A 115,343-nucleotide genomic window follows, 5' to 3' on the forward strand; every position below is an offset into this window, starting at 1 on the left:
AATTTTACCTGCTGCCCCCGTAATATCAGGTTTGGAGGCAGAATATGCCGTTGTGGAAGGCGATAAACTGCCCCTGATGCCTACGATAGACAATAAGGAAGGCGTTTCCTATCGTTGGATGCTGGACGGCAAAGAAGTATCAACCGCATCCGGTTACACATTTTTAGCATCGGTAACGGGCGACTACACCATAATGTTTACGGCTACCAACAAAGGTGGTTCAGATCAGAAAAGAATAACCATAAAAGTGTTGAAAAAAGATGAACCTCCTTTCATCACCGGTTTAAAAGAAGAGTATGCCGTAACGGTTGAAACCGATTTGTTGTTAAAGCCCGAAATAACGGGAAGTGGCAATATAGCCATTGATTGGTTGTTGGATGGGAAAAGCGTTGCAAGTAAATCAGAATACACATTTAATGCAGAAAAAACAGGCAGTTATAAGCTCGTGCTGAAAGCAACCAACAAAGGTGGCACTACTCAAAAAGAAATATTAATTACAGTAATAGAGAAAGGGCTTGCACCGGCTATCTCGAATATTAATGAGAAATATGAAATTGCTCCCGGAATTGGTTTGGTGCTACGTCCATCTGTTGCAAGCGATACGCAAGTAGCTTATTCGTGGACACTAAACGGAAAAGAAGTGGCGGATACTCCTGAATACACTTTCAAAGCCGCCCAACCAGGCAATTATATTCTTACCCTGAAAGTTACAAATGAAAATGGTTCGTTTGAAAAGCAAATATCTATTGCAGTGGAGATTAAAACTCAAGATATAAAAACAACAGCTTACAATGTATTGCTTTTTGATTTTACATCATTTGAGTCCATTCCCCAAGACCTGAAATTGTCAATAATAAAGGCCCCGTCAGAACTGTATCGGATTTCACTTACTAATGAGAAAAAGCCGATGTTTGTTGCAGCAGAGCCCGGATCCTACACATTAGAGGTATCCAGTGATAACGTAATCTCGGAAATCGTCCAAATAGAAGTAGTCAATCTTCCTAAGAGTCCGTCACCATACATCGCACGCGTGTTTGATTACCGTCCTGCACCCGGACAGTTTGTGAATAAGCTTCCTGAATATGCCAGAGGCGACACATACGAAGATATGGTGCGGAAAGCCGGAGAGTGGATCGTGGGAGAAGACGCCTTTATGATAACCCTTGGTGGATGGGGAGGCTATGTAACTTTTGGATTTGACCATACGATTATAAATGTAGAAGGCAAGCGAGACTTTAGAATAAACGGAAATGCTTTTGGTGCTAACGATAACAAACGTCCCGGTGCACCGTTTGGCGGCAGCTGCGAGCCGGGCATCATTATGGTGGCTTACGATAAAAACAAAAATGGCAAACCTGATGAAGACGAGTGGTGCGAAATAAAGGGAAGTGGAAATTTTTCGGCGAGAAATGAACCGTGGTACACCATTGCAAAAGATAACGGAAACGATGTGAATGTATATCGGGATTATGAGATGACCTACTACCGTCCGGCCAAAGAAGAACCCGAAATATATGCAGAACCCGATAATCCATTAGCATTTACGATTATAAAAGACTATATCCGCTGGAAAGATAATAAAAATCATAGTGGCTATAAGATAAAAAACGTGTATCATAAGCAAAGCTATTATCCGGGATGGATAAAAGAAGACAAAATGACTTTTAAAGGAATACGTCTCGCCGAAAATGCCGTGGATGAAGGCAAATTTAATCCCGGCATAAATTCTGGCGGAGTTTATTTTGTTCTCTACGGCTACAGATACGGGTATGTGGACAACCAACCGAATCAGGGAGACGGTTCGGCCATTGACATTGATTGGGCTATTGACAAAGACGGCAACCCTGCTAACCTGCCCGGTATTGATTTTGTGAAAGTATATAACGGTGTAAACCAAGAAAACGGATGGTTGGGGGAAACTTCTACTGAGGTACAACGGGGGGAAGATCTGCATATGCTTGGAGTAAATATTGACACAATAAAAGACTGATTATAAATCAAATCACTAATTATTTAAATATTGTCACAATGAAAAAAATATTCTCATTTTTGACATTGACAGCACTGATCGTATTTGCATCGTGCTCAAAAGAAAACATCGTTTCTACGGATAATGATGTTGTTGCTCCGGGATCCGAACAGATACTTACAGTACAGGGACATCCTTATGAGGTGTCAAAATCGCAAGTAAAGAATATCAAGAAGTCTTCCCGCTCAGTGATGATTTCTTTAAATGGGGGCGATCCGGGTTTCTCAATGGACGACATCCAATTTTGGGCAGGCACAGGAACCAACAAAGCTGCAATGGTTATTGAATGGCACGATGGGAAAACGAGCGATGCTTTGGTATGGGGCTATAAATGGAATGGCACTGCTTATGGATTTGATATGATACGTGAAATTGTAAAAGCAGATCCTCGCCTGATATTTCTTACTCATATGACCGGACCGATGGGCAATACTATTGCCGGATTAGGATACAATATTAACCAAACGGGGGCACATTATTTAATTTACGATGAAGATAGTACAAATCCACATTATCCGATAGATGGAATCGTTGTTACAAATGCCTATAACTATGACAATTGGAGATATTCAGACCCGGCAGACCATTGGCGGTCGGGTTGGTACCAAGGCTATTGGAGTTATTGGGTAAAAGATTCGAAAGAAGAAGAATGGCAATACTCTAATTGGGGAGCTTCGAGCCGCGAACTTGTAAACGGCAGTTGGGACGGATGGTCATACCTCGATGATATGAGTATATGGACAGGGCGTCCGCTCGGAAATAAATTTACTCCCGCAGCATTGAATTAATACAAAACATATAGTCAAACAATTAAAAATTACTCGTAATGAAAAAACTAACAAACTTCTTAGTTATTTTGCTCAGCAGTGTCGTATTGTTTAGCTGCTCGTATGACGATTCTTTTTTGAAAGAGGAAATCGAAAAAATGAAAACCGATATAAAATCGTTGAAAGAACAAACGACATCGCTGAAAACCGTTGTCGATGCGTTGAATGCCGGCAAGGTAATAACCAATGTCAAAAAACTTGCCGATGACAAAGGATATAAAATCACATTTAACGATGGTGCCGCTATTGAAGTGCTCAATGGTGAAAAAGCACCTGTCATCGGAATTCAAGAATCGGAAAACGTGTATTACTGGACAATTACCACCAACGGCAAAACCGAATTTTTACTCGATAAGAACAATCATAAACTGCCCGTATCGGGAAAAGAGGGAAAGCCGGGCAATACTCCCGAGTTGGGAATTGATGCCGAAGGCTATTGGACGGTGAACAACATCCGCATAAAAGACGGGAACGGAAAAGATATAAAAGCAGAGGGAGATTCTTTTTTCAAAGAAGTGAAAGAGAATGAAAGTGAAGTAACCTTTGTTTTGGCAGATGGAAAAACAATCGTAATTCCCAAAGTTGGCGATACGTTTTTATATTTTGAGTTGCCCGAAAACGTACAAATGTTTGTAGGAAAACCCGGAGAGAATTTGCGATTGAGAATAAAATTCGCCAATATAGACGCAATGGAAATTACCACTAAGCCGAATCAATGGCGGGTAAACCTCCACCGTCCTGATAAATATGTAAATGTTTCCATTCCGAAAGACGCAAAATTTGGTGTATACGAAGTCGTTTTGCGCGGGTTAGACAAAAAAGGGTTGGTGTTTATGGCTGTTGCCAAAATAAGTATTGCTGCGGCACAAGGATTTACCGACCCAATGGGTGCCTTTATTCTCAACGAAGGCAATATGACCACCGAAAACGGCTCACTCATCTTTATTTCTTCAAGCGGACACGTTTTTGATAAAGCATACGCCAATATAAACGGACAAGAACTGGGCAACGTAACACAAGACCTTTTCATTAAAGATAAGAAAATATGGATTATCTCGCAAAACGGAACGGTAGCTGCAACCGGAACCGTATTTAAGAACGAAGGAATGCTTGTGGTAGCAAATGCTGAGACAATGAAGCGAGTGGCGGTGTACGATGAGGTGCTTAAAGAAAATGGTAAATACAAATTGAGTTGGCCGACGCACCTTGCCGTATTAAATGACGAAAATGTTTTTATCAGGGACAACCAAGGAGTAAGTTTATTCAACAGTAAAACCGAAGAATTAACCCTTATACCAAATACAAGGGGAGCCGCTAAAAACCGTATGGCTGTGGCAAACAATAAAGTATTCGTGATTAAATCGAGACAACTCATCGTGTTTGAAGCCGATAAAAAAGAAATCGTACATACCATTGATATGGGGGCTGCCATTAGTGGGGTAATAACGTCAAAAGACGGTAATCTATGGGTATCCACAACCGGAAACCCCAATAAAATTTCTAAAGTAGATAGCAAAACTTTCACAATCCTCAAAGAAAATGCAATTACTGAAGGACGTGTGAGCAATGGTTTTTGGTCTACGCCCGGTATAACTGCAAAAGGAGACACATTATATTATTCCGGAGGAAGCCCTGTGATTTATCGTCATATCTTTAGTACAGGAGAATCAAAGAAAATGATAGATACTAAAACATTGGTTTCTAATGCAAATATGGTTTATAATGGACCGGGCGTTCATCCCATCACCGGTGATGTATACATAAATACGATTAAAGGATTCGGTTGGGATTTTACGATAAACAATATCAGTGTTTTCAATTTCGATGAAAAATTACCCTCTCCCCTTAAGGCTAATTACGAAGACTATACGCGTTTCCCGGCAGGAATATTCTTTAGTGCCAATTTTAAATAGGCAGTGAATCAAGAGTATACTGGTGATATGAACCCCGTAAGTTGGGCAGTAAATTATTAAACAGTCTTTAAACTATCTTGAAAGAGTCCGGTATGGCACCGGGCTCTTTCCTTTTAGCCGTGATTGGAGCCTTTTGTTTGAACATCTATCTTCTGCAGAAACGGCAAAACCATATGTGATATACAAAAAACGATTTGTTTGTTTTTAAAGTATTGCTGTCGTCCGGTGAACCTCAGAATAAGACAAAGCCAAGTATGTGTGTAAATTTGCACGCATCTTATAATGATCCGTCCTACTAAATAACTACCTTTGCGCCGATTATCTGCGATGATAACATGAGTATGAATATAAAAACAACGATACAGGACTTTATGAAACAATTTGCCAAGGTATATTATTGTGCGGTCTTATTCCTCATTTCGCTCTACCAACTTCTGTTGACCGGTTGTGAGCATGATGAATATTTCGGGGAAAAACAACCTGAAGTTGAAATCGGACAAGAAAAACCCGAAGAGAACAAGACAGACAATTCCGCCTCTATGGAGCATCATGTTTTTGCTAAAGGAGTGACGGTGGAGCATGGTTGGCACGATGTAGATAAACTGAAAAGGCCGCAGGACGTTATGGCCTGCTGGCTTATTACAGCCTCCAATATGCTTCAGTGGTGGCAAGACAGATATATCGAAGAGGGCTGTAAACTACCCGAAGGTACTCCCAACGGAAAAGGTATAGGCCCATACAGATCGGCTATATTTGATGACGCCATCACCAAATTTGTAAACCTGAATAATGGGGGAAACATTACTAACGGTCTGCTCTGGTACGTAGAAGGGAAAAATGCCGACATTACCGGTCATGCTTATCCTGTGCCCAATACAGGCGGCTATCTTAAGAAAATCCAAGGAAGACAGTTGGAATACGGCGAGAGGTTCTTTCTCTCTTATGATGATTGGGGAAAGATGACTACGGAGAAAGAAGCTTTGCGCGTCTTCTCCGAAAGTCTGATCAAACGGCTTAAAACAGGGGCAGCCATCGGTGTCGACATCAAAACGCATGTAGGTGTTGGCGGGATGTTGCATGCAATCACTCTTTGGGGAGCGGAAGTAAATAACGAGAATGAGGTGACGAGCGTATATATCACAGATTCGGATGATTATGAGCATCAGCTTGTTCGTTGCCCCATAGAGGCCTGCAATAATGAAATTTATAACTCCAAAGAGATTGCCATGAAAATACCTGCCGGAAAGGCTTACGACAAAGGGGCTACTTGGGCAATAATGCGTCTGTTCTATCTGTCACCGCCAAAGTTGACTCATTCTTAATGCTTTAAGCCGAAATGAGGATTTGAGCAGATTTTGCCTCTTCATGACTTTTATGCTTCTCTAAGGCAATTCTGAAAGAACAGAGCTTCTCAAAAAAAGGCGGCGGCGTCTGAAAAAAAACACGGGCGGCCTCTGAAAAAAAGGCGGCGGGCTTTGGAAAAAACACGGCGGGCTTTGAAAAAAAGGCGGCGGGCTTTGAATTGAAACATAATGGTGTTTGAGCAAACACATGACATCGGCGGCCATCGCCGAAGAGTTTTGAATTGAAACATACCGGTGTTTGAACGTGTTTGCCGGCGAACAGGCATACGTTGTCCTGGGCCTTCTAATTGAAACACTACCGGTGTTTGAGCTCGTATGCAGATTTTTACGATGCGGTAGCGGAGAGTTGCCGAAAAAGGCGGGGAAGTTTGAACACATCTATTGAAATGACTCTCGACTATGGGTTATCTTGTCTTTGAATCACCTTCGGTTCTGCGGGCACTCTCCGAAGTAATGCTTGCCCCTATCAATGCTTTGAAACTTCCGCCCCTTCTTTCCCGAGAATCTCTTTAAAGTATTCTTATTCTGCACACACGTATACTTTCTCCGAAAAAGTATAGGACATTTGTTCCGGCCGGAAGAGCCGATTCTCTTACAGTTTGAATTCTGCCCATAAAGGATAATGGTCGGATAATAAATAGGATAGGCTGCGCTTGGATAAGTTTCTGTTCTGAAGAGCCTTTCCTATAAAGTCATAATTTCCGCCATTGATGAATTCCATGGATAGTTTGGGCTGTTTGCCTTCGCCGTTGAACCATGCAATCTGGTCGTAATATTTGCTTTCGTTGAAGATGGAACGAGTGACCTGCTTGTTCTGCAATTCCGGCGGAACGTACAATCCTTCCGAAAGGAACGTCTGGTCAAGAAGATCGCCGCGTTCTTCTATATTGAAATCGCCCAACACTATTAAATTCTGGTGATAAGCATTTATGTCTGTTGCCCATGCCGAAAGCCATTGAGCAATGCCTTTCAATTCTTTGATCCGGTCGGATGATTTTTTACCATAAAGGATGTGCAGGGTGACTAAGATAAATGTTTGCTGGTTAGATTTAAAACTTACTGCATAAGGTGTACGTACAAATTGCTCGTCGAGCGCTTTGTCCGAAACAACTTTGGTCCATTCGTTCGGAACAACCAGCTCGCCCGCCAGTCCGGATAATTTTACTCTTCTCGTATCGAACAGATAAGCCATCCGCTCGCCGTTTCCGGAGTCTCCTTTGTTTACATCGGTCAGAATCAAAGACCAGTGTTCACCCAACAACTTGAGTGTGTCTCTCAAGGCGCGGATGTTGGCTTTCACTTCTTGAACAGCTATCACGTCGAAGCGTCGGATGATCTCCGCAATGCAGCACACCGAGTGCAAATCTCTTTTGGGATTATCGTTTTCTTCACTTGCCCATTTTCGTGTCAAATCACCGAATGCCCGGATGTTCCAACTGGCTATGAGCAAATTGCGGTCCAGCTTCTTTTCCGGAATTTTCAGATCCAGATCTTGGCGTAAGAGTTCTAAATTCTCGGAAACTTCTTTGGGTGGGATGTCGAGTATTGCATACATAATGAAATGTTTTTGTTTCAATTCTGTTTGGCGGTTTTGTATTACAACATTTAAACTTCGCCTTTTGTTTTTCATGATATTTATTATTGTTTTCCGGGCCGTTTTTGTGTCGCCGCCGGCTTTGTTTTTATTTGTTCTTTTCCTATTTGTGATGTGATTGTTTCTTCATCCTCTTTCTGACAGAAGGATTGACCGGTGGAAGGGTATTGGGTTTTACTTTTCCACTTGTTTGTAATATATCGAGTTATAGTTTTCTTTTGAAGAAAAACGGACAGCAAATCGTTTTTTGTGAAATTTAAAAGTTAAAAGATCTTATTATTCTTGTTTCTTCGATCTAATTCTATGTCCGCGATTGTTTAATAAAAAAAAGTTCTACAAAATAATTGCTTATTTTGAAAAAAAATGAGACATTTGTAAGAAGTAGATAATCTTGGTAGACGAACGGAAAACAATAATTAAGTGAACAAACCCTAACAGTTAATTCAATGGATGATTTAGAAAACAAAAAAAAGGAAGGAATTCCTAAAAAACGCCCTTATAATCTGAGGGATAAAAAGGAAAAAAAAGCGGCGTACAGATCTTTGATCAGACCTGAGTTGGCAGATGAGTTGTATGATAAAATTCTGAATATTGTTGTTGTTCAGAAGAAGTATAAGGACCCTGATTTTTCGGCCAAAGATTTAGCCAAAGAACTTAAAACGAATACCCGTTATCTTTCTGCTGTCGTAAACTCTCGGTTTGGAATGAATTATTCTTGTTTGTTAAATGAATACAGGGTGAAAGACGCCTTGCATTTATTGACGGACAAACGTTATGCCGACAAGAATGTGGAAGAGATCAGTGCGATGGTGGGCTTTGCCAACCGTCAATCTTTTTATGCAGCATTTTATAAGAATGTAGGTGATACTCCTAACGGATATCGCAAAAAACATGCTGAAAAGAAGAAGTAGTTGCATTGCCTGTAACAAAATAGAAGGAATTGCCTCTGATGATAAACGGAGATAATTCCTTTTTCATTTTATTTTAATCTTAAAACTGATTTGTTATGAAAAAATACATGATAGAGATGATGGCCTCCGCTATGTTGTTTGCCTCTTGCGGAGGCATCAAAAAAGAAACATCCGAAAACGGAAAAAACGAATATATAGTGGAACAATTTGCAGATTTACAAATATTAAGGTATAAAGTTCCCGGTTTTGAGGAGCTGACGTTGAAGCAAAAGGAATTGGTGTATTATTTAACGCAGGCAGCACTTGAGGGGAGGGATATTCTGTTCGACCAGAACGGAAAATACAACCTGAGGATACGGCGGATGCTTGAAGCTGTATACACGAACTATCAGGGCAATAAAACAAACTCTGATTTCAAGAATATGGAAGTTTACCTGAAAAGAGTCTGGTTTTCAAATGGTATTCATCATCATTACGGTTCAGAGAAATTTGTGCCGCACTTTTCGCAGGAATTCTTGCGAGAAGCTGTGTTGAATGTTGATTCGAAAGAGCTTCCACTGGCCGATGGGCAAACAGCTTCGCAATTATGCGATGAGCTTTTCCCCGTGATTTTCGATGCTTCTGTCATGCCCAAGCGGGTGAATCAGACTGATGGAGAAGACTTGTTGCTCACATCAGCTTGCAATTACTACGATGGAGTAACCCAGCAAGAAGCGGAAAAGTTTTATAATTCGATGAAAGATCCTAAAGATGAGACTCCCGTTTCTTACGGACTGAACAGCCGCCTGGTGAAAGAAGAAGGCAAGATAAAAGAGAAAACATGGAAAGTGGGCGGACTATATACAGAGGCCATTGAAAAGATCGTTCATTGGCTGAAAAAGGCGGAAAACGTGGCGGAGAATGATGCGCAGAAAGCTGTAATCGGGAAGCTGGTTCGTTTTTATGAAACCGGCAGCTTGAAAGATTTCGACGAGTACTCCATTCTTTGGGTCAAGGATTTGGATTCCCGCATTGATTTTGTGAACGGCTTCACTGAAACCTATGGCGATCCGCTGGGAATGAAAGCCAGTTGGGAGGCTTTGGTGAACTTTAAAGATCTCGAAGCTACTCGCCGGACAGAAATTATCAGCAGTAACGCGCAATGGTTCGAAAGAAATTCTCCGGTAGACGACTCCTTCAAGAGAGAGGAGGTGAAGGGCGTTTCGGCTAAAGTAATTACCGCAGCTATCCTTGCCGGCGATTTGTATCCTGCCACGGCCATCGGTATAAATCTTCCCAATGCCAACTGGATTCGGGCGCATCACGGGTCGAAATCGGTTACGATAGGAAATATTACGGATGCTTACAACAAAGCTGCTCATGGCAACGGGTTTAACGAAGAGTTCGTGTATAGCGATGAAGAGAAACAGCTGATTGATAAATACGGAGATTTGACCGGAGAACTTCATACCGATTTGCATGAATGCTTGGGGCATGGCTCCGGAAAATTGCTCCCCGGAGTCGATCCGGATGCGCTGAAGGCTTATGGCTCTACTATCGAAGAGGCGCGTGCCGACTTGTTCGGACTATATTACGTCGCCGATCCGAAGTTGGTGGAACTGAAGCTTGTTCCTGATGCGGATGCCTATAAAGCCGAATACTATACATTTCTTATGAACGGTTTGATGACTCAGCTGGTACGTATCCTGCCGGGGAATGAGATCGAAGAGGCTCACATGCGTAACCGGCAATTGATTGCCCGTTGGGTGTTTGAAAAGGCTTCGACGGATAAAGCTGTGGAAATGATCGAAAAGAACGGGAAAACATACGTGGTGGTAAACGATTATCAGAAAGTCCGTACTTTGTTCGGTGAACTTCTGGCGGAAATCCAGCGAATCAAGTCGACGGGTGATTTTAATGCGGCACGCTCGTTGGTGGAGAAGTATGCGGTGAAAGTAGACCCCGTATTGCATGCCGAGGTGTTGGAGCGTTACAAACGATTAAATCTGGCTCCTTACAAAGGATTTGTAAATCCTAAATATGAATTGGCCACAGACAAGAATGGAAACGTTACGGATGTGACCGTTTCTTACGACGAGGGATATGCCGAACAAATGTTGCGTTATAGCCGCGACTATTCTCCGCTGCCCTCTGTAAACTAATGCTTATATTTAAATATGGATATAAAAGAACAACTAAAAGAAATCAAGACACAGCTCCGTTTATCTATGAACGGAGCTGTGTCCCAAAGCATGCGAGAGAAAGGATTGACGTATAAACTGAATTTTGGAGTGGAACTTCCGCGTATAAAAGCTATCGCCGCCGGATACGAGAAAAGTCATGATTTGGCGCAAGCCTTATGGAAAGAAGATATACGCGAATGCAAAATTCTGGCGGGAATGTTGCAACCCATTGATACTTTTTATCCGGAGATTGCCGATATTTGGGTGGAATCTATCCGGAATACAGAAATTGCGGAACTGACCTGTATGAATCTTTTCCAGCATTTGCCTTACGCTCCGGCCAAATCTTTTCATTGGATAGCCGATGAGAGGGAGTATGTGCAGGTTTGCGGTTTTTTGACTATTGCCCGGCTTCTGGTGAAAAAAGGAGATATGACCGAAAGAGCTTCCGGTGAACTCCTCGATCAAGCCATCTGTGCAATACATTCGGAAAGTCATACCGTACGAAACGCAGCCATGCTGGCCATCAGGAAGTATATGCAACACAGCGAAGAACATGCTTTCAGGGTATGTCGTCTGGTGGAAAAAATGTCCGATTCTTGCACGGAAGCCGAACAGATGCTGTATAATATGGTGCGTCAGGAGGTAGACAGGTGATACATGGCCGATATACTTGTCACAGAATGTGGAGATATATCGGCTTTCCATTTTGATAAATATTCAAAAACCTTTTGCTTTCCGCAAAAAACGCTTAACTTTGTTGGCGCTAATTTTGTGCTGCTGATGGAAACTCGAAATGTGAAAGATACGGTCAGGCAGATATTCACTGAATATCTTACAGCGAACGGGCATCGCAAGACCCCCGAACGATATGCTATACTTGATACTATTTATTCCATCGACGGACATTTTGATATTGATATGCTCTATCTCAGAATGATGGAGCAAGAAAACTTCCGGGTAAGCCGCGCAACGCTTTACAATACCATTATTCTGCTTATCAATGCCCGTCTGGTCATCAAACACCAGTTCGGAACTTCCTCCCAATACGAGAAATCATACAATCGCGAAACGCACCATCATCAGATATGTACTCAGTGTGGCAAGGTTACCGAATTTCAGGATACCGAGTTGAAACGCGCCATTGAGAATACGAAGCTAAACCGCTTCCAGCTTTCGCATTATACATTGTATGTGTACGGGTTGTGCAGCAAATGCGACAAGGCGAATAAAAGAAAGAGAGTAAATAACAACAATAAGAAAAAAAAATGAAATTAGATGTTCTATTAGGATTACAATGGGGTGATGAAGGTAAAGGAAAAGTAGTCGATGTTTTAACACCCGGATACGATGTAATCGCTCGCTTTCAAGGCGGACCGAATGCCGGTCACACACTTGAGTTCGAAGGGCAGAAATATGTGCTTCGCTCCATTCCTTCTGGAATTTTTCAGGGGGATAAACTAAATATTATTGGGAACGGTGTGGTGCTTGATCCGGCATTGTTCAAAGCTGAGGCCGAAGCGCTCGAAGCGTCAGGACATCTTTTGAAAGAGCGTTTGCACATTTCGAAAAAAGCGCATCTCATTCTTCCTACACACCGTTTGTTAGATGTTGCTTATGAGGCTGTCAAAGGAGACGCTAAAGTAGGTACTACCGGAAAGGGAATCGGTCCTACTTATACCGATAAGGTCAGTCGAAACGGTATCCGTGTAGGAGATATACTGCATGGGTTCGAACGGAAATACGCAGTTGCGAAAGCGCGTCACGAGCAAATTCTGAAAAGCCTGAACTATGAATACGACCTTACCGAGCAGGAAAAGGCCTGGATGGAAGGTGTAGAATATTTGAAACAATTCTTTTTGGTGGACAGTGAGCATGAAATCAACAATTTCCTGAGGGAAGGAAAGAGCGTACTTTGCGAGGGTGCCCAAGGGACAATGCTTGATATCGATTTCGGTTCTTACCCGTTTGTGACCTCTTCCAATACAGTCTGTGCCGGTGCATGCACGGGGCTTGGAGTGGCTCCGAACCGTATCGGTGAAGTTTACGGTATTTTCAAAGCGTATTGTACGCGTGTGGGAGCTGGACCGTTCCCGACGGAGCTGTTTGACGAAACCGGCGACAAGATGTGTACGCTCGGACATGAGTTCGGTTCGGTGACAGGACGTAAGCGCCGTTGCGGATGGATCGATTTGGTTGCCTTGAAGTATTCCGTAATGGTTAACGGTGTGACCAAACTCATTATGATGAAGAGTGATGTGCTCGATACTTTCCAGACGATCAAGGCTTGTGTAGCTTACCGATTGAATGGTGAGGAGATCGATTATTTCCCTTATGATATCGAAGAAAATTTGGAGCCTGTATATGCCGAACTTCCCGGATGGATGACGGATATGACTAAAATGAAGAGCGAAGATGAGTTCCCCGAAGAATTCAATGCGTACCTGACATTCCTGGAAGAACAGCTCGGCGTAGAAATCAAGATTGTGTCTGTAGGGCCGGACAGAGAGCAGACTATTGAGCGTTATACGGAATAATTGTTATTTAAAATACTAAAATCTAAAAACAGACCTCATTTCGCTTTCCTTTTATAAAAGAGCAGGTGAGGTCTTCTTTTCTACTATCATGAAACACGTTATTACTTTGCTTTTGTTATTCGGAATGAGCTTGAGTACTTCGGCTCAGAATTCTTATCGCCCTTCTGCGGAAAATATCAAAGCCCGTGAAGAGTTTCAGGATAATAAGTTCGGCATTTTTCTTCATTGGGGGCTGTATGCCATGCTCGCCACGGGTGAGTGGACAATGACAAACAAAGACTTGAATTATCAGGAATATGCCAAACTGGCAGGCGGCTTTTATCCTTCTAAGTTTAATGCGGAGCAATGGGTAGAAGCTATTAAGGCTTCCGGAGCAAAGTATATCTGCTTTACTACACGTCATCACGAAGGATTTTCTATGTTCGATACCCGCTATTCGGACTACAATGTAGTGAAAGCTACTCCTTTCAAACGGGATATTGTGAAAGAACTGGCGGATGCTTGCGCCAAACACGGTATCAAACTCCATCTCTATTACTCTCATCTCGACTGGGCACGAGAAGATTATCCGTGGGGGCGTACCGGACGTGGTACGGGACGCTCGAATCCGAAAGGAGACTGGCCGACTTATTATCAGTTCATGAATAATCAGCTGACGGAACTGCTGACCAACTACGGACCCATAGGCGCCGTTTGGTTCGACGGATGGTGGGATCAGGATCAGAATCCCGGATTTGATTGGGAGCTTCCCCGACAGTATGAATTGATTCATAGGCTTCAACCGGCTTGTTTGATAGGGAACAACCATCATCAGACACCTTTCGACGGAGAGGACATTCAGATATTCGAGCGCGACCTGCCCGGTGAAAACAAAGCGGGCCTTTCGGGACAGAGCATCAGTCGGCTGCCGTTGGAAACTTGCGAAACCATGAACGGGATGTGGGGATATAAGATGACCGACCAGAATTATAAATCCGCCAAGACACTGATTCATTACTTGGTGAAGGCTGCCGGAAAGAACGCCAATCTGCTGATGAATATCGGTCCCCAACCCGATGGCGAACTGCCTGCCGTAGCGGTGCAGCGATTGAAAGAAGTAGGAGAGTGGATGAAGCAATACGGTGAGACGATTTACGGAACGAGAGGCGGTATGGTGGATCCGCACGATTGGGGAGTGACAACGCAAAAGGGCAATAAACTTTACGTGCATATTCTTTCTCTGCAAGATAAAGCGTTGTTTTTGCCTTTGACAGAGCGAAAGGTGAAAAAGGCGATTTTATTTAAAGACGGTTCGCCCGTCCGCTTCTCAAAGAGCAGGAACGGAGTTTTGCTTGAATTTTCAGAAGTACCTCAAGACATCGACTGTGTGGTTGAGTTGGTAATAGAATGATTTTTTAGCTAATTCTTCCTAAAATGCCGGGGAGACTTTTCGGCATTCGTTCTTTCCTCTTATTTTTGGCAAGCGATTTGTGTATTAACGGTAAAGTGTAGAATATAATAAATTAATAAATAGAAATTATGGGAAATGGAGTTATAGGAATCCAATGGATTATATTTATCGGTGTGGCTTTAGTGAGTTGGCTGGTTCAGATGAATCTCCAACGTAAATTCAAGAAATATTCGAAGATAGCTACGGGCAATGGGATGACCGGACGAGATGTGGCTTTGAAAATGCTTCACGATAATGGTATATACGATGTGCAGGTGACGCATGTACGCGGTCAGTTGACCGACCATTACAATCCGGTGAACAAAACCGTGAATTTGAGTGAGGGGGTGTACGAGAGCAACAGCATCATGGCTGCCGCTGTGGCAGCTCATGAGTGCGGACACGCCGTTCAGCATGCACGTATGTATGCACCGTTGAAAATGCGCAGCGCTTTGGTGCCGGTGGTGAACTTTGCTTCTTCCATTATGACTTGGGTATTGTTGGCAGGAATAATGCTGGTGAATACATTTCCGCAACTGCTATTGGCAGGTATCGTTTTGTTTGCAACCACCACGTTGTTCAGTTTCATTACACTGCCGGTAGAAATAAATGCAAGTAAGCGTGCGTTGGTGTGGCTTAACTCTTCCGGCATTACCAATTCGTTCAATCATTCACAGGCTGAAGATGCGCTCCGCTCCGCCGCTTATACGTATGTGGTTGCCGCTTTGGGATCGTTGGCTACCTTGGTTTACTATATTTTAATTTTCATGGGGAGAAGAGACTGAGAAATATGTAAGACTCAGTTTAGGCATATTCGATAATTTGCCGTAACTTTGCGCATTAAAATGCGATTTAATAAAAAAGATATGGCAGCAAAACCAAGTATTCCAAAGGGTACGCGTGATTTCTCGCCGGTAGAAATGGCGAAGCGTAATTATATATTCGATACGATTCGTGATGTATATCATCTGTATGGTTTTCAGCAGATAGAAACTCCGTCGATGGAGATGCTTTCTACCCTGATGGGAAAATACGGAGATGAAGGCGATAAGCTTCTTTTTAAGATTCAGAATTCCGGAGATTATTTTTCGGGGATTACCGATGAAGAGCTTTTGAGCCGCAATGCCGCTAAGCTGGCAAGCAAATTTTGCGAAAAAGGTTTGCGTTATGACTTGACCGTTCCCTTTGCCCGCTATGTGGTGATGCATAGGGAAGATATCGCGTTTCCTTTCAAACGCTATCAGATTCAGCCTGTTTGGCGTGCCGATCGTCCGCAAAAGGGACGTTACCGGGAGTTTTATCAGTGCGATGCCGATGTGGTGGGCAGCGATTCGTTGGTGAACGAGGTGGAATTGATGCAGATCATCGATACTGTGTTCAGTCGTTTTGGCATCCGTGTGTGCATTGAGATCAACAACCGGAAAATTTTGTCGGGAATCGCCGAAATTATCGGTGAAGCCGATAAGATAGTCGATATTACGGTAGCCATCGACAAGCTCGATAAAATCGGTCTCGACAATGTGAACGCCGAATTGAAGGAAAAAGGTATCGGCGGAGAAGCGATAGCCAAGCTGCAACCGATTATTTTGCTGAGCGGCACGAATGCGGAGAAATTGGCTACTTTGAAAGAAGTTTTGTCCGCCAGCGAAATTGGTCTGAAAGGCGTGGAGGAGAGTGAGTTTATTCTTCGTACGCTCCAAGCCATGAACTTGAAGAATGAGATAGAGTTGGACCTGACGTTGGCGCGTGGACTGAATTATTATACGGGCGCCATCTTTGAAGTGAAAGCGTTGGACGTACAGATAGGCAGCATTACCGGCGGCGGGCGTTACGACAACCTGACCGGAGTGTTCGGCATGGCAGGCGTGTCCGGAGTAGGCATTTCTTTTGGTGCCGACCGTATCTTCGACGTGTTGAATCAACTCGACCTTTATCCGAAAGAAGCGGTGAACGGCACGGAAATCATGTTTGTCAACTTCGGTGAAAAAGAGGCGGCCTTTTCTATGAATATGCTTGCTAAAGTACGTGCCGCAGGCATTCGTGCGGAAATATTCCCCGACAGCGCCAAAATGAAAAAGCAAATGGGTTATGCCAACGCAAAACAGATTCCTTTTGTGGCTATAGTCGGAGAAAATGAAATGAACGAAGGAAAGGCGATGCTTAAGAATATGGAGTCCGGAGAGCAACAGCTTGTTTCGGTGGAAGAACTGATTGCAAAGCTTCAGGAAAATTGATACCGTTTGCTGAACACCTTGTCAGCTGTAAACCGCACATGTTGACATCGACACTGAATAATAGAAAAACTGCTGCAAGGAATTTCATTGGTTATTGATACCAAGCAAAATCTTTTGTGTTCAAAAGGTTAGTCTGAAAAGTTGATTCTTCCAATGGTGGCTTTTGGCTGAATATACGACTTTGCTTGTTCTCCAATCCGCTCTTTATTTTTATTTCGGTTTCTTTATTCCGGTGTTTAAAGAGGTTTCGGGAATGCTTTTGTCTTTGATGTATATCGTTCGAATGGCTTCCGGAAAGGTTCATGGATTCTTCAGTATTCTATCCGGTCGAGGATTCCGCTGAGAAGTGCGATGGCTACTCCGTAATTCGTCATCGGCACCTTTTGTTCTTTGGCACGGTCGATTCGGCTCATTAGGTATTTCCGGTTGAACATGCAGGCGCCACAGTGAATGATCAGGTCGTAAGAAGAGAGATCTTGAGGGAAGTCTCTACCCGAAACGATGTCGATGGCGAGTTTTTCACCGACTTTTTTTCGCAGCATGCGCGGAAGTTTTACTCTTCCTATGTCTTCGGTTGCGGGCGCATGCGTGCAAGCCTCGGCTATGAGCACGTGCGACGATTCGGTCAGAGAATCGATTGCTGCCGCACTCTCTACGAAGTATTCGATGTCTCCTTTATAGCTCGCGAAAAGTACGGAAAAAGAAGTGAGCCGGCTGGCGGCGGGTTTCTGCTCATAGACTGTTTTGAAAACCTGTGAATCTGTGATAATCAGTTTGGGAGGAGAGGAAAGAACTGATAATGTCTCCGACAATTTGTCCGTAGTACAGCTCATCACGATACATTTCCTGTCCAGAAGTTCGCGTATAGTCTGTACTTGCGGTAAAATCAGCCGCCCTTTCGGCGCTTGTATATCCTGAGGTATCACCAGCAGCACCAAGTCCCCATCGCCGACCAATCGTCCGGTAATGCTTTCCTGCTCGAAGTCTTCGGGCAGCTTTTCGAGTATGCTCTGACGAATGCCCTCGATTCCTGTTCTTTCTTTGGCGCTGACTAAAATGGGAGAGCTGCTGCACAAGGCTTCTATACGGTCGGCAAGATTTTTTGTTCCTTTGCGTATATCCGTTTTGTTGATCAAAAGAATGGTGGGGATATTCCTGCTTTTCAATTCCCGAAACCAAAGGAGCTCTTCGTTGAGATCAGGGTTTGCATTCGAAGCGTCTCCACCGCAAAGAAGCAACGCTATATCGGTCTTCTCTACAGCCTGCCGTGTCCGTTCGATGCGCAGGTCGCCCAATTCGCCTTTATCGTCAAATCCCGGAGTGTCGATGAATAGGCAAGGCCCTATTCCCGGCACTTCCATTGCTTTGCTCACCGGGTCTGTGGTAGTGCCTGGCATGTCCGAAACAAGGGCAGTTTCCTGTCCGGTCAGCGCATTGATAAGAGATGACTTTCCGCTGTTTCTTTTGCCGAACAGCGTGATATGTAGCCGGTTGGCATGGGGAGTATGGGTTAAGCTCATGAGTTATTCTTCCTGATTGAGTCATATGAATTAGAACCTGAAATCTCTCTTACCTGCGGCTATCTCTTTCAGGTTCCGGATAGCTATCTCTCTGATTTTGGGGTTCGGAATCTGGTCTGTTTCTTTGCGAATCAGTGCCAGACCTTTCTTGCGCGTGTCTTCCGAAGCGTAATCTTCCAGATATTCTTTCAGCGTCATCAGCGCGTTCGGTCCGCAGCAGTTGGCTATCTGCCCCGATTTGACCAGCGACATGAAGCGGTCGCCCGTTCGTCCTTCCCGGTAGCATGCCGTGCAAAAGCTGGGGATATACCCCAAGTCGAGCAGCCAGCTTACTATTTCATCAAGCGTTCGGGTATCGCTTACATCGAATTGTGCAGAGTTTTCTTGCGGAAGTTCTTTTTCGGCATATCCGCCGACACTTGTACGCGAACCTCCGCTAATTTGCGAGACGCCTAACTCCAGTACTCTGGCACGCGACGCTTGCGATTCTCTGGTAGAGATAATCATTCCTGTATAAGGAACCGATATACGAATCACAGCCACAATTTTACTGAAAGTGTCATCGGAAACAGCGTTGGGAAAATCTCCGGCATCGATGTCGTCTGCCGAACAGATACGGGGCACGCTGATGGTATGAGGCCCGACGCCGAATCTTGCTTCCAAATGTTCTGCGTGCATGAGCAATCCGATAAAGTCGTACCGATATGTGTTCAGCCCGAACAATACTCCGATTCCCACGTCGTCGATTCCGGCCTCCATTGCCCGGTCCATCGCTTCGGTGTGGTATGCGTAATTGCTTTTAGGTCCTGTAGGATGCAAAGCCTCGTAATTCTGCTTGTGGTAAGTCTCCTGGAATAAGATATAAGTGCCGATGCCTGCCTCTTTGAGCTTTCGGTAGTTCTCTACCGTAGTGGCGGCAATATTCACGTTCACCCGCCGGATGGTCCCGTTTTTATGTCTGATGCTGTATATCGTACGGATAGCTTCGAGTATATATTCGATGGGACTTTGAAGCGGATGTTCACCGGCTTCGAGCGCCAGACGCTTGTGTCCCATGTCTTGTAGCGCGATGACTTCGCGGCGTATTTCTTCCTGTGTCAGCTTCTTGCGGGCAATTGTTTTGTTTTTGGCATGATAAGGACAATACACGCAACCGTTTACACAATAGTTCGATAGATAAAGCGGTGCGAACATGACAATTCGGTTGCCATAGAACTTCTGTTTGATTTTCTTGGCAAGATGGAAGATACGCTCTGTTAAGTCCGTCTGCTCGCATTCCAATAATACTGCCGCTTCCCTGTGTGAAAGTCCTTTGCAGAGGGCAGCCTTTTCGATGAGCTCCTCTATCAGCGCACGATTGTTCTTGTTTCCTTCCGCATATCTCAATGTATTCAGAATTTCTTCGTGCTTTATGAATTCTTCGGCTTTTGATGAATCTGCTTGGTAAGCCATATTGTTATCGGTTCAATAGTTAGTGTTAAGTGTTTAGTAATCTGCGGCAACAAAATCTCCTCTTTCGGTAGAAACTTCGTAACCTATGGCACGTAACTGCTTTTGCAGAATTCTCAATCCTTCGGCCGATTCCGCCCCCACTGAAGCTTTGTCATTGTAGAGTGCGTATTTTCTTCGTTCTTCCGGCGGAGAAAGATTGGGCATCACCACATTGGCTCCTGCCAATATTCCATGTTCCCTTCCGTCGGCCGCCAGCGTAGCGAGCGCTGTGGTAGAAGGGATTAAAGCCGACGGATGCATTAAGCGGAAAATCGATAACAAAAGTAAAGTCTGTTCCAGTGTTCCGTTGGCACATTCGGCAAAGGGGGTGTCATGATGCGAAAGGAAAGGACCTATTCCGATCATTTCCGGACGTAGTTTTTCGATGAAGCGTATATCTTGCATCAGATGATCTGTGGTTTGTCCGGGACTACCCACCATGATACCCGTTCCCGTTTGAAATCCTATTTCTTTCAAATCGTGCAGACATCTCAGTCGCCGGGCAAGCGACATCTCTGCCGGATGCAGTTGACCGTAGTGCATTTCATCGGAGGTTTCGTGCCTAAGCAGGTAACGATTCGCTCCTGCCAGAAAGAAGCGTTCGTAGGCTTCACGCGACCTTTCACCTAATGACAGTGCAATGGCGCAATCGGGATAGCTTTTCCGTATGGCGGCAACCGTTTTCTCTATCCGCTCGTCCGTCAGGGCGGGGTCTTCTCCTCCTTGCAACACAAAGGTGCGGAGTCCTGTCGCATATCCTTTCCGGCAGCAATCCAGAATTTGTCGGGTACTCAACCGATAACGCTCCACTTTCGGATTGCCTTTTCGAATGCCGCAATAGTAACAATTGTTCCGGCAGCAATTGCTTATTTCGATCAGCCCGCGGACATAAATCTTATTTCCAAATTGCCGTAAACTTACTTCTCGTGCTTGCCCGTTGATATAGCACAGAGTTTCAGTGTCGCAGTGAGTCAACAGTTGCCGGAGCTCTTCCTGATTGAGTGTTCTTTCTTTTCTTAATTTATCTACCCATTGTTTCATACGTATCTTTTCGCTTCGCAAGATCTTGCAGCAACTGACGGCGGCCCGAAACAATATCGTTGTGGGTACAGGGTCCCGTTATACAACCGCCTTCGCAAGCCATGACCTCTATAAATTGTGCGGAAGCTTTTCCCGCTTTACCGGCTGCGCGTAATAACGCAATATTTTTCTTGCTCATATCCGATACTTGTATTGCGTTGATTTTATCGGCTTTGTCTTTTAAGTACGCCTTGACTGCTCCCATCACTCCTCCGGCTTGTGCGAAGCCGTGCGCTTCCCGTACGGAAGTATGCAGGACGGAGAAAGGTTGAGCTTCTTTAAGTTCGATACCCAATCCGTCGAATATAGAACCTATTTCTTCAAAAGTAAGAATGAAGTCGACTGCTCCGTCACGACGAACCTCTTTGCGTTTGGCTACGCAGGGACCTGCGAATACGATTTTTGCATCGGGATGTTTTTCTTTGGCGATGCGTGCAGCGTAATACATCGGCGATCCGGTAGAAGAAACATAGGGACTAATGTCCGGAACATGCTTCTCTACCAATTCGATGTAAGAGGGACAACAAGAGGTTGTCATGAAGGCTTGTCCTTCCTCCAACTTTTCTATCAGTTCGTGTGCTTCGTTGCTGATGGTCATCATCGCTCCTTCGGCAACTTCTATTACTTCGGCAAACCCTATTTGTTTGAATGCGCCGTACACTTGTTCGATGGATGTGTTGAATTGCCCAAGGATGGAAGGTGCGATGATCGCTACCATTTTTTCTCCTTTGCGAATGCCTTGAAGCACGTCAAAGGTCTGCGAGATCTCGAAGATTGCTCCGAACGGACAAGCATTGATGCACTTCCCGCAATAGATACATTTACTTTCGTCAATATGTTCGATGCCGTCTTCATCTTTGTTGATAGCTTTCACCGGACAGGCTTCCTCGCAAGGAACGGGGATGTATACGATGGCATGGTAAGGACAGCTTTTGTGACAGATACCGCAACTGATGCATGTATCGTGGTCAATGGCTGCCTGACCGTTCTTTTTGAATTGGACGGCCCCTTTCGGACAATTCATATAGCAGCTGCGGGCTACGCATCCACGGCAGAGGTTGGTTATTTCATAATTAATCTGTATGCAAGAAGAGCATGCCTCATCGATCACGCATAGAATATTTTGTTTGGTGATTTCTTTCCTGTTCAAAGCTTGACGGGCATATTCGGATAGAGGAGTGAGTTCGTCGTGTTCGTCGTCCATGTCGAACCCCATCAACGGAAACGACTTATATTTCCATACGGCGCGTTCTTTGTGTACGCAGCAACGCCCCATGTGCTTAGACTTTTTTGGGGTCAGCTCCAATGGCAGACGGTCGATTTTCTCTACCAGTTGCTCGTCTTTCCAGAGTCTGACAAGGTCGGCCAGCAGCTTATGCCGGACAATCATAATATTATTCGTAAATGCCATATTCTAATTATGAATTTTTTCCGGTACAAAGATACTAACTAGTTTGCGTATAAACGAATAATCATTAGAAATGATTATAATATCCAGATTTTATAAAAGTTTTTTTCGCTTAAATACCCATATCTGATTATTGTCAAATTCACGGCTCATACTTATATTTGCAGTTTTGTTTTTTAGAAATAAGGAAACCACATATTTAATAAATCGAAGATTGTAATTAAAAAGAAGATTGTAATTAAAAAGAAGATTGTATGAATAAAACTTTTCGTAAAATCTGTGCGAAACTGCATCTGTATTTGGGACTGTTGTCGGGACTTGTTGTGTTTATCGTATGTATCACAGGTTGCCTGTATGTTTTTAAAAACGAAATAAACGAGGCTACACAACCTTGGCGTTTTGTTGTGCCTGAACAAACGGAAGCTCTGCCGCCCTCCGTCATTTTATCCCTTGCCGATTCTGTCATGAAAGAGGGAATATCTGCTACCGCCATCACATACGGTGAAAAAACAGATGCGGTATTTGTGGATTATCATCGGAGAGGTGAAGGGCAAAAAACTGTTTTTCTTAATCCGTACAATGGGAAGATACAGAAAACCATTATGAGATCGGCAGACGATTTTGATTTCTTCCGTTTTGTCATACGAGGGCATCGCTCTTTATGGCTCCCGAAACAAACAGGCAGCGTTATCGTGGGATACAGCGTGCTTGCTTTTTTTATCGCACTCATTGCCGGACTGATATTGTGGTGGCCGCCGCAATGGACCCGGAGAGCGCTTATGCAACGCTTGACGATGAAGCGTCCTTTTACTTTCCCCCGTTTGAATTTCGATTTGCATCGCATTTTAGGCTTTTATGCTTTTCTGCCTTTATTTGTAATTTGTTTCACCGGATTGATTTTTAGTCTGGGATGGTTTAACAAATCCTTTTATGCAATAGTCTCCGGTGGCGAAGGCTTGCAGCCGAATATGATTCCTGTTTCGGATACCTTACAAACTTCTTCGCGGGTAGTAGAACCTTTAGACAGTCTTTTCTACCGGTTGAAAGCGGAATCGCCCGAAGCTAAAAAGCTTTCCTTTTCGCTGCCCTCGAAGAAAGACGGCGTGTTCAGGGTAAGTGTGGGGCATCGGCGCGGTTCCCGCTCCAGGACAGATTATTTGTTTTTCGACCGTCATACGTTGAAGCCGTTGCAAGGCTCCGGTCCTTTTACCGGCAAGTATGAAGACGCCTCTGTCGTTCATAAACTCAGGAGGATGAATCTCGAACTGCACGACGGAAGCATATTGGGGCTGTTCGGTAAATCAATCATGTTTCTTGCCAGCCTGATAGGGGCCTCTCTGCCAATAACGGGCTTTGTCATCTGGCACAGGAAAAACCGGAGAAAAATGCGATAGACAGTCTGTCTTAGCATATGATCGGGGACTTGTTTCAATCCTTAAAAAGCCGGAAGCGGATATTATAACGGCAAGATTCTATTGCTGTGGATGGGGTTATTGATTCCGTGTCAGCAATCCTGTCTGCTGCAACCCCTTCAGGATACTGCTTTGTGCCATATAATCCTGATTGTTGGCATAGATGAACATGACGCTTCCTCCTTTGATCGTATTGATGATGGGCTTTGTGATGGCTTGCGGCAGGGCAGGACATCCGAAGCTTCTTCCCAATCGTCCTGTAGAAGCCGCCACAGAAGGGTTGGCATAAGCTGCTCCATGTACCACGATTGCCCTCTCACGGGCTTTGTCGTTGATGCCCTTCTCCAGTCCGTTCAATATCAACGAATAACCGTTTTTCCCCTGATACGTATGTCCGGTGAGATAGAATCCGAGTGAACTTTTGTATGAACCGTATTTATTGGAAAAAGAAGTAGCGTAGTTCTCTCCGCTGTTTCTGCCATGGGCCACAACAGAACTGAATACTAACTTTTTCTTTTCCATGTCGAAAACGAAAAGACGTTTCTCGGTAGAGGCTTTGGTGAAATCGATAAGCGTCAGGACCGGTTTGCTTTTTTCTTTGATTCGCAAATATCCCGCCACTGCTTGGCGGAAAGCCACGAAATTTACCACGCCTCCCAATTGCATCTCCTCGAAAAGTTGTTCGCCCGCCGCCAGTTCGGAACCTGCGCCGGACAATACCGGAGCGGGTCTCATCGCACGGGTGGAAATGTTTCCTGATGGAATGAGAAGAAATATCAACAATATGAGAGAAACTTTTCGCATGAATTCTTTTTCTGAAAAATAATGCGGCAAAGATAACGCTTTTTATTCCAAAACAAAAATAATCGTCTCATTTACAGGCGCCCACTCGAAAATAAATTTAGCGTGTGAAGTGGCGTTCCGCACGCACATGTGCGAACGGGGAGTGGTTCCCAACGAATGGCTATACTCTATTTCCGCTGTTCGGGGAAGCTGAACGGGTACGCCGTGAATGTATGCTCCGTCCGTGAATCGGCTGGCATAAGGAGCATATCCCGCAACTTCCGGAGAGCCGTCTTTTAAATATATCATTTTTCTCTTTTTCTCTTGTAAGACGAACATGCCTATCGGTGTCTTTTGTGCATACGGCGGGCGGTATCGTCCCGTAGTAGAAGGATTCATACTCCGTATCGTCCACTGTGCACGGCCTATGCGTTCCAGCGTAGCGATGTTCTGGTTGTGGCGGTCGACGAAAATGGCTCGGTCAAAAACGATGGAGTCGCCGATAAGCTTGACATATTTTTGTGGAACCATCCAGACGTCTCCGGTGTGTATGGGTTCCATTTTCATGAAACTTCCTTCGCTTGCGAGAAAGCGGGTCAGCTCTCCGTCCTGCGCGTAGCGTTCGGGCGTCAGCGTATCCGTGAGTTCGTATAGCGGGACGGACTGATACCTTTCGGTGCCGAACGAATCCGCTATCCGTTTGTACGAATTTCTATGAAACTTTTTCACCAGTGGCGCCTCTCCGTTGCGGTTCTTGTAGTTTTGAAGTATCGCCCATTGCCGGGGTTCCGACTGTATGTTTTCCAATAACGCGAGTTTTTCTTTTATTTTCTCCCACTGAAAGCGGCGGGTCGTGTCTTTGTACGGATAAATGCTGTCTAATGTATATTGGTCGTATAGCAACTCTTTGCCGATTTTTATTTCGCCGGCTTCTACTTCCTTTATTCGGGCGGCTTCGGTTGCGGCAAGTGTATCTTGCCGGGAAAGCGGTTCTTTCTCCTGTTTTTCGGAGCCGTTTTGCCTGTCAGGCAGTAAAGAGCAGGAACTGTAAAAGTAAGCGCACAGTAATATTCCGGCAAATGTCAGTTTGTTCATAAGGAGACAATTTGTTTGTTTTTAGGTGCGAATATACAGTATTAAAAGGAAATAACAGTATATATCGGTTTAAAAAAGAGATGTTTTTGAGGAGTAACTAAAGTTGTTTTCATTTACTGAAAGAGTAGTGCGCTTGTTATTAAGTTTTGGTTTATCGATCCAAACAGTACAGAGCGTCGGTATAGGCAGACAAAACCGAGATTAAGTTCGTGTGCCCTTTCGACAAGGCACAGCACATTGCGTTGAAACACAACGGATTTGTTTGCCGAAGAAAAACACGGCGGACTCTGCAAAAAAAGCCCGCGGGCTTTGAAAAAAACACGGCGGGCTTTGAAATCAAACACGGCGGGCTTTGAAAAAAAGGCGGCGGGCTTTGAAAACAAACATGACGGGCTTTGAAAACAGACTTCCAACCGCCCTTGTCTACGGGCCTTTGTGTTTCGAATCCGGTGCGGATGTCTCTGAGATGAGGTGCGGAAATCTTTGTAATGGGAGTTTGCCGGCTTTGCATGAAACACGACGCTTGCATGCTTGGTTGTCTGCTTTGCGTCATTTTGTCAGTCCGCTCCTGACAAATTCCGGCTTTATCGTTTTGGCACGCTTTTCGCAATCTCTTCTGCGTCCTGCCCGATTGATAAAGGCAGTTTGTTATTATCATATATGTATAACTTTAAAATATAACAAAAGCATTATGAACATTAAACCATTGGCAGACAGAGTGCTTATTCTCCCTGCACCTGCGGAAGAAAAAACGGTTGGCGGTATCATCATACCCGATACGGCAAAAGAGAAACCTTTGAAAGGCGAAGTTGTGGCGGTAGGTCACGGTACGAAAGACGAAGAGATGGTATTGAAAGTGGGCGATACGGTTTTGTATGGCAAATATGCCGGAACGGAACTCGAAGTGGAAGGCTCGAAATACCTCATCATGCGTCAGAGCGACGTACTGGCAGTCTTGGGTTAATAATCAAATCAATCATAAATAATAAAAATCGTACATAAGTATCATGGCAAAAGAAATATTATTCAATATCGACGCCCGCGACCAGTTGAAAAAAGGTGTCGACGCATTGGCAAATGCAGTTAAAATAACACTCGGCCCGAAAGGACGTAACGTGATTATCGAAAAGAAATTCGGCGCTCCGCACATCACAAAAGACGGTGTGACCGTGGCTAAAGAAATAGATTTGGCCGACGCATACCAAAACACAGGCGCTCAGCTGGTGAAAGAGGTGGCCTCCAAGACAGGAGACGATGCCGGCGACGGTACTACCACAGCTACCGTTCTGGCTCAGGCTATCGTATCCGAAGGCTTGAAGAACGTTACTGCCGGAGCCAGCCCGATGGATATCAAACGCGGTATCGACAAGGCTGTTGCCAAAGTGGTGGAATCTATCAAGGCGCAATCTGAAAAAGTGGGCGACAACTACGACAAGATTGAACAAGTGGCTACCGTGTCTGCCAACAATGACCCGGTGATCGGCAAACTGATTGCGGACGCAATGCGTAAGGTTTCCAAAGATGGTGTAATTACCATTGAAGAAGCGAAAGGAACGGATACTACCATCGGTGTGGTAGAAGGCATGCAGTTCGACCGCGGTTATCTGTCGGCTTATTTTGTGACCAATACCGAGAAGATGGAATGTGAGATGGAAAAACCTTACATCCTCATCTACGATAAGAAGATCTCGAACCTGAAAGATTTTCTGCCTATCCTTGAGCCTGCCGTTCAGTCGGGTCGTCCTCTGTTGGTGATTGCGGAAGATGTAGACAGCGAAGCGTTGACAACTTTGGTTGTAAACCGTCTGCGCTCTCAGTTGAAGATCTGTGCAGTGAAAGCTCCGGGCTTCGGCGACCGTCGTAAAGAAATGCTGGAAGACATCGCTGTCTTGACCGGCGGTGTGGTAATCAGCGAAGAAAAAGGTCTGACACTGGAACAGGCTACACTCGAAATGTTGGGTACAGCCGACAAGGTGACGGTATCGAAAGACAATACGACAATTGTGAACGGTGCCGGTGAGAAACAGAACATCAAAGAACGTTGCGAGCAGATCAAGACTCAGATCGGCGCAACCAAATCCGACTACGACCGTGAAAAACTGCAAGAGCGTTTGGCCAAACTGTCGGGTGGCGTAGCGGTTCTTTACGTGGGTGCCGCTTCCGAAGTGGAAATGAAAGAAAAGAAAGACCGTGTGGACGATGCGTTGCGTGCGACTCGCGCGGCTATCGAAGAAGGTACTGTGCCGGGTGGCGGTGTGACTTACATCCGCGCTATCGATGTTATCGACGGAATGAAGGGTGAGAATGCCGATGAAACGACCGGTATCGAAATCATCAAACGCGCCATTGAAGAGCCTCTCCGCCAGATTGTGGCCAATGCAGGCAAAGAAGGCGCCGTAGTGGTGCAGAAAGTTCGTGAAGGAAAAGGCGACTTCGGATACAATGCACGTACCGACGTTTATGAAAACCTTCATGCGGCGGGAGTGGTAGACCCTGCCAAAGTGGCTCGCGTGGCTTTGGAAAACGCAGCTTCTATCGCAGGAATGTTCCTGACTACGGAATGCGTCATCGTAGAGAAGAAAGAAGATAAACCCGAAATGCCGATGGGCGCTCCCGGAATGGGAGGCATGGGCGGAATGATGTAATATCGCCCCTGCGGTTTAATTAAACAAAGAAACAGGCTGCCTCATCGTGTACTTTGAGGCAGCCTTATTTTTAATTTGCCGGTTTCAACCATGATAGTTCCCTTGCTTTAGTTTGCCTGCAAACGCGCAACGTTTTTTTCAGCCTGCTTATCCTCCTGTCTTGTCTCAGTAAATAAAAGGTCAAAATAGCTTAGAGAGCAAGATAATCAAACTTTTATTTCATTACTTTTTTATTTTCCGGATAAATCTTTTTTATCTATTCAAATTGACGCTCTTTTCCGGACTTTGTTTGTTATTTGTCTCTTTGTCTTACCGTATTTCCTTTTTAAATATGTTAAAAGGCCTTTTTTGAGAACTTTTCAGTGTAATTGAACAAACTAATAATGATGCTGATTTGTTCTTTTTTTATAGAGTATTCTATAATTATTTTTCTTAACCTTTTAATTTTTCTGACTATGAATAAAAGTGAAATAGGCTTTAATGCAGGAAAAGTTTGGCAATTATTGTGTAATAATCAAAGGTGGACTTATGCTGCCCTGAAGAAGGCATCCGGCTTGGATGATTTAGCATTAGGGGCTGCCATAGGCTGGTTGGCTCGCGAAGATAAAATAGAGATTTATCAGAATGATGACGATCTTTACCTTTACCTGTATGTAAATATCTATATCGGCTGATGCTGCGCTTGGTTGAATCTGAAAAGTTAAAAAAGGGGAAAGGAGATGCTAAAATATCCGTAATATGATTGTGATAGGAAGTTTCAAACTAACTTTGTATGCTTAAAGTGGTCTTCTTATTTCTTGATATGGGTATTAGATTAAACAAACAAATACTTTCTGTATTACTTATTTGGGGGCAAGCGGCTATACATGCGTCAGCTAATTCTGTTCCGTCCGAGTATCCGTTGTGCGTTGACGGGAAAAGCATATCGGACACGGTTATGACAAAATATGGCCCCTTACGAAGACTGTTCGACTATTTTGAGGAAGCTAATAAGGAGAAAAAAGATAAAGCGTTCGATTTTAGCGTGATAGCGGGTCCTCATTATTCCGGTGACACGAAATTTGGGATTGGCATGGTAGCAGCCGGCTTGTACCATACCGACCGCAACGATACGATTCTTCCCCCTTCCAATATTTCATTCTATGGCGATGTCTCCACAATAGGCTATTATCTTTTGGGAGTGAGAGGCAATCATTTGTTTCCGCACGATAACTACCGCCTGAATTATAATCTTTATTTCTATTCTTTTCCCGGACTTTATTGGGGAAGGGGCTACGAACACGGAGCGAACCCGGAGAATGAAAGCGAATACAAACGCTTGCAGGCTCAGGTGAGGGCAGACTTTATGTTTCGGATATCGAAAAAGCTGTATCTGGGACCGATGATTGTATTCGACCATGTCGCCGGACGGGATTTTGAGAAGGAAGAACTGCTGGAAGGAATGGATCCGCGTACCACCAACGTCGGTTTCGGACTCTCCGTTCTTTATGACTCCCGCGATTTTCTGACCAATGCTTACAAGGGATATTATCTGCGCATTGACCAACGGATCAGTCCGTCGTTTCTAAGCAGTAAATACGCTTTCGGAAGTACCGAGTTCACAGCTTGTTCTTATCATACTGTATGGAAAGGAGGAGTGGTGGCGGGGCAATTCCACACCCAATTGAATTATGGAGAGGTTCCGTGGGGACTGATGGCAACGCTGGGTGGCGCCTATTCCATGCGCGGATACTACGAAGGTCGCTATCGGGATAAATGCGCGATGGACGCACAAATCGAGCTTCGCCAGCATGTATGGAAACGGAATGGAGTAGCGGTGTGGATGGGTGCGGGGACCGTTTTTCCCGCATTTTCCGGTTTGCTTGCCAGGCACGTGCTGCCTAATTACGGCATAGGCTACCGGTGGGAATTTAAGAAAAGAGTGAATGTACGTTTGGATTTAGGGTTTGGCAAGCATCAAACCGGATTTATATTTAATGTCAATGAAGCTTTTTAAGAAGATAAAAAAACGGTTCGAAAGTCAGGAGCATTTGTTTTATCTGTTTCTGATCGTTTTGATTACGCCCAACATCGCGCTTTGCTTTACAGAACCGTTGCCTTTGATGGCGAAGTTGTGCAACGTATTGCTTCCGTTTGCGTGTTACTATTTGGTGATGACTTTGTCGCGCAATTGCGGCAGAACGTTTTGGTTGCTGTTCCCGTTTGTTTTTCTAGGAGCTTTCCAGCTTGTGTTGCTCTACCTGTTCGGGCAGTCGATTATCGCCGTGGATATGTTCCTGAATCTGATGACTACCAATCCGACGGAGGCGATGGAGCTTCTGAACAATCTTCTGCCTGCCATTGTGATGGTGGTGATACTCTATGTGCCCGCTTTGGTATTGGGAACTGTTTCTATGGTCCGTAAACGCCGGCTGCCGGCTGCGTTCATAAGCCGCGGGCGGAGACGGGCCTTGCTGCTTCTTTGCGTTTCGCTCTTGACACTCGGCGGAGCCTATCTTCAGGATGAGAGGTATGAACCGCAGTCGGACTTGTATCCCGTGAACGTATGCTATAATATCGGGCTTGCTTTTCAGCGGAATGTCCGGACGAAGAACTATCACCGGACGTCGGAGTCGTTCACTTTCCATGCCCGATCGACACACCCTGAAGATGAAAATGAGGTGTATGTGATGGTGGTGGGCGAAACTGCGCGCGCCTTGAACTGGCAATTGTACGGATACGAACGTGAGACGAATCCGCTGCTTTCCCGCCGCGAAGGCTTGGCGGCATTCCCTAAAGCACTGTCGGAATCGAACACCACGCACAAGAGCGTACCCATGTTGCTTTCGTCCGTCACGGCACACAGCTATGATTCGATCTACCGGCAGAAAAGCATTGTCACCGCTTTCAAAGAGGCGAGATACCGCACGGCATTTTTCTCCAATCAGCGTTACAACCATTCGTTCATCGACTTCTTCGGCATGGAAGCCGACACTTCCGTCTTTGTGAAAGAGAAGGCGAATGCCGGTATTGCATACAATCCTTCGGATGACGTGCTTCTGGAAATGGTGAAGCGTGAGCTGGACAAAGGCGCAAAGAAGCAGTTTATTTTGCTTCATACGTACGGTTCGCATTTCAATTACCGCGAGCGTTATGCTGCCGATGAGGCTTTCTTTACCCCCGATCATCCTGTGGATGCCGAAGTGAAATACCGTTCGAACCTCATCAACGCCTATGATAATACCATCCGGTATACCGACAGGTTCTTATCCCGCCTGATCGGGTTGTTGGAGCATCGGCGTGTCGACGCGGCATTGCTTTATACTTCCGACCACGGCGAGGATGTTTTCGATGATTCTCGCCGGCTGTTCCTGCATGCCTCTCCCGTTCCTTCTTACTATCAGCTGCATGTACCTTTCCTTGTCTGGATGTCGGAAAGCTACCGCACGGCCTATCCCGCCAAGTGGACTGCTTTGGCGGAGAACCGCCTGAAAGACGTTTCTTCAAGCAGTTCGTTCTTTCCCACCATGCTCCACATTGCCGGGATAGAGACTCCTTACCGGAGCGATTCGTTTTCTGTGGCGAGTACTGCCTATACGATGAAGCCGAGGGTGTATCTGAACGATCATAACGAACCTCGTTCGCTGCAACATCTGGGAATGCGAAAGGAAGATTTCCGGATGCTGCAACAGAAAGGAATCCGTTATTGATCCGCCTGCCGGCCAACCTTCCGTTTTGTTGTCGCGAAGCCCTGCCTCATGCTAATGTTGCTGGAGGAGGAGTCCGGCCAACCTTTCGTTTTGTTGTCGCGAAGCCTTGCCTCATGCGAATGTTGCTGGAGGAGGAGTCCGGCCAACCTTCCGTTTTGTTGTCGCGAAGCCTTGCCTCATGCGAATGTTGCTGGAGAAATAAGTCTGGCAACCCTGCCGCTTTTTTATCACAAAGCCGTACTTCATGCTGATTTTTGTGGGAAAGAAGAGCAGCCGCGCCTCTCTTCTTGCTGTCATAAAAGTCGTCTGATAAGGATGTGCCGGATGGCGGAATAGCATTAAATAGTGCTAAAAGCCGCATCTAAACTGCTGATTGGCTTGTTATTTGCATATATCGCGTGAACGATTAAATAACATTAGATATGGCTTATATAGATTATTATCAAATTCTTGGGGTGGAGAAAACCGCTTCGCAAGGTGATATAAAGAAGGCTTTCCGTAAGTTGGCCCGCAAATATCATCCCGATTTGAATCCCAACGACCCAAGCGCAAAGGATAAGTTCCAGCAGATCAATGAGGCCAACGAGGTTTTGAGCGATCCCGAAAAACGCAAGAAATACGATGAATACGGCGAGCATTGGAAGCATGCCGATGAGTTTGAGGCGCAGAAGAAAGCCCGGCAAGAGGCCGGCGGCTTCGGCAGTGCCCGGGATTTCGGCGGTTTCGGCAGCGGGGCGCGAGGGTTTACGGACGGAAAGGGAACTTACTGGTATTCGTCCGGAGGCGAAGGATTCGAGGGAAACAATGCCGGGGGATTTTCCGATTTCTTCGAATCCATGTTCGGAAGCCGTGGTAAGAGAGACGGAAGCGCCGCAGGATTTCGCGGGCAAGATTATACTGCCGAGCTTCATCTCTCGCTTCGCGACGCTGCACGCACGCATAAACAAATACTGACTGTCAACGGCAAGCAGGTGCGTATCACCATTCCCGCCGGGGTAGCCGACGGTCAGGTCATCAAATTGAAAGGCTACGGAGCCGAAGGAATAAACGGAGGTCCTGCGGGCGACTTGTACATCACGTTCGTCATTGCTGCTGATCCGGTGTTCAAACGACTGGGCGACGACTTGTACGTAGATGTCGAAATCGACCTCTATACGGCTGTGTTGGGCGGCGATACGGTAATCGACACGCTCGACGGAAAAGTGAAACTGAAGGTAAAACCGGAGACTCAGAGCGGAACGAAGGTTCGCCTGAAGGGCAAAGGTTTTCCGGTTTATAAGAAAGAAGGGCAAACGGGCGATTTGATCGTGACTTACTCTGTCGGGATTCCTACCAACCTGACCGAGAAACAGAAAGAATTATTCCGCCAGTTGCAGGCTATGAACTAAAAAAGAATGAACGCTATGCAGACCGAATTGATCATTGTTAGTGAATATTGTCAGAAGTGCCACATCGAGCCTTCGTTTATTGATATGCTGAAGGAAGGCGGGTTGATTGAGACACGCACCGAAGGCGGCGAGCATTATTTGCTTTTGTCCCAGCTTCCGGAAGTGGAACGTTACAGCCGGATGTATTACGACCTTTCCATTAACATGGAAGGTATCGACGCTATCCACCATTTGCTTCTCAGGATAGAGGAGATGCAACGTGAAATAGACTCGCTTCGAAAGCAGCTCATGCTTTACAGGAGCAGGGAAAGGGAAGAAGCAGACCGGTAGCGGACGAAGATTGCCTTCCTTCTTGCCAAGAATCTGTTCTGCGTTGCCGGCAGATGGGAACGGTGAAAAACAGAGGCTCTATCCGGCGCGGATAGAGCCTCTGTTTGCAGTAAACGCAGGCTTTGTTTCAATCATACAGAGCCTGCGTTTTTTTAGTTCCGCGCTTCATTGCGTTGCGGAAACCGAAGTTTTTCGGTCGGGCCCGGCTTGCATTCACTTGAAGTCCGCGCTTCATTTCGCTAAGGGAATCCAAGTTTTGTGCTAAGCCCGGCTTGCGATTTCTTAAACCTTGCGCTTTATTGCACTACGAAAACCGAAGTTTTTCCGTCAAGCTCGGTTTGCGATAGCTCAAACTCCCGGCTATCGTTTGTAGAATGCAAGGTCTTCCTTGTCGAGCCCTTTGATAAATCCGGCATGCTTTTCCACCTCCGCCTCCGCGTAGTTCAGATACACGTGCGCCGATTTGGCAAACAGTTCGGGGGCTTTGCTTGCGTCCTGAATAAGCAGGTGAGCCATGATACAGTCGGCAGCCATCTCCATCAAACGACGGGCGGTGAAGTCGAGTATTTCCTGATCCTGAGTCTCTTTCACGGCGTTCGTGCTTTCCTCAAACTTATCCGCCATCTTCTTCAGGCGTGAAAGCAGCGGCTCCATCTCCGGAGAACACGGAACGGCCTCGTAATCGCGAATCGTGGCGATGTAAGAGCCGTTGGTCACATAGCGTATGGCGGCTACCGTCTGCAACTGCGTGGTACCTTCGTAGATGCTGGTGATGCGTGCGTCGCGGTAGATACGCTGGCAGGCATAATCCATCATGAAACCCGAACCTCCGTGTATCTGGATGCAGTCGTAAGCGTTCTGGTTGGCGTATTCCGAATTCATTCCCTTTGCCAGCGGAGTAAAGCTGTCCGCCAATTTGGCATATTTCTTTTGCTCCTGACGCTCTTCGGGAGTGAGCTTGCGCTCGCGGGCAATATCGTCCAACGCTTTGTAGATGTCTACGTAGCGGGCTGTCTGATACAGCAACGCGCGTCCGGCGTCCAACTTGGCTTTCATGATAGAGAGCATGTCGTAAACGGCAGGGAACTCGATGATGGCTTTGCCGAACTGCTTGCGGTCTTTGGCATAAGCCAACCCTTCGTTGTAGGCAGCCTGACTTAGTCCTACCGACTGTGCGGCAATACCCAAGCGGGCGCCGTTCATCAATGCCATGACGTATTTAATCAAACCGAGTTTCCGTTCGCCGCAAAGTTCGGCGCGGGCGTTCTTGTAGACCAGCTCGCACGTGGGAGAGCCGTGAATGCCCAGCTTATTTTCGATGCGGCGCACATTCACACCCCCTTGGCGCTTGTCGTAGATAAACATCGACAATCCGCGTCCGTCTCTGGTTCCTTCTTCCGAACGGGCCAGAACGAGATGGATGTCGGCGTCGCCGTTGGTGATGAAACGCTTTACGCCGTTGAGCAACCAGCAGCCTTCCTTCTCGCTATACGTCGCTTTCAGCATCACCGATTGCAGATCGGAACCGGCGTCGGGCTCCGTCAAGTCCATCGACATGGTTTCTCCTTGGCATACACGCGGAATGAAACGGTTGTGCTGGTCGGTATTCCCGAATTCATACAATGTCTCGATGCAGTCTTGCAGCGACCATATATTGCCGAAACCGGCATCGGCGGCAGCCACTATTTCCGCGCACATCGTGTACGGAGTAATGGGGAAGTTGAGTCCGCCGTATTTGCGCGGCATCGTCATTCCGTTCAGCCCGGCTTTCACCATCGCGTCGAGGTTTTCTTTGGTTCCCGACGCATATTCCACTCTTCCGTTGGCATGGTGCGGCCCTTCGACGTCTACGCCTTCGGCATTGGCAGCAATAATCTCCCCGGTAATCTCTCCGGTGATTTCCAATACCTTATCGTACGAGTCTACTGCATCCTCGTAGTCCAGCGGCGCGTAATCAAATACGTCCTTGTCTCTGTAATTGCGCTCTTTCAGATCGCATATCCGTTTCATCATCGGATTGTTCAAGTGAAACTTGAGTTCCGGTATATCGGTATAAAAATTTGCCATAATCCGTTACTTGCTATTCTGTTTATAATACTTGATCATCTTCGGCACCACCTCTTCGATCGTTCCGTTTATCACATAATCGGCAATCGTGTTGATGGGGGCTTCGGGATCGTTGTTGATGGAAATGATGATTCCGCTTTCCTGCATCCCGGCAATGTGTTGAATCTGTCCGGAGATGCCGCAGGCTATGTAAAGTTTCGGACGCACGGTGACTCCCGTCTGTCCGATTTGGCGGTCGTGTTCCACAAATCCTGCGTCGACGGCCGCACGGCTGGCGCCCACCTCGGCGTTCAGCACTTTCGCCAGTTCGAACAGTAAGTCGAAGTTTTCTTTCGAGCCTACGCCGTATCCGCCCGAAATGATGATGGGAGAGCCCTTCAGGTTGTTCTTCGCTTTCTCCACATGGCGCTCGATGACTTTCACCACATAGTCCGTATCGGCAACAAACTTCTTTACATCGTGGCGGATCACCTCGCCTTTGTAGTCGGCGGCCAGGATTTGCTTCTTCATTACTCCTTCGCGGACGGTCGCCATCTGCGGCCGGTGTTCGGGATTGACGATCGTGGCTACGATGTTCCCGCCGAATGCCGGACGGATTTGATACAGCAGGTTCTTATACACCTTTCCTTCTTTCTTGTCTTCATGGTCGCCGATTTCGAGCGAAGTACAGTCGGCCGTCAGCCCGCTGGTCAAGGCGGAAGACACGCGCGGACCGAGGTCGCGTCCGATTACCGTGGCGCCCATGAGGCAGATCTGCGGCTTTTCTTCTTTAAACAGGTTTACAAGAATGGAAGTGTGCGGAAGGGAAGTGTAAGGGTAAAGCCCTTCGCCGTCGAACACATGGAGTCTGTCCACTCCATAGGGAAGAATTTGCTTTTCGATATCTTTCAGGTCTTTCCCGACAGCCACCGCTTCGAGTTGGCATTTCAGCTGATTGGCCAGTGAGCGGCCCTTTGTCAGGAGTTCGAGGCTGACGTCTGCAACGATGCCTTCCTCTATTTCGCAATATACAAATAAGTTATTCATGTTTTCTTTTTTAAATTGACCGGTTGATTTTAGTTGATGAATCGATTTGCCTGCCGGCAGCTGTCAACCGATGGTATGGTTGGCCAGCAATTCGACAATCAATTCCTCCACGTCACGGTCGCTGCCGCTGATGGTTTTACTCTCTTTCGCTTGGAATACGATGTTTTGAATGCTCTTCACTTTGGTGGGCGAACCGGACAAACCGCATTGGGCGAGGTCGCCGTTCACATCGGCTACGCTCCATTCCACCAGATTCAGATAATCGCGCTTGTCGTACAGATCAGTGTAGTCCAGATTGCCTTGCTGCTTTTCGGTCACCGTTTTGGCATGTTTGTACTTCTGCACCAGTTTGGCGTTTCGCGGGCGGCAGGGAGCTGCCGAACCGTTCACTGTAATCACGATGGGCAACGGGCCTTCTACGGTTTCTACTCCGCCGTCGATATGACGTTTTACGGTGATGCGGTCTTTGGTTACCTTTAATATCTCTTCCGCATAGGTAATTTGTGTCAGTCCCAGCTTCTCGGCTACTTGCGGCCCCACCTGAGCCGTGTCTCCGTCGATGGCCTGACGTCCGCCTATGATAATATCGCAATTGCCTATCTTGCGGATGGCAGTTGCCAAAGCGTAAGAAGTAGCCAGTGTGTCGGCGCCGGCAAAAGCGCGGTCGGTCAGTAAGTACCCGTTATCCGCGCCGCGGAAGAGTCCTTCGCGAATGATGTCGGCGGCACGTCCCGGCCCCATCGTTAAAACAGTTACGGTAGACCCCCGGTGAGCGTCCTTCAGTCGAAGCGCTTGTTCCAATGCGTTCAAGTCTTCGGGGTTGAAGATAGCGGGCAGCGCCGCGCGGTTTACAGTTCCGTCGGCTTTCATGGCATCCTTCCCAACGTTTCGTGTGTCGGGAACTTGTTTTGCCAATACAACAATTTTCAAACTCATGTTATTAATTTTAGTATTAGTATTTCTACGAGTTAGCAGCCAGTAGCGTAGTAGTAATTTGTCTTGCTATCTAAACTATCCGGTTAACTATGAGTGTGCAAATTTAGTCAAACACTTGGTTCTGACAAGGAAACCGCCTAAAAAATGCACAAGATTAAGATTTTTGAGCAAAAAGCCTTTCCTTTTTATCTTCCCGCAATCCGTTTCCTTTTCATCGATAAATGCGTTTCAGGCCTTTTCGGAGCTTGCCTTCGGTCTGTCTTTATGAAATAAATATTGGGCGGAAAGTTGCGGAGCAGGCACATGGCTCCAAAGAAATAGAGGGGATGTCGAAGCCCAAGCACAGCGAAGATGAGCTTCTAATCTGAAATTCGGACTATCTTCAGTTGGCATAAAAATAGCCCTATCATTACCTCAACATGAAGTTTGATAGGGCTATTTATAAAGTTTGATAGGGCTATTTATATTTGCCTTTTACAACCCGCAAGTTTTCCGGGTGCTCAGTTTAGTTTTGGCGCATCCTCAATTCTTATGTCTCAATCGTTTTGATTCCCTTTTGCGGAGTACTCTCTTATAGTCTTATAGAAAGAGGGGATAGAAATGCGGAGCGGTTTATCTGATTCCCAACTTTTTGGCTATCTCTTTGGGAAGCGCATCCTTGTGCACGAGGATATTCATCGTCTTGTAAGCCACAAATGCTTTCGAAGCATACCAGATACCTTTGTATTTGTTGTTTGTTCCCCAAGAGTTCTTTACCATGAAATACTCTTTACCGTTTTGGTCTTTGGCGATACCGTAGATCTGCATTCCGTGGTCATCGGTCGTTTCCCAGTTGTCGTAGGCTTCCTGACGCATTTCTTGTGTGATTGCCATTTCCTGAAGCGGCTTCGAGGTAAGTTCTTTGCGTTTGTCCGTAGCGGTCAGTCCGGTCCATCTGGCCATATCCGATCCGGTAAGTTCCGCCCCTTTGTTCGCGTCGGGCATTACAGCGATACCGTCGCGTGTAAATCCTTTTTCGCTGACATCGCTTCCCCATGCGAATGTATAGCCTTTTCTGACAGCGTTGTCCATTACAGCCATCAATTCGTCTATCGGCAAGTTGTACGATAAACCGTTACGCCAGTTATCCTGAATTTCGAGGGCGAACTGTGTGTAAAAAGGATGATGGGTATACGAAGTCAACGAAACGTAGTCTTCCGCTTTCAGCCCCAATGATTCGGCGAATGTCATCGGCGTGTATTCTTTCCCTTTGTATGTGAATTTCTCGGGGCATTCTCCCAAATAAGTATCGTAAATGGCACTTAGTCCTTTTTTCCATACGGGCGATAGCTTGGTAAGTTTGCTTTGGGCGATGGCTTTTACGTATCCTTCGGCCACTGCGTCGACTTCATTGTGCACGTGCATCGAATCGCCGTACATGATTCCCGGCATTACCTCCTGCGGAACCAGTCCGTAGTGCTTCATGCAGAACACTACATCGTAAAAGCTTCCGCCCGGAGAGAAGGAGTTATCTCCGTGGTAGCGTACATAGTTCACGCCACGATCTTGCATGGTTTTGTGCACAACGAACATTTCGGATAAATCGTATTCGCCTTTTCCTGTACGCAGCAATTCGGATTCGAGAAATCCCAACCCCGAAAAGCTCCAGCAAGTGCTCGAACGGTTTTGATTTTTGATGGATGTAATGGGGTTTTCTTTCACCGTTGTGAATACAAAACCCTCTTTTTCTTTTGTGTCTTGTGCCATTGCGCTCAAGCCGAGTAAGCCTAAAGTGGCAATAAGAATCGTTTTTTTCATTCTTTTTATGAGTTTAATGATTAAGTTTGTTTTGCATGCAAAGATAAAAATCCTATCTTGAAATTCATTGTTTTACGTATACATTTGCATGAAAAAAGAATGAATATTGTTTTTTGCGCAGACAATGGCTTACCTTTCCTTGTCTTGAACGCTGTAGAGCAGACCGGAGAGATGATAAACTTTCAACAGAGTATCACTATTCTTCTGTTTGGGTGGTAATGACGTAATCTTCTTTGATAAATTCATCATATACCTTTCTGGGATGATCGAATGAAGCCGTACCGTTTCTTTCTTCGTTGAAATTTGCGCGGCGGAATTGCTTCAGTTTGAGGTTGTCTTCGGCATATTCTCTCAGCTTCTTGTGTTCGCGTCCGTATAGCGAGCTTTCTATCACTTCAGAGTCGAGGAGATTCTCCTTAGGCGTAATGGTAGGCAGAAGCACTTGTTCCAACAATCCCCGATAAGCGCCGTTATATTCGCACCACACCACGTTATTGACCATGTATATCCGATAGACATACTTAGACCATGCTGTTCTGATTTCAATTTCCTTTTCGTAGATTTCGATAACAGCTTCCGAACCGTAGGCTTCATCACGAATGGCTACGGTGGTGCGTCCCTGAAGTTTTTCCCTGATGGTGGTAGTCCATTTCGGCGAGTTCATGATTTCCTCGATAATCTCGGGCAGTTTTTCTTTGATTTCAAATACGATTCTCATGGCATTTGCCTGCAAGCAGGACTTGTTTTACGATTTATCTCTTAACTTTCTGACTTCTTTAAAGTTATGTAAAATGTTGCGGAAAAACAAAGGTTCGTTTGATTATTTTCTATATTTTACCAAAAATACCTACTTTTTTATCTATTTATCTATAAATGTACGATAAAATGGAAAATGTTTAATGTTTTATCTCGTGTATGGAAACAGCTTAATTATTTATTCCGTTTTTCCTGTATCATTGTTCGCGTCCTACGGGCTATGGATATACCGTGCCGAGTATATATATGCCTACCGTGGTGACCATATATGCCTACCGTGGTGGCCATATATGCTTACCGTGGTGGCCATATATATACACCATGTGGGTTATATATCTGCCTTTTTCTTACTGATAAAGTTGCTTTTTCGTTTCGAAAATCGGGCGCGTGTGTGTTATGCTTTCTTTTCCGGTTTTTGCGAACGGCTCATTGTTTGCTTCTAATGTTCCTGCCACCTTGCGTTCGGACTGCATCGTGTTCGTCCTGAACCTTGCAGGAGTCCCGACAACGTTTTCTTGCGCTTGTGTTTGAGCTACATGGTGTTTGCTTAAAAAGCGACGTTGCAGACAGAACCACTTTCTTGCGCTTGTGTTTGAGCTACATGGTGTTTGCTTAAAAAGCGACATTGCAGCACAGAACCACTTTCTTGCGCTTGTGTTTGAACGACGTGGTGTTTGCTTAAAAACCCCGCCGTGTTTGATTTCAAAGCCCGCCGTGTTTTTTTTGAAAGTTCGCCGTGTTTGAAAAGAAGTGTCCCGATAGTTCTGATAGTCGTTTGGATTTGTCGGAACCGAAAGTGCGCGAGGTTCGTCCCCTGCGCTTTAAACCCGGGAAACGGACGATTCGAGCGGCAGGCAAACCGGCCGGTGAAATTTGATCAAGCCTTCCATCGGGCTTTGAAGCACTTGCCCCATTTGCATTCCCATAGCCTGTACGGCTTCTTCCAGCACGCCCTTGTAGTAAAAAGCGACGGAACCGGTGAAGTGAACCGGCAAGTTCCGACGGTTGTATTGCATCACGTTTCTTTTCAGGAAGTCTTTAAAGCTGTTCAAAACAAGCTGATGCACTTCGGGAACCGCGATGCGGCGGGCAAGGAAAGGAGAGAGGCTTGCCAGAAAACGATTGGGGAAAGGGCGCCGGTAGACGCGGTCGATAATCTCAGCCGGAGTAAGATTGAATTCGTTCAGGAACTCCTCTTTCATCCCCGCAGGCATCCGATTCTTCAGCAGATTGCCTACCAGTAGTTTTCCCAGCACCGCAGCGCTGCCTTCATCGCCCAATATGAATCCTAACGGAGATACGTTCTGCACAATCTCCGTGCCGTCGTAATAGCAGGAGTTCGAACCTGTGCCCATGATGCAGGCTATGCCCGCCCGATGTCCGCACAGACTACGTGCGGCGGCAAGCATGTCGCTGCTCACTTCTATCGAACCCTCTACGTGTAGATGAGCATTGAGCGCCCGCTTCACAACGTCGATTTTATCGGGGAAAGCGCATCCCGCTCCATAGAAGTGTATATGCCCGAGCCGGCGCTCCGGCAAGTGGGGCAATAAATTCTGTCGTATCTCTTCGCAAATCTCCTCTTCCGACTGGAAAAACGGATTCGTTCCCTGAGTTCTTATCCGTTTTACGATGCCTTCATGGTCTACCGCGCACCAGTCGGTTTTGGTAGATCCGCTATCCGCTATTAGAATCATCTCCTTTATGTTATACGTCCTTTTATTTTAAAATCGTGCAAAGATAATACAAAAAAATCTTTGCGTATGATTTTATATTGTACTTTTGTGAAAACTAACACTCGTATACGCATGAAAACCGTGAAACTGATCACCTGTAACGATGCCATGCAGGCGCATATCCTTCAGGGAGCGCTAAGGAATGAGGGGATTGAATCGCTGCTGCACAACGAAAATTTCTCTACGTTGATGAAAAGTTACATAAGCAATGTGTCCGGAGTAGATATTTTCGTGCTCGAAGAAGATTACGACAAAGCCGTGCAGGTGTTGAAAGACAACCAAAGCTGGGAGGAAGAGCCGGCTTTATGCCCTTATTGCGGTTCGTTGCATATCCGCTTTGTGTTGAAGAAAGGAAAGAAGATACGCGCGTTTGCGACAGCCGCGCTCTCTCTATTGTCGCAGACGCCTCCGGGAAGCAATCATTGGGAGTATGTATGCAATGAGTGCTTCCGGAGGTTCGAGAAACCCGTGTCCCGGTTCGAGCCTTCCGATAAAACACAGGAATAATAAAATCAGATGGCGACATGCTGAATTGAGTAAAGTGTGGCGGGGCAATGATGTGAGAAATTAGAAATCCATTTAATATACTTATTTATGATGAAAATAGACAAAAGAATAATAACAATGTTGTTATTATTCTGCACCATCGGCTTTGTAAACTGTAATAATGAGGAAGAAAACGTGATAAACTACGAAAACAGTATTGAGGGGTTGACTGCTGATAATTTTCCCGTAATGGACAGCTCCACTTCGACACACCCGCTGCTGAAATTATTGGGATATAAGTTGATGGGCATTCGTTATAAATGGGAAGTCAGCTTTATGAGCGGGATAGAGAAGTACATAACCTGTGATTCCGAATACTATTATGGGACGAACAGTACGGCTACGAATGCAGCAAGGCAAAGGCTGGAGCAGATAGAGGCTAAGATGAAGAAGTCCACAACGCACGGTTCTTTTGTCAATCTGATAGATGACAAAGTAGAACTGATCATAGCGTCGAGGGCTATTTCACGGGATGAGAAACAATATGCCAAAGAGAAAGGAACGGGCATTATAGAAAAACCGGTCGGGATAGACGGTTTTGTTTTCATCAAGAATAAAGAGAACCCCGTCAAATCCTTAACGTGCGAACAAATCAGAAGCATATATTCGGGTAAAATCACTAATTGGAAAGAAGTGGGAGGAAATGATGTGGCGATTACTCCCTATATGCGTAATCGAAACTCCGGTAGTCAGGAAAAAATGGAGACACTCGTTATGAAAGGAGAACCGATGATGGATGCACCCGAGTTGGTTGGGGGTGGGATGACTTCGCCATTCTACTCTCTGTGGGAAAATGTAAACGGGATGGCTTATACGCCATATTATTATTGTACGGCGATGATAGACGACCCACGTATAAAAATGTTCGATGTAGAAGGCGTGCAGCCTGATAAAACTACAATCGCATCCCGTCAATACCCTTATGTATCGGAAATCTATGCAGCCGTACGTGCCGATGTGGATAAATCTTCTATGAGCTGGAAAATATTTGAATTCCTTACATCAGGAGCTGCAAATGCAATTATTGAAGAAAGTGGTTATGTGAAATATTATTAGGCTTTATAAAAAATCATGGTATGAATAAGAAAAAACTCTTGTTGTCCGTTGCTTTTTTGCTTTCGTTGCCCGTCTCTTTCGCGGCAAGAGTAGACACGTTATGGATAAGAAGCGCGTCGATGCAGCGGGATGTTCAGGTAGTGGCGGTCATTCCCGACGTGTCCGGCGGAAAGAAAGCGGTGGCTTGTCCGGTTGTTTACCTGCTTCACGGATACAGCGGGAATGCAAAGAGCTGGATCGCGATTAAGCCCGACTTGCCGAAGATTGCCGATGAAAAAGGAATCATTTTCGTTTGTCCCGACGGAAAGAACAGTTGGTACTGGGACAGTCCGAAGAATCCGTCGTACCGTTACGAAACCTTTGTTTCGTCGGAACTGGTGGAGTATATCGACACCCATTATGCGACGATACCCCACCGGAAAGCCCGTGCCATCACCGGCTTGAGCATGGGCGGACACGGCGCATTGTGGATTTCCTTCCGGCATAAAGATACCTTCGGTGCAGGCGGAAGCACCAGCGGCGGGGTAGACATACGTCCGTTTCCGAGAAATTGGGAAATCTCCAAGCTGTTGGGAGAGTTTGCCGCCAATAAAAAGACGTGGGACGAGCATAGCGTAGTGAATCAAACAGACAGAATAGAAAATGGCGACTTGGCGATAATAATTGATTGCGGCGAGGGAGACTTTTTCTTGAACGTAAATAAAGAGTTGCACGAACGACTGCTGAGACGCAAAATCGACCATGACTTTATCGTGCGTCCGGGAGCACACAACGCCGATTATTGGAGAAACTCCATCGACTATCATATCCTGTTTTTCGACAAGTTCTTCAGGAAATAAACTGCCGGAGATCGGTTTTTAGAAGTTCCCTGCCGCAAATACCGCCTTGCTCTTTTTTCTTTTATCGTGCAACAGATGCAGGATGATATGCGCGCCTTTTCCGGTTTGTGTTTTTGCAAAAGAGTTTTCGTGCGGCGCGAACGGCGGGAAAAGGGTCGTTGAATGGCGAGGCCGGGCGCAAGCGTTTCTTTTTCAAGATGCAAGCGTCCAAGCAAATGGGATATACGCCGGGACATTTCAGTGCAAGTGTTTCTTTTTCAAGATGCAAGTGTTTCTTTTTTTAAGGGGCGGGAGAATCGGTGGGCATCGAGTTGTAGCGAAGCTATCGGTGCGAGGCTCTGTTTTTGAAGGGCTTCGCCTGCGGAAATGCTTTTCGAGTGAAAATGAATCTTTGTTTTTTCGAGCAGAATCGAATGCTTTTTCAAAAGGCAGCAGAGGCTCTGCCATTTATGAACAAAAGCTTTGTTACGGGTAAACACAGCCTCTGCCTGCTGTAAACAGAGCTTCTATTGCATGCAAACGCAGCTAAAAAGAAAGAAGGCGGAGGAGTTTATCGCTGTAAACAGAGCTTCTATTGCACGCAAACGCAGCCTCTTCCTGCTGCAAACAGAGCCTCTGTTGCATGAAAGCTAACTTGATGAAAATGGGAATGGACTGCCGGATAGCTGTGGACAAGGCTTTTGTTGCATGCAAACACAGCCTCTGCCTGCGGCAAACAGAGCTTCTATTGCACGCAAACGCAGCACGGCATGGAGGGAGTCCTGCCAATTGATGCTGTAAACAGAGCTTCTGTTACATGCAAACGCAGCCTCTGCCTGCTGTAAACGCAGCCTCTTCTTGTTGCAAACAGAGCCTTTGTTGGATGAAAGCTAACTTGATGAAAATGGGAGTGGACTGCCGGATAGCTGTGGACAAGGCCTTTGCTACATGCCAACACAGCCTCTGCCTGCGGCAAACAGAGCCTATGTGATGAGGAAATGAACCCTTTGTCATGTGACAAGTTCCATTCTCGTTGTGCACGGATGAGGCGTTCGTTCCGCCACCGGACACATACGTCTTGTTCCGCTCTCCGGCTTTATTTTTCTTCCTTGGGGGGCGGATAGTTGCCCGCCAGCGTTTCGAGGGCTATGTTCAACAACCGCTCTTCGGGATTGCCGAAAGGCAGATAGCGGCTGTAGTCCGTCTTTCCGTCTATCGAGGTTTCGCTTATGACGAAGTCGCTTGCGGGAGAGATGGGACCGTATGTCGTCTTTTTATCGGGACGGTATATGGCACACACCACCGGGTTGACAGCCCACCTGAGCTCTTCGTTGGCGAATGATTCGGTAGCCATGTTTTGCCCTTTCGTCGCGCTCCCTATGGTGATGATGGCAGGGACTTCGTTTTCCCGGTAAAGACCGCTGATCAACATTTCCGCCATTCCGGCCGTCTCTCCGCTTGTAATGACGAACAACAACTGTTGGTTGAGGTTGACGCCGCCCTTCAGCACTTCACGGTCGAGGGTGATTTCGCGGTTCTTCTCCGACTGCTTGTCGTTGTATTCCAGATAAGCCATCGACGTTCCCAAGCGTGATTCGGGAGCCAGAATCGTTCCCAGCAACTGTACGCAATCTGGGGTTCCACCCGTGTTGTGGCGGAGGTCGAGGATGGTTGCCTTTACTTCCGCTTCCCGGAATTCGCGCGAGATCTTCCGCAACAGATCGTTATACTTTTGCGGTTCGGCTTTTGTTCCGGCGGTAAAACTGTTGTACATCAGGTAGCCTATCTTGCCTACCGACGCCACCGTGAGTATTTTGTACGTATGCACGGGGTTGTCTTCCGTCGTTTCGGCAGCCCCCAGCCTGACTGTTTTTCCGCTCGGCGCAACCTTCCATACCTTTACAGGCTCCGTTCCTTCTTCCGCTTCCGGCGTTACCTCTTGCCACGATCCCATCGTCAGGTCCATCGCACGGGTGCCCTGCAGCAACTCCTCTTCCTCTTTCTTGGTGATGTGCCGCCCGTCTGCCTGCATGATCCAGTTGCCTCGTTGCAGTCCGGCGCGTTCGGCGAGAGAGCCCGGAATCACGTAAGTCACCAATGCGTTGTAGTTCGTTTCCGAATCGGCGTCTTTTACGAGCGAATATTTGAACCCATAAGTGGGAGCCGGTGTATCCCGTAGCTCATTCACGAATGAATACTTATCTTTCTTCGATTTGATTTTGGTCAGAAATGTAGCCGGGTCGAGAAACGGGTTTACCTCCTTGTAAGAAGGCAGCTCTTGATACCACAAATAGTGCTCTTGCATGATGCGGTGCATCCATGTGTCTACCGCAGTTTCCTCCTCGTACTCCTTCCAACGGTCTTCTCCGCAGGAAGAGAAAATGCCGGCGCACACCGCCGCCAGAGCGGGTAAAAGAAATATCTTTCTAATAATTGTCGTCATAAAAACAGCTTTTTACTTCGCAAATGTAGGAAATACTTTCCTCATCTACCATATTTATGGTATAAAATTGGCCCGATTGTGCCATTGCGTGCACGAAGCTTTTGCTCTATCTTTGCATCCGCTTATAAGGTCGCGGATGCGAACCGGATGCTTATTGAGCGGATAATATAATAATTAGTTTTGTGAATATTGCAGCATTATTGTCCGGAGGTGTCGACAGTTCGGTTGTCGTACACCTCCTTTGCGAGCACGGGTATAAGCCGGCTCTTTTCTATATAAAAATCGGGATGGACGGCGCGGCGCATATGGACTGCCCCGCCGAAGAAGACATCGAGCTTGCCACAGCCACCGCCCGCAAGTACGGGCTGCCGCTCGAAATCGTGGATCTGCACCGCGAGTATTGGGACAATGTGGCGGCTTATGCCATCGACAAGATACGCAAGGGGCTGACACCCAACCCCGATGTGATGTGCAACAAGCTCATCAAGTTCGGGTGTTTCGAGCAGCGCGTGGGCAGGCATTTCGATTTCACCGCCACGGGACATTACGCTTCCACCGTCGAACTGGAGGGGAAAACTTGGCTGGCTACCGCCAAAGATGCGTTGAAAGACCAGACCGACTTCCTGACGCAGATCGATTATCTGCAAGTCTCCAAGCTGATGTTTCCCCTCGGCGGACTGATGAAGCGGGAGGTGAGGGAGATTGCGTCGAAAGCCGGACTGCCCGCCGCCAAAAGGAAAGACAGTCAGGGGATTTGCTTCTTGGGAAAGGTGAATTACAATGATTTCGTCCGCCGTTTCCTTGGCGAAAAGCAGGGAGCGATCGTGGAATATGAGTCGGGTAAGCGGATCGGAACCCATCTGGGCTACTGGTTTCACACCATCGGACAGCGGAAAGGGCTCGGATTGAGCGGCGGCCCGTGGTTTGTGGTGAAGAAAGATATCGAAGAAAACGTGGTGTACGTATCGCGAGGCTATGGAGTGGAGACGCAATACGGCAATGAATTCGTCATGAACGGCTTCCATTTCATTACGGACAATCCTTGGGGCGCGGCGGAGAATGGGGCGGAAGTCACCTTTAAGATACGCCATACACCTGAGTTTACGTGTGGAAAGCTTTTTCGCGAAGGCGAAAACCGCTTCCGCATCCTGTCGTCCGAAAAGTTGCAAGGTATCGCTCCGGGGCAGTTCGGGGTGGTTTACGACCGTGAATCGAAGATTTGTATAGGAAGCGGAGAGATCTGCCGCAATGCCTGATGTTGCGGCAGACCGCCTCCGTCCGTCACCATACCCTTTTTAGTCTTTTTACCCAGATGGCGTATCCTTCCTCGTTCAGATGCAGGCCGTCGTTGGTCAGCTCCTTCCGCAGTATGTTCGTTCCCTTTTCGATGAAACGCGGGAAAAGGTCGACGTACGTAATCTTCTTTTCTTTTGCCAACGCACGCAGCTTGGCATTGATGGCGGGAATCGTGTCCGTCTTTCCCGTCATCCGTTTGTAGCGTCCGAAACTTTCGTTTATGGGCAGAAGGCTTTGCAGGTAGAGTTTTGTGCCGGGCGACTCCCTGCGGATGCGCTCTACCGTCATGCGAATCATGTCGGCAATGCTGTCGGCGGTCAGATCGTGCGATACATCGTTTACACCGATGAGCAGAAAAAGCCGGGCAGGCTCTCCGGGCAATATCTGATGCAGGCGGTCGTACACTCCCATCACCTCGTCTCCGATGATTCCGCGGTTTATCACATGCTTTCTGCCGAGTCTCGCCGACCAGTCTCCGCCGTTTTCCGTCAGGCTGTTGCCCAGCATCACGATGTTTTTCGACGTTACGGGAGGCTCGTCCGCAAACTGGCGGTACCGCGCGTAATAGTGATCGGTGTACTTACCGGCAACTTGTCCGCTGTCGGCGCCGCATTTCGCTTGCTCGTGCGATGCTTTCCCCGAAGACTGCGCGACGGCTGTCTGTAAGCTTATCGAGAGCAGAAAAACAGATAGAATCGTTTTCATTTTCCGTGAGTTTATAGAGGTATTCCGGCTGATGAATGAGCGGAAAGCCGGATGCCTGTCATCGCCTTCCTTCGTTGTAAGCATCTGTCGCCTTTTTTACCGAACCGTGCATCAGCAGCAATGCTTTGGCTTTGCCGTAGTCCAGTCCGAGTTCTTCCACCAGCATGCGCGTGCCCCGGTCTACGAGTTTCTTATTGCTTAGTTGCATGTTCACCATCTTGTTGCCTTTCACACGCCCCAACCGGATCATTACCGAAGTGGTGATCATGTTCAGAATCATCTTCTGTCCCGTGCCCGACTTCATGCGCGAACTCCCCGTCACATACTCCGGACCTACGATCATTTCAATCGGTATGTCCGCCTCGGCGGCCATCGGCGAATCGGGATTGCTGGTGATGCAGGCGGTCAGAATACCGTGTTCGCGGGCCTCGTGCAATGCGCCGATGACGTAGGGCGTTGTGCCCGAAGCGGCGATTCCGATGACCGTATCTTTGTCGGTGACATTGTTTTCGATCAGTTCCTCCCATCCGCGGTGAATATCATCTTCCGCGTTTTCCACCGGATTGCGGAGGGCCGTGTCTCCGCCCGCGATGAGTCCGATCACCAGCGTAGGAGGCATGCCGAAGGTAGGCGGAATCTCCGACGCGTCGAGCACGCCGAGCCTTCCGCTCGTTCCTGCGCCCATGTAAAAGATACGCCCGCCTTGTTTCATGCGCGGCACAATCCGGTTCACCAGTTTCTCTATTTGCGGAATCACCTTCTCAACAGCCAACGCCACCTTACGGTCTTCTGCGTTGATGTCTTCCAGTATCTCCCGGACAGACTTCTTGTCTAAGTCGTTGTAGAGCGAAGGTTGCTCTGAAATCTTTATAAAAGCCATAATTCTTGTTGTTGCCAGTTATGATTTATGATACCGTATAAGTCCTTCCATAGGACTTTGGATGATTGTTCCTATGCAGATTCCCTTCTCTTCGGCGGCCTTTTCCAGCACCTCTTTGTAGTGATAGGCTACCGACCCTACGAAATGTATCTTATGCTTTTGATATTCGTATTGCATCACATTCCGCTCCAGAAAATCCTTGAAGCTCTCCAGCACAAGCCTGTGGATGGCCGGTTCCCGGATGTTTTGCGCCAGAAAGGGGGATAAGCTTGCCAGGAAACGGTTGGGAAAAGGCTTGCGGTATACATTGTCGATAATAGTCGCCGGGGTCAGGTCGAATTGTTTGAGGAATTTATCTTTCAGTTCCCGGCTTATCTGATTCTTCAGGATATCGCCTACAAGCCGTTTTCCCAGATAAGCTCCGCTGCCCTCGTCGCCCAGTATGAATCCCAAAGGAGAAACGTTGTTCGCGATTTTCCTGCCGTCGTAGTAGCAGGAATTCGAACCGGTTCCCATGATACATGCGATTCCTGCTTCGTGTCCGCAAAGGGCGCGCGCGGCGGCGAGCATATCGGTGCATACTTCTATATCCCGCTTCACCCGAAGGTGGCGGCCGACGGCCCGGCGCACCATCTCGATTTTGTCGGGAAACGCACAACCTGCGCCATAGAAATAAACGGCGTCCAATTCATTGGTTTGCAACTGAGGAAGAAGAGCGGTCGCAATTTCATCGCCGATTTCTTCTTCCGTCTGAAAGAACGGATTGGTGCCTTTCGTGCAAATCCGTTGCAGGGCTTTTCCATGCTCTGCGACGCACCAATCTGTTTTGGTAGATCCGCTGTCTGCTATTAATATCATGTAATTGTTTTATATTAAAGTTCGGGCTTCTGTATGAAAGCCGTTTGGTTTATATTTTGATGTAAATTTTTCTTTTATAAAGTTGGTAGCCGATGCACCAGTTGAAGACTATGAATATCACCGCAAAAGCGAATGATCCTCCGGTTTCTCCGAATACCGGCATGAGCATTTCCTGATACATAAACCGGCGTATACTCATCATTTCGCCCGCATACGGAATCCGGATGCTTCCGGTGAGGATGCTTAACACGCCGCCCAACACGTACATAAATAGCGGGTTGACGCCGAATGCTTCGAAAAAGAGGCTCCACTTCTTATGTCCTTTCACGTCGATGATCCAAGTGAGTAGCGCCAGCAGGCTGGAGGCGAGACCGCATGTGGTGAGGACGAATGTAGGCGACCATATCTTTTTGTTGACGGGGCAGCCATAGCTTAGCAAAAGCCCTGAGAAAGTAAGAATGGTACCTACAATGAACAGGGTATTGATTATATCTTTATGCTCTTTGTGGGTCTCTTTGTTGAAAATGATACGTCCTACGCAAAATCCCAGCAGTACGTGCGCGATGGAGGGGATGGTGCTTAGAATGCCTTCAGGGTCTATCCCGTTGTCGTTGTACATGTGCGCCGGCGTAAGAACGGAACGGTCGACGACAGAAAGTATGTTCGTCTCATCATACGCGAACCCGTTTCCCGCCATCAGCAACAGGAAATATCCGGTTAGTAAAGCGGCAATCAAATACGGTATATAACGGTGCTTCACGGTTAGCGCGACGATTGAAGCGGCTCCGTAGCAAACCGCCAGACGTTGCATGACACCGGATATGCGTATGCGGTCGAAAGTCCATACCGCGTTCCAAAGCTTTTCGCCGAAGCTGAGCCCGTCCGGCGCCGACGGCCAATAGTAGCAGAATTTAGAGAACCATCCGATGGCGATGCCTATTAAAAAGATTACCAAAGTTCGCCTGAGTATTTTCATTCCGGCAGCGCGGCTGAATTGAAAATCGTACTTCTTCAGTGAGATATAGGTCGATATCCCCATGATGAACATGAAGAACGGAAAGACCAGATCGGTGGGAGTGAGCCCGTTCCATTCGGCATGCCGCAAAGGAGCATAGATGTGAGACCATGTTCCGGGATTGTTTACCATGATCATTCCTGCGATTGTAATGCCTCGCAGGATGTCGAGCGAAAGAATCCGTTGGCTTGTATGGGAAGTTTTCATGAGTCTTGTTTCATTTTACGCATCCGGAATCATCCGGTCGCTTACGGTTTATTTATACAAATAATACTTCTTGGATAATTTGCGGAAATCCTCCACATCCTTGTACCAGTAATCGCGGATATCTTCCCAACGGTTGCGCTTCGAGAAGCGTTCGCGTATCTGTTTCGACCCGCTGACAAGGTCGAACATGCGGAACCGCCCTTTATCGGCATGGTCGAATATGGCACGGTCGGGGTAAAGAGCCGCCGCTTCCTGCATGACGAGGAACTGTATCTCGCTTAGCGGAGCTTTTTTGAAGTCCGTGATATGCACTTGTACACCTTGTAAATGTTCACCCTTGCCTATGGAATAGAACGGTTTGATGTGTATGGGGCGGAACACAACGCCGGGAACGTTGAGGCCGTTCAGCCTCTTTGCCAGTTTCTCCGCCTCTATCCATGCAGCCGCGAACATCTGGAAAGGAATGGTATAGCCTACGCCGATCGACATGTATTGCAGTTCTCCCAGAATGCCGCTCACGGGATAGAAGAATGCGGAGTGAGGGTGGGGGATATGCGGTGAAGAAGGTACCCATTGCAATCCCGTCTGCCTGTAATCCATTTTGCGTTTCCACCCTTTCATCTTAACCACATGCAGTTTACATTGCTTCTTGTCTTTCAGCATCCGTTCGCCGTTCAGCATCAGAGCCAGCTCGCCGGCTGTCAGACCGTAGAGATAAGGTATCTTGAACTGGCTGACAAAGGAGACGCAGTCGTCTTCCGTGAGGTTGCCTTCTATTTTTATTCCGCCCAACGGATTGGGGCGGTCCAGTACCACAAATTCTTTTCCGTTTTCCGCAGCGGCTTCCATAGCCAGTCCCATCGTACTGATATAAGTAAAGGAGCGGCAGCCTATATCCTGAATGTCATATACCAGCACATCGATGTCTTTCAGCATCTCGGGAGCGGGCTTGCGGGTTTTTCCATAGAGAGAATACACCGGAAGCCCTGTGGCGGCGTCCTTCATATCCTCTACTTTATCTCCGGCATGCACGTCTCCCCGCACACCGTGTTCGGGCCCGTACAAGGCGACGAGGTCAACATTGGGAGCTTGATGAAGAATGTCGATGGTCGATTTCATCCGGTTGTCGACTCCTGTAGGATTGGTGATCAATCCTACCCGTTTGCCTTCCAAACATTTGAACTGTTCTCTCTTCAAGACCTCTATTCCGGTTTTTACCGTTATTTTCTGTGCCTGAATATTGCCGTATAAGGTAAGCGACAAACAGATAAGAAGTACTTTTTTCATCATGACTTTATTCTTTATAATTGGTTGTAAACACACAGAAACACATGTTCTTTTATTGCTCTTTTTTCTTTCCGAAGTTCGGATCGATGCGTATGAACGCGCATACTGCAATGGTGGCTATGCAGCATATCATCGTCCACACAAAGAAATGGCGGTATCCGATTGTTTCCTGAAGCCAGCCCGCAGCCATGCCCGGAAGCATCATTCCCAGCGCCATAAAGCCGGTACAGATGGCGTAATGGGCCGTTTTGTGCTCTCCTTCGGAGAAATAAATCAGGTATAGCATATACGCGGTGAAACCGAAACCGTAACCGAACTGCTCGATGAACACGCAGATGTTGATTGTCAGCAATGAATGGTCTTGGACGTAGCTTAAATAAACAAATGTCAGACAGGTGAGCGACATGCTCCACGCCATCGGCCATAACCATTTCTTAAGCCCTCCTTTGGCTGCGACGATTCCTCCGATGATTCCTCCCAGCGTCAGTCCGATGATGCCGATCGTTCCATAGACAAAGCCGACCTGCCCGGTAGTCAATCCCAGTCCTCCTTTATCTACCGGGTCGAGAAGGAAAGGATTGATCAGCTTCACCAATTGCGCTTCGGGCAGGCGGTACAACAGCATGAAAAGAATGGCTGTAAACGCTTGCTTCTTGGTAAAGAAAGTTTTGAAGGTTTCGAAAAACTCTTTCATGATGTTTCGCGCGCTGATATCCGCCGCCGCATGGTCGGATGCCGGTTTGGGCAAAACCCAGTTGTGGTAAACACTGACCAGGAAGAAGAAGACCGACAAGGAGATGAATACCATGAGCCAGGCAAACGGTATATTCCCTGAGGCGCCTTCGAATGTAGCGCTTGTGGCCGACTGTATTTTATGATCGATATGGAAAAGCAGATAAGCCGGCTTGTTCCAATTGGCTTCGGTGAATTCAAAGCGGGTGGCAAGCTTGTTCTGTTCCAACCTGATGCTTTGGTCTCCTTCTTTAAAGGTAACGTTCAGCACCTTCGTCTCATCGGCTGCCGGTTTTTTGTTCAGGCGTACGCCTACAACCACCACATTGTTGATCTGTTCTTTGGCGGTTTCCCGTTTTTCTCCGAACACATCCCGCACCCATGCCGTGAATCCGCTCTCTTGGGGAGCGTCTGTTCCTTTTACTTTTTTAGCGCCCGATGTCCGTTCTTTCTCGGCGGGCACAAATTTATTGGCGATGTTCCACTCTCTGACTTGCTTCTCCAGTTCCGCTATTTGCGTTTTTATTGCTGTCGGGTCATCGCTTTCGGGCATTACTCCTGCTTTTACGATGGGAGAAGTATAGACGAACCGCATTTCATCGCCGGCATTTGTCTCTGTTTCCTCAAATGTCGGCAAAGTGAGGGTATGCGTATAAGCAGGAGAGGCTTCTATCTGTAGCATGGCGGGCGATAAGCCGGTTCCGGTTTCGATGAGTCCTGCTATGATAACCAGCAATCCTTGTCCCGCCACAGTGGCGATGCGGTAGAACGTGCTTCGGATTCCCACATACAACGACTGTTCGTGTTCGGTCAGTGCGTGCATATAAAAACCGTCGGCGGCGATGTCATGCGTGGCGGAAGTAAAACCTACAATCCAGAATACCGCCAATGTCAACTGGAAAAAGAAAGAAGTCGGTATGCAGAAAGCTATTCCCGCAAGTGCGAAAGCCAATATCCATTGCATGGTAAGCGTCCACCAGCGTTTGGTTTTAATGAGGTCGACAAACGGACTCCAAAAAGGTTTGATAACCCATGGCAGATAAAGCCATCCGGTGTATAGCGCAATGTCGGTATTGGATATGCCTAAGCGTTTATACATGATTACGGAGATTGTCATCACGGCGACGTAAGGCAGTCCCTGAGCAAAGTATAACGTCGGTATCCATGCCCACGGACTGGTTTTCTTTTCTTGTTTGTTCACGATATTCATGATTTTGTTCATTGTCTGATTACAGGATATTCTTTATTTGTATCTTCGGTCTATTTGGGCACCTATATAATAATGGAGCAGGATGGCGTCGTACCCGTACCCTTTTTCTCCCATAACGGCGGCTCCTATCTGGCATAAGCCGACTCCGTGCCCCCATCCTGCGCCCGTGAGAGTGAAGCGGGCGGGTATGCCTTCTGCCGACACATTCTCTTTGTCGACCACAAAAGCAGAACTGTAAAGATGCGAAGGAGAGAGCGTGCGTCTTATCTCCAGTTCTTTGCCGATAGTCAATGTCTTTTTAGTTCCTGCAATTTTCAGCTTCCAGAGCCGTCCGCTTGTGCCTCGCGCCACGGGAACAAGATCGATGATTTGTCCGTAGTCGATGCCCGAACGCTCTTTGATTAGTGCCGATAACTCTTCTTGTGTGTAGGAAACCTGCCATCGGTAGAAGTCGGTGGTCTCCTGATCGTAGTTGTTGAGTACCTGCGACAATATTTTTTTGTCTGTGGTATGGCAGAAAGCCTGAGGAGAAGTACGAATCCAGCGGTCGGCTTCTTCCTCGATCCTCAAATCGGGGAGCGGTTGGTTCACCGCCGGCGTGCTGTCCGTTGCCCAGTCTCTCTGTTTTGCCAGATAGGGATGTTCCGCGTCTTCCCAGCAATAACGAAACTCTTCAAACGCGCCTCCGCAGCATTTGGAGAATCGGGCGTCGCATATCTTGTGGTTGTAGGTCAGCACTTCCCCGCGGGTTGCCGCAATGGCTTGCCTGACCTTCTCCGTAGAAGCGCGCGTAATTCCCTGATATCGCTGGCAATGATCGTCGGCGCATACATCGAACAATGTATGGTCTTTATGGTCGTACCATCGGATGTATTCTTCGTCGGTTTGCACGAACTCCGAATGATTGCTTCCCGCCGCCTTATGATCGGCCTTGCTTCTTTCTATTTGGGCCAACAGCCAGCTGCGCGAGATTACCGCGTGTGCTTTGAGCAGTTCGAGCGATGCTGTCGCGCTCATTTCGCTGGAGATTACGCTCGTCAGATAATCCTCTACCTTAACGATGTTGACGGCTGTCAGATGTTCTCCCTCCGTTATCAGTTTCAACGCTCCTGAGAAACGTTGGTTCTCCTTACGTTCCCAGTGAAAATTGATGCCGATTGTCACATCCAGCAGTTCGAACGAATCTTTCTCCGGGTTTTGCGGCTCAAACCGTAGTTCGTCGAAGTATTGTCCGTTCCACAAAACTTTCCCTTCGTCATAGACAGCCGTTTGTCTCCCTTCTGCAAAAGATATGTTTTGACGGTGTTCCGATCCTTCCCGTCCCTTCATTGCGAAGTTGCCGGAAAGAACAAACTCAATCTTCGGATTGAACAAAACACCCACCTCTACTTTCGGTTCTTCCATAATATAATGATGTCTTTAAGATTTCGTTTTTCTCTTTTTGTTTAATGCGATCCGGGCTTGAAGCTCCCAAGTGCGGATGCGGTCTTTATATAAATTATGACTGTTCTGTTTCACGATGTCCAGCGAAGCGTCGGAGTTGTCTTCCCAGCGGCGGCATAGATAAACGACGTCATACACACGGCCTATCTGATAGTGGCGCGAGAAGTTGAGCCCTAACGCATAATCTTCGCCGTAACTTGTATTGGGTACTTTTATTTTTCTCAGAATCGGAGTATAGAACGCGCGGGGAGCACCCAGCCCATTGATACGCAGAGCATTGTTGCGTCCGTTTTCAGGAGTCCACTCTTTGTGGTCGATTATTCCCGGGGCAATCATGTTCATGTCAAAGTCTGTCATCATGTAGGTTCCTACCACCATCGCGCAGTTCTGCCGGTAGAATGCGTCGACCATGGTTGCCAGCGTGTTCTTGTCTTTGTAAACGTCGTCGCTGTCGAGCTGAACCGCAAACTTCCCGCATTTCTCATGATGCACGCCCAAATTCCAGCATCCGCCGATTCCCAGATCCTTGCGTTCGGGAATAAGATGGATAAGACGTTTGTCGTCCTTGAATTCGTCGATCGCTTCGGTGGTTCCGTCCGTCGAATGGTTGTCGATGACAATGAGATTGAATTTGAACCCGGCCTCCTGACTCAGTACGGAACGGATCGCATCACGGATAGTACGTATCCGGTTGCGCACAGGGATAATGACAGACGCCTCATACTCTGAATGATCCTCGCTGAATTCTATTTTTTCAAATTCCGGTTCCAGATATCCGCCTATTTCCTTCAAATGTTCCGTACAAGCTTGTTCCATCTCGATCTGGCGATTGCGGTTTTTGGGATCGACATAATCAAACAGTTTCTCTCCGCTTTTCCTTACGTCTTTCTCTATTTCGCTGTAAAGATACTCGTTTATATGTACCAGATCTGCCTTTTGGCTTATTTTTAGCCGTAAATCGTAAAGACCGGCAAAGTCGTAATCCGATTTCATGCGGGAGGCTGCATCCTTCAACGCCTGTGTGTCGAACAGCATCACGGAACCGAAATCGAAATCATCTCTTAAAGAGCCTTGCTGATAATCGATGACGGGAGCGGCCATTTGCTTTCCTTCTTTCATTTGATAGCGGTCGGCATACACCATGCCCGCCGTGCTGTCGGAAGCGATTTGTATCATTCGTTCCAGAGCGAACATTCCCAATTCCAATCCGGTCTCCTTTGTATAAAGAAGCGTATATTCCGCATCTGCGCTTTCGGCGATGGCCTTCATGGTGCGGCTGCTATGAAACTTGTCTATATTCAATAGTTTGCAACCGGGTAATGCTTCCGGCTGATTGTCGGTCGTCATCAGATATATATTCTTGATGACTCCGGTGCTTTGCAATCCTTTTACGGTTTCTTCCACTTGCTCTTTCCCTGTATAGGGGAGGTAACAGCTGATTTTGTTCATATCTTTTTGTTTTTATGGTTTCAGTCTACTTTTAAAACTCCCGCTTCACCGCTCGTTGCGGTGAATACCACTTTCTTCCCGTTTACGGGAATCACTGTGTTTATCAAAGAGTTTCCTATCTTGTGCTTCCACAATATGCGTCCGTCCTTCCCGTTTAATGCAAAGATAAGTCCCTCTTTGGTGCTCCCGAACACGACTCCGTCTTTTTCCATCTGCATGGATGGGGCATGCTCGTAGCCGAACCCTACGTTTGCAGCCCATATTTGATGCGGTTTGTCGCCTCTTGCCGCATAACATACGATACTGTCGTTCATCGTTTTGCTGAAGATACGTTCACCGTCCTCACTCAATCCGATTGTTTCCCTTACTTTTGATTGGAAGGTACGCCACACTGTTTTTCCGGTATTCAGGTCGATGGCTGTCATCGCGCGTTGCGGATCTGTGATGAATACTTTGCCATGCGAAGAAACCGGCCATACGGCAGCAGGGGAAAAGTGCATGCGTGTCAGTCCGCCGGTCCATTTCCAAACTTCTTTGCCATTTGTCTTATGCAGTGCATAAAGCGTGTTGTCCCATGCGCCGAATACAACTTTATCATCTGTGACCAAAGGTTTTGTTTCTATATACCCTTTTACTTTATCATATTCCCATTTCAGTTTTCCGGTTCTGATATCGATGGCGCGAAATATATGATCGCTGGCTCCGACATAAGCAATTCCGTTCTCTATCGTTACAGCCCCTAACACAGAGTCTTTGGCTTTAATCTTCCATAGCAGTCTTCCGTTCTTGGCATTCAGGCCATAAATGTGACGGTCGGCCGAACCGAATACGACAATATTGTCGCTGAAAGCCGGAGTTCCTATAATTCGTTTTTCCGCATTGAAGCTCCAGAGCTTTTTGCCGTTCTTTAGTTTATAGGCAGTGAGGCGTCCCATATCGTCGCCCACAAAAATCTTATTTCCGGACACGGCGGGCGAACAGTAGATACCTGCACCTGTCTGTATCATCCATTGTTCCCTTACGTTCGGATACTCTTCGTTGACTGTGAAATCGGGATATTTTTCGGCTTTGCCCGCAGGGTCGTAATAAGACGATGTCAGAGAGAAACCGGTCTCTCTTTTCGGAGCCTCGTCGATGCGCTGCGTATACACCTGTATGGAGTCCGAAGTCACTTCGTATATCCCATAGCCCGACTTGTTGTCTTTATCGCGTAAATTGCTTCGCATTAGTATTCCCGGAATTCCATCGTAACGCAAGTTGCGGAAACGGTGGTAATGGCCGCCGATGAACATGCGGATATTGTATCGGCGTACCGCATCCGTTACTTCATACCAGTTGTCCACATCTCCGTCCGATAACGGATAATGCGTGACTAATACCACAGGCTGTCCTTGGGGAGCTTTATCCATTCTTTCCTGCATCCAAGCGATATCCTGAGGAACGACATGCCCGTATGCCATTCGCATCAGCGGTCCGGAATTGAACCCCATAAAAAGAATGCCTTTGTGCGTAAATTCGAATCGTTCGCTGCCGAAAACATCGGCAAAGGCAGTGCATCCCGATTCGCTCCACTTCGTTTCGTGGTTGCCCGGAACGACGTAATATTTCACTTTCAGCAAGTCGAGACACGATTTTACCTTTTCTATTGTACTTCGGTCTCCTTCTTCCGTCAGGTCGCCTGTCACCAGCACAAAGTCGATGCTGTCCGTAGCGTTGATTTGCCGTATGCTGCGAAGCAAATCTTCGGTAGGGGCGGCATTGTTCGGACTGAGATGAGTATCCGTCAGTTGAATAAAACGAAACGGAGTGACTTGCGCCCCGGTTGGAAAAGCCAGCGAGTGTATGAACAGGATGGCTGCCAGTATCCTTTTTCTTATGGTTGAAAGTCGGTTCATGCAGTTATTCTTTTGTGTATTCGTCGAAGAAAGTTAAAATAGCGCTCATTAAACTGTTTCGTTCATCCTCCGTACGCAGCGTTTCGAAGGGAAATCCCAGTATGTATGTCTTGTAATTGCCACAGTAGGCGACTCCTGCGCTTAAATTGTTCTCGGAATATCGCATCACCGTATGAGTCGCTTTGTCTGCCGGCTCTATTGCGTCGGGCGATTCTGCTATGTAGCATTGGTCGTTCAGCTCTTGGTTGAATGAATAGTGAGCGGCGGGAAAACGGAACGGTGAAGCGACGCCTTTCGCCTTTCCCGTTCTTGCGGCTTGTCCTGCACGCCATTTGTATTTCAGCACCTGCGAAGCGAATTGCTTGTCGCATTCTTTGCCGGGGGCGAGAGGGTTGTCCCATAAGTCGGTGCCTACGTATGCCCCGGAGATAAAGATGTTGCCTCCTTGCCGGCAATAAGCCTCGATGGCTTTTTGCATGGGTTGGGTGAAAGTCTTGAATTGCAAAGGCTTTATACCGCCTCTTCCCATTTTGGTCTGACGTTCTTTCCCTAAAATAAGGTCTACATGCTTATAATCGTTCAGATCGACTATGCTGTCTTCTACCGCCTCGTCGCTGCACGATACGAAAGAATATCCGGCATTCAGGATTGCGGCGCCGTGCACACTCGGATAATCGAACGTGTTTCCGCAGATGACTTGGGTTTCATAATCGGCATAGCTGTCGCCGAAGCCCGAGGCGTCATCGTCCATCCACGGAATTTGTCGGCGGTATTCTTTCATTCGCCCGATGTAACTGATGTCTTTCAGATAGGGTACTCCATGATCGAGCATGTCGAGGAAGCCTGCAAGCATTTTGTCGCCGGGAGCGGGCGCTACGAAGTCGGCGGGCGCACTGATCCGATCGAACGCATTGACGACGAGTACCGGTGGTTTCGCACGTCCTTCCGATAAGGTGGAAGATGCCACGCCGGCAGATAAAATTTCGGAGGGAAAGCTTTTTCCGCCTTTGTTGACGGCTGCTACTTTATAGCTGCAAACCACACCGGAGGGTAGCGTAGTCCGGTAACGATTCGTGTCCACCAATACTCCGCGGTCGAAGTCTCCGTCCCCGACACGGGTGTAAACGATATATTGTTCGGCTTTCGCGGTCGGTTCCAACGGGTCGTCCACCGGCTGCCAGCTCAATTCTATTTCGTTCGTTCCCGTCATCCGCAACGCCAGATGGTCTACCGGTAAAGGTTGAACCACATACGGCATCTGATATTGCGAGCAAATGAACTTCAGCATGCCTTTGTAGATTGCCCGGCTTACGGTGAAACGGAAGCGAGGATCCAGTCCGTATCTCATATCTGCGAAGTTTTGGTGAGAAAGCAGCTCGAGCAACATGGCGGGAACGCGGGGGACGCGTGCCTCGAAATACGCTCGGTCCCACATTCCCCGGCGTGTCCATTGCGGCTCGTAAAGCGCGCGGATGTCGTTCACGATATCCGACTGAATGATATCCGTGAGGTCGTACGCCAGAGTGCGCGAAGCTCCGTTGGCATACATCCCGTCGTAGGAGGAAGAATGGTATATGCCCAGAGTTCCGATGATGGAATCGTTTAAAGTAGTGCCGGCATCGGAATGGAAAGCGAAAGCCAGATCGATGGGAATGTTTAGTCCTTTTTCAGAGGGGTTGACAACAGAACCGCCCGACAGATAGTTTACCCACATGCCCCTGCATTTGTAGTCGTCGGTATAGTCGTTTTTCCCTCGGCTCTCCGAATAAATGCTGTCGGGTACGCCCGCCCATTGCATCCAATAACGGGCAGCTTCGCAGAAACGAGGATATCCCGATGTCTGATAGTCTCTTTTCCCAACAGGAAGGTAGTTGCTGTTGCCGGTTTCTTTTGCTTCATTTCCCGTATCGGAGCTTTTCACATTCTCCGTCGTGCCCTCCGCCGAGACAGCCCGGGCGATGTTTCCCATTCCGCCGCCGAATTTCACCGCATCGGCTGTCACCGTTTTTCCTGCCTTTCCGGAGATGTTGCTTAATACAACTTTTCCTTTGTCGCTTTTGCCGGCATCGAAAACAAATGTTCCCAAGTAGATCCAAGTGCCTCCGCCCATCTTCTGGTTTACTTTGAATTGCGTCGTGCCTCCGTTGTGATGAATGGTGTAGAGCGCGTCTTCCGTGCTGTTGGGCAAAGTCTTGTACGAAACATACACGGCATACTCTCCTTTTACCGGAATGTCCGGTATCCATTCTGCGGTACTTTCCCTTTTCCCTTTCCTTACGCTTTCGATGCGGCGGTACGTGCCTTCGTTGAATGGATTTTCGAATTCGATGTATTGCGCACGGAGGTGGGCGAATCCTTTACCTTCTCCTTGCTTCCAGCTTTTTTGAGCCGGCTTTTCTATATAAGCCGATTGTGTGTCGCGGCTTCCGTCGTTGTCTACGATGATTTCTTCTCTTCGGCAATCCCGTTCGCGGGGGAGGAGCACATTGGCTCCCGCATTCTCCAGCATCGGTACCAGATAGGGAAGCACATAGCTTTGTGTGTATAAATCTTCCACTGTCTGGAAGATGCGCGCTCGTTGCCATTCCCAACGGTCGAGTTTGGCTTCGTAGTAGAAACCATGGCTTTGCCACATCGCTATGTGGCGGTTGTACAATCCGTTCGTCGGCGTGTATATGGCATCCGCTTCCCGCTTCAAAGGAGTCTTGCCTGCCGGATGAAACCTTTTTGCCTTTTTGTCCGCTTTGCTTCGGAAGGCCTGCGGAATCCATTCTTCGATTTTACGTCCGTGAGTGAAGACTTCCACTTTGAATCTGCTGAAGCTTCCCGGCAACAGCCGTCTGACGGTTTGATAAAGATCCGCTACGTTCTTTTCACGAAAAGGAATGTACGCGCAATTCATATTGGCAAAGAGCTGCAACGTTTTGTTTTTGCTGTTTATCGCCACCGAGTCTATTCTGACGCGTCCTATCGAAACCTCTTTGCGGGCAGCCTCATTCAGGCGGCTTTCGATGGTGTCGAGTACATTTTTCGGCAACTTTTGCGCGTTTGCCGGCGGGGGGAGAAGAAACGCCGTACATAGGGCGGTGAAAACAAGCAATTTCGAGGCGGTATTTCTGTGTGTCAAGTTATTCTCTTCTGTCTTTGGCAAGAATCTGCTTCTTGGGTTTGAAAAAGCCCGGAATATGAATATTCCAAAGGATGTGATTATTGTGGTTATTAGAAATGAAGGAATCATATACAAACGTTTTTAAACGGTTAAACAGGTTTGTTGCAAAATGAGTTTTCAGCTTTCGGTGATCATTGACAGTCGTTTCCCATAGCAGTATCCGTCAAGCTTTATTTCCGGAACAAAGATAACTCTTCTTTTGATATCGGAAACATTTGTTTGGTATTTTTTGCTATTGCAAAGTTTAATTTGCATTTCATTTCCGGATTCACGATAGGTTTCGGCCTAAAAATCGTTCTCTTCGTTTCGGACCATCTATGGTGTGCGTTGTTTCCCACATGGGCAACAAAAGTTTCCCCGGTGGGCAACAAAAGTTTCCACAGCGGGAAAATAAAGTTTCCCCAGTGGGAAACTTTTGTTTCTGTGCTTCTTATCCGTATTTGCGGGCGTGATATAGGTTTGTCGAACGCATCACAAAGCTGTATGCCTAAAAAAAATCGCCCCTGTTGCAATCATCAGCGACAGGGGCGAATTCCGTTTTTAGGAATTTGTCAGACAACTTCCGGCATTGCAATACTTCGTATGTGCAACTTCCGGCATGTCCGGCCGGTTATTTTTCCCATCCTTTGTTTTGTTTCAGGTTTTTGTTCAGGGTCAATTGTCCCGACGGAATAGGGTACAGATATTGGCGCGCCTCGAAAATACGTGTTTTATCCGCCGAAGCGTCTATATAAGTGCCGTCGACCAAAGATATGTCGATTCTCTTGTCGGTATCCGACGGATGGGCATTGGCATACTCGATGGCGGCTTTGATATTCGCCCCCTTCAGGATATTGGGATACTTCTTTGAGTCGAGCTTATCGAGCTGATGCCAGCGGATAAGGTCCCAATAACGCACCCAGTTGTCGATCATTAATTCGCACCGACGACACCGGCGGATTTCCCACAATAGGTTGCTCACTCCCATGTTGTTGGCAGGATCGGCTTCGGGCGTCAGGCTCATGGGAGGAAGCCCTGCGCGTGCTTGGAGTTTGTTCACCGTTTTGTCCAGATCGTTCTGGTCGATAGTGCCCAGCTCGGCTTTCGCTTCCGCGTAATTCAGATAGACTACGGACAGCCAGAATAGGGGAGCGTCGGTGTAATTACGCCCTACATTCTGCCGATCGTTGATCGACATGGTAAGATTGTCGAATTTTCCGATTCCATAGCCGGTGGAAGAGGTCATTGTCGCCCCGCCTTTGCCGCGCTGCCAACCCCAGTTTTTGAAGTAAACGATGGAATCGAGCAAAGCTCCCAAGCGGGCATCGCGTACGTCCAACAGTTTCCGGATATTGATGTAACGCGCGGTCAGGGGCTTGCCTTGAGCGTCTACGCCGGCATTCACCGTCATCAGTTCGCCCGCGTCGTTTTTGTTTTCAGAGGTTGTGGCAAGCGGTTTCCCGTCTTTAAACAAGAATGCTTCGAAAGCATCTTTGGTGATGCCGCTTTGATTGGACGATGAACTTGTATAGTCGATGGTGGAATGCATGAAAACCTCCAATGCGTAGGCCTTGATGAAGATCATTTCGGGGTTTTCTTTCAGGCTGATGGAATTATATATCTCCTTGTAAGTTTTACTCAGCGAATAGTTCATCTTCATAATCTCCTCGCAGGCTTTCACACACTCCTGCAGATATTTCTGAGTACGTGCGTTATCGGGAGCTTTCCCGTTTTCGGTCAGTGTACGATACTTGCAGAATGTTCCTTCGAACAACGTGATATCTGCTTTCATGGCATAGGCCAGTCCTTTGTTCCAGAATGCTTTATTCGTTCCCGTGATGTTTTCGCAGGCGAAATTCAGATCTTCGAGCACCTTATCCATCACGATGTCGCGGTCGAGCCGTTCACCATACAGTTCTTCTTCTTTCGTCGGGTCTATCACTTCGTCGATCCACTGAACATCTCCGTACATGCGCACCAGCTGGTAGTATTGCCAGGCCCTGTTCAAGCGGGCCACTCCTTCATAGTACTTTTTGGTCGCTTCGTCGAGGCTCGATATTCTTAAGCCACGTAGTATGTAACCGATTCGGCGAATCTCTGTAAAGGGCAATTTCCAGTTTTCTGACGCGGCAGGCACGTTGACGTTCGCCCAGTCCGTAAATGTACCCGATGCCTGGTCGTCGCTGAGTGATTTGAAATAATACCAGCCTCCACCGCCGCGGTTTCCATAGCCTGAGTAGTTCTGATATAGTTTATTGCATTGGTTTTCCACATTGTCGCGATTACTCCAATATGCCGGACTGTCCGTAAAGCGGTCCAATGGCTCTTTATCGAGGAAGTCGTTGCAGCTCATAAGCGAGACCGACACGACGGCGATACCATATATATATTTCTTTTTCATAATTTTTTCCTGTGTTTTAAGGTTGTTAGAATGTTACTTGCAGGCCGAACGAGAATGTACGGGTAATGGGTTCCGTACGTCCCCAGGTTCCGTATGAGAGCTTTCCGTATCCTTCGTCGACTTCCGGATCGACGGGTAAGTTACTGCCTTTGTGCAGCAGGAACAGGTTGCTGCCGCTGAAGTATACGCGTGCCTTTTCGATATAAGCCTTGCGGGTCAGGTGTTGGGGAATTGTGTATCCCAAAGTAACGTTCTTCAAACGAAGGTACGACATGTCGACCAGATATTTGTCCTGCGGGTAGTAGTTGTGGCAACCGCCTTCGATTCCTGATACGGTTCCTTTGCCTTCATTGCCCGGATATAAACGCGGGAAGTCGTTTCCTTGATTGATGTTCCACTGCCCTGTCGCATAATCGTAGCTGTTATAGCTCGTTTGGTTGCCATAGATTGAAATATCCGCTGCGCGCATCATCGGGAATGCGAATGCCGATTGTGTCCAGTTCTCGCGTTTGCCTACGCCTTGGAAGAATAAGTCGAGGTCAAATCCTTTCCACGCTCCGCCGATATGGAAGCTGTATTCATAGCGAGGCATGCTGTTTCCGATAACTTTGAGGTCGCCGTGGTCGTCGGCGGTACCTTTCCCGCCGTCTATCTTGCCGTCGCCGTTCAGGTCTTTGAACTTTATATCGCCCGGTCCGTATACGAAGTTGTCGGTTTGAAGTCCCCTCTGGTCTGCCACCCCTTTTTTATATGAACCGTCCGCGTTGAAATCTTCCGGCGTAAAGTAGCGTTCCGTCTCGAACCCCCAAATATCTCCATATACTTTGCCTGAGTATTCGGTGTTAAGCAGTTTGGCTTCATTGTTCCATTGGGTGATGGTCGTTTTCGAATCTCCGATATTGAAGTTTGCGTAAACTTCCACGTCATTGAAACGATGATTCCAGTTTAACGACAGTTCCCAACCGCGCGAACGGAGCGTGCCCGCATTCTCGTAAGGAGCGGAAGTTCCCAGAGTCTCCGGAAAAGTTCTTGCCGGTGCAAGCATATCCCGGTTCTCACGTTGGAACCAGTCGAACCCGACGGTTAGTTCGTTATTCAGGAATCCGAGGTCGATTCCGACATCGATCGTGCGTATGCGTTCCCACGTCAATGCGCTGGAAACCAGTTTAGGCATGTTGGCCTGGGTGATTAAACCGTTTCCTGTGCTGTTGAGCCAATACGTATATCCGGTGTCTTCGTTTTGCGAAACGGTTGTGATGACCGGAATAAACATGTAATCGCCTACGGCTTCGTTGCCTATTTCCCCGTAGGAGGCGCGCAATTTGGCATTATTGATGATGTGGCGTAGATTATCGAAGTAGGCTTCCTGCGAGAAGCGGTATCCTACGGATGCCGAGGGGAAGAACGCCCAGTGGTCGTTGCGCGGGAAACGTGAAGAACCGTCGTAACGTCCGTTCAGTTCCAGCAGGTAAATGCCTTTGTAATCGTAGTTTATACGTCCGAAATATCCGGCCGACGTACGGTGAGTGGCATTGCCTTTCACTTCTTTCTTGTCGCCTGTGGTCAGATCGATTTGAGGAAGATTTGTGTCCAGCAGGCCGTTGCGATAGGCATAGAAATAATCGTAACGTGTAGATTCCGCGTTTCCTCCCAGCATGACCGTCAGGTTGTGGCCTTGGGCGAATGTTTTGTTATAAGAAGCATATATGTTGGTAGTCCAAGTGTTTGTTTTGGAATTGTCTCTCCATGCATTCGTGCTTCCTTTGTTTACGATGTAGCTGGGCTCTTTTATGGATGACCAATTGTTCATTCCGAATACCGGAAAGTCGGACGATCCGCTGTTCATGTTCTGGATTTCGTAGGTAAAATCCGCATTCAACGTCAACCCCTTGATGATGTCCGCTTTCAGGAATGTGTTCATACGGGTGATATCCGTTGTCTTGGTTTTTGTAGCCGCTTGCTTTTGCATGGAGATTACACGGAAGTCGTGTCCGTTGATGGTTCCGTAAGGACCGAAGAACGACCCCCATCGCCATAAGTACTGGTATGTATAGTTCCATGTATCCGGCTTTGTGTATTCTTTGCGGATGTAGTTGATTCGTGCGCCTACTTCCAGCCAGTCTTTCAGTTGGGTGGTAATGTTTACCGAAGCGTTGTATTTCTTCAGCTTGTCGGGGTTGAAGTTCATGATACCCTGCTGGGAATTATAGCCGAACGAAAGGTAGTAGTTGGTTTTTCCGCTTGTGCCCTGAACATTTATATTATGGTTCTGCGAAGGAGTTGCGTCATTATAGAAAATCTTCTTGACATCCCAATCGGCGTAGTACAACGCTCTGCCGGTAGTGGGATCCATGTAGTAATCGCCTACCTTGTCCATGCTCTCGAACGGAACCATTTCCCGGTAGCCTGCTTTACCTTTGTGTTGGGCTTTCCATGCTTCGGCATAAGGAAGCATTTGGTCGAAATACATGCCGAAAAGTTCTACCGCGTCGCTTCCGGCACGTTTCTTGGCATCAATGGCTGCGCGGAGCTGCGTCGGGACGTCCGGATAATCGGGCAGGAACGTGGCTTGATCCCATGCGAAGTTATTGCTGTAGGTTACCGATACGCGCTCAACGGATTTGGCGCTTTTGGTCTTGACCAGAATCACTCCGAAAGCTGCCCGTGTGCCGTAAATGGAAGAAGAAGCCGCGTCTTTCAGCACGGAGATGGATTCGATATCCTGCGCATTGAGGAAAGAAATGTCGTCCATCGGCACGCCGTCCACTACGATGAGCGGGGTGCTCTTTTTGTCGTTGCTCAAAGTTCCCAGACCGCGAATCCGGATAGTCGGGTTGTTGTTGATGTTGCCGCTCGACGAAACGATGGATAATCCCGGGACGACTCCTTGAAGAGCTTTCGCTACGTCTTGTTGCGGACGTCCTTCCAGAGTCTTTGAAACATCTACCGTGGTGACGGCTCCCGTTAAGTTCTCTTTTTTCTGTGTTCCGTAGCCTACCACCACAACTTCCGACAGGAGTTCGGTGTCTTCTCTTAAAACGATTTTCATCGTTTTTTCGGCTTTAACTTCCTGATTCCGGTAGCCGACATAAGAGATTTGCAGTATGGCTCCGGGTTTGACGTTCAATATGAAATTGCCGTTTATATCGGTAACTCCTCCGTTTGTCGTACCTTTTTCAAGCACGCTTGCACCGATAACAGGTTGTCCTTGTACATCAACGACAACTCCCTTTACGTTGATTGTCTGCATTTGTTCCGTAACTTCCGGAATACTGCCTTCGGCAGTCGGAGCGGCCATTATGTCGCCGCTGTTGAGGAACAGTGTGCTGACAGCTATTGCTGCGAGGAACCTGCTGTTTGTCAATCCTCTTTTTGTGCCTTTCCCATTCATAAGTGACTGATGATTTTTGTTAATAAAAAAAGGTTATTCTTTCAGATTTCTTGAAATCGATGAGTAATTAGTGAATTTATAGTACGTCTATAACATGAAGTTTGTTGTTATAGGAGGATACTATTTCGAATAGACGATTCTGTGTTTCATAGGCATGGCCCTTTCATTAGGTTAATAAAGATTAGGGAACGAATTCTATTCGTTCCAACTATTAGCAAAGATATGAATTTATTTTAAATCAAGAACAGATTTTTACATTTATTCTATCTTATAATCTGTTTTTATACTTGATATGACCATGTGTCTTTATTTTATTTATCAGTGCTGTTTATCGTTATCTTATATTTTATGGCTCTTCTATGTTCATCGAATGATATTCAATCAGTCCGTTCATCAGTGTTTCTTCTATGACATCGAGGCTCATTCCGTACTCTTTTACTATTTCTTTCAGCAGAGGAGCGTATGTATATGCCAGCGAACCCACAAAACGGATGGGGTAGTTTTGATAATCGTACTGGCAAACGTTGCGGATAAAGAAGTTGCGTAGACTGCCCGTTATGAGGTTAAGGGCGTAATCATTGTCTGTATGGTCGGCCAGGAAATATGCAATGGTAGCAAGGAAGCGGTTAGGGAAAGGCCGATTGTAGACTGACTCCATAACTTCATTGGCAGTGATGCGAAATTTATCGTAGAAATTGTTTGCCAAATCTTTGGGAGCTAGCCCCTTGAGCAGATCGGATAAAAACATCTTGCCCATGGCTGCTCCACTTCCTTCGTCGCCCAGAATGTATCCTCCGGGCTTTACATTCTTCACAATAATTCTTCCGTCGTAGAAACAGGAGTTCGATCCTGTTCCCAGGATACAAGCGATGCCGGGTTCGCTTTTGAATAGACTGCGGGCTGCGCCGAGCAAGTCGCTTTCCACTTGAATCGGAGTCTTAAACTGGGCTACTAACGAAGCGCCGAGTATGTTTTTCTTTTCGTTCGAACTGCATCCCGCTCCGTAATAATATACCTGTTCCAGCTTTTTCCGGAAGAATATGTCAGGTAACCCTAAACGGACGCTACGGCTTATTTCGCGCCGAGTCTGAAAATACGGGTTTATTCCCTCTGTGAAAGCGCGTTGTATTACATGATCGTTTTCTACTATGGCCCATTCCGTTCTGGTCGACCCACTTTCTGCAATCAGTTTCATCGGTTGTATTCTTTAGAGTTGGATACAAATATATGATTTTTTTAAAGAGTCGAAAAGGAAAACGGAAAGTATTTTCGTTTTACTCTTTTTTTGTCAAAATATCATGTATGAAAAAACGTCTGCCTGAAAAGATTTTCGCGTTTGCCTTCAAAAAAAACGTGCTTACCTCCTCCAAAGAGCGCGCTTGCCTAAACGTGAAAAATTATTTAGGCAGGAACGTTTTTTTCTTCCTTATAACAACAACTGTACAAAAGTTTCGGCAAACCCCAAAAAATACTTTTCAGATGCCTAATCTTTTTTGAAAAGCGGCAATGCGATTTTATGCCTCGGCAGATTAGATAAGGCGAAAGTTGTTGATTTTTGATATATTATTTGGAGTACGGGAAACGGAAAACCGTCGCCATGTTTTTGAGGAAACAAGGTATGCTTAAATATAATATTCGGCAAGGTCTACAATGCCCGCCCGCATGGCATATTTGGTGGCCTCGTGCGCATTGTTGACCCCCAGCTTGCGGAAAATATTCTTCCGGTGGCTATTGATGGTATGAAAGCTGAGGTTTTTCTCCGCTGCTATCTCTTTGGTCGTTTTACCCAAAGCGATTTCTTTCAGGATGTTTTGTTCCGTTACGGTAAGCAGGCTGCTTTTTGCAGAAGAAGTATGGGAGGGAGAGCCTGAACCCGAAAGCAGCAGGTTGCTGACGTGGTTGCAGATGTACCGCTGCCTGCGTGTGGCGCACTGAAGGGCAGAGGTGATTTCTTCCTTGCTGTTGTCTTTCATAATTACGCTGAAAGCGGTGCTGCCCAGCAACATTTGTCGGAGAAAGCTAACGCTCAGTTCGTCGGAAAATAAAATCCAGTCCGCCTCCTTGAAACGCTCTTGCAGAATGAGCAGCTCGTCCGCTCCGGCAAAGTCGAACAGCGTATAATCCAATATCACGATCGCCTGCGGGTGCAGTCGCAGTTGTTGAATCAGCTCGGACTTATTGTCGGCTTCCCAAAGAGCGGATACATCTTTTTGCTGATTCAACAGGAACATCATTCCTGCCTTGCTGATGTCTTGATTGTCTGCAATGATATACTCTCTCATCTGAATCGCCTGTTTAAAATCCTGCTGCAAAGGTACGCTTTTTGATTAACGTTTCAGCCACCAATAACGCAGAAATAATATGCCCGTGAGAATTAAAGCTACGGACAGCCCCGTGTAGAAGACGGAAATGAAGGTATCGGGCAGCAGTTGAAAACGGCGGATGGATACTCCGAGAGCAATCATGAATGTCATAATGGCCCATCCTTTCGCATCGAAAAAGGAGAAGGGGCAGTTTTTCTCTTTCTTTTTCTGTTCGATGCGCCGGGTGTGCTTGTAGTAGAGCTTTCGGAATACAAGGACGAAGAAGAGCAGGAAGACGATGATTGCTTCGCCTGTTTTGAACATCCAGTCTTTGTCATTGTTCATCCAAGTGACAACACCTATTCGCAATACGTTGGCGCCGGCTACAATCCATACAAGTCCGGCCGTGATAAGCAGAACGTTTCTGTTTACTCCGTATTTCATACTCTTTTTCTTTTCTCCTTTTCTTAGCGGGTTAATCGGATAATTATTCGGCCGGTGAGGTAAATGTCATTCATCCGGTGCTTATTTCTTGAATACAACGATTAGTACATCGGTTTTGTTGTTTTATTCGATAAAAAACCGAGTCGGGAGGAAACGCTTTATTCTTTTTATTTTGTAGTTGAAGTCAGTTGTTTATTCTATTAAAAAGCTGGTCGAAACACTGTTGCCTTCGTTGTCGACTACGGTCAGGGAATGTTTGCCCGCCGAAGGCTTCAACGATATTTTATGAAAATCCTCCGTCTGTGTTTCGTACGATCCGTCCAAATGCCAGAAGACAGTTGCTTGGGGGTTGCTGTGCGCCAGTTCCACGGTTATGAATCCGCCGCTTCCGTCCATCTGTCTGGTGAGCTTGATGCGGGCATTGGGCGAAGGGTATATAAACTGCATCGGTTGCAAGAAGTCTTCTCCGCAGCCGGGTTTGAACGGAGGCAAGGGTTTGTACTCGGGATGGTATTGCTTGTAGTACCATTCCCATACAGGCGGGAGAGTGAACCATGACTTCCGGATGGTAGGTTCGGTATCGGCACAGGTTTCGTATATGCGATGTTTCTCGTCTGACGTGAGAGTGACGGGATGATGATACGGGCAAGCTTCCGTTCGCGCCCCTGCCGGAAGAATAAGTACCGTATCCGTTTCTTCACAGAACCGCCCTTTCAGGTGTCCGGAGCGTCGGCATATTTCCGCTTCGACGAAAATACCTGTGGGACGTTCGAACCATTTTGATGCAGGAAGCAGGTTGAATATGTCGAACAATACGGGACCTGCCGTTTGAGCACCGACCAATCCCGGTTTTCCTTCACCGGTTGCATTGCCCACCCACACGCCGACGGTATAACGCGGAGTAACTCCTACTGCCCACGCGTCGCGGAATCCGTAGCTTGTCCCTGTCTTCCAGGCAACTGTTTGTATAGACGGAATCGATTTCCAGTCTATCTCTTCGGGACGGTTTACCTCTTTCAGTGCATCGAAAGTTTGCCACACAGCATCCGGCATGAAAAATTCCGTATCCTCATCGGCTTCCGTTTCGGAAGACAGCAGTTTGCAACGGTTCTGCGGCAATCGGAGCAGACTGCGTCCCATACGTGCGTATGCGTTCGTTATGTCCCATAAGGTGGCTTCCGCACCTCCCAAAATAAGTGACAGGCCATAATGGGAGGGAATACGGTTGATTGTTGTAAAACCCGCCTGTTGCAACATGCGGTGGAACTTCGGTACTCCGTATCTTTGCAGCATGGTTACGGCAGGAATGTTCAGCGAACGGGCAAGAGCTTCCGAGGCCGGCACCGCTCCTTCGAATTGCATGTTAAAGTTTTGCGGAGTGAAGCCGTTGATATTGATGGGAATGTCCGGAACCAACATGTCGGGCAATAAGGTTCCTTCTTGTAACATCGCATTATACAGGAACGGTTTCAAAATACTGCCTGTACTCCTCGGGGCCTGTATCACGTCTACTTGATTGCCTTGCTGCTTCTTATGATAATGTACATTGCCGCAGTATGCCGCCACTTCGTTGGTTCTCATGTCGATTACCAGAATAGCCAGATTCCGGATATCGCTTCGGCTGAATTCACGGCTCCATCGTTCCGCCAGCTCCTCGATCTGCATTTGGAGGCCACGGTCGATGGTGGACTGGCTGTACATTCCGTTCCGCTCTTTGTAGAAACGGCTCACCAGATAAGGGGCTGTTTGCGGGAGAGGATGAGGCGCATTGGGCAAGGGTTCACTGACTGCCAGCTCGTAGGTAGAACGGTCGAAGTTTTTCTGTTCGAACAATCGTTTGAGCAACCGGTTTCTTTTGCTTAACAATTCTTTACGACCTTTAGACAGATGAATCATTGCGGGAGCGTTGGGCAATACAGCCAGTGTAGCTGCTTCCGCCCACGACAAATCTTCTGCGGAATGTCCGAAATACCTCCAGGCAGCAGCATCCAAGCCGACTACATTTCCTCCGAACGGTGCATGGGAAATATACATCGACAGGATTTTTTCTTTCGAAGCGCGAAACTCCAACCGGGTAGCCCAAATCATTTCAATCAGTTTTTCTCCGATGGTGCGCGGGTTGTTCCGGGCAAGCCGTATGGTTTGCATGGTGATTGTGCTCCCGCCGCTTACGACACGCCTGTTTTTTATATTCTGATAAACGGCTCTTCCGATGGAAAACGGGTTAACGCCCCAATGGCTGTAGAAATGTTTGTCTTCGAAAGCGACAAGACACCGTCTCATTTTTTCGGGAGTCGTTTCGCGCGGAGGGAAACGCCATTGCCCGTCGGAGGCGATGCGTGCGCCCAGCAGTTCGTCGTTCCGGTCGGTTACAACTGTGGAGTAGGGGACTTTGAACAACTCCTGAGGAAGACAAAATACATATCCTGCCATCAGAAAAGCAATAATGCCGATGCTTGCTTTCCGGGCGGCGGATAAATCTTTGAAGAATTTTAGCAAATTATTCTTCATCTGTATCTTTACTGCCTACCTGCTGACGACAGTTCTTCCGGCTTTACTCCGTGCCAGCACCGAAGTGTCGTACATGGCTTCGCACTGAACGGCCGGTAGTATAAAGTTGCCTGCATAGGTCGCTTGCAATTTGATGGTGAACGTTTTCGATTCGTTTCGTCGCAAATCGAAATAAGTCAGTACACGGTCGTCACGAATATCCTGATAAGTATACAATTTGCCCGTCGAGCTTCCGGCTGCCGTTCCCTCTTCGGGATTCGTTATCATTCGTTCGTTGTATACTTCCCATCCCGATGGAAGAATATGTGTCAGTGCCAAATTACTATAATCCGATGTTCCACTGACATTACTTATGGTAACGACAGCCAGCAGGTCGCTTCCTTGTCGGATATTCTCTATCGAGACAGGAGAGCCGTTGACATCTGTGTATTTCACTGCCATTTGCAGGTTGTCGGCAATGGCGGGTAGCGTGTCGTTCAACAGTTGCATGCGTGTGATCAGGTCTACGCTCAACACTCCTTTCCCCCGGTTCTTTACTATTATTCTGCCCGATCTCGGAGAAGTGGAAATCGATTTTTCAAAAACAGCTTTTGCCGTTTTTACGTCTGGTTGTTGTTTGCCGTTCCACGTCCAGTTAAAGTCCATGTTGCCCGACAGCTTTTCGGCCAACCGCCCCATAGCCATCAGTGAGAATGCCGTAGACTGCGTACTGAACCAGTTTTCCCGTGAGAGGTTTTTCGATACTTTTCTGGCCTGCTTCAATGCTTCTCCATCTCTCTTCATCAGGATGAGTGTTTCCAGAATCATAGCTTCGTCCCGATCGGACGATCCGTAGATGAAATTCATCGAAGAATAGGGAGTAATCTTCGTTTCGGCCTTATATATCAATTCGCCGGCGGGTTTTTGTTTGCCGGTCAGCGCATAGGCTGCGGCCAGTCTCCACCTGGCTTGGAGTGAAAGTTGTTTTTGCTCTTTCATGCGATTCATAGCTCCGTGTTCCGGTGTTCCTGCCAATGCCAGCGTATACAATCGGAAACTTTGTTGATATTCTGCCTGCCACAATTGCCATTCGTCGGCACCTTGCGGCATACGCCAATTTTGTGCCGCGGCACGTTGGAATCGTTTCCATTTTTTCAGTACGGCGGGCTGAACGGCATATCCTTTTTCTTGTGCTATCGTCAGGAACATGCCTGTGTATGAACTGATCCATTCGTCGGCAACTGCATTCCCGGGCCAGTAAATAAATCCTCCGTTCGGCAGCTGGCGGGCATACAGCTGTCGGATGGCTTCCTGTATATTGGCCTTTATCTTTTCGGCTTCCTGTTTGTCTGTCTCTTTGAAACAATCGACGAACAAGAGTGGAAAGGCTTTGGAAGTGATTTGCTCGGTACATTGATGTTGATAGCTGTACAGGAAATCTAACCTGCGCTTGATGTCTACCGACGGTATGCGCGATACTTCCAAAGCAATGTGGTTGTCGGTGGAAGTCCCCTCCAGCTGATAAGCAATCTCGCTTTCTTGTCCTTCCTCGATCCGGCGGCTTTCTCGTGTCGTTACTACAGGGTTAGGGTTGCGTATGTCTATTTCTATTGTTTCTTGCGTCCGTTGTCCACCGTCGTCGGCAGCAATGCGAATGGTAGCTTTTCCCGTTTGCTGTCCCGTCTTCAATGTAAAGAATGCGAGTTGGTCTCCGGGTTGTCCGAATGTAAGCGACTGTTGGCGGGTTCCTGCTATCTGTACTCCTGCGCCGGAAGCTTGTATGGAAACGGTCACGTTCTTTACCTGTTTTTCCATGGCGAAGATATTTACCGGAACCAGTATTTCTTCCTGAGTGCTAAGCACGCGAGGCAAAGTAGACAACAGCATCAAAGGTGTGCGTACAAAGGCGTTTTTTTCCGCACTTCCGTATGCTCCGTCTTGTCCGGCTACCACCATCGCGCGAACCGAACCGATATACATCGGAAGCTTCAGCGTATGTGTTTGTTGCTTTCCTTTTTTCAGAGAGAACGGTCCTATAAATTTCACTACGGGTTTGAAACGGTTTGCTTTGGCATCGGCGGGTTTCAGGGTAGCATCTCCTCCGGTGCTGAACAACGCCGTGTAGCGTCCGGCAAAAGCTCCCAATACATCATCATACATATCCCAAGTGCGAATGCCCAGCGCTTCGCGCGAATAAAATTCGTTCCAGGGATCGGGAGTTTTGAAATTCGTCAAATCGAGCAAACCGTCGTCGACAATTGCCAGCGTATACGTCATGGGTTTGCCGCTTCTTTCGCTGACAGTTATGCTGAAGTCGGTTTCCGGACGGAGAACTTCGGGCATTTTGATTTGCGGTTGCAGAATGGTTTGCGGATTGGTGACAAATACGAGAGCGACTCCGTACATGCGGATAGGCAGATCGTTCACCGTTTGCGCATGAGGTTGCAGCAGGCTGATATGCAGATATACGTTCGGAGCCATTTCTTCCGTTATCTTAAATGTATACTTTGTGTCGTTCTGAGGGGATACTTCGAGCCATTCCTGTTTCAATATCTTCGATCCGTTTTCGATGGAAATCAAAGCTCTTCCGCCAGCCGATCCGGGAATAATGGCTGTGGCTGTCTCACCAAGCTTATACGAATCTTTATCCAATGAGAAAGCAAGCATTTTGATGCCGCTGGGATCGGTTTTGTCCGATCGCCCTCTCCATGCAGGCCAATCTACATAGACAGTTCCTCCGGTAGCATGTCCGCTTTCTTTGTCTTTTACATAGATCAGGTAGCGTCCCCAGTCCGGATAGTTCACACGAAAGCCAAAAGAAGCTTTTCCACCGTTGGTTTGCAAATTTCCGCTTACTACAGGAGTGATAGAACTGCTGTTGACATATGTTTCGAACGACTCGCTGTTTGCTTCCCACCACCAACTCCAACTGATTCGGTATATTTTATATTCCAGATTGGAACGGTTGGTCAGTTCTCCCCGGGCATTAACGGTTACGATGTCGAATATGTGGTTTTGATCGGTTTCGATGTGTTTATCTTTCGGCTGGTTAAGATTGATACCCACATACGAGGTGAAGGGCGAGAATGGAATGCTTTGAATATAGATGCTGGCATCTCCTCCCGGTTCGAACACGCGGGTGGTGAGTGTAGCGTTCAGCATTCCCGGAGCGTGGACGGCGTGAGGGAGTTTCCACAAGAAAGATGTATTTCCTTCTGCATCAAGGGTACCGCTGAATACTTCTTCTTTGACGGAAGTAAAGTCGGTCGCAGGATTATTAAAGATGTATTTGCCGTATTTTTCGAATTGTGTGTTTACCTTCGACAAAGACATTTCTACTTTTGTTTTTAATCGGGAAGCGGTGGCGCCGGTCAGCCAGGCAGAAGAAATGCTTATCGGAACTTCTTTTCCGGAAGCTTCGACTACTTTGCCGGGTAATTTGAGATTTATTTTCAGTCGGTTGGGTTTGACTGTTTCAATACGCAGGCTTTTGTGGAAGCTGCTTCCACCCACTTTAACATAAGCGTTCCAGAAGCCTGTCGGTGCGTCGGCGTTTGTCGGCAGATGAAATGTGTAGAAACCGTTCATTCCCTGCGTTGAAATCTGCTTTGCATAAAACTGGCCTTGCGGATTGTAAATTTCCAATGAAACGGGATGATTTTCGGGAATTCTTTTTTCCCGGTCTTCCAGAATGAATGAAAGATGCAGGGTGTCACCCGGGCGCCATACCCCTCTTTCACCATAGATGAATCCTTTTAAGCCTTTCTGAACATCTTTTCCTCCTACATCGAACCGACTCACGGACTGCTCTTCGCCGTCGACTGTACGAACATAGGCTTTTTGCTTATCCGCTTCGGCTACCACGATGAAAGGTATTCCTTGCGGAGTGATTTCCACAAACCCTTCTCCATTTGTCTCTCCTTTGCCTATGCGTTGCAGTTGGAAGTTGTATATACTTACCGACGCTTTCGACACCGGCTTCGTATCCAATATATTGTTTACGGTAACCCATATTTTGTTTTGGGAGTTCCTTTTTACAATCATTCCCAGATTAGACGCAAACACGTTGCATGCTGCGCTACGGTCGGAGCTCATATAATATGACGGATGACAGGGATTATCCCGCTCGTCCCATTTGTACAAACTCCAGTCTATACCTTCTGTTCCATTATAGTAAAAATAAGCCTCCGGGGTGTCCCATGCGTCTTTTTCTTTATCCGACAAAGTCTCTTCACTGATTCTTGTCAATCCGTTATTTGTGTTATTATCGGCTGATTGCACGTTTTGGGTGTCTCCCCCGCAGGAATAAGCGGAGTATTCCTGACGGAAAGAAAGAACGATTCGATAGATTGCTCCCGGCTCCTGACGGATCACTCCTGCAAGATCGATCGAATAGTCTTCCCAGCGGCGAACATCCTTGGAAGGGTCCTTGCTTAACCAAAGGGTCTTTTTATATACCAATCGTCCCGAACGCCTCAGCTCATTGGCAGACGAGAGGGAGTTGGTCTGCATAAATGTCAGTACATTATTCTCGAAAATACGTATGACACTTAAATCAACAGCATGAAGATTGACAGCCCGGAAAGGAATAATCAGGTTCTTTGAATCGGGCAAGATAGCTGCGGATGCCGACAGTTTTACCTGAGGTCTCAGATTCAGTTGGCCGAATGATACGGAATGTGATGATCCTAACGCACGGTTGTCGAAATTTCTCAGTCCTTCGTCAATCTTCAGACTCAGTTTATCCCGATGATTGGCTTCGAAGAATAGAATAATTTTATTGTTTTCAACTTGTAGAATACTTGAAGAGATTTCGGGGATTTCTACTAATCCTTTCAAATCTTGTGTGGATGAAATAGGGTCGGAGAAGATAATTTCAATACCATTCTCCGGTTCTTCGATACGGTGTGCGGATAAAAAACGGAAGCTTCCTTTGGCCGGAATCAAAACTTCTTTTTCTTGCGTGTGTTTTATCCCGACAGGTTTTCCGTTTGCCATTATCTTTAGCCGGTAATCTGTGTTGCCTCTCGCCAGTTTTTCTATACTGAATCGGTAGCGTGCAGGATTGTCAGTGGATAATATATGTACCCGATACACTTTCCCGTCAGGGCAGGAAGCGCTTATCATTGATTCTGCTACTTCTTTTTTCACTACATCGCTAAAACATATCTCACCTTGTACTGTCACTTCATCCGGTTGTGAGAATGTGACTGAGATGGGAGAAGTATGCAGAGTAAAATTTCTTTCTTGTACCCTGAAAGAGAAATAAAACTTTTCCAGATCCTTTTTTACTTCTACGAATTTGTCTAACTGAAAACTTCCTTCATAAAGCTCTCCGGGCTTCAGCGAACCCTCTTCGGGAATAAATTCGATGGTGTTATTGCTGACCCAATAGGCTTTTCCTTTTAATGAAGGTGAGAAGCTAAACGGATTCTCTTTCAATTCATTGTTAAGATCGACAACCGGTTGGTCTTGCGTCAGCTCTATGCGTATGGTGGAAGCTTGTGAAATAACCCCGCCCGTATAAGCGTTTATGTACGGCGCATATTCTACAGAAGGAAGAATTTCTTTTCGGGTTCTTGTGCATGAGGAAACGATCACGGCTGTCATTGTGATGAGAAGCAACGACAGAATCTTACTGCTGCTGTTTTTGATTTGTTTCATAGTGAAATGTTTGATATGAATCTGTCATACAAAGAAACTAATTTTATTGTGCATTTCAAATATTTTATATAGATTTTACCATTTGTCCGGAGCGATAAAAACAAAAATCCCCATAACTTTCAGTTACAGGGATTTATTATGTCGATTAAACTATCAGCTTACTTACTCAAAGCTTGGGCAACATCGACCGCACAAGCTACGGTGCAGCCTACCATCGGGTTGTTTCCGATACCCAGGAATCCCATCATTTCTACGTGAGCAGGAACTGATGAAGAACCGGCGAACTGAGCGTCTGAGTGCATACGCCCCATTGTATCCGTCATTCCATAAGATGCCGGACCGGCAGCCATGTTATCCGGATGAAGTGTACGACCGGTACCACCGCCTGAAGCTACTGAGAAATAGGGTTTGCCTGCGAGAACGCGTTCTTTCTTGTAAGTGCCGGCAACTGGATGTTGGAAACGGGTCGGATTGGTAGAATTACCTGTAATAGATACGTCTACGCCTTCTTTCCACATGATAGCCACACCTTCGCGAACATCATCGGCACCGTAGCATTTAACTTTGGCACGTGGCCCGTCGGAGTAGGCAACTTCGCGAACTACTTTCAATTCGCCGCTATAATAATCGAATTGAGTTTGAACATAGGTAAATCCGTTGATACGTGAAATGATCTGTGCGGCATCTTTGCCCAAACCGTTCAGGATGCAACGCAAGGGTTCTTTGCGTACTTTATCTGCTTTCGCAGCGATTTTGATAGCACCTTCGGCCGCAGCGAACGATTCGTGTCCCGCAAGGAAAGCGAAGCATTTGGTTTCTTCACGCAGCAACATGGCTGCCAGATTTCCATGTCCGATACCTACTTTGCGGTCATCGGCAACAGAGCCCGGGATACAGAATGCTTGCAGACCGATACCGATAGCTTCGGCCGCTTCGGCTGCATTTTTACAACCTTTTTTCAATGCGATAGCTGCGCCTACTACGTATGCCCATTTGGCATTTTCGAAACATATCGGCTGGGTTTCTTCACAAGTTTTATATGGATCGAGGCCGTGCGATTCGCAGATCGCGTTAGCCTCTTCAATATCTTTGATTCCGTTTTCGTTCAATGCAGCTAAAATCTGTTTGATACGACGGTCCTGGCTTTCAAATTTTACTTCTCTAATCATTGTTTCTTCCTCCATCTATTATTCGTGACGCGGGTCGATATGTTTAACCGCACCCTGTTCAGCAGTGAAACGTCCGTACGTACCAGTGACTTTCTTCAGAGCTTCATTGGCATCTGTACCTTTCTTAATCTCATCCATGAATTTGCCAAGGTGAACGAATTCGTATCCGCAAATTTCATCATTCTTATCCAATGCGACAGATTTGATGTATCCTTCGGCCATTTCGAGGTAACGAGGACCTTTGGCCAAAGTTCCGTACAATGTACCTACCTGGCTGCGCAATCCTTTGCCTAAATCTTCCAATCCGGCGCCGATCATCAGGCCCCCTTCTGAAAAAGCCGACTGTGTACGTCCGTAAACGATTTGCAGGAAAAGTTCGCGCATGGCGGTGTTAATGGCATCGCAAACGAGGTCGGTGTTCAGCGCTTCGAGAATTGTTTTTCCCGGAAGAATTTCGGAGGCCATTGCTGCCGAATGGGTCATGCCGGAACATCCGATGGTTTCGATCAGGGCTTCCTGAATGACGCCTTCTTTAACATTGAGTGTCAGTTTGCAAGCGCCTTGTTGAGGAGCACACCAGCCGACACCATGTGTTAAGCCTGAAATATCGACGATTTCTTTTGATTTTACCCATTTGCCTTCTTCGGGTATGGGAGCCGGTCCGTGGTTAGGCCCTTTCTTTACAACACACATGTGTTCCACTTCGTGTGAATAAGTCATAATTAGCTCTATTTAAGTAATATAATAAAAAAATACGTAGTTGCTTTTCTCAGAATCGTCCACAAAGTTAGTCGTTTTATTTGTTTTTGTCAACGGCCTTTTGTGACTTTTTTAAGAAAACCGGCAATTTGACGTGTGTTTGTTTAAAGATTGTAAAGTCCATATTGCAGAAACAAGATTTTTCATTTTATTGGAATACTTTTAACCTCAAAATGTCATTAAAGGATTTGGTTCGTGGTACTACTCGTAACATCTTGCATAATAGATGTTTGCAAAATCATTTTTAATGGCTGCTGATTGGATTTTCATGAAAAAGGAGCATTTATGCCCTAATGACATTTTGGGGATTAATGGCTTCTACCAGTTATATGCCCTCTTCCCTCGTGCGTAAAGACAAATATCGGAATTTTCTCTTTTTTCATGTTTCTTACTCTGAATTCACGTATAAAATGAAATATATTTTGTAGTTTTGTTCGCTGTCTACATTGCATAAATTTATGATTGAAATAACAGAACAGGCCTTGGAAAAGGCGGCAGGCGAAGGAATGGATGAATTTATCCGGGTTTTTACCGATAAATACAAAGAGTTACTATCTGGAAGTTTGACTGCCGACAGAATGCCTTTGCTGACAGGAGAGCAACACACCCTTCTGGCTTATCGGATCTTCCGTGATGAGGTATTGGAAGGCGGATTTTGCCAATTGATTCAGAACGGCTATGGTCCATATATCTTTGATAATCCTTTTGCAAAAGCCATGCGTTTGTGGGGAGCAGAAGATTTTTCGAAACTGATTTATGGCGCAAAGAAAATATACGATGCTCATAGAGAGGACTTGGAAAGGGAACGGACCGATGAAGAGTTTATGGCGATGTATGAGCAATATGAAGCTTTTGACGATTTGGAAGAAGAGTTTCTGGATATGGAAGAACGGATTACAGCAACAGTTGCAAGCTATGTGGACGATCATCTGGCGCTTTTTGCGAAAATAACAATGAAATAGATGCAGTATATTTTTTATTGTGGCATTTATAGTTATGAATTAGAATTTTTATATTTGCAAATCTAAAATACTATACTTATGAGAAAAATGAAGCTTTACCTAATGTGCTTAACAACTGTATTGATCAGTCTTTCTGTGTGCTCTTGCCTGAGCGATGGCGACAACGATAAAGTGCAAGTACAGACTTTTGTGCAAGTCAATGCACATGATTTGCCTGTTTCTTTCACCAACTCTATCGGAGTAAAACTAATACCGAATCAAGCAATAACAGTACCTGAGAGCAAAGAAATGGCATTGATTAATTATCAATATGATAAAACCACTGTGTCGGCAAATGCGACTTCGATAAATATCACGTTGCTGGATAATCCTTACTATTTCACTAAATCTCCGATTTCTTTGGATGGAGAACCGGGAAATGCGCCATTTGTTACTTTAGAGCCACATGGCTTTAGAGGAGGATTCTTTAACAAAGAGATACTGATTCTGCCAATATCCTTCAAGTACAAACGGTATTCTGAAGAAAAGGAGTTGAAAGAGGAAATCAAACGGCATACCTTTGCCATGATGTATGATAATGAAAAGGGATTTAAAGACGGAATACTGACTTTACATCTGCATCATACTATAACCTCTCATTTGGATGAACAAAGAATAACAGACGGTTTTGATTACAAAGCTTATGATTTGTCATCGGTTTTATCTGTTGTTGGTTCCGATAAGGTTACTAAAGTAGAGGTCGTAATTAAGGAAAATCAATACAATAATAAATATTCCGAAGCCCAGGAAAAGACATATTCTTATGAATATCCTTTTAATAAAAAGTAGTAAACTTTGAATTATAAAGAATTATTTAACATAGCAATGAAACTGATTTCCTCTCCGGCCAAAGCCTGGGAGGAAATTTGTATGGAGGAGGATAGGCGTAAAGTCTTTATGGCTTTTGTCTATCCTATGATCGGTTTATGTGCTTTATCTGTTTTCATTGGCTCTTTATTGACATACGGTTGGGGAGGCCCGGAAAGCTTTCAGATAGCGATGACCAACTGTTGCGCTGTGGCAGTGGCTCTTTTTGGAGGCTATTTTCTGGCTGCTTATGCCATCAATGAGGCTGGAATAAAGATGTTCGGCATGCCTTCTCAGGTTTTGTTGACACAACAATTTGCGGGCTATTCTTTGGTTGTGTTGTTTCTGCTTCAGATAATAACGGGACTTTTACCCTCTTTCAGGATTATAGCCTGGTTGTTGCAGTTTTATATTGTTTATGTGGTATGGGAGGGAGCTCCCATTGTGATGAAAGTGAAAGAAAATGATCGGTTGAAATATACACTTTTATCGTCTGCTTTGCTCATATTATGTCCGGCAGCGATTGAATTTGTGTTTAATAAACTGACGACTCTATTAAATTAACGTGTGAAAATGAAACAAACTCCTGTGAATATAAAAAACAAACGCGCCACTTTCGATTATGAGTTGGTGGATACTTATACTGCGGGTATCGTTCTTACCGGTACGGAAATAAAATCCATTCGTTTGGGCAAGGCGAGCTTGGTAGATACGTTTTGTTATTTTGTAAAAGGCGAATTGTGGGTGAAGAACATGCATATCGCCGAATATTTTTACGGTTCGTACAATAATCACACGGCACGTAGAGACAGAAAGCTGTTGCTTGGAAAAAAAGAATTGGAGAAACTTCAGCGGGAAATGAAAACTCCCGGCTTTACCATTGTTCCCATACGTTTGTTTATCAATGAAAAAGGGTTGGCAAAACTGGTGATAGCCTTGGCCAAGGGCAAGAAACAGTTCGATAAAAGGGAGGCTTTGAAAGAAAAAGACGATCGCCGTGATATGGCGAGAATGTTTAAAAGGTAGTTTTTATAAGGTAAAAAGAGATGAAAAAAACTATTACCCAGCTCGTACCTGAACGTATTTTGATTCTGGATGGTGCGATGGGCACTATGATTCAGCAATATAAGCTTGAAGAAAAAGATTTTCGCGGAGAACGTTTCGCCCATATTCCCGGTCAGCTGAAAGGAAATAATGATTTATTGTGCCTTACCCGCCCCGATGTGATTGAGGATATTCACAGGAAATATCTCGAAGCGGGCGCGGATATTATCGAGACAAATACGTTTAATTCGACGGCCGTCTCTATGGCAGACTATCATGTGGAAGGGTATGTCAGAGAGATAAACCTTGCGGCGGCACGGTTGGCCCGCGACCTGGCTGATGAATATACTTTGGCAAATCCGGACAAACCCCGTTTTGTGGCAGGTTCGATAGGTCCTACGAACAAAACCTGTTCGATGAGTCCGGATGTCAATAATCCTGCTTTTCGTGCTCTGACCTACGATGAATTGTCTACCGCCTATTGCGAACAGATGGAAGCATTGGTCGAAGGAGGAATCGATGCCATCCTGATTGAAACGATTTTCGACACGTTGAATGCCAAAGCTGCAATTTTTGCTGCTGTCCGCACGATGGAGAAAATGAATATCCGGTTACCTCTCATGTTGTCTGTTACTGTATCGGATGTCGGAGGGCGTACTTTGTCGGGGCAAACGCTTGACGCCTTTCTGGCTTCGGTACAACATGCGCCAATCTTTTCGATAGGCTTGAATTGTTCGTTCGGCGCGAAGCAACTGAAACCGTTTCTGGAACAATTGGCCGCACGCGCTCCTTATTATATCAGCGCTTATCCGAATGCGGGACTTCCCAACAGTTTAGGTATGTATGATCAGACTCCCGAGGATATGGCCCACGAAGTGAAAGAGTACATACACGAGGGATTGGTTAATATCATAGGCGGCTGTTGTGGGACGACCGATGCTTATATCGCCCAATATCCGGCATTGGTGGAAGGAGCCAAACCGCATCTTCCTGCTTCTCCACCGGATTGTCTTTGGTTGTCGGGGCTCGAATTGTTGCAAGTAAAGCCTGATATGAATTTTGTGAATATCGGTGAGCGTTGTAACGTGGCAGGTTCGCGTAAATTTCTCCGTTTGATTAACGAAAAGAAATACGAAGAGGCGCTTTCTATTGCCCGCCGTCAAGTAGAAGACGGTGCGTTAGTCATCGACGTGAACATGGACGACGGCTTGCTGGATGCGAAAAAAGAGATGGTTACGTTCTTGAATCTTATCATGTCGGAGCCGGAGATTTCCCGGGTACCTGTCATGATCGATTCTTCGAAATGGGAAGTGATTGAAGCCGGGTTGAAATGCCTGCAAGGTAAATCGATTGTAAACTCCATTTCTCTGAAGGAAGGAGAAGAAAACTTCTTGGAACATGCCCGTCTTATTCGACAATATGGAGCAGCGGTGGTAGTGATGGCTTTCGATGAGAAGGGTCAGGCCGATACCGCAGCCCGTAAGATAGAAGTGTGCGAACGTGCTTATCGTTTGTTGGTCGATAAAGCGGGCTTTGATCCGCATGACATTATTTTCGACCCCAATGTGCTTGCCATAGCTACGGGCATCGAAGAGCATAACAATTATGCCGTGGATTTTATCGAAGCCACCGGCTGGATAAAGAAGAACCTTCCCGGGGTTCATGTGAGTGGTGGAGTAAGTAATCTTTCTTTTTCATTTCGTGGAAATAATTACATCCGTGAAGCCATACATGCCGTTTTCCTTTACCACGCTATCAGGCATGGAATGGATATGGGTATTGTAAATCCGGGAACGTCGGTTTTGTATACCGATCTTCCGGACGACGTGCTCGAGAAAATAGAAGATGTAGTGCTGAATCGCCGTCCCGATGCTTCAGAACATCTGATCGAGCTGGCGGAAAAACTGAAAGAAAGAGACCGGAAATCGACCGAAAGAAAGGACGGTTCTCTGAATTCGGAGTTTCCGGAATGGCGTGACAAACCTGTGCAAGAACGTTTGCAGTATGCTTTAATGAAAGGAGTAGGAGATTATCTGGAGCAGGACTTGACGGAAGCTCTGTCGATTTACAATAAGGCGGTAGATATCATAGAAGGTCCGTTGATGGATGGAATGAACCATGTGGGGGAGCTTTTTGGAGCAGGTAAGATGTTTCTTCCTCAAGTAGTAAAAACAGCCCGTACTATGAAAAAGGCGGTAGCCATCTTGCAGCCGGTGATTGAATCGGAGAAACAGGAGGGAGCGACCTCGGTGGGTAAAGTTTTACTGGCTACGGTGAAAGGCGATGTGCATGATATCGGTAAGAATATCGTTTCGGTGGTGATGGCTTGCAATGGGTACGAGATTGTAGATTTAGGAGTAATGGTACCGGCTGAAACGATTGTCAAATGTGCTATAGAACAAAAGGTCGATATAATAGGACTTAGCGGACTGATCACTCCTTCTTTGGAGGAAATGGCACATGTTGCTGTTGAACTTGAGAAAGCGGGACTGGATATTCCTCTGCTTATCGGTGGCGCCACAACTTCCAAGATGCATACTGCTCTGAAGATTGCCCCTGTTTACAGTGCTCCGGTAGTGCATTTGAAAGATGCTTCGCAGAATGTAGGTATTGCCTCCCGTTTATTGAATCCTCAGACAAAAAAAGAATTGGTAAACGAATTGGAAATGGAGTATCAGGTAATGCGCAAAAAAAATGAAAGTTTGCGTAGGGAAACTGTGCCATTGGAAGAAGCGCGCCGGAATAGATTGAACTTGTTTTAGAGATATCCCTTTTTGCTTTCCATTTTAAAAGCCGGAATGATTTCCCACTATTGCTGTCGTTTTCCGGCAGATGTGAGTTGCAGCACCATTGGCACATCTACATGACACCACCAAAATGACTATCTTTGCCCATGGTTATTCTTTTAGTTATGCTAAATCAAAGATAATCAAAAGAGCTGATGCCTCGTGGGAAGTGTCAGCCCATTTTTTATGAACTCAAAGGTTTTACCGGATGGCAATAAAGCTAATCGTTGGTAATCACCACTTACTTCCCAATACAAAAATTCTTAAATATATTCCGAAGCACCATGTCGTTTGTCACTTCGCCGGCTATATCGGAGATGTAGAAGATGCACTCGCGGATGTCTTGCGAGAGGAAGTCGCCTGAGATTTGCGAGGCGAGACCGTCTTGTACGCGGCGGATGGCGTCCAACGCTTTGGTGAGAGCTTCGTAGTGGCGGACGTTGGTCACGATGATGTCGTTTTGCGTCACAGAGGGCAGGCGAGCGGCATCCACCAACATTTGTTGGAGCTTGTCGGTATTCATGTGACGGCGTGCCGACAGGAAGATGTGCACGGTGCTCTCTTCGGGGAAGTCCTTCAGCAGGCTGGAGAGCGATGTCTGCTCTTCCGTGTTTATCAGGTCGCATTTGTTGAATACGACGATAAGACGTTTGCCTGCGCAGCGCGGAAGGATGCGGGGCGAGAGTTGGGCGATTTGCGAGGAGGCGCGTGAGGAATCGACCATCCAAAGCACGATTTCCGCTTGATCGAGCTTCCGGAACGTACGTTCGATGCCCAGACTCTCGATCGTGTCTTTGGTGTCGCGGATGCCTGCCGTGTCGATGAAACGGAAGGTGACGCCTCCGATGTTCACCGTGTCTTCTATCACGTCGCGCGTAGTGCCGTGGATGTCGCTCACAATTGCTTTCTCCTCGTTCAGCAGCACGTTGAGCAGAGTCGACTTGCCGGCATTGGTCTCACCGATGATGGCTACGGGAACGCCGTTCTTGATGGCGTTGCCCACGCTGAACGAATGCGCCAGCCGGGTGATCACACACTCTATCTCTCCGGCAAGGGCTTTCAGGGCGCTCCGGTCGGCAAACTCCACATCCTCTTCGCTGAAGTCGAGTTCGAGTTCGATCATCGAGGTGAAGTGTAGGAGCTTGTCCCGAAGTCCGGCGAGCTCCTTGCTGAAGCCGCCTCTCATCTGGTTCATCGCCAGCCGGTGAGTGGCTGCCGAGGTGGAGGCGATCAGATCGGCCACCGCTTCCGCCTGACTTAGATCCATCTTGCCGTTCATAAACGCGCGCCGGGTATATTCCCCGGGCTCTGCCATGCGGCATCCTTTGCCGATGAGCAACTGCAACACTTGCTGCAAGATGTAGGGCGAACCGTGGCAGGCTATCTCCGTGCAGTCTTCGCCGGTGTAGGAGTGAGGGGCGCGAAACAGGCTGACCAGTACTTCGTCTACCACTTCGTCGCCGTCATATATGCGCCCGAAAGTGATTTTGTAAGCATCCTGCTTATCAAGAGGGCGGGAGCCTGCCGCTTTGAAGATGCTTCCGGTTATGGAAACGGCCTCCGGTCCGGAGACGCGGATGATGCCGATGGCTCCTCCCTGTGCGGTAGCGATGGCGCAAATCGTATCGGTTGAAATCATTCTTTGTCGGTTATTATATATTTCGGGGTGCTCAATTCAGTTTGGGCACCCCCTCTTTCTTTTCTATTCGGCAGGAAAACGTCAGATTCTGTCGAGCACTGTCGAAATCAGCGTGTCGATGGTATTCTTATATCCCGTGTTCGCCTCTTTGATCAGCCTGTTGGCAATCACCATGCACACGGTCATCGCTTTGTGCCCCATCAGGCGGCTGAGTCCGGCAAGGGCGGAGCTTTCCATCTCGAAGTTGGTGATTTTGAATCCCTTGTATTCGAACGATTCGATCTTTTCGTTCTGCTTCGGATCAGCCAGCGGGATGCGGAGTTCCCTGCCCTGCGGACCGAAGAATCCTCCGGCGGCGATGGTCACCCCCCGTACCATGTCTTCGCGGGCAATCCGGTCTATCAGCTCCTTGTCGGCGTCGATCACGTAAGGAGCGGGAGCGCACATGTTGCCCGACCATCCCATGTGGTTGAGGAACGCGCGTTCGAAAGGAAGGTCGCACACGGCGTTGCGTCCGGCGTAGAAATTCAGCAGGCCGTCGAATCCCATCGACTTCTGCGAGCACACGAAAGTCCCTACCGGAGTGTTGGGTTGCAGTCCTCCGCACGTGCCGATGCGCACCAATTCCAGTTGGCGGAAGTTCTCTTTTTCTTCCCGCGTGCCGAAGTCGATATTGGCAAGCGCATCCAGTTCGTTCACCACGATGTCGACATTGTCGCACCCGATGCCTGTGGAAACCACCGTAATCCGTTTGCCTTTGTACGTTCCCGTGATGGTCTTAAACTCGCGGCTTTCCACTTCGCATTCCTTGTTTTCGAAGTGCGACGCCACCAGCGCCACCCGTCCCGGATCGCCCACGAGGATTACTTTGTCCGCCAGCATTTCCGGTTTCAGGTGAAGGTGGAATACACTCCCGTCTTCATTGATGATGAGTTCCGATGAAGGAAAATATTTTTTCATTGCTATATAATTTTGGGGCATTCCCGTGTTTCCGATTCACGGGAGTTGCCGTGTTAATAACTCAAGTTGATAACATTCGCCGTTTGCTTTGGAGCTTTTGGGGTACAGGCCTTTCCTTTCAGGACTTTCACCGGCTTATTTGTCCCCATTTGTCCGGCGACTGATGGGATGTACAAGTACTCCCTTTCAGGGCTTTCATCGGCTTGTTTATTCCCATTTGCCCGGCGAATCATGGGATGTACAAGTACTCCCTTTCAGGGCTTTCACCGATTTGTTTGTCCCCATTTGCTCGGCGAAACTTTATTGAATTTCAAGCGTTTGCCCCTTGCTACTTGCTCAGCGGCTGGTTCGTCACGCTGCCCGACGACGGCTTGGCGATGTTTTCACGCATCGAAGTGTCCGCCTCTATGTTCTTCATCCGGTAGTAGTCCATGATGCCCAGATTCCCGTTGCGGAACGCTTCCGCCATGGCTTTCGGCACTTCGGCTTCGGCCTCTATCACCTTGGCGCGCGCTTCCTGTGCTTTGGCCTTCATCTCCTGTTCCGAAGCCACCGCCATTGCCCGGCGTTCCTCCGCTTTTGCCTGCGCGATGTTCTTGTCGGCGTTCGCCTGATCTATCTGCAGGGCGGCCCCGATGTTCTTACCTATGTCGATATCGGCGATGTCGATGGACAAGATTTCGAAAGCAGTTCCCGCATCCAGTCCCTTGCGCAATACCAGTTTGGAGATAGAGTCGGGGTTTTCCAGCACCGACTTATGGTTCTCCGACGAACCGATGGACGAAACGATACCCTCGCCCACACGCGCCAGAATCGTGTCTTCGCCTGCGCCGCCCACCAGTTGGCGGATGTTGGCGCGCACCGTCACCCGTGCTTTGGCGATCAGCTGGATGCCGTCTTTGGCAACGGCAGTCACCGGCGGAGTGTCGATAACCTTCGGGTTGACAGACATTTGAACGGCTTCGAACACGTCGCGTCCCGCGAGGTCGATGGCAGTAGCCATCTGAAACGGCAGTTCGATGTTGGCTTTCGAAGCCGATACAAGCGCGTGCACCACCTTCTCCACGTGTCCGCCTGCCAGATAATGTGCCTCCAGTTCGTCGCGCGTGATATCTTTCAGTCCCGCCTTATGCGCTTCTATCATGCCCGGCACGATGATATACGGCGGCACGTTCCTGATGCGCATCAGGAAGAGCTGCACCAGCGAGATGTTCACTCCGGACACTTTGGCCGAAAGCCACAGGAAAAACGGTACATAATGAAAGAAGATGATCAGGAAGATGATACCTCCCGCAATCAGGATGATGGGTAAATAAACGGATGTTTCCATTGATAGATTATTTAATTGATTATGTTTATTTTATTTATGATTTCGTGCATTATACTTCAGGTTGTCTTAGGGTCTGCCTTATCGCTTCACTTTGCGGCTTGGCTTATCGCTTTGCCCTATTGTTTTACTGTATATATTTACACCATACTATATATACGTATCATAATATTTAGCCTGCAAGCGTTAATTTTATATGAATAAACATTAATTCGTTTGCCGCTCCACCAGAATCGTTCCGTCGGTGATGCGCCGCACCACGATGAGCGTCTTTTCGTCGAGGAAGCCGTCAACTGACCTCACCTCCACGATCTTTCCGTTGATTTCGGCGTACCCGATCTGTGCGAGCCGGGTGGTGCTGATGCCCGTGTCGCCTACCTTCACGCTCTTTTCCGCGCTGCGGTCTACCTTAGAGTCGATGTCTTTCTTCAACGCCAGCTTGTCGAGCGTTTTCGAACGCATGAACCAGATGAGCGATCCGATGCAGGTGACTGCCGATATGCCCAGCGTGATGAAACCGCCCGCCATACCCAAATGGGTGAAGGCGTGGTAATTGGCATAGAGAATGCAGATTACTGCCGAGATACCCGCCAAGCTGATGCCCGGAATGACAAACAGCTCGACCAGAAAAAGAATGATTGCCGCGACAATAAGAACGGTAATAATTAGTATATCCATAGCTTCGTTTATTTAGCTTTGTTTATTAGCTTTGTTTATTAGCTTCGTTTGTTAGTTTCGTTTGTTAGCTTTGTTTATTAGCTTCGTTTGTTAGCTTTGTTTATTAGCTTTGTTTATTAGCTTTGTTTGTTAACTTTGTTTGTTAGCTTTATTTGTTTAGCTTCATTTATTTAATGAGTGTTCTACGTTTCATTTATTTGTTTTCTTTCCTCTGCTCTCTGCTTCTTGTTTTGCTTGGTGGCTTTATTCACCCTTGTTTTTAGGCTTTGCTTCATCATTTTCCTTGTTATGAACTTCGTTTATTTGGCACTGTTTATTTCCGCGTTTCGTATGCCCATGCCCAGACTGTCCATTTCCAGAGCCATTTGCAGCACCCTTTCCTCAAGGTCGCGAATGGCGGGAGCCATCACTGCCCGCTCGCTCTCGCCGGCTTGGGCGTACTCCTCGCGTTGGGCGTCCAGCTTTTCCCGTTGCAGTCGGTAGTCCTTTTCCAACAGTTGGTACTGCCGGAACATCTCCCTCGCCTCTTCCGACCGGAAGTCGCTCAGCAGATAGTACGTCCTGCGGTCGTCTATCACAAACTCGAAATCCATCGCCCGCTGTTGCTTCGGTCGGTAGTTCAGGGCAGCCTCGAGCCGTTTCTTCGCCGCTGCCACCGCCTCCTCGTCTTCCCATGTCTCTTTCAGCGAATGCAGCTTTGCCAGCCGCACGATCTGCCCCGGCTCCGCCGATTCGTAGTCGTACGTCTGCTTCGAGGTGTTGGGGATGAATACATACACGCACACCTTCCCTTCGGGCTGGAAGCGGTCGGAGGCGAACCATCCCAAGTTGTTGTACTCGTCGATTACGTACATATAGTCGTTGTAGGGCGAGTTGAACGGCATCCTCACGTTTTCGGGGGTGAGGTAAGTGTCGGTATTCGTGTTGTACCGCGTCACGTAGATGTCGTATCCCCCCAGACCTTCGCCGTCGGTGGCGTAGTAGACCGTCGCCCCGTCGGTCATCACGAACGGATAGCCGGTGTTTCCCCTGCCGTTGATGTTTTCGGGCAACGGGCGCGCCGCTCCCCATTCGTTGCCGAGCCTGCTTCGCGAGAATACGCTCAGCGTTCCCTGTCCGCCGTCGTCGCCGTAGTATATCCTGTTTCCTATCTCCGTCTCGTACACCGTGCCCGGATGCTTCCCTTCGGTGCCGAAGAAAGCGTTGTACGTGTGCAGCTTGCCTGACTCCCCGCTTATCTTGTAAGCCTCGAGAAACCGCTCTTTATCCACCGTGAAGCTGTCTATCACGCACACCTTTTCCACACCTTTCAGCATCCGCAGGCGGGCCTTGCTCCGTTCCAGCAGCCGTTCTCCTTCTTCCACCGGACGTTTCAGGCGTTTCAGGTCGGCCACGTACTTTTCGAAACAGGCCACCGCGTCTTCATACCGGTACGTGGCGTCGTACGCCTGCCCCAGATGCAGTTGCCCCCCTGTCACCCGCTTTTTCACGGCAGTCTCCAGATGCGGCACCGCCTCTTCCGGCTGTCCCGTTTTCAGGCAGCATACGCCGTACCAGTAGTTGTAATTGCCGTTTCCCGGCTGCGCTTTCAGCTGTATTCTGAATACCGGCTTCGCCTTTTCGTATTCCCCCTTGGCGAAAAGCTCGCGCGCCTCTTCGAGAGTCTGTGCCGAAAGGCCGGCGAGGAGGAAGCTGCAAAGGATGGTTAGTATCTGTTTTTTCTTCATGTTTTCTTCACATTTGCTTGGGTTAGCTTGTCCAAAAATACAAATTTATCGGCAATAAACCCTTTTTGCCCCATTCTATTTTGTTAATTCTTCTTTAAATGATTCTTTTCGTTTATTTTTGCATCCGTTTATAGCATGGTATGACGAAATTTACGGAAGAAGAAAAGACGCTGCGCCGCATCGAGAGGCGTTTTGCCAAGGGCGTGGTGCAATACGGCCTCATTGAAGAGGGCGACAGGATACTCATCGGACTTTCGGGCGGGAAAGACTCGCTCGCGCTGGTCGAACTGCTGGGGCGAAGGGCGCGCATCCACAAGCCCCGTTTCTCGGTGGCGGCTCTCCACGTGGTGATGAGCAACATCGCCTACCGTAGCGATGCCGCCTACCTGCGGACGCATTGCGAGGCGCACGGGGTGGAGTTCGTGCTGCGCGAGACTTCGTTCGACGCTTCTACCGACACGCGGAAATCGCCCTGTTTCCTCTGCTCGTGGAACCGCCGCAAGGCGCTTTTCACCGTTGCCAAGGAGATGGGGTGCAACAAGATTGCTTTGGGGCATCACATGGACGATATTCTGGAGACGCTACTGATGAACATCACCTATCAGGGGGCGTTCGGCACCATGCCGCCGCGGCTGGTGATGAAGAAGTTCGACATGACCATCATCCGCCCGATGTGCCTCGTGCACGAGTCGGACTTGACGGAACTGGCGGCGTTGCGCGGTTACCTCCCTCAGGTGAAAAACTGCCCCTACGAGTCGGACTCCAGCCGCAGCGAGATGAAAGAGGTGCTCCGCCGTTTGGAGGCGATGAACCCCGAAGCCCGTTACAGTCTGTGGGCAAGCATGACGAACGTGCAGGAGGAGCTTTTGCCCGTGCGGCGGGAATGAGATAGGCTGAGCTTGCACAGTCGGCAACGGAGCATGGGGAAGTCTTTTGACGGTTTGCCGGGAATGAAAAAGGCTGAGCTTGTGTAGCCGGCAACGGAGCATGGGGAAGTCTTTTGACGATTCGCCGGGAATGAAAAAGCTGCATCGTTACTCAAAACCGAGTTCGACGCAGCTCTTTCCATTGCTGATTTCAAACGGTCCCTATTTCGCCCTTCGTTCCGGCTTGCTTGCCGCCCGATGGGGTGGGGAGCCTTACCTCTCTGCTTTTCGCTTCGCCCTTCGTTTCGGCTTGGTTGCCGCCCGATGGGATAGAAGCCTTACCTCTCGGCTTTTTCGCCTCACCCTTCGTTCCGGTTTGTTTTCCGCCCGATGGGGTAGGAGCCTCACCTCTCGTTCCAGCGCGTGGCGGCGTCGAAGCAGGGACAGGCCTTGATCCACTCTTCCGGCTCTATCTCCCCGTTGCTGTCGAGGTCGGGACTGAGGTCGCGGTGTCCGCATACGCGGCAGCCCGGGAAGTCTTTCAGCAGGGTGAGTATGAGCACCCGCATCGAGTGCTTCTGCCACGGCGTGCGCGTGTCTTTGGGGCGTCCGTGGCAGTCGAGCCCGCCTTCGTAGCAGATGCCTATGCTTTCGCCGTTGAACCCCTTGGCGTGCGCGCCTACCCGTTCGATGGGGCGGGTGGACTTGATGTCGCCGTTCTTGCGGATGTAGAAGTGGTATCCCGGTCCGTCGAATCCCCGCCTGCGGTGGCAGGTGTCGAGGTCGTACTCCGTGAAGTCCCTGTCCTCGCGCGTGGCGGAACAGTGGACTACAATCAAGTTGACGCTTCTCATAGGCGTTGTTTGCACTCCCTTTTGCGGCACTCCAGTACGGCTGCCTGTGTGAGTTGTTCGCGGAGCGAGAAGATCTCGGCGTGCATTTCCTTCACTTTCGCGCTGAGGTCGAAATAGTCCTTCAGCACCTTTTCGAGTTGGTCCATCAGAAAGCCGTACTGGTCTTTCACCAGTTCGCTGAATTCTTTCACTTCGCGCGCCATCTCTTCGCGCTTTTTGCGGTTGCCCAGAAAGGGGAGCACCGCCATGAGCAGGTCGATGATTTTGTTGAACATGGTTCATGCGTTTTTCAGGTTACGATTACGGTTGGTTACAATGCCGGGTCGGGAGCTTCGGAACCGCCCGGTTTCGGGCCTTCCTGCCCGCTGCCTCCGCCTCCGGGCTTCGTGCCTCCTCCGGAGGTCGACGGCTTGCCCCCTTCGTCTTCTTTCCCCGCGAGGAGGAAGTCTACGTTGTTTCCGCTGCGGGTGGTCACCAGCCCCGAGTTCACCAGATGCAGCGCCTTGTCGGCGATGAAGCGCACGTTCACCCGGCGGATGTTGCGCACGGTGCACTCTTTTTCCGTCTTCGCGCCGGTGCTGCTCAGGGTGATGTGAAACGTGCCCAGTCCGGCGATTTTCACCTTGTCGCCCTGAGTGAGCGAGAGGCGCAGTTGCTGCACGAATGCCTCGATGGCGTGCTTCACGTCGCCCGCCGTGAGGGAGGTTCCGGCTTCGATGGCTTCGGCGATTTTGTGGATGTTCATCACCCGTACCGTACCCGTTTTCTGACGGATGTAATACAACACCGGAGAGTCCGGCTTGTGCATGTGTTGCTTGCGTTGGTAGCGTTCTACTAATACGTTCATAATGGTAAAAAGTTAAGGTTTAAGTAAAAAAATATTTGTTTGTCTCTTACATTGCAAATATACAAAATATAAATCCGAAAGTCAAGTAATTTTGAATTTATTTTGTCTGTAAATCGGATTATTTTCTACTTTTTTTCTGTTTTGTTTTTTCAGGACTTTCGCAGGCTTTTGCGGAGGTTCTGCCGTCTTGCCTGTTCTGCCGGCATGGGATTGGTTCGGGAGGATCCGGGTTGCTTGCCGGTTGTTCCGTCTTGCTTTTGTCGCGGCTTCCACAGACTTTTACGGAGGTTCTGCTGGCTTGCCTGTTCTGTCGGTATGGGGGTGTTTCGGGAGCCTCCGGCCAGACTGCCTACTGTGCTGCCCCGCTTTTGTCGCGGCTTCCACAGACTTTTACGGAGGTTCTGCTGGCTTGCCTGTTCTGTCGGCATGGGATTGGTTCGGGAGGATCCGGGCTGCTTGCCGGTTGTTCCGTCTTGCTTTTGTCGCGGCTTCCACAGACTTTTACGGAGGTTCTGCCGTCTTGCCTGTTCTGTCGGCATGGGGGTGTTTCGGGAGGCTCCGGCCAGACTGCCTACTGTGCTGCCCCGCTTTTGTCGCGGCTTTCGCAGGCTTTTCCGGAGGTTCTGCTGTCTTGCCCGTCCTGCCGTCATGGGACTGCTTCCGGAGCCTCCGCCGAACCTCTTCACTTCCGTTTTGCGGTGTTTTTCAGCAGGTACTCCATCGGCGGCACATAGTCGGCTATGCGCGTCATCGAGGGGTTGTGGCCGAAGTAGACGTTGCCCGTCTCGCCGTTTCGCTGCTTGGCTACGATCACCACGCCCAGTCCCTCGGCGGGGTAACCGCTCTCGCGGTCGGCGGCGAGGCGCGCCAGTGCGGGACGGTAGAGCAGTGTCACGATATCGGCGTCTTGCTCTATGGCCCCGCTCTCGCGCAGGTGGGCGAGTTCGGGACGTCCTCCGGGTCGGTTTTCCGACTCCCTGTTCAACTGGCTGAGCAGGATCACCGGCACGTTCAGCTCCTTCGCCAGCAGCTTCGCCTTGCGGGTGGCCTGCGCCACTTCCTGCTCGCGGTTGCGGTTGTTCTGCCCCGTGCTCATGTCGCAGAGCTGGAGGTAGTCGATGATGATGAGGTCGCACGCCTTGCGGCTTTGCAGCAGTCGTGCGCTTGCCCGCACGCGGTCGATGCTCATCGAGCTGCTGTCGTCCACGTGTATGGGCAGTCGTGCCAGCGAGGCGGCTGCCGCGCGCGCTTCCGCCATCTCGTGCGGGGCGGCTATTCCCGTGCGCCAGCGGTAGGGGTTGATGTCGCCCGCGCTCAGCAGCCAGCGGTCGCCCAGCCTTTCGCCCTGCATTTCGAGGCTGTACACCGCCACGGCATGCCCTGCCTCCGCTGCGCTGCGGGCGAGGTGAAGGGCGAAGGCGGTTTTCCCCACCGACGGGCGTGCGGCGATTACGATGAGTTCGCCGTTCTGCCAGCCCGACGTCATCCGGTCGAGATCCTTCAGCCCCGTGGGGATGCCCGTCACCCCGTTGGCGCTCTTCGCCGCGCGTCCTTCGGCTTCCGCCATGGTGTCCTCCATCAGGCGTTGCATGTCGCGCATGCGGTCGGCGGTGCGCGCTTCGCCTTCGAGCCGGTCGAGCAGTCCGCGCGCGTCGGTCAGCACGTCGTCGATGTCCATCGTTTCGTCCATGGCGCAGGCGAGCAGCTTGTTGAGCCCTGTCACCGTCTCGCGCCTGATGAACTTCTGGTGCAGGATGCGGGCGTGGAATTCGAGGTGCGCCGAGCTGGCCACTTTGCTGCTCAGCTGCACGATGCCGTAGGGTCCGCCCGCTTCGTCGAGCTTTCCGCGTCGGGCCAGTTCCTCCTTCACGGTGAGTATGTCGATTTGGATTCCCGCGTGGTGCATGGCCAGCAGTGTGGAGTAGATGATGCTGTGGCGGGGGATGTAAAACATTTCAGGTCGCAGCCTGTCGGCTACCATCGGCATGGCGGTGCGCTCGATGAGGCACGCGCCTATGACGGCTTCTTCAATTTCGGTTTCGTGATACATGTTTGTTTGTTTTAGTTGGTTGATTTAAGATATAAATTTGTCGTATTCGTTCAGATAGGCTTTGTTCGACAGGTAGTTGCACGCCCTGAGGGTGAATTGCGTGTCGGTGAGGTGGTAGTAATACTCCTCGATGCGTTCGATGGCGAGTTTCTGCTCCTTTGCGGGCAGTTTTTTCCATTCGCGCTGTGCTTTTCCGATGTTCTCTTTCGGCAGCAGGGTGATGCGGTGGTATTCGTCCCAGAATATCCGGAAGCGTTCGTCGGTGGCGCTCCTGTGCTCTTTGTATGCGGCGGTGTTGCCCGTCCAGCGGTCGTACTCGTTGATGCGGATGTGCAGGATGTTGCGGTTTTCGCGGTGGTCGATCAGCTCGATAATTCCGCTTCTGCTGAGCTTGCTGATGAAGCGGAACGTTCGCGACACCGCCCACCCGAACACCTTGCTCCAGTCGCGGTAGCTGTACAGGCTTTCGCCGCGCCGGCACACGATGTCCTTGTTTGTCCCCGTGTCTGTTTTGATGTCGGTGTAGTTCACCTTCATCAGCATTTTCAGGAAAGCCTCGAAGTCCCCGTCCTGACGGGCGGATTTGTCGTTGAATTTTTGCAGCATGAGTTTCGGAATGATGAGATAGCCGTGTTTCAGCATTTCCGGATTGATGTTTTCCATAAGTGTTTTTAAAGTATTGATTTCGGTATGCCGCAAAGATATATCATCGGAAATCTTTTGTCAATACCCTCCAGACGCGTTTGGACTCGTTCGGACTCAGATGGACTTAAATAATCCGACATGGGTGTGGTCGCATACCGAAGTTTTCGGCGATAAGGAAGAGTTGTTGCTTCGCTCCGAAGCGGGGAGCGGGAACTTTTGCCCGGAGCGGGGAGGGAGCTTTCATTTGGGAGGGGGAACTTTTGCCCGGAGCGGGGAGGGAGCTTTCATTTGGGAGAGGGAACTTTTGCCCGGAGCGGGGAGGGAGCTTTCATTTGGGAGGGGGAACTTTTGCCCGGAGCGGGGAGGAAACTTTCATTTGAGAGGGGAAAATTTTCGCCCCGAAGCGGAGGAGGGTGAGAGTCTCTTTCGGGAGCAAACAAAGTCTCCGTAAAGCAAAAACAGGACTTCTGTAAGGCGAAAACAGAGCTTTTGCCGGACATGAAAAAGGGTGGGTAATAAGCGAAACGACTGTTCGGGTTGATAGCGCATCTTCTTCTTTTCGGCATGAAAAAGGGCGGGCAATAAGCGAAACGACTGTTCGGGTTGGTAGCGCATTTTCTCCTTTTCGGGGTGAAAAAACGCCTGCGAAAAGTGGAACGCCAAGTGGAACGCTTTTTTGAGCTCGTAACGATCTGTTTGATTGTTGATTACGAGGGTTTCGTAGTTTGGGGTGGAACGCTTTGCGGAACACTTAATAATATAAAGAAATAATAATATATTTTTAAAAAAATATATTCTGAACGATTTTCGCATTTTCGGTCGTTTTTCGCTCCGGCCTTTCCTGCTTTTTTGCCGCTCTCCCGCGGCACGTTTTCCCGCTTCGCGTCACACGGCGCTTCGCTCCGGCAAGCACAACATCCCATTCCGGCAAGCACAACATTCCACTCCGGCAAGCACAGCATTCCATTCCGGCAAGCACAACATCTCACTCCGGCAAGCACAACATCCCATTCCCGCAATCGAAACCCTGTTTCCGTAAAGGGACAGCTCCCGCGATGCTGCAAGAGCGGCATCGCGGGAGCTGCCTCCCCTGCCTCTTCCTTGCGGGGCTCCCTCCGCCAACGGCATTGCCGCACGTCCCCGCCTCTCGAGGCAGGGCACAACCGTCTGCGGCGCAGCCGCCCTTGCTTGAGGGCGGGACGCTTTACGTCAGAGTGAGCCGCATCTTCGGCATCCCCCAGTGCTTGTAGATGATGCGTTGCATCTCCGGACTCAGCATGGTGGTTTGCATCGTGTAGTGCGCCGCCTCCAGTTCCGCTCTCAACACTGCATTCTTCTGAATGTCTTTGCGCATTCTCTTTGCTGAGGCGCTGGTGGTCGCATAGTTCGGAAAGTACTCTTTGGCCAATTCCGAAAATGGCTTGAAGCCATTGATCTCATAAGTTGTTAATGTTTTCATATTGTTTTTACTTAATATATTAAAAATATATATATAAAGAATTTGTATATTTTCATTACTTTATTGATAATACTTGGCAAAAATATAATAAAAAACGATAATTTGATGTTTTAATCGTATTATTTTTTTTTACTATATTTTCTTTGTTTATATTTCAGAATTATTACTTTTTGTTATACAGTGTTTTCATTGGATAAATGTATTTTATTTTTATCTTACGAAACCCTTACTTTTCTTCAACGCTTAACGATAAACGCTGAAAAATGTACCGGATTGTTGCACAATTGTTTTTTTTATTGATTGTTCTAAACAAAAGAGTTTCTTTATTTGTTCTTTCTCTGCGACGCGTTACTTCTATGATACGCCGTGCCGGAATCGAAGATAACGGCACGGGTCGCCAAACACGCCAAAACACCCCTATTGAAATTATTGAGCTATTTTTTGCAATTTTTTATATTATAGAGATAAATAAAATGCTTATTGCTAAACTTAACTGATTAATTTTTTTAAAATGAGAAGTAAACAAACGTTTTTTCTATCAATAATCGGGGGATTGTTGATAGGGTTAGTGGCATCCTGCACGGATGTAGACATTATGATGCCGAAAGGGCCGAAAGGGGACGCGGGACTTTCAGCATACGACATCTGGAAGCAGAAAGTGGCCGACGGAACCATCGACTGGCCGAAGAACGAAGTGGAAGTGACCGACTTCTTCAAGTACCTCAAGGGTAAAGACGGCGTAGACGGCATAGACGGCAAGAGTGCCTACGAAGTGTGGAAAGAGCAGATAGCCAAGGGCGACGTGGACGATCCGCACAATCCCGGCAAGAAATGGGATCCGAAGAAGAACAGCGTAGCTGACTTCTGGAAATTCCTGACCGGAGCCTCCGGCGAGAACGGGCAGACCCCGCGCATCGGCGACAACGGCAACTGGTGGATAGGCGACGTGGATACCAAGATTCCCGCACGCGGCCCTGAGGGCAAACCGGGAGAGCCCGGCAAGGATGCGGAACCTCCTGTGGTGACCATCGGCGACAACGGCAACTGGTTCATCAACGGCAAAGACACCGGCAAACCTTCGAAGGGTGCTGACGGCAAGATGCCTACCGTGACCATCGGCGACAACGGCAACTGGTTCGTCAACGGCAAAGACACCGGAAAGAAAGCGGTGGGTGAAGACGGCAAAGCTCCCGAAGTAGTCATCGGCGACAACGGCAACTGGTTCATCAACGGCAAAGACACCGGCAAACCGGCTTACGGAAAAGAAGGCAAACCGGGTGCTGACGGCAAGAACGGCAAGAGCGCATACGAACTCTGGAAAGAGGAAATAGCCAAAGGAAAAACACCCGATCCGCACAACCCCGGAGCGATGTGGGATCCTAAGAAAGATACTGTGGCCGACTTCTGGCAATTCCTACGCGGTGCCGACGGCAAAGACGGTAAGGACGCATACGAAGTATGGAAGGAAAAAGTACTCGACGGCACGATCGACTGGCCGAAAGATAAAGTGGAAGTGACCGACTTCTTCAAGTACCTCAAGGGTAAAGACGGCGTAGACGGCATAGACGGAAAGAGTGCCTACGAAGTGTGGAAAGAGCAGATAGCCAAGGGCGACGTGGACGATCCGCACAATCCCGGCAAGAAATGGGATCCGAAGAAGAATACGGTATCCGACTTCTGGAAATTCCTGACCGGAGCCTCCGGCGAGAACGGGCAGACCCCGCGCATCGGAGACAACGGCAACTGGTGGATAGGCGACGTGGATACCAAGATTCCCGCACGCGGGCCTGAGGGCAAACCCGGCAAGGATGCGGAACCTCCTGTGGTGACCATCGGCGACAACGGCAACTGGTTCATCAACGGCAAAGACACCGGCAAACCTTCGAAGGGTGCTGACGGCAAGATGCCTACCGTGACCATCGGCGACAATGGCAACTGGTTCGTCAACGGCAAAGACACCGGAAAGAAAGCGGTGGGTGAAGACGGCAAAGCTCCCGAAGTAGTCATCGGCGACAACGGCAACTGGTTCATCAACGGCAAAGACACCGGCAAACCGGCTTATGGAAAAGAAGGCAAACCGGGCGCTGACGGCAAGGACGGCAAGAGCGCATACGAACTCTGGAAAGAGGAAATAGCCAAAGGAAAAACACCCGATCCGCACAACCCCGGAGCGATGTGGGATCCTAAGAAAGATACTGTGGCCGACTTCTGGCAATTCCTACGCGGTAAAGACGGTGAAGACGGAATAGGAGGAGATACCTCCGCCGAGAATGAACCCATCACCATTATTGTCGGGAAATTCAACGTGATACCGCAGTACTCGAACTCAGAGCTGCAGGAGTATGTCATTCCCAGCGACGGGTCGGTCTTATTCCAAGTGTACGACAAGGAAGGCAAAGCCGCGCCGGCCGGCTCCGTAGTGAAAGGATTGCCCGGTTTGCCCGCCGACCTTACGTTCAATACGGATGCGAAGGGACAGTTTAAAGTTCCGATGGACAAACTGCCCAACCTGAAGAAGCTCAAAGAACGGAAAGGCGTGACGACAAGCGTCACCATTGGCGGAGTGACCGAAGCATCGGCCGAAAACACACTCGTGCCCAACCGCATCAACGTGAAAGCGGAGCTGATCAAAGTAGCTCCTCACTACTACAATCCGGATAAGGGATACGAACCGGTGGTGGTCATCACCTACAGGGTGCAGTGTCAGGTGAACGGTCAATGGAAGGCCTATCCTTTTGAAATCGCCGAACCCGGATTCAGGGTTGCAACGGTGAAAAACGCCGATCAGCCGGTGGCCGCAGCCAATGTGGAGATGAACGAAACAGTGGATAAATGGAACAGGTACCACGAAAAGGAGAAGAAACAGGTGTCAGTCATACGACCCTACATCCTCACCGAAAGGGAGAAAAAGTATATTGCTACGCCCGAAGGAGCGAAAGACGAGCTCAAAGAATTCCAGTGGGACGGCAAGAAGAAATACGTCACCCTTGTGTTCGGAGACGGTAGCGGGGCTTCCAACGACTACGGCCACGTGGTATATCCCGAAGAGAAAGTCTACTCGCCGGAGATCAACCCGATATGCGACCTGAAGAACGTGAAGATAGAAGTGAAACACGGAGAATCTACCCTCTGGGGCGAGTTTGACGTGAATCAGCTCGGCGAATTCTATCCGGTGGAAGCCTTCGTGAAAGACAAGGCGAAACGCATCTGGAACCCTGTGGGTGAAAAGAAACCGGCAAGCGAGCTTCCGAAAGACTTCAATTTCATGATTATGATGAGCATGAGCCACTCAGGCAGCGGAGGTCTGACAAGCAGCTATTCCAACTATCCGATCTTTACTAAGAACAGCCGCTTCACATTGGTAAGCGCGTATCCGAAGAACTATGTGGAGCTGCAGGGTGGTAGCGAATATGCCAAATATTACAGAGGACGCAAAGCGTACAACTTCGTACAGGATGCTTATTGGAATTATATCTTGGAAGATTATAACACCAAAGAAGGGCTTATGGTTGTTCCCCAAGGATATATACCGACAGACTGGATGAAGTAAAAAAACGCGAGAGTGAATAAAGTTCTAACGAAAACAATATTCAAATGAAAAAAGTCATACTTATAATATGCGCTATCTTATGCCTCCCCTCCGTGTGGGCGCAGCATAGCGAAAACAACGAACTGCTCGCGGAGAAGCCCGTGAAGAAAAACAAGAGGGCTTGGGAGCTTGGTATAGGAGGTGCGCTGATCAACTGGAACCGTGTGGCCGTCACCGGTTTTCAGAACCTTCAGGACGGTTACCTCTACAACCTGAAGGCCGAACACCTGATGGGAGGTGTCAACCTGTACGTGGCACGGGAGCTGAACCGCTGGTTCTATCTCGACCTGCAAGGAACGATGGGAATGGCCAAAAACCATCATAGAACGCCGGAGAACGACAATAAGCACAACTTCCTCTACATGGGAGGGCTCGGGCTGCAATGGAGGCTAAGCCCCATGTTCAGGTCGAAGTACGTGGAGCCTTACCTGCGCGTGGGCATGAACTACCTGCACAAGGATTTCGACGCGAGGTACTCCGGAATCTTCTACGAAGACCCCACCGGGAAAGCTCATTGGGAAGCCACCGATACGTGGAACAAGAACGGACGCGAGAAGGATAAGGATTCCTTCTTCCCCCTTTCTCTGGGAGCGGGCGTGAACGCATGGCTCAACAACTCGCTGGGGCTTGGCCTGCAAGGCGAGTATCTGATGCCGTTGCAGAAGAATCTGCCCCGTTTCGCACAGATCACCCTGCGTGTGATGTGGCGCATCGGCGGACACGACAAGCGTCCGGCACCGGTAGTTCAGTATGTGGAAATAGACAGGCCGGTGGAACGCATCGTAGAACGCATCGTGGAGAAGGAAGTGCGTGTTCCTGCCGAGCAGAAGATCTGCGACATGTTCGACAACGTGAACTTCGAATTCGACAAATATGCGCTTACTGCCGAGTCGGAAACGATTCTCGACAAGGCTGCCGAGATGCTCAAAGAGCATAGAGGATCGCGCTTCCTGATCACGGGATTCACCGACGCACGCGGAACGGACGCTTACAACCTGCGACTCTCGCGCAACAGGGCGAAAGCCGTTGTAGATGCGCTCGTGAAGAGAGGCGTGCCGGCGGAAATGCTCAAGTCGCGCGGTGTGGGCAAGCGCGCCGTATCGGTTCCGGCAAGCGAGTCCGTCAATGTCCGTCTGGGCGACCGCAAGGTGACTATCGAGCGGATCACCAAGTCGGAATACTGGAATAAGCTGCCCCAACATCAGGATTGATCACGTATCGGTCGTCAGTACTGATCGTGCATTGATCTTTACATAGAAAAAGACGAGGGTGGGTGTGTTAAAACATGGAATTGGGAGAAGTTCTCTTTCATATTGATAACTACCACCCTTTCTAATCAAATAAAACAATCGCTATCATTGAGTTTTTAGCTCTTTGATAGCGATTGTTCTTTACAAATGACAGTTGATTTAAGGAAAATGGAATTTTGACACACCTCCGTTTTTTTTGAGGAGCCGGGATATGGCTCTGTGATTTGAACCCTGAAAGTTACACAAAAAACTTTTAGGGTTTATTTATCTGATAAAGTACCCATTTGAGAAGTAATTCCATATAGTGGCAGCAATAAAAAACAAATTACCCAAGAGTACGGGACTCGGCCGTAGTCTTGGGTAATTCGTTCATAAGGTTTTGAGAGAATGCCGGCAGCCCGGCTGTATTCCCCCTTTACTTGATCTCGATCTCTTCCTTCATGTCGATCTCTTCGTGCTGTGTGTCGTAGAACACGTATTGCAGGAACGCGAGTTTCTGATTGGGGATGATCTTGATTCCGAATCCGTATTTCATTTGCCACTTCCGCTTCAGCGACATGATGCCCTGATTGATGTAAGCGGCTACATACGGATGGACGTGCAACGAGAATTTCTTTACCTTCAGTTTGTTGACCAGGTAGTCGATTTTATTTTCCAAAGTATCCGTAAAGAGGATGGACGATTTGACCTTTCCCTTTCCGAAGCAGGCGGGGCAGGTTTCGGTCGTATCCACATCCATGGCAGGGCGCACGCGTTGGCGTGTGATTTGCATCAGGCCGAATTTGCTGAGCGGCAGGATGTTGTGACGTGCCCTGTCTTTCTGCATGTTGGCGCACATGCGTTCGTAAAGCGCTTGCCGGTTGGCGGCTTCGTTCATGTCGATGAAGTCCACCACGATGATACCTCCCATGTCTCTCAGGCGCAGTTGGCGCGCCAGCTCGTCGGCGGCTCCAAGGTTCACTTCGAGCGCGTTTCCTTCCTGCCCGTTGGCATTCTTGGTGCGGTTGCCGCTGTTCACGTCTACTACGTGAAGCGCCTCAGTGTGCTCAATAATCAGGTAGGCACCGCTCTTGTAAGAGATTGTTTTGCCGAACGACGATTTGATTTGTTTGGTGATACCGAAATTGTCGTAAATGGGAAGTTGCCCTTTATACAGCTTCACGATGTTCGCCCGGTCGGGAGCGATGAGTGTCACGTAGTCTTTGATTTCGTGATACACGGCCTCGTCGTTGACGTATATGTTCTCGAAAGAAGGGTTGAAGAGGTCGCGCAGCAACCCTACGGCGCGGCTCGTTTCTTCGTAGATCAACGTCGGAAATTTGGAGGCCTTCTGTACTTTTGTGATAGTCTCTTCCCAATGCTTTACCAGCACTTTAAGCTCTCCGTCGAGCTCCGCCACGCGTTTGCCTTCGGCTACCGTGCGCACGATGACGCCGAAGTTTTTCGGCTTGATGCTCATGAGCAGCTGTTTGAGGCGGGCACGTTCTTCGCTCGATTTAATTTTTTGCGACACGGAAACCTTGTCGTTGAAAGGGATCAGCACCAGATAGCGTCCGGCGAATGAAATCTCGGACGTCAGCCGAGGGCCCTTCGTCGAAATGGGTTCCTTTACGATCTGCACCACTACTTCTTGTCCCACCTTCAGGGTGTTGGCTATGGAGCCTTCTTTGTCGAGGTCGGGAAGCAGGGTTGCTTTGCCGATGGGGTTCAGCTTCTTCTGGTTGCTTAAAGTCTGCTTTACGTACTTTTGGATAGAATTGAATTGCGGACCCAGGTCTAAGTAATGAAGGAAAGCGTCTTTCTCGTAACCCACGTCCACAAAGCATGCATTCAGTCCGGGCATCAGCTTCTTGATGCGTCCCAAATACATATTCCCTACGGAGAAGGAGATGTTTCTTCCTTCGCTTTGAAGTTCCACGAGGCTCTTGTCTTCGAGCAATGCGATGGAGACTTCTTTGGGTTGTACGTCTACTACTAATTCGCTTGTCACTTGTTTCTTTTTACTTTTTTTGTTCGTTTTAGGGTCGGTGTACACAGGCAGGAACCCGGGAATCGGGTTCTTAAACAAAGAACAAACCTGAAAGACAGAAGCTTCGCAAGTTTGTTCTTTATTCTGTTCCGATCAGACTTAAAAAATTATTTTTTGCTTTTATGTCTGTTCTTTCTTAGTCTTTTTTTACGCTTGTGCGTAGACATTTTATGTCTTTTTTTCTTTTTTCCGCTTGGCATAGCTTTTTCTCTTTTATGGGTTAATACTCTTGTTTATTGATTCTTTACCGAAATTGTAAATGTCTTGGCCGGTTTAAAAGCCGGAATGTTGTGCTCGGGGATGATGATGGTAGTGTTCTTCGAAATGTTTCGGGCTGTTTTCTGAGCTCTTCTCTTCACTATGAAGCTACCGAATCCGCGGAGATATACATTCTCATCATTCGACAATGATTCTTTTACTGCATCCATGAATGCTTCTACTGTGGTAAGAACCGTCGCCTTGTCGATCCCGGTTTTCTTCGCAATCTCGTTTACAATATCTGCTTTAGTCATTTTCTTAAAAAATATTATTAATAGTTTTCTTGCTAATTTTTTGGACTGCAAATATATAGCTTTTTGGCTTCCTAAAAAAATATATTCTCCACAAATTTCGTTAGTTTTTTTAGATTTTGAGTTTTTTAGTTCGTAAGTTTGCGCCTTGGTCGGAGAGTTCGCAGCTCCGGCAGCAATAAACTTTAATGGCTGATCAATGTTTGCAGAAAAAATAATCGACTGGTATGAAGTGCATAAACGGGAGCTTCCGTGGAGGGAGTCGTCCGACCCTTACCGTATCTGGGTTTCGGAGATTATCTTGCAGCAGACGCGTGTGGCGCAGGGGTATGATTACTTCCTGCGTTTCGTGGAGCGGTTTCCCGACGTGGAGTCGCTGGCTGCCGCACACGAGGACGAGGTGATGAAGTACTGGCAGGGGCTGGGCTATTACTCGCGCGCACGCAACCTGCATGCCGCCGCACGGAGCATGAACGGGGTTTTTCCGCGCACTTATCCCGAAGTGAGGGCTTTGAAGGGGGTGGGGGAGTACACTGCCGCGGCGGTGTGTTCGTTCGCCTACGGGATGCCTTATGCAGCGGTAGACGGCAATGTGTACAGGGTGCTCTCGCGTTTCTTCGGCATCGATACGCCCATCGACTCTACGCAGGGCAAGAAGCTGTTTGCCGCATTGGCGCAGGAGGTAATGGACAAGCGGCGTCCGGGCGTGTACAATCAGGCGGTGATGGACTTCGGTGCGCTGCAATGCACGCCACGGTCGCCCGGTTGCGGGGAGTGCCCCCTTTCCGGCGGTTGCGCGGCTCTGGCGAAGGGAACCGTGGCGCAACTGCCGATGAAGCGGCATAAGACGAAGACGACCGACCGTTATTTTCATTATATGTTCGTGCGTGCGGGCGCGTATACTTATATAAAAAAGAGGACAGACGACGATATCTGGAAGAATCTTTTCGAGTTTCCGCTGATAGAGGCTCCCGTCCCGCTAAAGGAAGAGGAGCTGCTTGCCCACCCCCGCTTCAGAGAGTGGATTGCTCCGGGCGAGCGTCCCGCTGTGAGGCCGGTGCGCAAGAATGTGAAGCATGTGCTGTCTCACCGGGTGATCTACGCCGATTTCTACGAGGTGTCGCTGCCCGAAAGCTCGGCTTCGTTTGCCGGATACAGGAAGATACTTCTCGAAGACCTCGACAGCTTTGCCGTATCGAGGCTGATTCAGGCTTTCGTCGGCGATTCGTACGCCGGCGGAAGATAGAAATATGGGGTGCAGGATATTCTCCGGGAAGTCTCGTCAACGATTAATATTTTTCGAAAGTCCTTGCATGCTACGATTAGAATGTTTAATTTTGGCAGCGGAACAGAATGTTCTTTCATTAAATAAATACGTATATGTCAGTAAATAAAGTGATATTATTGGGCAACGTGGGACAAGACCCGCGCGTGAAATACTTCGATACAGGCTCGGCGGTAGCGACTTTCCCGTTGGCTACGACGGATCGTGCCTACACGCTGTCGAACGGAACACAGATTCCCGAGCGAACGGAATGGCACAACATCGTCGTGTCCAACCGCTTGGCAGAAGTGGTGGATAAATACGTGCACAAAGGCGACAAGCTTTACTTGGAGGGTAAGATCAGGACACGTTCGTACACCGACCAGTCGGGGGCTACGCGTTATATCACGGAAGTTTACGCGGACAATATGGAAATGCTGACTCCGAAAGGTGCAAGTACGGGGGCTTCTGCGACCGCATCCGCTTCTTCGCAGATGGGGCAGGGAAACCCCTTGCCGCAGGGACAGACGCAGCCTTCGCAGGGGTACTCGCCGCAGGGGCAGCCTTTGCAGGGGCAATCATCGCAGGGATACTCATCGCAAGCTCAGCCTTCGCAGATGCAGCAGGGACAGACGCAACCTTCGCAAGGGTACTCGCCGCAGGGACAGCAGGGACCTATGCAGTCGCCGCAGGGGCAGCCCGCAGAAGATAATCCGGCAGATGACTTGCCGTTTTAAGTTTAACTAAAACCGAAACTCTTTGGACTCAGATGGTTATTTAAGCCAATTGGCTGACATTTTCAACGGTATCACCGTAAATACTCCTTCTTTTTCGGCCGTTGCGGCCATCATACTGGCGGGTGTGCTTCTACTCGCATCGGGCTTTGCTTCGGCTTCCGAGATAGCCTTTTTCTCGCTCTCGCCTTCCGACCTGAACGATATCGGAGAGCGCAATCATCCCTCCGACGAAAAGATAAGCACGCTTCTGGAGGACTCTCAACGCCTGCTGGCAACGATACTGATTACGAACAACTTCGTGAACGTGACCATCATCATGCTTTGCAACTTCTTCTTCATGCACGTGTTCGAGTTTCATTCGCCCTTGGCGGAGTTTCTGTTGCTCACTGTCATCCTTACGTTCCTGCTGCTGTTGTTCGGCGAAATCATCCCGAAGATTTATTCGGCGCAAAAGACACTGGCCTTCTGTCGGTTTGCCGCGCCGGGCATCCGGGTGTTGGAGAAAGTGTTCCATCCCGTGGCTACGGTGCTGGTGCGCTCCACCGCCTTCATGAACAAGTTTTTCGGGAGGAAAGGGCGCAATATCTCCGTCAGCGAGCTGTCGCATGCGCTGGAGCTGACGGACAAGACGGAGATATCCGAAGAGACCAATATTCTGGAGGGCATCATCCGCTTCGGCGGGGAGACTGTGGAGGAGGTGATGACGCCCCGCCTCGACATGGTGGATCTGGATATACGCACTCCTTTTACGGAAGTGATCAGGTGTGTCATCGAGAACGCTTATTCGCGCATTCCGGTGTACTCCGAATCGCGCGACAACATCAAGGGGGTGCTTTACATCAAAGACCTCTTGCCGCATCTCAACAAGGGCGACAACTTCCGTTGGCAGTCGCTCATACGTCCCGCCTACTTCGTTCCGGAGAAAAAAATGATAGACGACTTGCTGCGCGACTTTCAGGCGAATAAGATACATATAGCCATCGTGGTGGACGAGTTCGGAGGGACGTCGGGCATCGTGACGATGGAGGACATCATCGAGGAAATCGTGGGCGAGATTCAGGACGAATACGACGAGGAAGAACGCACGTATGTGGTGGTGAACGACCATACTTGGATATTCGAGGCGAAGACGCTTCTGAGCGACTTCTACAAGATCGTGGAGGTGGGAGAGGACGAGTTTGCCAAGGTGGCGGGAGATGCCGACACGCTGGCGGGAATGTTGCTCGAGATAAAGGGCGAGTTTCCCGAACTGCACGAGAAAGTGGTGTACCGCAACTATGAGTTCGAGGTGCTCGAGATGGACAGCCGCCGCATCCTGAAGGTGAAGTTCACCGTTCTGCCCAAGCAAACCGAAGAACGGGAGGGCTGACGGGCGGATGGCTCTCGTGCTGGAACATAAGACGGAGCGGCTGCATTGGGCCGTCTGGCGGATGGACGAGATACCGGAGGCGTTGATTGCCTTGCTGCCTGCCGCATGCAGAGAAGAATACGGTCGGGAGTGCCGCAGCTTCGCTTCCGTGCAGAGGCGGCAGGAGTGGCTTTCGGTACGCGTATTGCTGCACGTGATGTGCCCGTCGGCCGGGCGTATTGCTTATTCTCCCCACGGTAAGCCGTTTCTCACCGACCGTTCGGCTTCCATCGGCATATCGCATACCAAGGGCTATGCAGCCGTGATACTCAGTCCCGCATCCGCCGTGGGAATCGACATCGAACGTTATTCCTCTCGTGTGGACAGGGTTGCCTCGCGTTTCCTGCGCGAGGACGAACGCATATTGCCTTTCAGGGGCGAAACCCTCTGGAGCCTTTTGCTCCACTGGTCTGCCAAAGAAACCGTCTACAAGTGCATGGAGAACCCCTCCGCCGACCTCCGCCGGCTCCGCCTCTCGCATTTCGTTCCCGCCGAAGCCGGAGTGGTTGAGGTGCAAGAGTATGCCACCGGCGTGAATCAGGTGTTCGCGGTGGGCTATCGCCTGCATCCCGACTTCGTGTTGACGTGGACGGCGGAGAACGATTGCCCGAAAAGAGAGTAACGGGTATCGCTTGGTCCGGTTCAAACTTTTTTATGTTTCCATCTTGCCTGAAAGACAGAAAAATAACCGGTATCGCTCTCTCCGGTTCAAATCCTTTTGTCCGTTTGAAATCCTTTTTATCCGTTTCAAATCATTTTGTCCGTTTGAAATCCTTTTTCGTCGCCCGGTTTGTATCCGGATGTTTGCGGAACACTGCTCTCTTGAGAGGTTTTATTGCTCTGTCCGGTTTCAGGGGGGGGAATTTTGTCTTTAGCTGCTTGTAGGCACTGCTTCGGGTTGAAGAAGTTCGGGTGGTGTCGGTTGGAGGCTTTTCCCGATTTGAGAGAATTTTGTCTTTAGCTGCTTGTAGGCACTGCTTCGGGTTGAAGAAGTTCGGGTGGTGTCGGTTGGAGGCTTTTCCCGATTTGAGAGAATTTTGTCTTTAGCTGCTTGTAGGCACTGCTTCGGGTTGAAGAAGTTCGGGTGGTGTCGGTTGGAGGCTTTTCCCGATTTGAGGGAATTTTGTCTTTAGCTGCTTGTAGGTACTGCTTCGGGTTGAAGAAGTTCGGGTGGTGTCGGTTGGAGGTTCTGTCCCGCTTGAAGAGCGACTTGGTTTCGGTCGATTGGAGGTTCTGTCGTTGCCCGGTGAAGGTTTATCTCAAAATCTCGTTGGAAAGTTTGGTTCGTGGTGACCTTCGTAACATCTTGCCTAACGGATATTGCAAAAATCATTTTCTAACGGTCGCCATTGAAAAAACATGAAAAGAAGGCATTTAGGGGTCAATTACATTTTTGGGGGGTATGTATCGACGATAGTTCTTTGGGAAGACGGTACAAGAGGAATACCAGCATTTGTTGTTTTCTTTTTATGTATCGACGATTGTTCTTTGGGAGGGTGGTTTCTTCGCCGGAATTTCTTCGAATCGCTTTCGGGCGATTTTGCAATTGGCAGATACGGATAGTGGAAAAGATGAAAAACGAAATGTCCGGGCGAACTCGCTTCGACCGGACATTGAAATAAACTTGGCAGAGTTTATTGTTTGATACATACTTTCTCTGAATCAGAGTGGTGAATAAAATGACAGACGAGAGTGTCCGGTTCATTAGATTCAACGCTTTTTCCTCGAAAGCAGTGAACAGATTAACGCATGGCAGGTCTTCTGACTTGTTCCTATTGCGGGCGCCTTCCCGGATTTCTTTCCAGTGGCTAAAGAAGATGTCGTTGCTCGCAACATTGGTATGGAACTCACAGCAGCGGGACTGTCCGGGATTTGCACCCGATTCCCTTTTAATTGCTCTGCCCGTAACGTGGGCGTCGCAAACCTATGCGTCACAAAGATAGGCAGTTTATTTGTCTTTTGCAAGAAAGTCGGCGGGATATGAAAAAAAAGAAGAAAAGCCTTTGATGAAAAACGAAAGCAGCTTACCTTTGTGTTCGGTGTACGAAACCAACGGGTTGTTATGAAAGCTGCACGATGTCGTGGGGCATAGAGCGCCGGAGCACATGGTACGAAACCAAGTGCTGTTATGAAAGCTGCACGATATTGTGGGGTATAGGGTCCGAGCATGGTACGGAAACCAATGCGCTGTTATGAAAGCTGCACGTTGTCGTGGAGCATAGAGCGTCCCGAGCATGGTACGAAACCAACGTGTTGTTATGAAAGCTGCACGATATTGTGGGACATAGAGCGCCTGAGCATAGTATAAAATCAACGAACTATTATGAAAGCAGTTGTCAGAAGTTTTGTCTTTTTGTTTTGCGTGCCGCTGTGCGCCTGTAAGAACGGAAACGCTTCCAACACCCGGAGCTGCGGGGAAGCGGCGCAGGATACGGTGAAAGCAATCGTTTTGCCCGCCATTCCTCCCATGTTTACCACAATCGAGCAGCGGGCAGACTTTCTGGTAAAGCATTACTGGGATAACGTGAACTTTGCCGACACGAATTATATTCATCACCCCGACGTGACGGAGCAGGCATGGGTGGACTACTGCGACCTGCTGAAGCATGTTCCTCTACCTGTGGCACAGGATGCCGTGCGGGTAACCATCGAGCGGACAGCGGCAGATAAGAAGATGTTTGTTTACATCACCGATCTGGCGGATAAATATTTGTACGACCCCAACTCGCCCATGCGCAACGAAGAGCACTACATCCCTGTGCTCGATGCGATGATCGCCTCCCCGTTGCTGGACGAGACGGAGAAGATACGTCCCCGCGCCCGCCGCGAACTGGCGCAGAAGAACCGTCGGGGCACAAAAGCGCTGGACTTCTCGTACACAACGGCGTCGGGCGCGCAGGGTTCTTTGTATGGCGTGAAGGCCGCCTATACGCTGCTCTTCATCAACAATCCCGGCTGCTACGCCTGTACGGCTGCTATCGAAGAGTTGAAGACTGCCCCGACCATCAGTTCCCTTCATCGCAACAACCGGCTTGCCGTTCTTTCCGTCTATCCGGACGATGAACCGGAAGAGTGGAAGAAGCATCTGGCGGATTTCCCGAAGAGCTGGATCAACGGGTACGACAAGCACACGGCCATCAAAAACCGGCAAATCTACGACCTGAAAGCGATTCCCACCTTATACCTTCTCGACAGGGAAAAGAACGTGTTGTTGAAAGACGCTACCGTGCAGGCAATCGAGGAGTATCTCTCGACTACCGTTCGCTGAAGTAGTTTGCTGTCGTGGGTCGTTTGTCTATGGGTAGTGCCGGCTCTTCCGACTACTGTTTGCTGAAGAAGCTTGCTGATCGATGGCTTTTCTCTCCTCATCATAAAAAGAGCGGGAGGCTTCTATTGCTTTTCTTTGCCTGTTTGCTAACAGCGTATTTTTCTCCCCTCCGCATGGAAAGAGCAGGAGACCTCTATTTCCTTTTCTTTACTCTGTTTTGACAACGATTGTTTTTTACCGTGACTACAAAGGATGAATCCGAAATGTCTGCGGTTGATACTTTTCATTCGTGACGTTTTTCTTTAATTTATGAATGGAGAAAACCTCAGACGCCGTTTCTTCGGACTGATTCTTTTTTCCCTCATCATGAAAAGAGCGAGAGATTTCTATTGCTTTTCTTTGCCTGTTTGCTAACAGCGTATTTTTCTCCTTTCGCTATGAAAAGAGCAGGAGGCTTCTATCGCTTTTCTTTACTCTGTCTTGCCAACGATTGTTTTTTACCGTGACTACAAAGGATGAATCCGAAATGTCTGCGGTTGATACTTTTCATTCGTGATGTTTTTCTTTAATTTATGAATGGAGAAAACCTCAGATGCCGTTTCTTCGGACTGATTCTTTTTTCCCTCATCATGAAAAGAGCGAGAGATTTCTATTGCTTTTCTTTGCCTGTTTGCTAACAGCGTATTTTTCTCCCCTCCGCATGGAAAGAGCAGGAGACCTCTATTTCCTTTTCTTTACTCTGTCTTGCCAACGATTGTTTTTTACCGTGACTACAAAGGATGAATCCGAAATGTCTGCGGTTGATACTTTTCATTCGTGATGTTTTTCTTT

At 48.1% G+C, this 115,343-nt stretch carries 86 protein-coding genes, 3 pseudogenes and 1 riboswitch (1 of these 90 only partly in view); of the genes and pseudogenes, 41 read left to right on the top strand and 48 right to left on the bottom strand.

Annotated features, from left to right (window positions below; genetic code table 11):
* The 4 genes from GGR07_RS00425 to GGR07_RS00440 all read left to right on the top strand — a co-directional run.
* On the top strand, window positions 1-1,990 hold the 3' portion of the coding sequence (locus GGR07_RS00425; RefSeq protein ID WP_260168013.1) for a PKD-like domain-containing protein. The gene continues 29 nt to the left of window position 1, outside the view; 1,990 of the gene's 2,019 nt are visible here — the last part of the coding sequence; its start codon lies off the left edge, out of view; its stop codon occupies window positions 1,988-1,990.
* Window positions 1,991-2,028: 38 nt separating this feature from the next.
* Window positions 2,029-2,817 carry a hypothetical protein gene (locus GGR07_RS00430; RefSeq protein WP_021644856.1) on the top strand — a complete coding sequence of 263 codons (789 nt, stop codon included), beginning with the start codon at window positions 2,029-2,031 and terminating at the stop codon, window positions 2,815-2,817.
* A gap of 38 nt (window positions 2,818-2,855) precedes the next feature.
* A complete protein-coding gene (locus GGR07_RS00435; protein WP_021644855.1) occupies window positions 2,856-4,769 on the top strand; it encodes a DUF5074 domain-containing protein in 1,914 nt (637 codons plus the stop codon).
* Between the two features lie 341 nt (window positions 4,770-5,110).
* Complete coding sequence (locus GGR07_RS00440; RefSeq protein ID WP_034542630.1) at window positions 5,111-6,091, top strand: IdeS/Mac family cysteine endopeptidase; 981 nt, start codon at window positions 5,111-5,113, stop codon at window positions 6,089-6,091.
* 634 nt (window positions 6,092-6,725) lie between these two features.
* Here the strand turns inward: GGR07_RS00440 and GGR07_RS00445 are convergent.
* Window positions 6,726-7,688 carry an endonuclease/exonuclease/phosphatase family protein gene (locus GGR07_RS00445; RefSeq protein WP_034542627.1) on the bottom strand — a complete coding sequence of 321 codons (963 nt, stop codon included), beginning with the start codon at window positions 7,686-7,688 and terminating at the stop codon, window positions 6,726-6,728.
* A 485-nt stretch (window positions 7,689-8,173) separates the two neighbouring features.
* Between GGR07_RS00445 and GGR07_RS00450 the strand changes: the two genes are divergently transcribed.
* The 8 genes from GGR07_RS00450 (at window position 8,174) to hisS (ending at window position 17,000) form a co-directional block, all read left to right on the top strand.
* Window positions 8,174-8,638, top strand: coding sequence for a helix-turn-helix domain-containing protein (locus tag GGR07_RS00450; RefSeq protein ID WP_021644849.1), 465 nt, complete (start codon window positions 8,174-8,176; stop codon window positions 8,636-8,638).
* Window positions 8,639-8,733: 95 nt separating this feature from the next.
* Window positions 8,734-10,779 carry a dipeptidyl-peptidase 3 family protein gene (locus GGR07_RS00455; RefSeq protein ID WP_021644848.1) on the top strand — a complete coding sequence of 682 codons (2,046 nt, stop codon included), beginning with the start codon at window positions 8,734-8,736 and terminating at the stop codon, window positions 10,777-10,779.
* A 15-nt stretch (window positions 10,780-10,794) separates the two neighbouring features.
* Window positions 10,795-11,457, top strand: a complete 663-nt coding sequence (locus GGR07_RS00460) for a DNA alkylation repair protein (protein WP_021644847.1) — start codon at window positions 10,795-10,797, stop codon at window positions 11,455-11,457.
* A 126-nt stretch (window positions 11,458-11,583) separates the two neighbouring features.
* Window positions 11,584-12,072 carry a Fur family transcriptional regulator gene (locus tag GGR07_RS00465; RefSeq protein WP_034542625.1) on the top strand — a complete coding sequence of 163 codons (489 nt, stop codon included), beginning with the start codon at window positions 11,584-11,586 and terminating at the stop codon, window positions 12,070-12,072.
* Entirely contained in the window at window positions 12,069-13,337 is a 1,269-nt protein-coding gene (locus tag GGR07_RS00470) for an adenylosuccinate synthase (protein ID WP_021644845.1), read from the top strand. The genes GGR07_RS00465 and GGR07_RS00470 overlap by 4 nt, the downstream gene beginning before the upstream one ends.
* 88 nt (window positions 13,338-13,425) lie before the next feature.
* On the top strand, window positions 13,426-14,727 hold the full coding sequence (locus tag GGR07_RS00475) for an alpha-L-fucosidase (RefSeq protein WP_021644844.1): 1,302 nt from the start codon (window positions 13,426-13,428) through the stop codon (window positions 14,725-14,727).
* 128 nt (window positions 14,728-14,855) lie between these two features.
* Window positions 14,856-15,551 carry a zinc metallopeptidase gene (locus GGR07_RS00480; protein WP_021644843.1) on the top strand — a complete coding sequence of 232 codons (696 nt, stop codon included), beginning with the start codon at window positions 14,856-14,858 and terminating at the stop codon, window positions 15,549-15,551.
* Window positions 15,552-15,632: 81 nt separating this feature from the next.
* The gene (gene hisS / locus GGR07_RS00485; protein WP_122056701.1) at window positions 15,633-17,000 is read left to right on the top strand and encodes a histidine--tRNA ligase; all 1,368 of its coding nucleotides are present in this window, start codon (window positions 15,633-15,635) and stop codon (window positions 16,998-17,000) included.
* 311 nt (window positions 17,001-17,311) lie between these two features.
* On the opposite strand, the gene hydF is transcribed toward hisS, so the two are convergent.
* From hydF to GGR07_RS00505, 4 genes are read right to left on the bottom strand one after another with little or no spacing between them, the layout of a single operon-like run.
* Window positions 17,312-18,520: a [FeFe] hydrogenase H-cluster maturation GTPase HydF gene (gene hydF / locus GGR07_RS00490; RefSeq protein ID WP_021644840.1), complete on the bottom strand. Its 1,209-nt coding sequence runs from the start codon at window positions 18,518-18,520 to the stop codon at window positions 17,312-17,314.
* A gap of 30 nt (window positions 18,521-18,550) precedes the next feature.
* On the bottom strand, window positions 18,551-19,972 hold the full coding sequence (gene hydG / locus GGR07_RS00495) for a [FeFe] hydrogenase H-cluster radical SAM maturase HydG (RefSeq protein ID WP_021644839.1): 1,422 nt from the start codon (window positions 19,970-19,972) through the stop codon (window positions 18,551-18,553).
* Between the two features lie 33 nt (window positions 19,973-20,005).
* Complete coding sequence (hydE, locus tag GGR07_RS00500) at window positions 20,006-21,052, bottom strand: [FeFe] hydrogenase H-cluster radical SAM maturase HydE (protein WP_021644838.1); 1,047 nt, start codon at window positions 21,050-21,052, stop codon at window positions 20,006-20,008.
* Window positions 21,033-22,502 carry a monomeric [FeFe] hydrogenase gene (locus GGR07_RS00505; RefSeq protein WP_021644837.1) on the bottom strand — a complete coding sequence of 490 codons (1,470 nt, stop codon included), beginning with the start codon at window positions 22,500-22,502 and terminating at the stop codon, window positions 21,033-21,035. The genes hydE and GGR07_RS00505 overlap by 20 nt, the downstream gene beginning before the upstream one ends.
* 251 nt (window positions 22,503-22,753) lie before the next feature.
* On the opposite strand from GGR07_RS00505, the gene GGR07_RS00510 reads away from it, so the two are divergent.
* Entirely contained in the window at window positions 22,754-23,893 is a 1,140-nt protein-coding gene (locus GGR07_RS00510) for a PepSY-associated TM helix domain-containing protein (protein WP_021645969.1), read from the top strand.
* Window positions 23,894-23,989: 96 nt separating this feature from the next.
* On the opposite strand, the gene GGR07_RS00515 is transcribed toward GGR07_RS00510, so the two are convergent.
* Window positions 23,990-24,715, bottom strand: a complete 726-nt coding sequence (locus GGR07_RS00515; RefSeq protein WP_021645970.1) for a murein L,D-transpeptidase catalytic domain family protein — start codon at window positions 24,713-24,715, stop codon at window positions 23,990-23,992.
* A gap of 42 nt (window positions 24,716-24,757) precedes the next feature.
* Window positions 24,758-25,789: a L,D-transpeptidase gene (locus GGR07_RS00520; RefSeq protein ID WP_021645971.1), complete on the bottom strand. Its 1,032-nt coding sequence runs from the start codon at window positions 25,787-25,789 to the stop codon at window positions 24,758-24,760.
* Between the two features lie 258 nt (window positions 25,790-26,047).
* On the opposite strand from GGR07_RS00520, the gene GGR07_RS00525 reads away from it, so the two are divergent.
* The 8 genes from GGR07_RS00525 (at window position 26,048) to GGR07_RS00560 (ending at window position 33,841) form a co-directional block, all read left to right on the top strand.
* Window positions 26,048-26,188 carry a hypothetical protein gene (locus GGR07_RS00525; protein ID WP_172545182.1) on the top strand — a complete coding sequence of 47 codons (141 nt, stop codon included), beginning with the start codon at window positions 26,048-26,050 and terminating at the stop codon, window positions 26,186-26,188.
* A 292-nt stretch (window positions 26,189-26,480) separates the two neighbouring features.
* A complete protein-coding gene (locus GGR07_RS00530) occupies window positions 26,481-26,753 on the top strand; it encodes a co-chaperone GroES (protein WP_027325061.1) in 273 nt (90 codons plus the stop codon).
* Window positions 26,754-26,796: 43 nt separating this feature from the next.
* A complete protein-coding gene (gene groL, locus GGR07_RS00535) occupies window positions 26,797-28,434 on the top strand; it encodes a chaperonin GroEL (protein ID WP_021645973.1) in 1,638 nt (545 codons plus the stop codon).
* 455 nt (window positions 28,435-28,889) lie between these two features.
* Window positions 28,890-29,108, top strand: coding sequence for a winged helix-turn-helix domain-containing protein (locus GGR07_RS00540; protein ID WP_027325060.1), 219 nt, complete (start codon window positions 28,890-28,892; stop codon window positions 29,106-29,108).
* A 263-nt stretch (window positions 29,109-29,371) separates the two neighbouring features.
* Window positions 29,372-30,430 carry a BamA/TamA family outer membrane protein gene (locus GGR07_RS00545; RefSeq protein WP_374110922.1) on the top strand — a complete coding sequence of 353 codons (1,059 nt, stop codon included), beginning with the start codon at window positions 29,372-29,374 and terminating at the stop codon, window positions 30,428-30,430.
* Complete coding sequence (locus GGR07_RS00550) at window positions 30,417-32,123, top strand: phosphoethanolamine transferase (protein ID WP_122056538.1); 1,707 nt, start codon at window positions 30,417-30,419, stop codon at window positions 32,121-32,123. The genes GGR07_RS00545 and GGR07_RS00550 overlap by 14 nt, the downstream gene beginning before the upstream one ends.
* A 422-nt stretch (window positions 32,124-32,545) precedes the next feature.
* On the top strand, window positions 32,546-33,511 hold the full coding sequence (locus GGR07_RS00555) for a DnaJ C-terminal domain-containing protein (RefSeq protein WP_021645978.1): 966 nt from the start codon (window positions 32,546-32,548) through the stop codon (window positions 33,509-33,511).
* A gap of 15 nt (window positions 33,512-33,526) precedes the next feature.
* Window positions 33,527-33,841 carry a chaperone modulator CbpM gene (locus GGR07_RS00560; RefSeq protein ID WP_034542677.1) on the top strand — a complete coding sequence of 105 codons (315 nt, stop codon included), beginning with the start codon at window positions 33,527-33,529 and terminating at the stop codon, window positions 33,839-33,841.
* A 360-nt stretch (window positions 33,842-34,201) separates the two neighbouring features.
* Here the strand turns inward: GGR07_RS00560 and GGR07_RS00565 are convergent, their stop codons facing one another.
* From GGR07_RS00565 to GGR07_RS00590, 6 genes are all read right to left on the bottom strand, one after another.
* Window positions 34,202-35,908, bottom strand: coding sequence for an acyl-CoA dehydrogenase family protein (locus GGR07_RS00565; protein ID WP_021645981.1), 1,707 nt, complete (start codon window positions 35,906-35,908; stop codon window positions 34,202-34,204).
* Between the two features lie 6 nt (window positions 35,909-35,914).
* Entirely contained in the window at window positions 35,915-36,934 is a 1,020-nt protein-coding gene (locus GGR07_RS00570) for an electron transfer flavoprotein subunit alpha/FixB family protein (protein ID WP_021645982.1), read from the bottom strand.
* Window positions 36,935-36,997: 63 nt separating this feature from the next.
* Window positions 36,998-37,870 carry an electron transfer flavoprotein subunit beta/FixA family protein gene (locus GGR07_RS00575; RefSeq protein WP_122056539.1) on the bottom strand — a complete coding sequence of 291 codons (873 nt, stop codon included), beginning with the start codon at window positions 37,868-37,870 and terminating at the stop codon, window positions 36,998-37,000.
* Window positions 37,871-38,482: 612 nt separating this feature from the next.
* Entirely contained in the window at window positions 38,483-39,667 is a 1,185-nt protein-coding gene (locus GGR07_RS00580) for a C1 family peptidase (protein WP_021645985.1), read from the bottom strand.
* 196 nt (window positions 39,668-39,863) lie between these two features.
* Window positions 39,864-40,385 (bottom strand): hypothetical protein, encoded by a 522-nt coding sequence (locus GGR07_RS00585; RefSeq protein WP_021645987.1) that lies wholly within the window; start codon window positions 40,383-40,385, stop codon window positions 39,864-39,866.
* 859 nt (window positions 40,386-41,244) lie between these two features.
* The gene (locus GGR07_RS00590; protein ID WP_021645990.1) at window positions 41,245-42,120 is read right to left on the bottom strand and encodes a BadF/BadG/BcrA/BcrD ATPase family protein; all 876 of its coding nucleotides are present in this window, start codon (window positions 42,118-42,120) and stop codon (window positions 41,245-41,247) included.
* Window positions 42,121-42,231: 111 nt separating this feature from the next.
* Between GGR07_RS00590 and GGR07_RS00595 the strand changes: the two genes are divergently transcribed.
* The 4 genes from GGR07_RS00595 to GGR07_RS00610 all read left to right on the top strand — a co-directional run bounded on the left by GGR07_RS00595 (window position 42,232) and on the right by GGR07_RS00610 (window position 45,372).
* A complete protein-coding gene (locus tag GGR07_RS00595) occupies window positions 42,232-42,666 on the top strand; it encodes a putative signal transducing protein (protein WP_021645992.1) in 435 nt (144 codons plus the stop codon).
* An 87-nt stretch (window positions 42,667-42,753) separates the two neighbouring features.
* A complete protein-coding gene (locus GGR07_RS00600; protein ID WP_021645993.1) occupies window positions 42,754-43,761 on the top strand; it encodes a PstS family phosphate ABC transporter substrate-binding protein in 1,008 nt (335 codons plus the stop codon).
* A gap of 20 nt (window positions 43,762-43,781) precedes the next feature.
* Window positions 43,782-44,600: an alpha/beta hydrolase gene (locus GGR07_RS00605; protein WP_021645994.1), complete on the top strand. Its 819-nt coding sequence runs from the start codon at window positions 43,782-43,784 to the stop codon at window positions 44,598-44,600.
* A 622-nt stretch (window positions 44,601-45,222) separates the two neighbouring features.
* A complete protein-coding gene (locus GGR07_RS00610; protein WP_155897786.1) occupies window positions 45,223-45,372 on the top strand; it encodes a hypothetical protein in 150 nt (49 codons plus the stop codon).
* A 303-nt stretch (window positions 45,373-45,675) separates the two neighbouring features.
* Here the strand turns inward: GGR07_RS00610 and GGR07_RS00615 are convergent, their stop codons facing one another.
* Window positions 45,676-47,022, bottom strand: coding sequence for a S41 family peptidase (locus GGR07_RS00615; protein WP_122056540.1), 1,347 nt, complete (start codon window positions 47,020-47,022; stop codon window positions 45,676-45,678).
* A 182-nt stretch (window positions 47,023-47,204) separates the two neighbouring features.
* Here GGR07_RS00615 and mnmA point away from each other — a divergent pair, with 182 nt between their 5' ends.
* Window positions 47,205-48,278 (top strand): tRNA 2-thiouridine(34) synthase MnmA, encoded by a 1,074-nt coding sequence (gene mnmA / locus GGR07_RS00620; protein ID WP_183200453.1) that lies wholly within the window; start codon window positions 47,205-47,207, stop codon window positions 48,276-48,278.
* A 25-nt stretch (window positions 48,279-48,303) separates the two neighbouring features.
* On the opposite strand, the pseudogene GGR07_RS00625 reads toward mnmA, so the two are convergent.
* The 20 genes and pseudogenes from GGR07_RS00625 to GGR07_RS00715 form a co-directional block, all read right to left on the bottom strand.
* Window positions 48,304-48,897 (bottom strand): annotated as a pseudogene (locus GGR07_RS00625) (GDSL-type esterase/lipase family protein); the annotation flags it as partial.
* A 184-nt stretch (window positions 48,898-49,081) separates the two neighbouring features.
* A complete protein-coding gene (gene murQ, locus GGR07_RS00630) occupies window positions 49,082-49,903 on the bottom strand; it encodes an N-acetylmuramic acid 6-phosphate etherase (RefSeq protein WP_021646002.1) in 822 nt (273 codons plus the stop codon).
* A gap of 18 nt (window positions 49,904-49,921) precedes the next feature.
* Window positions 49,922-50,761, bottom strand: a complete 840-nt coding sequence (locus GGR07_RS00635; protein WP_021646003.1) for a BadF/BadG/BcrA/BcrD ATPase family protein — start codon at window positions 50,759-50,761, stop codon at window positions 49,922-49,924.
* Between the two features lie 49 nt (window positions 50,762-50,810).
* Complete coding sequence (locus GGR07_RS00640; RefSeq protein ID WP_021646004.1) at window positions 50,811-51,983, bottom strand: acyltransferase family protein; 1,173 nt, start codon at window positions 51,981-51,983, stop codon at window positions 50,811-50,813.
* Between the two features lie 48 nt (window positions 51,984-52,031).
* Complete coding sequence (locus tag GGR07_RS00645; protein ID WP_034542675.1) at window positions 52,032-53,270, bottom strand: exo-beta-N-acetylmuramidase NamZ family protein; 1,239 nt, start codon at window positions 53,268-53,270, stop codon at window positions 52,032-52,034.
* 52 nt (window positions 53,271-53,322) lie between these two features.
* Window positions 53,323-54,033, bottom strand: a pseudogene (locus GGR07_RS14030) (MFS transporter); the annotation flags it as partial.
* A gap of 663 nt (window positions 54,034-54,696) precedes the next feature.
* Window positions 54,697-55,212 (bottom strand): annotated as a pseudogene (locus tag GGR07_RS14035) (MFS transporter); the annotation flags it as partial.
* Window positions 55,213-55,245: 33 nt separating this feature from the next.
* Window positions 55,246-56,616 carry a SpoIID/LytB domain-containing protein gene (locus GGR07_RS00655; protein WP_021646007.1) on the bottom strand — a complete coding sequence of 457 codons (1,371 nt, stop codon included), beginning with the start codon at window positions 56,614-56,616 and terminating at the stop codon, window positions 55,246-55,248.
* Between the two features lie 15 nt (window positions 56,617-56,631).
* Window positions 56,632-58,104 (bottom strand): glycosyltransferase family 2 protein, encoded by a 1,473-nt coding sequence (locus tag GGR07_RS00660; RefSeq protein WP_021646008.1) that lies wholly within the window; start codon window positions 58,102-58,104, stop codon window positions 56,632-56,634.
* Between the two features lie 20 nt (window positions 58,105-58,124).
* Window positions 58,125-59,999 (bottom strand): outer membrane protein assembly factor BamB family protein, encoded by a 1,875-nt coding sequence (locus tag GGR07_RS00665; RefSeq protein ID WP_021646009.1) that lies wholly within the window; start codon window positions 59,997-59,999, stop codon window positions 58,125-58,127.
* Window positions 60,000-60,003: 4 nt separating this feature from the next.
* Complete coding sequence (locus tag GGR07_RS00670) at window positions 60,004-63,036, bottom strand: golvesin C-terminal-like domain-containing protein (protein ID WP_231381877.1); 3,033 nt, start codon at window positions 63,034-63,036, stop codon at window positions 60,004-60,006.
* Window positions 63,037-63,778: 742 nt separating this feature from the next.
* Window positions 63,779-65,548 carry a RagB/SusD family nutrient uptake outer membrane protein gene (locus GGR07_RS00675; RefSeq protein WP_034542616.1) on the bottom strand — a complete coding sequence of 590 codons (1,770 nt, stop codon included), beginning with the start codon at window positions 65,546-65,548 and terminating at the stop codon, window positions 63,779-63,781.
* A 25-nt stretch (window positions 65,549-65,573) separates the two neighbouring features.
* On the bottom strand, window positions 65,574-68,939 hold the full coding sequence (locus GGR07_RS00680) for a SusC/RagA family TonB-linked outer membrane protein (protein ID WP_021646013.1): 3,366 nt from the start codon (window positions 68,937-68,939) through the stop codon (window positions 65,574-65,576).
* 346 nt (window positions 68,940-69,285) lie between these two features.
* Window positions 69,286-70,134 carry a hypothetical protein gene (locus GGR07_RS00685; RefSeq protein WP_021646014.1) on the bottom strand — a complete coding sequence of 283 codons (849 nt, stop codon included), beginning with the start codon at window positions 70,132-70,134 and terminating at the stop codon, window positions 69,286-69,288.
* A gap of 427 nt (window positions 70,135-70,561) precedes the next feature.
* Window positions 70,562-71,221 carry a response regulator transcription factor gene (locus tag GGR07_RS00690; RefSeq protein ID WP_027325038.1) on the bottom strand — a complete coding sequence of 220 codons (660 nt, stop codon included), beginning with the start codon at window positions 71,219-71,221 and terminating at the stop codon, window positions 70,562-70,564.
* Between the two features lie 45 nt (window positions 71,222-71,266).
* A complete protein-coding gene (locus GGR07_RS00695) occupies window positions 71,267-71,686 on the bottom strand; it encodes a hypothetical protein (RefSeq protein ID WP_021646018.1) in 420 nt (139 codons plus the stop codon).
* Between the two features lie 192 nt (window positions 71,687-71,878).
* Window positions 71,879-74,197 carry a penicillin-binding protein 1C gene (gene pbpC, locus GGR07_RS00700; RefSeq protein WP_122056543.1) on the bottom strand — a complete coding sequence of 773 codons (2,319 nt, stop codon included), beginning with the start codon at window positions 74,195-74,197 and terminating at the stop codon, window positions 71,879-71,881.
* A 15-nt stretch (window positions 74,198-74,212) separates the two neighbouring features.
* A complete protein-coding gene (locus tag GGR07_RS00705) occupies window positions 74,213-79,840 on the bottom strand; it encodes an alpha-2-macroglobulin family protein (RefSeq protein ID WP_021646021.1) in 5,628 nt (1,875 codons plus the stop codon).
* 158 nt (window positions 79,841-79,998) lie between these two features.
* On the bottom strand, window positions 79,999-81,009 hold the full coding sequence (locus tag GGR07_RS00710; RefSeq protein WP_034542669.1) for a GGGtGRT protein: 1,011 nt from the start codon (window positions 81,007-81,009) through the stop codon (window positions 79,999-80,001).
* Window positions 81,010-81,027: 18 nt separating this feature from the next.
* Window positions 81,028-81,729, bottom strand: a complete 702-nt coding sequence (locus GGR07_RS00715) for an iron-sulfur cluster assembly scaffold protein (RefSeq protein ID WP_021646023.1) — start codon at window positions 81,727-81,729, stop codon at window positions 81,028-81,030.
* Between the two features lie 497 nt (window positions 81,730-82,226).
* Between GGR07_RS00715 and GGR07_RS00720 the strand changes: the two genes are divergently transcribed.
* From GGR07_RS00720 to metH, 5 genes are all read left to right on the top strand, one after another.
* Window positions 82,227-82,730 (top strand): DMP19 family protein, encoded by a 504-nt coding sequence (locus tag GGR07_RS00720; protein ID WP_021646025.1) that lies wholly within the window; start codon window positions 82,227-82,229, stop codon window positions 82,728-82,730.
* Between the two features lie 78 nt (window positions 82,731-82,808).
* Complete coding sequence (locus GGR07_RS00725; protein ID WP_021646026.1) at window positions 82,809-83,558, top strand: hypothetical protein; 750 nt, start codon at window positions 82,809-82,811, stop codon at window positions 83,556-83,558.
* 36 nt (window positions 83,559-83,594) lie between these two features.
* A complete protein-coding gene (locus GGR07_RS00730) occupies window positions 83,595-84,140 on the top strand; it encodes a Yip1 family protein (RefSeq protein WP_021646027.1) in 546 nt (181 codons plus the stop codon).
* 9 nt (window positions 84,141-84,149) lie between these two features.
* Complete coding sequence (gene smpB, locus GGR07_RS00735; protein WP_021646028.1) at window positions 84,150-84,602, top strand: SsrA-binding protein; 453 nt, start codon at window positions 84,150-84,152, stop codon at window positions 84,600-84,602.
* A gap of 20 nt (window positions 84,603-84,622) precedes the next feature.
* Window positions 84,623-87,382, top strand: coding sequence for a methionine synthase (gene metH / locus GGR07_RS00740; protein WP_021646029.1), 2,760 nt, complete (start codon window positions 84,623-84,625; stop codon window positions 87,380-87,382).
* Window positions 87,383-87,647: 265 nt separating this feature from the next.
* Here the strand turns inward: metH and mnmE are convergent, their stop codons facing one another.
* The 5 genes from mnmE to GGR07_RS00765 all read right to left on the bottom strand — a co-directional run bounded on the left by mnmE (window position 87,648) and on the right by GGR07_RS00765 (window position 93,737).
* Window positions 87,648-89,042 carry a tRNA uridine-5-carboxymethylaminomethyl(34) synthesis GTPase MnmE gene (gene mnmE / locus GGR07_RS00745; RefSeq protein WP_034542667.1) on the bottom strand — a complete coding sequence of 465 codons (1,395 nt, stop codon included), beginning with the start codon at window positions 89,040-89,042 and terminating at the stop codon, window positions 87,648-87,650.
* A gap of 84 nt (window positions 89,043-89,126) precedes the next feature.
* Window positions 89,127-90,005 carry a nucleoside phosphorylase gene (locus GGR07_RS00750; protein ID WP_034542611.1) on the bottom strand — a complete coding sequence of 293 codons (879 nt, stop codon included), beginning with the start codon at window positions 90,003-90,005 and terminating at the stop codon, window positions 89,127-89,129.
* A 328-nt stretch (window positions 90,006-90,333) separates the two neighbouring features.
* Entirely contained in the window at window positions 90,334-91,335 is a 1,002-nt protein-coding gene (gene floA, locus GGR07_RS00755) for a flotillin-like protein FloA (protein ID WP_021646033.1), read from the bottom strand.
* 204 nt (window positions 91,336-91,539) lie between these two features.
* Complete coding sequence (locus GGR07_RS00760; RefSeq protein ID WP_021646035.1) at window positions 91,540-92,010, bottom strand: NfeD family protein; 471 nt, start codon at window positions 92,008-92,010, stop codon at window positions 91,540-91,542.
* 299 nt (window positions 92,011-92,309) lie between these two features.
* A complete protein-coding gene (locus GGR07_RS00765) occupies window positions 92,310-93,737 on the bottom strand; it encodes a tetratricopeptide repeat protein (protein WP_034542610.1) in 1,428 nt (475 codons plus the stop codon).
* 140 nt (window positions 93,738-93,877) lie between these two features.
* Here GGR07_RS00765 and GGR07_RS00770 point away from each other — a divergent pair, with 140 nt between their 5' ends.
* On the top strand, window positions 93,878-94,624 hold the full coding sequence (locus tag GGR07_RS00770) for an ATP-binding protein (protein ID WP_021646037.1): 747 nt from the start codon (window positions 93,878-93,880) through the stop codon (window positions 94,622-94,624).
* Window positions 94,625-95,007: 383 nt separating this feature from the next.
* Here GGR07_RS00770 and GGR07_RS00775 read toward each other — a convergent pair whose 3' ends face one another.
* From GGR07_RS00775 to GGR07_RS00800, 6 genes are all read right to left on the bottom strand, one after another.
* Entirely contained in the window at window positions 95,008-95,457 is a 450-nt protein-coding gene (locus GGR07_RS00775) for an N-acetylmuramoyl-L-alanine amidase (protein WP_021646038.1), read from the bottom strand.
* Entirely contained in the window at window positions 95,454-95,732 is a 279-nt protein-coding gene (locus tag GGR07_RS00780) for a hypothetical protein (RefSeq protein WP_021646039.1), read from the bottom strand. The genes GGR07_RS00775 and GGR07_RS00780 overlap by 4 nt, the downstream gene beginning before the upstream one ends.
* 35 nt (window positions 95,733-95,767) lie before the next feature.
* Window positions 95,768-96,304 carry an HU family DNA-binding protein gene (locus GGR07_RS00785; RefSeq protein WP_021646040.1) on the bottom strand — a complete coding sequence of 179 codons (537 nt, stop codon included), beginning with the start codon at window positions 96,302-96,304 and terminating at the stop codon, window positions 95,768-95,770.
* A gap of 149 nt (window positions 96,305-96,453) precedes the next feature.
* Window positions 96,454-96,990, bottom strand: coding sequence for a hypothetical protein (locus GGR07_RS00790; protein ID WP_122056544.1), 537 nt, complete (start codon window positions 96,988-96,990; stop codon window positions 96,454-96,456).
* Window positions 96,987-98,354 (bottom strand): replicative DNA helicase, encoded by a 1,368-nt coding sequence (gene dnaB, locus GGR07_RS00795; RefSeq protein ID WP_021646042.1) that lies wholly within the window; start codon window positions 98,352-98,354, stop codon window positions 96,987-96,989. The genes GGR07_RS00790 and dnaB overlap by 4 nt, the downstream gene beginning before the upstream one ends.
* Window positions 98,355-98,378: 24 nt before the next feature.
* Window positions 98,379-99,017 (bottom strand): hypothetical protein, encoded by a 639-nt coding sequence (locus tag GGR07_RS00800; protein WP_021646043.1) that lies wholly within the window; start codon window positions 99,015-99,017, stop codon window positions 98,379-98,381.
* 100 nt (window positions 99,018-99,117) lie between these two features.
* Between GGR07_RS00800 and GGR07_RS00805 the strand changes: the two genes are divergently transcribed.
* Entirely contained in the window at window positions 99,118-99,450 is a 333-nt protein-coding gene (locus tag GGR07_RS00805; protein WP_183200455.1) for a hypothetical protein, read from the top strand.
* A gap of 753 nt (window positions 99,451-100,203) precedes the next feature.
* Here GGR07_RS00805 and GGR07_RS00810 read toward each other — a convergent pair.
* Window positions 100,204-100,458, bottom strand: a complete 255-nt coding sequence (locus tag GGR07_RS00810; protein ID WP_034544087.1) for a DUF4248 domain-containing protein — start codon at window positions 100,456-100,458, stop codon at window positions 100,204-100,206.
* A 263-nt stretch (window positions 100,459-100,721) separates the two neighbouring features.
* Between GGR07_RS00810 and GGR07_RS00815 the strand changes: the two genes are divergently transcribed.
* The 3 genes from GGR07_RS00815 to GGR07_RS00825 are packed head-to-tail and all read left to right on the top strand — an operon-like array spanning window position 100,722 to window position 105,258.
* Window positions 100,722-100,955 carry a hypothetical protein gene (locus tag GGR07_RS00815; RefSeq protein WP_021645415.1) on the top strand — a complete coding sequence of 78 codons (234 nt, stop codon included), beginning with the start codon at window positions 100,722-100,724 and terminating at the stop codon, window positions 100,953-100,955.
* A gap of 14 nt (window positions 100,956-100,969) precedes the next feature.
* On the top strand, window positions 100,970-104,008 hold the full coding sequence (locus tag GGR07_RS00820; protein WP_147298140.1) for a collagen-like domain-containing protein: 3,039 nt from the start codon (window positions 100,970-100,972) through the stop codon (window positions 104,006-104,008).
* A 44-nt stretch (window positions 104,009-104,052) separates the two neighbouring features.
* A complete protein-coding gene (locus GGR07_RS00825) occupies window positions 104,053-105,258 on the top strand; it encodes an OmpA family protein (protein ID WP_034543990.1) in 1,206 nt (401 codons plus the stop codon).
* 454 nt (window positions 105,259-105,712) lie between these two features.
* Here GGR07_RS00825 and GGR07_RS00830 read toward each other — a convergent pair whose 3' ends face one another.
* Both GGR07_RS00830 and GGR07_RS00835 read right to left on the bottom strand, forming a co-directional pair.
* On the bottom strand, window positions 105,713-107,287 hold the full coding sequence (locus GGR07_RS00830; protein WP_039972786.1) for an Rne/Rng family ribonuclease: 1,575 nt from the start codon (window positions 107,285-107,287) through the stop codon (window positions 105,713-105,715).
* 272 nt (window positions 107,288-107,559) lie between these two features.
* Window positions 107,560-107,838, bottom strand: a complete 279-nt coding sequence (locus GGR07_RS00835) for an HU family DNA-binding protein (protein ID WP_034543987.1) — start codon at window positions 107,836-107,838, stop codon at window positions 107,560-107,562.
* Between the two features lie 196 nt (window positions 107,839-108,034).
* Between GGR07_RS00835 and mutY the strand changes: the two genes are divergently transcribed.
* From mutY to GGR07_RS00860, 5 genes are all read left to right on the top strand, one after another.
* Window positions 108,035-109,081 carry an A/G-specific adenine glycosylase gene (mutY, locus tag GGR07_RS00840; RefSeq protein WP_021646159.1) on the top strand — a complete coding sequence of 349 codons (1,047 nt, stop codon included), beginning with the start codon at window positions 108,035-108,037 and terminating at the stop codon, window positions 109,079-109,081.
* Window positions 109,082-109,215: 134 nt separating this feature from the next.
* On the top strand, window positions 109,216-109,836 hold the full coding sequence (locus tag GGR07_RS00845) for a single-stranded DNA-binding protein (protein WP_122056548.1): 621 nt from the start codon (window positions 109,216-109,218) through the stop codon (window positions 109,834-109,836).
* A 22-nt stretch (window positions 109,837-109,858) separates the two neighbouring features.
* Entirely contained in the window at window positions 109,859-111,205 is a 1,347-nt protein-coding gene (locus GGR07_RS00850) for a gliding motility-associated protein GldE (RefSeq protein WP_034543985.1), read from the top strand.
* Between the two features lie 7 nt (window positions 111,206-111,212).
* Complete coding sequence (locus GGR07_RS00855) at window positions 111,213-111,866, top strand: 4'-phosphopantetheinyl transferase family protein (RefSeq protein WP_034543984.1); 654 nt, start codon at window positions 111,213-111,215, stop codon at window positions 111,864-111,866.
* Between the two features lie 1,112 nt (window positions 111,867-112,978).
* Window positions 112,979-113,188: riboswitch (cobalamin riboswitch) on the bottom strand.
* Between the two features lie 379 nt (window positions 113,189-113,567).
* Complete coding sequence (locus tag GGR07_RS00860) at window positions 113,568-114,512, top strand: DUF5106 domain-containing protein (protein WP_034544037.1); 945 nt, start codon at window positions 113,568-113,570, stop codon at window positions 114,510-114,512.
* Window positions 114,513-115,343: the final 831 nt, after the last annotated feature.

The sequence above is a fragment of the Bacteroides pyogenes genome (genome assembly GCF_014196225.1).
GTDB lineage: Bacteria > Bacteroidota > Bacteroidia > Bacteroidales > Bacteroidaceae > Bacteroides > Bacteroides pyogenes_A.

What these genes read in the sequence shown, in the direction of transcription:
- mutY (WP_021646159.1), top strand. Translation starts at nt 108,035, where the DNA reads ATGTTTGCAGAAAAAATAATCGACTGGTATGAAGTGCATAAACGGGAG.
- GGR07_RS00555 (WP_021645978.1), top strand. Translation starts at nt 32,546, where the DNA reads ATGGCTTATATAGATTATTATCAAATTCTTGGGGTGGAGAAAACCGCT.
- GGR07_RS00665 (WP_021646009.1), bottom strand. Translation starts at nt 59,999, where the DNA reads ATGAACCGACTTTCAACCATAAGAAAAAGGATACTGGCAGCCATCCTG.
- GGR07_RS00770 (WP_021646037.1), top strand. Translation starts at nt 93,878, where the DNA reads ATGACGAAATTTACGGAAGAAGAAAAGACGCTGCGCCGCATCGAGAGG.
- GGR07_RS00660 (WP_021646008.1), bottom strand. Translation starts at nt 58,104, where the DNA reads ATGAACAAAATCAGCTGTTACCTCCCCTATACAGGGAAAGAGCAAGTG.
- smpB (WP_021646028.1), top strand. Translation starts at nt 84,150, where the DNA reads ATGAAACAAACTCCTGTGAATATAAAAAACAAACGCGCCACTTTCGAT.
- GGR07_RS00640 (WP_021646004.1), bottom strand. Translation starts at nt 51,983, where the DNA reads ATGAAAACTTCCCATACAAGCCAACGGATTCTTTCGCTCGACATCCTG.
- GGR07_RS00550 (WP_122056538.1), top strand. Translation starts at nt 30,417, where the DNA reads ATGAAGCTTTTTAAGAAGATAAAAAAACGGTTCGAAAGTCAGGAGCAT.
- GGR07_RS00475 (WP_021644844.1), top strand. Translation starts at nt 13,426, where the DNA reads ATGAAACACGTTATTACTTTGCTTTTGTTATTCGGAATGAGCTTGAGT.
- GGR07_RS00760 (WP_021646035.1), bottom strand. Translation starts at nt 92,010, where the DNA reads ATGGATATACTAATTATTACCGTTCTTATTGTCGCGGCAATCATTCTT.
- GGR07_RS00455 (WP_021644848.1), top strand. Translation starts at nt 8,734, where the DNA reads ATGAAAAAATACATGATAGAGATGATGGCCTCCGCTATGTTGTTTGCC.
- GGR07_RS00450 (WP_021644849.1), top strand. Translation starts at nt 8,174, where the DNA reads ATGGATGATTTAGAAAACAAAAAAAAGGAAGGAATTCCTAAAAAACGC.
- GGR07_RS00570 (WP_021645982.1), bottom strand. Translation starts at nt 36,934, where the DNA reads ATGAATAACTTATTTGTATATTGCGAAATAGAGGAAGGCATCGTTGCA.
- GGR07_RS00715 (WP_021646023.1), bottom strand. Translation starts at nt 81,729, where the DNA reads ATGACTTATTCACACGAAGTGGAACACATGTGTGTTGTAAAGAAAGGG.
- GGR07_RS00645 (WP_034542675.1), bottom strand. Translation starts at nt 53,270, where the DNA reads ATGAAAAAAGTACTTCTTATCTGTTTGTCGCTTACCTTATACGGCAAT.
- hisS (WP_122056701.1), top strand. Translation starts at nt 15,633, where the DNA reads ATGGCAGCAAAACCAAGTATTCCAAAGGGTACGCGTGATTTCTCGCCG.
- GGR07_RS00695 (WP_021646018.1), bottom strand. Translation starts at nt 71,686, where the DNA reads ATGAAATACGGAGTAAACAGAAACGTTCTGCTTATCACGGCCGGACTT.
- GGR07_RS00780 (WP_021646039.1), bottom strand. Translation starts at nt 95,732, where the DNA reads ATGTTCAACAAAATCATCGACCTGCTCATGGCGGTGCTCCCCTTTCTG.
- floA (WP_021646033.1), bottom strand. Translation starts at nt 91,335, where the DNA reads ATGGAAACATCCGTTTATTTACCCATCATCCTGATTGCGGGAGGTATC.
- groL (WP_021645973.1), top strand. Translation starts at nt 26,797, where the DNA reads ATGGCAAAAGAAATATTATTCAATATCGACGCCCGCGACCAGTTGAAA.
- GGR07_RS00855 (WP_034543984.1), top strand. Translation starts at nt 111,213, where the DNA reads ATGGCTCTCGTGCTGGAACATAAGACGGAGCGGCTGCATTGGGCCGTC.
- hydE (WP_021644838.1), bottom strand. Translation starts at nt 21,052, where the DNA reads ATGAAACAATGGGTAGATAAATTAAGAAAAGAAAGAACACTCAATCAG.
- GGR07_RS00725 (WP_021646026.1), top strand. Translation starts at nt 82,809, where the DNA reads ATGAGAAAAATGAAGCTTTACCTAATGTGCTTAACAACTGTATTGATC.
- GGR07_RS00515 (WP_021645970.1), bottom strand. Translation starts at nt 24,715, where the DNA reads ATGCGAAAAGTTTCTCTCATATTGTTGATATTTCTTCTCATTCCATCA.
- GGR07_RS00680 (WP_021646013.1), bottom strand. Translation starts at nt 68,939, where the DNA reads ATGAATGGGAAAGGCACAAAAAGAGGATTGACAAACAGCAGGTTCCTC.
- murQ (WP_021646002.1), bottom strand. Translation starts at nt 49,903, where the DNA reads ATGGCTTTTATAAAGATTTCAGAGCAACCTTCGCTCTACAACGACTTA.
- GGR07_RS00820 (WP_147298140.1), top strand. Translation starts at nt 100,970, where the DNA reads ATGAGAAGTAAACAAACGTTTTTTCTATCAATAATCGGGGGATTGTTG.
- hydF (WP_021644840.1), bottom strand. Translation starts at nt 18,520, where the DNA reads ATGAGCTTAACCCATACTCCCCATGCCAACCGGCTACATATCACGCTG.
- GGR07_RS00575 (WP_122056539.1), bottom strand. Translation starts at nt 37,870, where the DNA reads ATGAGTTTGAAAATTGTTGTATTGGCAAAACAAGTTCCCGACACACGA.
- GGR07_RS00635 (WP_021646003.1), bottom strand. Translation starts at nt 50,761, where the DNA reads ATGATATTAATAGCAGACAGCGGATCTACCAAAACAGATTGGTGCGTC.
- GGR07_RS00720 (WP_021646025.1), top strand. Translation starts at nt 82,227, where the DNA reads ATGATTGAAATAACAGAACAGGCCTTGGAAAAGGCGGCAGGCGAAGGA.
- GGR07_RS00595 (WP_021645992.1), top strand. Translation starts at nt 42,232, where the DNA reads ATGAAAACCGTGAAACTGATCACCTGTAACGATGCCATGCAGGCGCAT.
- GGR07_RS00445 (WP_034542627.1), bottom strand. Translation starts at nt 7,688, where the DNA reads ATGTATGCAATACTCGACATCCCACCCAAAGAAGTTTCCGAGAATTTA.
- GGR07_RS00785 (WP_021646040.1), bottom strand. Translation starts at nt 96,304, where the DNA reads ATGAACGTATTAGTAGAACGCTACCAACGCAAGCAACACATGCACAAG.
- GGR07_RS00775 (WP_021646038.1), bottom strand. Translation starts at nt 95,457, where the DNA reads ATGAGAAGCGTCAACTTGATTGTAGTCCACTGTTCCGCCACGCGCGAG.
- GGR07_RS00440 (WP_034542630.1), top strand. Translation starts at nt 5,111, where the DNA reads ATGAATATAAAAACAACGATACAGGACTTTATGAAACAATTTGCCAAG.
- GGR07_RS00560 (WP_034542677.1), top strand. Translation starts at nt 33,527, where the DNA reads ATGCAGACCGAATTGATCATTGTTAGTGAATATTGTCAGAAGTGCCAC.
- GGR07_RS00520 (WP_021645971.1), bottom strand. Translation starts at nt 25,789, where the DNA reads ATGAACAAACTGACATTTGCCGGAATATTACTGTGCGCTTACTTTTAC.
- GGR07_RS00710 (WP_034542669.1), bottom strand. Translation starts at nt 81,009, where the DNA reads ATGATTAGAGAAGTAAAATTTGAAAGCCAGGACCGTCGTATCAAACAG.
- GGR07_RS00615 (WP_122056540.1), bottom strand. Translation starts at nt 47,022, where the DNA reads ATGACGACAATTATTAGAAAGATATTTCTTTTACCCGCTCTGGCGGCG.
- GGR07_RS00705 (WP_021646021.1), bottom strand. Translation starts at nt 79,840, where the DNA reads ATGAAACAAATCAAAAACAGCAGCAGTAAGATTCTGTCGTTGCTTCTC.
- GGR07_RS00580 (WP_021645985.1), bottom strand. Translation starts at nt 39,667, where the DNA reads ATGAAAAAAACGATTCTTATTGCCACTTTAGGCTTACTCGGCTTGAGC.
- GGR07_RS00480 (WP_021644843.1), top strand. Translation starts at nt 14,856, where the DNA reads ATGGGAAATGGAGTTATAGGAATCCAATGGATTATATTTATCGGTGTG.
- GGR07_RS00470 (WP_021644845.1), top strand. Translation starts at nt 12,069, where the DNA reads ATGAAATTAGATGTTCTATTAGGATTACAATGGGGTGATGAAGGTAAA.
- GGR07_RS00610 (WP_155897786.1), top strand. Translation starts at nt 45,223, where the DNA reads ATGAAAGCTAACTTGATGAAAATGGGAATGGACTGCCGGATAGCTGTG.
- GGR07_RS00590 (WP_021645990.1), bottom strand. Translation starts at nt 42,120, where the DNA reads ATGATTCTAATAGCGGATAGCGGATCTACCAAAACCGACTGGTGCGCG.
- GGR07_RS00430 (WP_021644856.1), top strand. Translation starts at nt 2,029, where the DNA reads ATGAAAAAAATATTCTCATTTTTGACATTGACAGCACTGATCGTATTT.
- GGR07_RS00540 (WP_027325060.1), top strand. Translation starts at nt 28,890, where the DNA reads ATGAATAAAAGTGAAATAGGCTTTAATGCAGGAAAAGTTTGGCAATTA.
- dnaB (WP_021646042.1), bottom strand. Translation starts at nt 98,354, where the DNA reads ATGTATCACGAAACCGAAATTGAAGAAGCCGTCATAGGCGCGTGCCTC.
- GGR07_RS00435 (WP_021644855.1), top strand. Translation starts at nt 2,856, where the DNA reads ATGAAAAAACTAACAAACTTCTTAGTTATTTTGCTCAGCAGTGTCGTA.
- GGR07_RS00685 (WP_021646014.1), bottom strand. Translation starts at nt 70,134, where the DNA reads ATGAAACTGATTGCAGAAAGTGGGTCGACCAGAACGGAATGGGCCATA.
- pbpC (WP_122056543.1), bottom strand. Translation starts at nt 74,197, where the DNA reads ATGAAGAATAATTTGCTAAAATTCTTCAAAGATTTATCCGCCGCCCGG.
- GGR07_RS00860 (WP_034544037.1), top strand. Translation starts at nt 113,568, where the DNA reads ATGAAAGCAGTTGTCAGAAGTTTTGTCTTTTTGTTTTGCGTGCCGCTG.
- GGR07_RS00845 (WP_122056548.1), top strand. Translation starts at nt 109,216, where the DNA reads ATGTCAGTAAATAAAGTGATATTATTGGGCAACGTGGGACAAGACCCG.
- GGR07_RS00805 (WP_183200455.1), top strand. Translation starts at nt 99,118, where the DNA reads ATGGACTTAAATAATCCGACATGGGTGTGGTCGCATACCGAAGTTTTC.
- GGR07_RS00750 (WP_034542611.1), bottom strand. Translation starts at nt 90,005, where the DNA reads ATGAAAAAATATTTTCCTTCATCGGAACTCATCATCAATGAAGACGGG.
- GGR07_RS00810 (WP_034544087.1), bottom strand. Translation starts at nt 100,458, where the DNA reads ATGAAAACATTAACAACTTATGAGATCAATGGCTTCAAGCCATTTTCG.
- GGR07_RS00565 (WP_021645981.1), bottom strand. Translation starts at nt 35,908, where the DNA reads ATGGCAAATTTTTATACCGATATACCGGAACTCAAGTTTCACTTGAAC.
- GGR07_RS00460 (WP_021644847.1), top strand. Translation starts at nt 10,795, where the DNA reads ATGGATATAAAAGAACAACTAAAAGAAATCAAGACACAGCTCCGTTTA.
- GGR07_RS00585 (WP_021645987.1), bottom strand. Translation starts at nt 40,385, where the DNA reads ATGAGAATCGTATTTGAAATCAAAGAAAAACTGCCCGAGATTATCGAG.
- GGR07_RS00600 (WP_021645993.1), top strand. Translation starts at nt 42,754, where the DNA reads ATGATGAAAATAGACAAAAGAATAATAACAATGTTGTTATTATTCTGC.
- GGR07_RS00530 (WP_027325061.1), top strand. Translation starts at nt 26,481, where the DNA reads ATGAACATTAAACCATTGGCAGACAGAGTGCTTATTCTCCCTGCACCT.
- GGR07_RS00730 (WP_021646027.1), top strand. Translation starts at nt 83,595, where the DNA reads ATGAAACTGATTTCCTCTCCGGCCAAAGCCTGGGAGGAAATTTGTATG.
- hydG (WP_021644839.1), bottom strand. Translation starts at nt 19,972, where the DNA reads ATGGCTTACCAAGCAGATTCATCAAAAGCCGAAGAATTCATAAAGCAC.
- GGR07_RS00655 (WP_021646007.1), bottom strand. Translation starts at nt 56,616, where the DNA reads ATGGAAGAACCGAAAGTAGAGGTGGGTGTTTTGTTCAATCCGAAGATT.
- GGR07_RS00800 (WP_021646043.1), bottom strand. Translation starts at nt 99,017, where the DNA reads ATGGAAAACATCAATCCGGAAATGCTGAAACACGGCTATCTCATCATT.
- GGR07_RS00825 (WP_034543990.1), top strand. Translation starts at nt 104,053, where the DNA reads ATGAAAAAAGTCATACTTATAATATGCGCTATCTTATGCCTCCCCTCC.
- GGR07_RS00675 (WP_034542616.1), bottom strand. Translation starts at nt 65,548, where the DNA reads ATGAAAAAGAAATATATATATGGTATCGCCGTCGTGTCGGTCTCGCTT.
- GGR07_RS00605 (WP_021645994.1), top strand. Translation starts at nt 43,782, where the DNA reads ATGAATAAGAAAAAACTCTTGTTGTCCGTTGCTTTTTTGCTTTCGTTG.
- GGR07_RS00765 (WP_034542610.1), bottom strand. Translation starts at nt 93,737, where the DNA reads ATGAAGAAAAAACAGATACTAACCATCCTTTGCAGCTTCCTCCTCGCC.
- GGR07_RS00815 (WP_021645415.1), top strand. Translation starts at nt 100,722, where the DNA reads ATGTACCGGATTGTTGCACAATTGTTTTTTTTATTGATTGTTCTAAAC.
- metH (WP_021646029.1), top strand. Translation starts at nt 84,623, where the DNA reads ATGAAAAAAACTATTACCCAGCTCGTACCTGAACGTATTTTGATTCTG.
- GGR07_RS00835 (WP_034543987.1), bottom strand. Translation starts at nt 107,838, where the DNA reads ATGACTAAAGCAGATATTGTAAACGAGATTGCGAAGAAAACCGGGATC.
- GGR07_RS00465 (WP_034542625.1), top strand. Translation starts at nt 11,584, where the DNA reads ATGGAAACTCGAAATGTGAAAGATACGGTCAGGCAGATATTCACTGAA.
- GGR07_RS00690 (WP_027325038.1), bottom strand. Translation starts at nt 71,221, where the DNA reads ATGAGAGAGTATATCATTGCAGACAATCAAGACATCAGCAAGGCAGGA.
- GGR07_RS00545 (WP_374110922.1), top strand. Translation starts at nt 29,372, where the DNA reads ATGACAAAATATGGCCCCTTACGAAGACTGTTCGACTATTTTGAGGAA.
- GGR07_RS00510 (WP_021645969.1), top strand. Translation starts at nt 22,754, where the DNA reads ATGAATAAAACTTTTCGTAAAATCTGTGCGAAACTGCATCTGTATTTG.
- GGR07_RS00505 (WP_021644837.1), bottom strand. Translation starts at nt 22,502, where the DNA reads ATGGCATTTACGAATAATATTATGATTGTCCGGCATAAGCTGCTGGCC.